The organism is Alteromonas sp. G5_S2_22_S1 (assembly GCF_054968525.1).
The window spans coordinates 57,491-172,833 of sequence record NZ_JBQKUJ010000004.1; the positions used below are offsets into that span (position 1 = coordinate 57,491).

The window sequence follows — 115,343 nt, forward strand, 5'->3', positions numbered from 1 at the left end:
TGCCAGACCAATCGTAAACACTGGGAATATGGCGTGAAAACACACCACAAATGCGAACTGTATTCTCGACAGTACGAGAGGATCTAATTCCATAATGCTGGCCTCTTTAGAGATAAACGCAACAGGGTTTTTAATTCACCCTATTTAGGACTGATAGCGGTATTTTACGCTCTAGCTTCTTAAATGTATATTTTAAATATATATATTAGTTTATGTGTTAACTATATTTAATGTTTTGTTGGGGCTCTCAAAAAGCATAGCTAGCCTGCAGATAGGCGTAACTAGTGAGTCGTTCGCCAGTGACCACTTTTCTGTTTAGATTGGCAAGCGCTATTCCTGACTCAAATTGCACGCTTTCAGCTATTTGGCTTCGAAAACGTAGCTCAGACAGCGTACCTAGAAAGTCACCATTACCGAGTAATTCGCCGTTCAAACGGCCTGAAGCGCCACTTCGATGTATATCGAACGTACGTATCTGCATAAAAAGGTTATTGCGTTCATTCAATTGAATATCAGATGAAACGCCCATCGATGCCATATTGTTGCGCGCAAATAAACCAAAAATGCCTGTTGGCCCATATTCGAACCTTCTTGCGCCAAACAGTGTGCTGAAACCTTCAAATGACTCTGTTGACGCATCATCACCAGATGCAAAATCATAAAACACACTCACAATAGCTCGACTGAACCTTGAAGATAGCGTTATGTGGAAAAAGTTAGCGCTAATGGGTTGTGATCGATAATCTCCGCGCTGTAAAGCTACTTCGTAATTTATACCTAATTGTTGTGAAAGTTTTATGTTGGCCAGATTACCGAAGGTTTGTCTTTGTGTTCTTTTTAGTGAGTCTTGATCTTGAAGCCCATAAAATTCGACGTCACCAACAGATGTTTTTAGGCTTGCATGAATTCCATAGAAACGCACGTCTGAACTTGATGAGTCAAGTTCCCTATCATTAATGCTCTGATGAATATCTAAAGTAGGCTTTCGGGTAACAGGTAAGGTATAAAACGCTGTAATTGATAGGTTTGATAGAAAGGCATCAATTTTTACGCCGTCGAAGGTATTGAGCGTATTCCTGAATCTATTTCTGGCTATGAGGCGCCTGCTTCCGACGTCCATCGTGAACCGGCCTGCTTTTAACGCAATCGTTTCTAAATTTTCGTCGTCTACTACACCTCGCCAAGACGCAGCGAGTTGGACAGGCTCTAACGCATTAGAATCGTCTGTTCCCACTGGTGTAAACTGACCGTCTTTAAAAATCCGGCTGTCCATGAGTTCAGCCTCAAACTGAAGTGGACCATATTGGTAAGCAGCATGTGTGGATATTCTTGTTACGACTGCATCGTCAGCTGCGTTAGATGCAGACAATTGATTATTTACGTATTCGTATCTAACCCGAACATTAGTCGTTATTCTAACGCTATGTTCGGGTGTTTTATTTGCTATTACAGTGTTAGGTAAGAATATGAGAACTAAACCCAATGACAGGGTAGAAAGCTTAACTAAAGACATTTTGCTTGAACTGCTGTCTCATCAGGTATCTCAACTGTACCGTGCACATTAATGACTTAATGGCAGCTGTTTACGTTGCCATTCATCCATGCCCCCTGCCACAGAAAACACATACTTATGGCCCATATCAGTTAACGATTTAGCGGCTAACGCGGACCGGCCGCCGGTCTTACAAATTAAGTAAACACTGCGTTGCGCCAAGTCGTTAATTGCGTCCTGTTCCTCGCAATGATGGGCAAGAAGTGGGTGGCTACATATTTTTGCTTCAAGCATGCCTCTAGGGAAATTCACCGAGCCGTTAATGTGGCCGTGTTGGTATTCCTCACTTTCCCTAACATCAATCAAAATAACGTCTGGTTGGGTCAGCGCCACCATTAAATCGTCTACTGTAACTTCCTCAACCGCAGCTTTCACTTCGCTAATAAATACCTTTGGCGTTTTCATCGTTCACCTCACAGTTGATTAATAGGCACTTTGATGTAGCTAACGTTATTGCTTTCTGGTGGTGGTAACTCACCGGCTCTCACGTTAACTTGAATAGAAGGCAAAATAAGTCTGGGCATACTTAACGTCGCATCCCGCGCTTCACGCATTTTTACAAATTCATCCTTTGAAATACCGTCTTTAACGTGAATGTTGTATTCCCGCTGCTCGCCAACTGTCACCTTGCTTTCATGTGTGCGATGTTGAGTTGGGTAATCATGGCAAACGTAGATATTGGTTTCTTCAGGTAATGCCAAAATACGATGTATGGAGTCGTACAGGGTAGTTGCGCTACCACCGGGGAAATCACATCGTGCGGTACCCACGTCCGGCATAAACATAGTGTCACCCACAAATACCGACTCGTTATTAAGTAAATAGGCAATGTCTGCAGGTGTGTGCCCCGGTACATGCATAACCTCAAAGCGCATGTAACCCACTTCAAGAACCTCACCCTCTTCAAACAATCTATCGAATTGAGCACCGTTAGGTAAAAACTCTTTCTCTAAATTAAACAGCGCTTTAAATATTTTTTGTACTTCAGTAATGCGCGCGCCGATACCAATTTTGGCGTTATATTTGCGCTTGAAAAATGGTGCGGCTGATAAGTGATCAGCATGGGCATGGGTTTCCAAAACCCATTCTACTGAAAGCCCTCGTTCATCTACAAAGTCTGCAATTTTCTGTGCACTGGCGGTATGTACGCGGCCCGCGCTGTAGTCAAAATCTAATACCGGGTCGATGATTACCGCTTTTGAAGAAACTTTATCTTCAACTACATAGGTAAAGGTTTCGCTGTCATCGTCTAAGAAAGAAGTAATTTCAATATTCATGGTGATCTCCTAAATTTAGAATTAGGTGGCATGCTTTCATGCCACCAATAAAAGCGTTTCACTTACAGCGCTTTTTTACAGAAGTACCAGTCGACATAGTTGTAGCCCGCAGACTCACGACCTTCGGCATCTTCGATAGTGTGAGGAGGTGGAACAATAACTTCATCACCAACCTTCCAGTTTTCAGGGGTTGCACAGCTGTTTGCATCGCTGGTTTGTAGTGCTTCAACCAATCTTACGAATTCATTAATTGCTCGGCCATTGCTCATTGGGTAATAAACCATAGCGCGAAGAATACCTTCTGGGTCGATAATGAAAGTTGCACGAACAGCAGACGTGTCGCTTGCGCCAGGTTGAACCATACCGTAAGCCTTCGCTACTTCCATCGACAAATCAGCAATGATTGGGAAAGGAATAGTTACGCCAAACTTCTCTTTAATGTTGCGAACCCAAGCAATGTGCGAATGCGTGCTGTCGATAGAAAGGCCAAGTAGCTCAGTATTAAGTGAAGCAAACTTGTCAGCCGCATTAGCAAAACCGATGAATTCAGTAGTACATACTGGCGTGAAATCAGCAGGGTGAGAGAAAAGTACCAACCACTTGCCTTTGTAATCAGAAAGTGACTTTTGACCGTGCGTTGTCTTAGCACAAAAGTCAGGTGCAGGGCGGTTAAGTTGCGGGAAAGTTACGTTGTTTTGAATTTCTGTCGTCATGATTAAGCTCTCTTTTGTTTAAAGGTGTATTTAATTTACACATTTAATGTATAGTGAGTTATGAGGTTTTTCTAATGTATTTTTTTGAATAGCTTCATCGGATTAATCGTTTAATGAAATTAATTAGGAATGAAATGATGACAAAATTTTTAAAAGCACTTGTTGTTGGAGCGCTCTTAGCTAGCGTTTCAGGCCTCGTTGAGGCAAAAGAGACCAACTTGGTTGACGGTCTAGCGGTAGTCATTACATCAGAAAATGAACAGGCTCAGATGATGGCGATGGTGCTATCGCTTCAAACGATAAAGACACATGGGAAAGAGGCACATATTACATTATGTGGTCCTGCGGGTAATTTGGCGCTACGCAGTACTGTAACGAAGCCGATGAAGCCAATGGACGCCTCACCGTCAATGATGCTTAAAAAGTTAATCCAGTTAGGCGCAAAAGTAGAGCTTTGCCCGCTTTATCTTCCTAATAAACCGGGTTCTGACAATGCACTAATAGAAGGAATTACCGTTGCTAAACCCGTTGAGGTTGCAGAGCGCTTACTAAATAGCAATTTTAAGAACTTAACGTACTAGTATAGCGAAATGGAAGCCTTGGCTTATAGTTGCCAGGCTTCCGCTTAATCACTGCTGTTGATAGCTTTTTTTCGTAAGGGGTCTAAGTAATATTGAAGGCTTGCCTCGGACAATTCGCCCATATGGCTGTCAACCAATTTACCGCCGGCATTAAAAAATAAGGTGGTGGGAAGCCCGAAAGCGCCTAACTCTTTTGCTGTGCTGCCAGTAAAATCAAAATATGTATTTTTCAAATCAATTTTTTGTTTGCCCAAAAATTGTCGTACTTTACTCGGCGCTTCTCCCTGATTTACAAAAATATACTCTATGTTTACATCGTTTTTTTGCGCGTATTCCAACATTGGCATTTCTCGCCTACAAGGCGGGCACCACGACGCCCAAAAGTTTATAACGGTAGGCTTGTTATTGTTTAAAACTAACTCGATGGGTGTACCGTCAGCATTGTAAACGTTGATAGTTTCAATCGTTCTTTGATTGCTTAGCATTGAGTTAAAAACAAAAAAAGGGAAAACTGCAACAGCCGTAATAGCTGCCGATTTTATGTATATAGAAAACAGTTGGCTGTACTTTTTGCTTCTAAATAACATGATGCACACCCCTGCAAACCAACCTATTGATTGGTTAAAACCACCGTCTCGTATATCAATTGCTGATAGCCAGTCGTGCTGGTACACCTCCCACATGGCAATAACAAACGCGACTCTAGCGGCGAACAACCCTGTAAATAAACTATAAAATAAGGTATCAGTAGCAAACGATTTGTATGATGCCTTGCGAGTGAAAAAAGCAGTTAGCAACCATAGTGAAATAACACTTACTATAGTTAGAAGAGAGTCAACTGTTAGGGCAATTGGGCCTATTGAAATACTCATAAACATAAAAAACAACTTATTGATAATAACGTCGGAAATAGGCCTACACTGATATAGACATTGAAAATTGAGACCGGTTGTAATAATAAACTTAAATAACGGACTGGCTCAGCCTCGCTCAAACCTAGAAGTCTGCTTCTACGCCCGAACTATCGACTCATTCAACAATTGGGTTTGTCTTTATTCAAAGAGCTATGCCGCTTTATCTTCTTGTTGAAGAATATCTTCAAAAAACCAAGCGGCTAGTGCATAGCGCCCTTCAAGTTGAGACTTTGCGTAAACTGCCGATGCTTGTTGTCTAACGGTTTTCTCTTTTGTATTTCTTGCCGCTGCAATTTCTTGCGTGCTTAAGCCTTTTAACATGAATAAGGCTACCTCTTTTTCGCTCGGGGTTAAGCTCCAATCATTGAACTGATTTTCGACCTCGTGCAAGTATTGCGCTTTCACATTTCGCAGCTTGTTATTCATAGAGCTCAATCGTGCAGTGGCGGTATTGAGCTCGGCGAGTAACAGCTTTGTTTTTCGGGTGCGTTTACGCATATCAAAGATAAGATAGACAGCCATCAAACCCGCAAGTAACACAATCATCGATTCTTCGATAATGTGTGAAGTAGGCACATTCAGTGACAAATCGACCATGACATCTCTGAAGTTTAAAAACATGATGAGCAATAAAAGGCTAGTAATTACTTTATCTTTCATTTTCTTTAAAAACAGTAAGTTAGGGCTTTATGGGACATATGTCTAATGACGATGAGACATATAAAGGAGAATACTAGAGGTATTAGTTTCTCTGGCGTCTGCTTATGAATACCCGTTATCTGTTCATCCTTTTAAGTTTTCTCGTGTCGAGCTTATTTTCAATCAGCAGCGTGGCGGCTGAAACGTTAAGTGCTATCACCAACAATACTACACAGCGCTTAAAGCAAATCTATAACGTTAACCCCGAAAAATTGCAGGATAACGTTAAAAGTATCAATCGTTGGTTACAAGGGCCAGCCTCTTTGCAGCTTATTGCACTGCCAAGCAATACACAAGGCGGTACAGATGAATATGAGGTAGGGGTGTTTTTTCCCTTTCGGTCACCTGCGGGCAGAGAGCTAGACGCTCAGCAGTTGTCTATTACCAACGCGCTGGATAACCTTCAGGAAACGCGGTTCAGGCTAATGACAAGCGGTTTAATAAGAGAGGCACTGTGGCAGCGTCTCTTTGCAAAAGCCGAAGTAGATGGGCTTTTAAGCAAGCAAGAGTGGATTGCGTCGTTAGACGGTGTAATAGCAAGCTTAGCAAAAACTGGCGAGCTCGACCGTATCGCCTCATTGAGGTGGCAGCAGGAAAAACTTTCACAGCAATTGGCGTTGAAAAAAGCGCAAATGGCGTTAGAGAAGGCGCAGAAACAATACAAACAAGTCACGGGTACTGATGTATTACCAGAGCAAGTGACCGAAGCCCTAGCTGGTGATCTTGAGAACAAACTGCAAACACACCCTGAATTAAGGCTACTTACCCTGAGCCAATCTCAGATTGATATGAACTTGGCGCAGTCTGATCAATCACTTTCTCCTTGGGTGCTAGGCGTTATAGCAAGGCAGCTTAGGGGACCAGCGGGCAATGAGAATCTGCTTGGTGTCAGTATTAATATTCCGCTGCCAATGGGCGAGGGCAACTCTGCAAACAATTATGCCTCATGGAAAGCAACACGCGACGAACTTACCGAAGCATTGGCAGAAACGTACACACGCCTACAAACGCAGCTCAACGACGCATTGCAACAGGTTAACTATCTTACTGAAGCTACAAACAATTTAGAGGAGCAGGTTGAATTGGGTGTAGAGATCGCCGACCTGTACCAACAGCAGGGTAGCGTGTTGCCCAAAACATTTTGGCTAGAGCAACTTATCGCCCAGCAGGAGCTTAAGCTAACGCTGTCTCTCAATCGTCTACGTCGCGCTGAAGCAATATCAAAAGTTAATCAAATCGCAGGAGTTACGCTTTGAAATTATTCACCTTTGTTTTCACAAGTTTGTTTCTGCTGTCAGCTATTGCTCAGACCGAAGTCCCAATCGACAGCCTTGGAAAGTTAAATTTAACCTACGTCAACGCAGCGCCGTCACAAAGCGTGCAAAAGGCGGTATCGACGGGTATTGTAGCGCCTTTTCCGGGCTCCCAATTACACCTTATGGCGCCAATGACGCCGCAGCAGGTGCAATATCTTGTAGCCGATGGCTCAGCCGTAAGCAAAGGGCAGAAGTTAGCTATGCTAAAAGGCAGTGAAGTACATCATTTTACTGAAAATTTAAAAGCAAAAACTGCGTTGCTTCATATCAGCCAAAAACGGTTTAATGCGAACAAGCCCTTATTTGAAGCGAACGCCATATCACAGTCTACCTGGTTTTCTATCGCACAAGCTTATTACGACGCAAAACTTGCCTGGGGGCACTTAGACCATTTTGCTGAAATGTTTGAGTCAGACGAAGATGACGATATCGGATATTTGGTTGCCCCAGAGGCAGGCTTTTTTTTATATGCAAACGGTGAGAAAGACGCGGAAGCAACGCGACTAGGCAGCATAATCAGCAATAGTTCACTCAGAATTAAGACTATGGTAAGCGCTGATGAGGCAAGCCTAATATCAGCAATAGAAACCGCGAACTGCCAGGTTCAAGTTGCGCGTACAGACGCAATAGTTAACGAGTATCTTACTTCAGTGTGGTCTGAGCCACTGCCTGAAAGCTGCAACCTGAAATTAGGCCAGCGGGCCCAAGTCAGCGGTCACTTTCAGCTTAAAGCTTTGAAAATTCCCGCACAAAGCGTGTTTTACCTGAACGGCCAATCGTCGGTATTCGTGCGCTCTGATAACGTGCTTAACGTTGTACCCGTGGAGGTAGTTGGGCAAAGTGGATCAGACGCTCTCTTAATCAAAGCAACGCCACAGCTTAATAACCAGCCTGTGCTTTCCTCATCGGTAAGTGCAGTGCAAGGTGTGCTTATTGGATTGGGAGAGATGGAGTGATAGCCCGGATTATACAATTTTCGCTTGTACAGAGGTTGTTTGTACTTGGCGCTTTCATTGGGCTGACTGCTTTTGGAATTAACGCCTGGTTGAATCTGCCTGTCGATGCATTTCCTGATATTTCGCCAACACAAGTTAAGGTCATCATGAAAGCAAATGGCATGACCGCAGAAGAAGTAGAAGCGCAAATAACCCAGCCCATAGAAACCGAGTTGTTAGGTATTCAACATCAGACCATTTTGCGTTCAACCACGAAATACGCCATTACATCCATAACGCTAGATTTTGAACAAGGCACAGATATATATTGGGCCAGGCAGCAAGTAAGCGCACGCTTAGCGAGCGTGGCCGATTTGCTGCCAGCCATTGCCGAAGGCGGGCTCGCGCCTATGAGTACCCCTTTGTCTGAAATGTTTATGTTCACCATTGAAAACCCAAGTCTTTCACTGCAAGAACGCAAGCATATTCTCGATTGGCAAATACGCCCTGTGCTTCGTACCGTAGCCGGCGTTGCCGATGTGAACGTATTAGGCGGGTTTACTCGAACATTTCAGTTTGCGCCCGATTTATCGCGCTTAGTTGCCTATGGGTTTAGTTTAAATCAACTCGAAACAGCTCTGGCCGAAGCTAATATGAATGGAAGCGTTGGGCGAGTGCGAGCAGGCGCCGACTCACTTGTGATCAGAACGCAAAGCCGCGCCACAAGCCTTGAAGAGCTCGCGGAGTTAGTAGTAGGCAACGTAGGCGGGCAGCCGGTAAGACTGTCTGATCTCGGTACACTCTCCCTTGGCAGCCTTACGCGCTATGGCGGGGTGACCCGAAACGGAGAAGAGACTACTCAAGCGTTAATCGTAGCGCTAAAAGACAGTAACACAGCCAGTGTTGTTGAAGGGGTGATGGAAAAGCTAAAGGCGCTGAAAGCTACGCTGCCAGAGGGGACCGAGCTTAACGTTTTTTACAACCGTAAAACGTTGATCGATACCGCTGTTGGCACCCTTACCAATGCGCTCACACAAGCTGTACTTATCGTTATTGTTGTATTGGCTGTGTTTCTTGGTAATGTGCGTGCGTCTTTCGTGGTTGCGCTGGTTATTCCTATTGTTGTGCTGCTTACGTTTCTTGCTATGAGTATGACGGGCATTACAGCAAACTTGATGAGCCTTGGCGGGTTGGTCATTGCAATTGGTATGCTGGTAGATGCGTCGGTGGTTGTGGTTGAAAATACCCTATCGCAGCTTGGCGCGAATAAACCGTTACCTCGCCTTCATTTGGTATATCGTGCTACCCGCGAGGTGGCGGTACCAGTAATTGCAGGCACCGTTATTGTTATCGTGGTTTTCATGCCCCTTCTAACGTTAACCGGGCTGGAAGGTAAACTGTTTTCACCGGTAGCTACCACCATTGTTTACGCCATGATTGCCTCACTGGTCACTGCATTTAGCCTTATTCCGGTGGTTGCTTCGTTTTTACTTTCGTCCAAAGACGGAGGTGTGCCGGAATATTTGCAATCTCTTCAGTTAGCCTATCGACGCTCTTTAACGTTCGTCCTCAATCACGCTAAATTAACAGGCATAGTGGCACTTAGTTTACTGGTTTTAAGCGGTCTTCTGTTCTCGATAACGGGCAAAACCTTCATGCCGGTTATGGATGAAGGCGATATTATTGTGCAATTTGAAAAGTCGCCAACCATATCACTCTCATCATCACTTGAAATAGACAAACAAATAGAGCGCATGCTGTTAGCGTCGTTTCCAGAGATAGAGCAAGTTGTAGCGCGAACAGGCTCAGACGAATTGGGGCTAGATCCCATGAGCTTAAATGAAACCGACGTTTTTATGCAGCTTGCACCCTCAAATACCTGGCGCTTTAGCAATAAGCAAGCGTTGGAAGCGGCCATACGAGAATCGCTTCAGGCATACCCGGGTATAAACGTTGGCTTTACGCAGCCTATACAAATGCGCGTGTCTGAAATGCTTACCGGCACAACGGGTATGGTGGCCATCAAAATTTTTGGCGCTGACATGCAAACACTGTCGGATATTGCAAATAACGTGGCTAACGTTGTTCGAAAGCAAGAGGGCGCAGTAGACACGAATGCCACGCTCATCGAAGGCGGTGACTTTCTTAGCATTATTCCCAAACCAGGTGTGGCCATGGCGTTTGGAATGACTAACGCGGCACTCTCACGCTATCTAAAAATGCAGGTTACCGGCATTCAGGTGGGAGAAGTAATAAAAGGCAGAGTGCGCACGCCAATCTACTTTGGCGAGTTAGAGCAGGGGCAGGCCGCTATTCTATCACCAGATGTACTTAACAGCATGATGGTACTTATGCCCTCGGGCCAAGAGCTAATGCTCTCTGATATAGCAAACATTACCCGGACACAGGGCCCAGCAGTTATCGAGCGAGAAAAGGCTATGCGCTTTGCTGTTGTAACTACAAACGTTGAAGGCCGAGATTTAGTGGGGTTTGTTGAGGCTACGCAAAAGGCTGTTCGTTCTGGCGTGTCTTTACCATCAGGCTATGCCATAGAGTACGGCGGCGAATTTGAAAACCAAATACGCGCAACGAATAACCTGCTTACAGTAATACCTTTAGTAATCGCTGTAATTGTACTGATATTGTTTACTATTTTTGGTTCGCTGAAACTGGCTGCACTGGTTATGGCTAACGTGCCTTTTGCAGTAATGGGCGGCGTTTATGCACTGTTTATTACCGGCGAATACATCTCAGTTCCGGCTTCAGTGGGCTTTATAGCGCTACTCGGTGTGGCAGTGCTAAACGGCGTGGTAATGGTGTCGCATTACGAATCATTGAAAAGGCAGTCGTTATTGCTATCTGAGCGCGTAGCAAACGGGGCAGTATCGCGTTTACGCCCTATTTTAATGACGGCAACCACGGCAATGTTTGGCTTATTACCTTTGGCGTTTGCATCAGGGCCTGGTGCAGAAATTCAAAAGCCGCTGGCGATAGTCGTAATCGGCGGGTTAATTTCATCCACGCTCATCACATTATATCTTCTACCTATTGGCTATCACTATTTGGAGCGCCGTCAAAATGGATAAATCCCAGCTACTAACGTTGTTTATCGACAAAGAAATGGAAGCTGATGTGGTAGATTGCCTTATTCAGTTTGATAGTGTGAGCGGTTTTACTGTATCCCCTTGTTTTGGTTTTAGCCGCGAGAGCGCCCATCTTAACAAGGCCGAGCAAGTCGCCGGAGGTCGGCACATGCTGAAGGTAGAGGTAATCCATAACAGTGAATACGCGCAGTGGATGTTGCAAGCGCTAAAGGCACTTAACGGCCGAAATGCCATACGCTATACCATAACGCCAGTATTTGATGAGGGCCACATAGTTCAAAAAACGCTGTAAGCCAGCATGTGTACTAAGAAAGATAGGCCGCTAATGCGGCCTGCTTACAACATTGCAGCGACTAAGCGCGCCTAAACTGCATGCGCATAAAAGCAACCATCGCCACACATACAACACTATTCTGATAAACTATTTTAAAAGATCGCCCGTTTAAAGCTTCATTGCACAATGGCATCGATAAAAAGCAAAATAAAGGATCGTGTATGAGCAGTAATACCCGAGATGCGGCCTCGCCGAAGGTCTCCACTGAACAGGAAAGCGCGTTTAGCGTAATAGACAAGCCAACCTTTTTTGGCTCTCTTATTCTTCTTCTTTCTGTCACCCTTCCTCTTATCATTTGGCCCGACCAAGGCGCACAGTGGGTAGCCACAGCCAAAGAATTTGTTACCAGCAAGCTGGGCGTTTTATACCTATTACTTGGTGTAGGCGCAGGTGGCTTCATGGTGTACATCATGTTTAGCGACATTGGCCAAATAAAACTGGGCGAGCCTGAAGAAAAGCCCGAGTTCTCGCCCGTGTCATGGGCTGCCATGTTGTTTTGCGCAGGCATTGGGGCGTCTATTTTGTACTGGTCTATGATTGAGTGGGTGTACTACTATCAAGCCCCTCCGTTTCACATAGAAGGCGAAACCCCCGAAGCTGCAAAATGGGCCGCGGCCTACGGTATATTCCACTGGGGCCCGCTAGCTTGGGCTATTTACCTTATTCCTGCGGTACCTATTGCCTACTTCTACTACGTACGCAACCACAGCGTACTTAAAATATCTGAAGCCTTAATGCCGGTAATAGGCGAGAAAATGGCCCACGGTTGGCTGGGTAAAATTATCGATATCAGCTTTATTTTCGGCATGCTAGGCGGCGGGGCGACAACGCTTGGTTTAGCTGCACCTATGATAAACGAAGGGGTACACGAACTCTTCGGGGTACCTAAATCGCTGACTACGCAGGTAGTGGTGCTAATTACCTGTACCGCTATATTTGGTTACAGCGCCTATGTTGGCCTTAAAAAAGGCATTAAGCTGCTGTCAGACATTAACTTTTGGCTGGCCGTTGGGTTACTGTTGTTCATCTTTATTGTTGGTCCAACCTTATTTATGGCCAACACAGGTCTAGACGCCCTAGGCCGAGTAATGAGCAATATTATAAAAATGGCTACATGGCTAGAGCCTTTCGCCGAATTCAACGGCTTTGAAAACACTCACTTCCCACAAGATTGGACCATATTCTACTGGGCATGGTGGCTGGTATTTGCACCAAGCGTAGGGCTTTTCATTGCGCGTATTTCAAGGGGCCGTACTATTCGTACCATGGTGGCAGGCTCTATGTTTTTCGGCACCATGGGCTGCTTCTTATTCTTCATGGTAATGGGCAATTATGGCCTGTACCTACAGCTTTCAGGTGAACTAGACGTAGTCACCATACTTAACCAACAAAGCCCAACGGCGGCCATTTTTGCCATGCTGCATACGCTGCCTATGGACTACCTAGTTATCTTTGTATTCACCTTATTGGCGTTAATATTTACCGCCACTACCTTCGATTCTATTTCTTACATTCTAGCTGCTGTAGTGCAAAAAGAAGTAGACGAAGAGCCGCTGCGCTGGAACCGCTTATTCTGGGCCTTTGCGCTATCATTCATGCCCATAGTGCTTATGTTTGTGGGCGGGCTAGAAACACTACAAACCGCATCAATAATAGGGGGCGTACCGCTATTAGCTGTTGCCTTTATGTTGTGTATTGCCATTGTGCGGGCCGCAAACTACGACATGCGTTACCAGCCCGACTACTCGGTAAAAGAAATCAATATTGGTGAGTTCCCAGACGACGACCCATGGAGCGCAGAAGGCACGTGGGATATTGACGATGAAGGTGAGGAAGCCGAAGAAGAGGTACCTATAGCGGCAAAACCTAAACCTCGGGAACCAAAAGATCACATTGAAGGCGACCCGCACAGCAGGCCGTCGCGGTTGTAATTAACTAAGCAGCACTCGCGAATACCTTGTGTTACGCGTTTAAGGGGGCTTAAAAGCCCCCTTAAACTAGCTTGTTAGTGCATGAAATAATCTTTATAGCGATCACGAAGCTCTACTTTGCGAATTTTTCCTGTACTGGTCATGGGCAGTGTATCGCATAAAAACACCTGCTTAGGTACTTCAAACTTACCAAGTCTTTCTTTACAGAAGGCGTTTATAACCGGTAGCGACGCTTCTGTTAATTGGCTTCCCACTACACAAACGCAAACGGCTTCTCCCCAATAAGGGTGGGCCACACCTATCGCGGCTGCGGCCTCTACCTCATCAATTAAACAAAGCGTTTGCTCTATTTTTTGCGAAGACACGTTTTCCCCGCCAGATTTAATAGTGTCTTTTACTCGGTCAATGAACATAAGTTGACCTTTACTATCAATAAATCCCAAGTCACCTGTATGGTGCCAGCCGAATTTGTAGGCGGCTCTACTGGCTTCGGTATTTCCATAATAGCCATTCATGACTTGAGGACCGCGCCAAACGATTTCACCTGTTTCACCTTGTGGCACTTCATTACCATTTTCGTCTATTACGGCTTGTTCATTAAAGCACAAGGGCACCCCCCAATAGTTGCCCTCGTCAAACTCTGTTTCACATCTGTCTTTAAATAAGGTGGACACAGGGCTAAATTCTGTCTGACCGCTGCCCAAGTGAACTTTGCATCCAAATGCTTCCCGAATTTGCTGTCGATTTTGTTCACTCATCGGCGCCATGCCATATATTGCTAATTTGAAGTGCTTAAGGTCGCGCTGGTTAAATCCTTCTGTAGCCATCAGCGCATTCCACATCATAGGCAATAATACAGAGGTCTCTATTTTCTCATGCTCTAGGCTGTTTGCTATTTGTATGGGTTCGAATGAAGCGTGTAGCGTACAGCAACCACTCCTTAAAAAAGTGGGGTATAAAATCGATAGCGCTGTGCAATGAAATAAAGGTAGTACCAGCAGCATTTTGCACTGGGAACTCAGCTCTAATTCTATAGAGGTAGTAAGTGCAGCAATGGTTAACGACAAGTGAGAAGTCTCTACTGCTTTTGGTTTAGACGTTGTACCTGAGGTATAGATCATGTGCGCAGTGTCTCTATCGCTAATGATCCTGTCTTCTATTTCTGTTTCGGAACTATTTTTAATAAATGTCTCTAGGGCGAACGTAGCTTTACCTTCGTGTTGCCCTATCTGAATAGTGAAGCTTAATTTATTGTTATTTGCTGCCGCTGCCAGCGCGAGGTCAGACAGCAGTGGATCGAAAACTACTACTTTTGCACCACTGTGTTCAATGTTGAAGGTTACATCAGACACGCTTTGCATAAAGTTTATCGGCACAACAATTACGCCAAGTTTATAGCAAGCAAAATAAATAGTGACGACGTCGATTTGATTCATTGCTAATACTGCTAACCTATCGCCTTGCTGAATGCCGTTCTGCATAAGAGCATTGGCAAGCTTGTTAACTTTTGTATTAAGCTCGCGGTACGTTACTGAGCGACGTTCATTGTTGTAAAAATCTACCAGCGCCGGCAAGTTACCACTGTCTCTTGCACGTCTTCGCAGCAAGTCGCCTATTGCAACACGTTCTACTAAGTTTTTTTCTAATTGTTGTGTGTTCATGCTTGTGTCCTTGTCGTTAACGCAAAACGTCTGGCGTGGTGCTTAAGTGAAAACCATCCCATGTTTTACTCGCCGGTTGGCGAGGATGTTTAAGTGGGTACAAAGCTGGCGCCGAACCCATGCTGGCGCCCCCATCTACAAATAAGGTTTGGCCCGAAACAAAGTTGGCACCTTTACTTAATAGAAAGCAGACGGTGGCGGCAATTTCAGCTTCGCTAGCAATGCGCCCAAGCGGTACCGCATGCTTTAAGCCGCGAATGGCATGCTTCATTTCTTCGGGGTATGAGTCTAATCCTGACGATGCGACCCACCCAGGTGCTACGGCATTTACTCTTACTCCAAACGGTCCCCATTCCCAGGCGGCCGTTTTAGTTAGGTTTTCTACGCCAGCACGCGCCGCACCTGAATGCCCCATGCCCGGCATGCCGTTTTTGTTATCTGCCGTAACATTTACAATATTGCCGCCATAGGTTTTAAAGTGTTCATTAAAGAGGGTTTTGGCCATTAGAAAGCCACCAACTAGATTGGTTTGAACAACTCGCTCGAACCCGTTTTGAGAAATACTCGATAACGGAGCTCGAAACTGTCCTCCCGCCATATTTACAAGCCCGTGAATCCGCTTATGAGTTTGAAGCTGTGTATTTACGGTACGTGCAACGTCATCTTCACAGCGAATATCCAATGAAAAATAGTCTGCTTTTTTTCCATCCCTTTCTATCTCACGTGCTGTGACGGCTAATTTACTTTCTGTTCTTCCTATTAACACTACTTCAGCACCTAACGATGCGAGTTCATGCGCGGTGCAGCGACCTATACCGCTACCGCCTCCAGTTATGACAATGGTTTGACCCAAAAAACTGTTTGCCGCTAACGTTGATTTATACGACATTTATTCACCTTTACTTTTAGTGAAGGGCAAAAGTGAAATGGGCACGCTGATGGGCATAGTTAGTAGCGTTTGCGCGGCAGATTTACCCTGGCTATCCGTACGTAATGACGCCGTACCGCCGCCCCCTAAAGCTTGAGTCAGTAGGAAATTAAAACCACCAATGCCGGGTAGTTCATAGCGTGTAACTTTGCCTTTTACCGAATAAGCGAAGAAGGCTTTCACAGTTTCAGCGGTCAGGGTGTGATAGAGAAAGGGAAGCAGTTCTGGGTGTCGCGCCACCACGCCAATATTCAAGTTGTCACCTTTATCGCCGCTACGGGCGCACACCAGTTCAACAAGTGGAAGGGTAACGACACCGTCATTGCCTTCAGGTGCTGAAAGCCTTGTTTCTGCGTAGCGTGTTCCTACAGAAAGTTGAATATTTGTATCGGTTTCGTACGTGCCTTGGTTTATTACTTCTTGGTTTTTTTGAATCGTTACCGCTACATCGTCTTTGCTGACTAGAAATGAGTGCACCCGAATAAGTGGCTGTGGCTTAGGACGTCCTGCACCAAAGCCAGCCATACCCGGCGCGGCAGATGTCGCCAAATAAGCCATTTCACTTGCGCAAAAGTAAAGGGCTTTAATATTACTGTGGTGAAGGGTAAATTTAGCAATTACCTCTCGCGAGTGTTCATTTGAAGCATGCGGACCAAAAGTCGCCTCACTTCCCAGTATTTCAATACAGGTATTTGCAAATGGGGCTAAGCCTTTTTGCTGCAAAGCGCGCTCTGTACGTGCTATTAACGCTTGAATATTTGTCAGCGCTTTTTGTTTTGCTTGAAAACCCGCGATAAAAAAAGTGCCGCTAAGTTTGTAACCATCAATATAGGTTGCACACACTTTGTAATGGTAGCCTGGCGAAGAGCCACGCGCACCCGTTACTCTCACAGCATTATCTTGCTCTTGCTGTAAGGTAACGCCAGTAAAATCGCAGCATACATCAGGTAATCGATAGTTAGCGGGGTCACCTATTTCATAAAGTAGCTGCTCTGCCACGGAATGTGTGGTAACTAAACCGCCAGTTTGCGGTGGAATGACTATCGTGAATTCCCCGTTTGGTTCTACTTCGGCTATGGGGTAGCTCATATCTGAAAAATCGGGAACCAGCTCCCAGTCGGTAAAGTTACCGCCCGTGCACTGCGCGCCACATTCAAGTAGATGCCCTGCTAACGCGCCTTGCGCTAGTGTATTGTAATCATCTTTGGACCATGAAAATTCGTGAATTAACGGTCCCAGCACAAGTGCGCTGTCTACCACTCTACCCGTAACGACAATATCAGCCCCCGCATCGAGTGCATCGGCAATGGGTTGTGCACCAAGATACGCGTTCATTGAAGCAAGCGTATCCGGCAAGCTATTCCCAGAATCTATATCATCAGTGTTACTGTTCGCCAGTACGGTGTCGCGCATGTCGCTAAGTAAGTTGTCACCGGAAACACCTGCTATGTTTAAATTCAGATTAAGGCTTTTGCATAATGCGTTTAGTGCTTCAATACAGGCGGGTACATTTACACCTCCTGCGTTTGCTATTATTTTAATCTTTTTTGTGGCGCAGTCTTGCAGCACGTCCTTCATGGCTACGGTGACAAAGTCAACGGCGTAGCCTAGGTTTTCGTTCTTAGTCTTTGCCTGGGATAAAATGGCCATGGTCACTTCGGCCAGGTAGTCAAAAACAAGGTAATCGATGTCGCCCTTTTCAACTAGCTGCCTGGCTGAAAGCTGGCTATCGCCATAAAAAGCCGACGCCCCTCCAATACGTACATTACTTTTGTTCATGGGTAACCTCATCGGCTTGCAATATAGTGGCGATAACTTGTTTTGATTTAACCTGGTCGCCTGTTTCAATAGCGTTAAGCTGGACAATGCCGTTCATTGTTGCTTTTAGCGGGTGCTCCATTTTCATTGCTTCCATAATAGCCACGGTGTCGCCTGCGCTCACCGCGTCGCCTTGTTCTACTAGTAACGCAACAATAACGCCGTCCATCACGGCATTGACTTGCGCCGTTCCCTGCTTAGTTTGATTTACCGCTTTGCTATGGGTGACACAGGTAAACGCAAAGTGTCCCAAACCATCGTCAATAAATAGAATGTCGTCTGTTTTCGCGAAGCACACTCGGCTTCGCTGGTGGTCGCTTTCTACTTCTAGGCTTGTGGCTGAGTGACTGACCAGCGTTAGTGTCGCCTCAGCCTCTGTTTTTGGATGGCAAATGCGAAAGTGCTTACCTTCATCGGTAACTGTTAACGAGGTGGTCACGTCGTTGCAGTAAAGGTCTATAGGGTAGGCCACGCCCGTACTGTGTTGCCACGTTGGAGTGGGGGGACTGAGTACATCATGGTTACTAGTTCGTGGTAGCGTAAATAGTAAAGCTGCCTTAGCTAGCAGCGAGAAAGATGGCGTAAGGCTACCTTGCACGGCTTCGTCTTGAGCATATTGCTCAATGAAAGCGGTGGTTACATCTGAGCCTGCAAACGCTTCACTTTGCACAATGTTTTGTAGAAAGTGCTTGTTCGTATTTATCCCTATAATCTGTGTTTTGCTAAGGGCTCGTGCCATTTTTCGTATTGCGCTAGTGCGGTCATCGGCGTGCACGATTATTTTGGCTAGCATTGGATCGTAGTGACTACTCACTTCCATATTCTTGTAAACGCAGTGGTCAGTTCTGGCATCTGACGCTGGCTGCCATACTTTTACCTTACCGGTTTGCGGCATAAAATGCTGTCGAGGCTCTTCAGCATATAAGCGTACTTCAATAGCGTGACCGCTAATTTGAATGTGTTGTTGCGTTAACGGCAGAGGTTCTTTGCATGCAACGCGCAGCTGCCACTCAACTAAATCCAGACCGGTTACTAATTCGGTTACAGGGTGTTCTACTTGTAGACGAGTGTTCATTTCTAAAAAGTAAAATTGTCTGTCGCTATCTACCAGAAACTCTACTGTGCCTGCACCGCAATATTGGCATGCTTTTGCAGCAGCTACAGCCGCTTCCCCCATGCGTTTGCGCAGTGCATCAGTTACAAAAGGAGAGGGGGCTTCTTCGATAACCTTTTGATGCCGGCGCTGCACAGAACAGTCTCGTTCGCCCAAATAAACTGTGTTGCCGTTATGGTCTGCAAAAATTTGAATTTCGATATGCCTTGGCGCAATCAAGGCTCGCTCTAAAATAAGCTCGTCGTTGCCAAACGCGTTTAGGGCTTCAGAGCGTGCCGTTGAAATTTGGGCGGCTAACTCATCTGCTTCATGCACTAAACGCATGCCTTTACCGCCACCACCCGCGCTAGCTTTAACCATAAGTGGAAAGCCAATGGCTTTGGCTTTTTCTATTAACGTAGTGTCGGTTTGGTCGCTGCCCTCATAGCCGGGTATACAAGGTACATTGGCGTTCAACATTGCAATTTTAGACAAACGCTTGCTTCCCATCAGGGTTATCGCGTCAGCGCTAGGACCTATAAAAACTAAGCCTGCCTGTGCGCATTTGTCGGCAAAATCTGCATTTTCAGATAGAAAACCATATCCTGGATGAATGGAATCCGCCTGTGTCATTAGCGCGGCTTTTATGATTTTTTCGCTATCAAGGTAAGATGAAGTGGGATCAGCAGCGCCAAGGTAAATGGCTTCATCGGCCTGCTGTACATGCAGTGCATTACGATCAGCATCGCTATAAACGGCTACTGTAAAAAAGCCTAGTTTGTGTGCGGTTTTCATAATGCGGCATGCTATCTCGCCGCGATTCGCAATAAGAATTTTCTGTATAATTTGCGTCATAATGTGGTTACTCGCACCAAGAAGGTTTGCGTTTTTGCATAAAGGCTTTGGTTCCCTCTATCCCTTCTTCAGAAGATAGTGACCTAACAAATGCAGCGGCGGCGTCATCAAGAATTTGCTCAAGCGGTGTGTTATTTAACCCTAACAGTAAGCGCTTAGTGTTCGAGTTCGCTTCAGGTGCACATTGCTTTAACTGTTTAATCGCGTTATTTATTTGAGCTTTGATGGAGTGAGCGGAACAAACGCGATGCACTAAACCCAAGTGCAGTGCTTGTTCGGCATTGAGCTTTTCACCCGTTAGCGCTAAACGCTTAGTGTGATCAATGCCTATACGGCCAGCCACAAATGGCGCTATTTGTGCAGGAATAACCCCCAATCCGGTTTCAGGCAGTGCAAAGAAGGCGCTATCGCTCGCAATAGTGATATCGGCAACGCAGGCCAAACCAAATCCACCGCCTAAAACAGCGCCTTCGACTGCCGCTATAACAGGTATTGGGGAATGCTTTACCTGCGTTATCATGCGGCCGAAACTGCGATTAAAATGCCAAATGGTTTCTTCTCGTTCAGACTCATTTAACGACGACAAATGCATGTCAGATATATCGCCACCAGAGCAAAAATTACCTTCACTTCCTACAATGACAACTGCTCGCAAGCTTTCAAGGTTTGCTCCAAAGGTAAAACACTGCATAACTTCTTCAACCAGCGCTAAGTTCATCGCATTTTTTTTATGGGGGCGGTTAAATTGTATGTGCAAGATGCTGTCTTCAAGTTGCACAGAAATCTCTTTAAAATCTACAGAATTTAGCTGGGTAATTTCGTGTTCCATTGCCGCTGCTCCTTAGTCGATATTGGTTTATAGCCGGCCAACGCCAAAGCTGGTGGGATGTAATTGCTTCGTTTTCGCGTGATCGCAAATAGCAAGAACAAATGCAACGATAGAACGGGTATCTCTTGGGTCGATAATGCCGTCATCCCACAGGCGAGCAGAGTTTGCCAGCGCGCGAGATTTCGCCTCCATTACGCTTACGGTATGCTGTTCCAATGCGGTGAGCTTGTCTGAGTCTATGTCGCCGCTTCGCTGCATTTTGGCGTGTGCAACGGTGCGCAGTACACTACCTGCCTGAGCAGGGCCCATTACCGCCACAACCGAACGCGGCCACGAAAACATGAAGTCGGGCTCTATGCCTCGACCAGCCATAGCGTAATTGCCTGCGCCAAACGACCCCGCCAATACAATGCTTATTTTGGGCACGGTGGCGTTAGTAACCGCTTGAATAAGCTTAGCGCCGTGCTTGATTATGCCCGCACGCTCAGACTCGGTGCCGACCAAAAAGCCGGTAGTATTGTGTAAAAACAGTAATGGGGTGCCCGCTTGCTCGCAAAGCTGAATAAACTGCGCTGCTTTAGCTGCCCCTTTTGCCGTAATGGGGGCGTTATTACCTATTACGCCACAAGCTCGCCCTTCAATGGCGATATAACCGCACACCGTACCCATATCAAATTCAGGCTTTACCTCAACGAAATTTGATTTGTCGGCGATACGGGCGATTACCTCGCGTATATCAAAGGGCGTTTTCGCATCTTTAGGCACAATGCCTAGCAGCTCGTCGGACGAATAAGCAGGTGCAGCGTTGCACGGTGGCTTTTCTTCACGGCTATCTTTGTTCCAGTTCAACATTTGTGTTACTTCACGTGCAATGCGAATGCTGTCAGCATCATTTTCTGCTAAAAAGTCAGCAACGCCCGACACCTCACTGTGCATTTCGGCACCGCCAATTTCCTCATCGGTAGCAATTTCGCCGGTAGCTGCCTTAAGCAAAGGGGGGCCTGCCAAATATACCGTTGATTGTTTGCGAATCATGATCACGTAGTCAGACAACCCTGGTTGGTATGCACCGCCCGCGGTTGCACTACCGTGCACCACGGTAATTTGAGGTATGCCAGCCGCCGACAAACGCGCCTGCATGGCAAATCCTGCTGCTGAAAATCCAAACCAGTCGCCTAGGGAAGTAAGGTCGCCTCCCCCGCTTTGCGATAGCGCGATAACCGGTAACTTCTGTTGAAGCGCTATATTATAAAGTCGCAGACGTTTTTTACTGCCAAGTTCGGTAATACTGCCGCCTTTGGTAAGGTAATCGTCAACCATTACCACGCAGCGGGTGTCTGCCACATAACCAATTCCTGCTATCACCCCGCCGCCTGCGGCACTGCCGTCTTTATCGCCTTCTTGCAAATAACCGCATAGGGTAGAAATAGGCAGAAATGGCTTATTGGGGTCAAGTAGTAAAGCTAGTCGGTTTCGCGGTGATAGCAGCCCTTTTTTTTCATAACGCGGCGCTTTTTCTTGGGCATTTTGAATAACGGTTTGCTCAATAGTGCGAAATTCGTTTACTGCCTCTTCCATCGTCGAATAGTTTTGATTAAATGACTCGCTTTTAACGTCAATATTTGAGTGAAATATGGCCATAGATCAGCGTCCTACTTGGGGAGTGTGAGAAGACGCGCTACTGAATGCTTGAAGTTGAGACGCGTTGTTGTATTCGCTGGCAAGCTGCTCGATAAGATGGGCGACTGGTACCACAGAGTGGATGCCGCTTACGCCATGTCCTGCGCTCCACATATCCTTCCACGCGTTGCTGCCGCCTAAATCTAAGTCAACATGTGCTTTTCCTTCAATTAGCGATAAATCTACGCCAGCGCGAGTAATTGATGGTTTTAAAAAGTGACACTTTACGCCGGTAAATGTGTCGGTAAACACCAAGTCGTTTAGGTCTGCGTCTACCAGCATAGTTTTATAATCCGGGTCGACTTCTGCCTCTGTAGTAGCAATAAAGCGCGTGCCCATGTAGCTGTAATTAGCACCTAGTACTTCTGCTGCTCTAACGCCATACCCATCGTTGATTGCTCCTGCTAATACTAGAGGGCCCTGCCAAAATTCTCTAACTTCTCGCACCAGTGCAAACGGGTTTACCTCACCAGCGTGCCCGCCAGCACCTGCAGCAACCAAAATTAACCCATCGGCACCAGCGTCAATGGCTTTTCGTGCATGAGCGACAGTAATTACATCGTGAAACACTATGCCGCCCCACTTATGTACAGCATCGACGATAGATTGCGGATTGCCCTGGCTGGTAATAACGAAGGGGACTTTATGCTTTTTCACTACCTCAAAATCGGCCTGAAGGCGTTTGTTTGATGCGTGAACCACCAGGTTCACAGCAAACGGTGCCACCTTTGCCGTCGGGTCTTTTTGCTTTTCATTTTTAAGCGCTTCAGTAATGGTTGTTAACCACTCATCTAGTGCCGTTTGCGTACGAGTGTTAAAAGCTGGAAAGCTACCAACAATGCCATTTTTACAAGCGTTAATGACTAAGTTAGGACTAGATACTAAAAACATGGGGGCGCAAATAATTGGTAAGCGCATATTTTTATCAAGTAAATCGTGAACAGGTTTTTTCATATTGAGCACAGCGCTATCTACGTTTCGGGAAAATATCCATATACTTGGCAATAATGCCCAGCATCATTTCATCGCTACCGCCTGCTATCGACAATATGCGTGTATCGCGATACGCACGAGCCGCGGGGTTATCCCACATAAAGCCCATACCGCCCCAGTATTGAAGACAGCCATCACTTACCTGCCGCCATAATCGACCACTTTTAAGTTTTGCAATAGACGCTAAATAAGTCGCATCTTTTCCTTCAATATGGTCCTGACAGGCCTGCCATGTTAATGCGCGCAACGCTTCAATTTCACTTTGCAGTTCGGCTAGTTTGAAGTGAACAGTTTGGTTGTTAATGACTGGCTGACCAAAGGTTTGACGGTCTTTAGCCCAGGCAATGGTGTCGTTAATAATGCGCTCCATGCCTTTTAAAGCACTTGCCGCAGCATACATACGCTCTTCCTGAAACTGCATCATTTGCATAGTGAAGCCTTTATTTTCCTCACCAATTAAAAAGCGCTTAGGTACCCGGACGTTATCGAAAAAAATCTGACCCGTGTCGCTGGCGCGCATGCCTAGCTTGTTCAAGGGTTTAGAAATTGTGATACCCGGCGTGTTAAGAGGCACAACAATAAGTGACTTATTGGCATGTACTTGCCCGTCGCTGGTGTTTGCTAACAAGCAGATCCAGTCGGCTTGCGTGGCGTTTGTTATCCACATTTTGGTGCCGTTGATAACGTAGTCATCGCCATCTGAGCGGGCAGAGGTTTTCAGGCCTGCCACATCAGACCCTGCGCCCGGCTCGCTTACCCCAATGCAGGTAACCATATCGCCTGCAATAGCCGGTGCTAAAAATTCGCGCTTAAGCTCATCGCTGCCAAAACGGGCTAGGGCAGGGGTAGCCATATCGGTTTGCACCCCAATGGCCATAGGGATAGACCCGCCATAAGCGCGACCTATTTCTTCTGCAAACACAAGATTGTAGCTATAATCTAAACTCGAGCCGCCATATGGTTCAGGTTTTTGAATACCTAACAGCCCTAAGTTGCCCATTTTTTTAAATAAAGTATGAAGCGGGGCAATGCCTTCGTGTTCCCATTCGTCAATAAACGGGTCCATTTCTTGGTTTACAAAATCGTGGACCGTTTTTCTAAGTGCATCGTGCTCTTCAGTAAATTGCATATTTAATCTCTACAAAATTGTGACCTTCCTCATAGTAATTTTGCGAAAATAATGTTAACAGTGTGACTTAGGACATTTAATTGGCCAATCGGGCCAAAGTGGCGAGATCAGAATGGAGCGCTGCAAAGAGGAAAACATGCTTAAACACGTAACCTTATACGCCAGCGAAAACACCATGGGCCTAAGTATGGGGCTTACTCACGATGTGCTTAAGTTTGCATCTGACTTGCAACTCAAGTTATTGGGTAGTCCTATAGCTGTTAAGTTGGTAACCATTGACGGCCTACCCACCACTACGTTTAGCGGATTGGCGATAACACCAGATAGTGCGCTAGCCGAAATAGATGAGACCGACTTAGTAATTTTGCACAGTGTGTGGGGTGATATTGCGCCTTTGCTAACGCAGCAAGCGGCGCTATACCCTAAGTTGCAACAGTGGCACAGCAGAGGCATTCCAATAATGGCCGCTGCCACAGGCGCCTTCTTTTTAGCGCAGGCAGGACTATTAAACGACAGAATGGGCACTACGCACTGGCACAAGCAAGCCCACTTTGCTAGGGCGTTCCCCAAAGTAAACTTAATGGCAGACCGGTTTATTACTGCCACTGGTGAGCTGTATTGCTCGGCAGGGCTAAATGCGGCATTAGAAATCATTGTTTTTTTAATATCGCGGTTAAGTTGCAAGGCGGTAGGCGAGGCAATAGAGCAGGCATTTCTTGTCGACTTTCGGCGCGGTGTAACGTTAGAAACTACGTCGCTTAACCATCAAACCTACCATCAAGATGATAACATTCTAAATATTCAGCAATGGCTGGAAATACACTTTGCTGAAAAAGTCACGATTGGTGAAATGGCAGCGCGCATCAATATGACAGAGCGTACGTTTAAGCGCAGGTTTAAAGAAGCCACAGGTGAAACCCCGTTAGGCTATATTCAGCAGCTAAGAATAGAGCAGGGGAAAGAACTCTTAAAGCACAGTGATAAAAGCGCAGAAGAAATAGCATGGGCCGTAGGGTATCAAGATCCAGGGCATTTCAACCGGCTATTTAAACGTACTTTTGGAATGAATATCTCACGTTGGCGCGATATCTATCAGCATACAATAAGCAGAAAATAACGAGCAATGTGCGAGTGGAGTAGATTAATATGCTAACTGCGTTATGTTATTGTAAACGCAAAATTCCTCATAAGTACTACCTTGACGTTGCGTTACACAAAATTCTACCAGCCCTTAAGGGCAGTTAACTCAGCACACTTTAGTCGGTGTATCTACTGCGGCTGCGAAGCGGCCCGGCAAGATTTTATCCCACCCATAACATTCATTCACGACTGGCAAAGCGGCCACTTACAGGCCGACTTCATTTCCGTGCCTTCATGCAACGAATGCTTCGACCTGCTAAAGAACGAAAACAACGGCACCCTAGAACCCAGAATAACCGTGCTAAAAAAGCGATTGGCAGAAAAATACAAAAAGGCCATTCGGGTATATAACCACTGGAGCATGGAAGAAATTGAAGAAATGGATGCGGCATTTCAAATAAGCTTAAAAGGCGGTATGCGTTTAGGCAAAGAAACCCTGTCACGGCTTAAATTTGCTGGGTTCGACTACGAAATAAACGGCAGCACAACGCGGGTGGCAAAACCCCAGCACCAGGTGTTTAACGTATTCGATGAAGAATTTAGCAGCTTTAGAGAAGCGCTAGCCTTTGCCAGCGCCACCTACCAAATAAAGAAAAGCCGGCTAAGCCAGCTTTATTTCGACAATGACGAAAGCTTTGATAGGGCGATTGAGGTTTTTCATGGGTTGGTTGAGGGTAGGCCATGAAAATTTAATTGATGGTTTTGCGCGCCGGAGTCAGAGGTTCGAACCCTATCGGCGCACCATTATTCTTGACCGTTTTTTAAGAAGTACAATTCAGAAAACCCCATTTTTACAAATTCGGTATCTCTGAAGTTTCTTACGGTTTTTTTGTCTTTACTGATAGCGGCAAGTTGCTGTTCAGTTTGCAGGAACTGGGAAAGGTCTATTCCCTCAGCATCGGCCACGGCTTCATGCATATTTTGATGGCGGCTGTAAGAAAAATTTATCTCTTTTGCCACACCTTTAAACTTATAACGTACTTTATGGGCCATGTTCTACTCACGTTGGTCGATGTAATTCAAAAACTGTTTAACCGCTATTATAAACTCAATTAGCGCCAATAATTACCGTATTAAAAAAAGCGGGCGACAAAACCACAGCGCGAGGTGTTCGAAGAAGAATTTAGTCGCTTTAAAGATGCGCTGGCCTTTGCCTGCGCTACTTACAAAATAAAGAATAGTCGACTAAGCCAGCTTTATTTTGATAATGATTAAAGCTTTGATAGGGCGATTGGGGCTTTTCATGGTTTGATCAATAAAGGATAAATACTTTAGATTGCTATGATGTTTTAAACTAAACATCAATATTACTTACCTAAAATACGAGGGATGTATGGGGCCTGATTTCGAAAATAGTAAAGTACTCCTAATGAGGGGACCTGTTGAATTGATCAGCGAGGGATATGCTGGAATTGGGTGGGGACAATTTCAGCTTTGCAATTTTACCACTGCTGATGAGTTATATAAGCATCTTGAAAGCACACAACAAAGTGTGGGGCGTAGCGGTAATCAACTGCGTCGATTCATTGAAGTTAAGCAGGGCGATATCATTGTGGTGCCAGCGCCTGCCCGTATATACATAGGAATCGCTACTGGCAAGAAACAATTCTGCGCAGACAAACCGTGGGGCGAAAACCAAATAAAAGTAGATTTTCCCTGCGATGCTGAAAACGAGCCAATTTCTATCGCACGTACAGACTTGAAACAAGGTTTACAGTCTAGGCTGCGTATACGTTTGACCGTCGCTGACTTAGACTACTTCAAAGATGAAATAATAGAGCGTTACAACGACATTAAAAACAATGTGAGCAGCGGTGCCTTATCAAAAATTAATAAGCAGAGCGGTGAAGTATTAGAGCAATTTAAGGCAAAACTGTTAGATAACCTTCGAAATAGAAATCATTACTTGGAAGCTGGTGGGCAAGGGTTAGAACACCTTGTGAAAGAACTGCTCGAACTTGAGGGTTACACAGCCGTTATACCTAGTAAACAAAGTCACGAGGTTGGCGTTGATGTTGATATCGAGGCACAGTCACGTAACCCATTCATTACGCAAGATCTACTGATTCAAGTGAAAGATCACGTAGGCTATACGGATAAGCATGCCATCGAGCAGATAGGGAAAGCTAAGAAAGAAGATGACTGCTATAGATGGGTAGTATCTTTGGCTGATTTTAGTAAGGATGCAAAAGACTGCGCTGTTAAATTTAACGTTAAGCTGATGAGCGGAACTGAATTTGTCGACTGGCTAGCCGAGCGCTGGCAAGATTTATCCCCAACAACCCAGCAAAAGCTTGGTATCGCTTCAGTGCCGCAGCTTGTTTTTTAAATGACGTAATTGATTGATGTAAAGAGCCCCAGCCTCTAACAATACAAAACTCTATACAGCGAGGTGTTTTGCACTCCGGAGGCAAAGGTTGCGTGTTCGGGTTTACTCTGTGTAACGGCATTTAGGGAAACTAGCACATCCTAGGAACGTTTTGCCCGAGTTTACGCCCCGCTTTGCAACTCTCTCAATCAAGTTGCTTCCGCAACGAGGGCAAAAAGCTTGTTTCTCTTCGGGTATGGCAACAGGCGATTGAACATCTCGAATTAATGCTGAAAGTTCATTTCCACCTATAAGAAATATAGGCTTGCCGGCTGCAAAACTATACGCTTCCTGAGTAAATTTCCCCGAACAAATGATATTGATTTGATTAGCATTGCTGGCAGCAAGTACACCATACATTTCACGAACAACATTTACGCCTACTTTCTGAGCTTTCCATTGCTTGCATTGAACAAGTGAGATATTTCCGTTCTTTCTTAGCTCTAAGTCGATACCGCCGTCTGGTCCGAATCCACCTTCAGTAACCTGGTACCCAAGTCTTCTGTAAGCTTCTGCAACAAGCTCTTCAAAATTTCTCCAGTGAAGTTGTCGAATTGAGTTTAAGTTAGTTTGCTGGTCTAACAATTCTACTTTTCTGCGGGTGTTTAGAAACGCCAGAGGCGCTAAAAGTAGGAATACAATACTGAAAAAGGGAGCAGGCACTGCTATTGCATTTAAAACAATATTTAAAAACTGATTATTAGTTTCTATAGATGGGATGATAAGTCCCATTACAATATAAACGACTGCAGCGGTTACAACAGATACCCACCATGGAGCTTGTAAAAGAAACTCTGAAATAGAATGGCTTTTTCGGGGCATAATCAAACATCCTTGTTCTGGTGTACTACTGTAGGTTAATACCAGCTAACCTTTCATAGGGTATTTAAATTCAGCAGTAGGTATTAACCTTAGTCATTTAATAATTTCCAAGTCACATTCATCGGGGTTTCACTCTCATGTTTAACGTATTGCACTTCGCCATAGAACATAAAAGGTGAGGCCGTTTTCCCTCTCAATCTACTCTCTCGAACGAAAAGGTAAACGCGACTGCCCAATTTCTGGTGCTCAATTATTTCTCTTCCACGCCTGTTACTTGGTGAAGTGCTATTTTGCGACTGCCAATGAAAATGTTTATCGTCAATAAAGTAATCATGGTATTGATGTTCGCTGCCTTTTCCTTGTTTATTTAGAGTAACTAACAAAATCTGAACATTTTTCTCTTTAAGGACTACGTGACCGGATTGCCAGTTTCCAGGATTAAACTCTTCGTTGAAAAGCGGTGGGATTTCTTCACGCATTAGCTCTTGCCCAACAAAAAGCTCTAACGGGTCTACTTTTCCCTTTAAGCGTGCAAACGTCACCATTTCTTCACTTGCTATGATATCGCCATAGTCTGGGTTGGCAGCCCTTAAGGTATAAGAACCATCCGGGTTTTTAAGTACCTTTCTTAGCAAGTACTGATTATCGCCCGTTTCATCCTGCCTCTCGATAGCAACAGTTGTGTTGCTAATACTGCCAGCATTATTCGGTGTGATTTGCTCTAAGAGCAAGTAGTCACCATCATAAATAGGGTTCTTACCACCGTTCATCGAGTTACCAGATGCGCGAGCAATGAAGTGGCGCGAATTATCTATATTCCCATAGCCGTATGGTGCATTTACAAGTTCAGACGCCTCCGCATTACCCGTTTTGAAATGTCCGCAAGCTATTTTAATGTCAGGGAAAAAGGGAAGCTGCACTTTTTCAGGAAACTGGACAACATTATTTGTAGAGGGAGTAGTTATAGACAGCCTTTTATGTTTGTAACTAGCAAGGCGCTGTTTATTAATCTCAACGGTCATTGCTAAAAATAAATCATGTTGAACTGCTGAAATACTTTGTTTGAAATGAAATTGCTGATTACTAATGTCAAACCAAGCAACCTTTGATTCAGGCTCTTCAGTACACCAAAACTTAATCGGATTACTACGCCAATGGGCTCGCCATTCCGATTTACTTAGCGACTCTAGTCGCTGTTTGCTTTCTGGCAAATCAGAAATCCACTCTGGATTATCTAAAAACCACTGTCGGGCCCACTCTGCTAAATCATCAACGCTTACCTGAGATTGAAATGCTTTATGTTCAATCAGCGAGGCAAGTAACACCAGCTTGTAGCACTTCGAAGTACGAGTAACAGCTAGGTCTTTAAACCACTGTAGGTGCTCTTCAAGCACTTCCAGTTCGTCAGCGTCAAGGTCGCCCTTGCTGTCAACAAACTCCCACCACGATCCTCTATTTCGTCTTAGTTTTTCCAAGCTAGCGCCCGATTTATAAAACTCAGTGTACGTAGGCCTTCTGCCTAGCGTTTCTTTCAACCTGTCATATTGAATATCGAGCTCGTCTTGAGAAATGCTTGTAAGGAAATCGATAAACTCTAAGTCGAAGTTAACATAACACCCGTCTGGAAGAAGTTTGTTTGCATTTTTGGCAAGGTCGACTATTTTTCTGCGGTTTTGCGGTCCATCTATAATGCTAGCAAACAACATTTCGGGGCGGTTTAAAAAGCTATGATGATTACCCACAAAATCTAAAATAATTAGCCTGTCCTTTCCTTCGCTTTTACGAAGACCGCGGCCCATCTGTTGTAAAAAAAGGATTTTTGATTCAGTAGGTCTAAGCATTAATACGGTATCGATCTTCGGTAAATCAACGCCTTCGTTGAATAGGTCTACCGAAAATAAAATTTTGATATCGCCGTTGTTGAGCTTCTCTAATGCCTCACTACGCGTAAGTGACGAGTCTGAGTGAACGCTGGCAGCTTCGATTCCTTGTTGATTGAAGTAATCTGCCATGTAGTCAGCGTGTTTCCGTGACACGCAAAACGCCAGTGATACGTCCTGCGACTTTACTTTCCACTCAGAAAGCACATGTTTTGCACGACCTTTAGTCGCTAATTTGTTGGATAGTTTTTCTGGGTCGAACTTACCATTGCGCCAGGGTAGGTGTTCGTAATCTACTTCCTTGTCGAATATTCCGAAGTAAGTAAAAGGGCACAACGCCTCTGCTTTTACGCCGTCAAACAAGTCTTGTTGATAAATAAGATTGTTGTCGCATAGCTTAAGGATATCGCTCCCGTCAGTTCTGTGAGGTGTTGCGGTTAATCCTAATAAAAATGAAGGGCTAAAATGTTCCAGTAAACGTTGATAACCACCCGCTGCAGCGTGATGAAACTCGTCTACAACAATATAATCGAAAGCAGTAACAGGAAACTTAGCTAGATGAGTGAGCTGTCCGATGGTTTGGATAGAGGCAAACAAAAAGTCATACTCTTCATCCTTCTGTTTTCCGCTGTATCTGCCTACCTTTTTGTTCGGGTGTATTTTAAGAAAGCTAGCCTCAGCTTGAAGTAAGATCTCTTCTCGATGTGCTACAAAAAGTACTTTTTTAGATTCAGCCTGCGCAGCGTCAAAGGCTGCTAGGTAGGTTTTACCCATACCGGTGGCTAGTACAACTAAACCTTTCTGAATTCCTTCTTCTCGAGCCAGTTTGAGTGCCGCTAATGCAGTTACTTGGTGCTCTCTTGGCTCCGGAATTTCATGCTCGTCTTCATCTGGTAATGATGCGGAAGACTGAATTGGCGTAACGACTCTCGCTGTGTTGTATCTAATTTCATAGTCAGCTATTAAGTCGTAAGTTAATGGCTTAACTTGGGGTAATGTGAAGAGATAGTGGTACTGCTCTCGAATTTCTTCAATTCGGGCTATGCCTTCTTTGTCGTTATCATTTGGGTAATCAATTCGATAGTTCCATTCTATACCGTCGGTAAGGGCAGTTTTACTGATGTTACTAGAGCCAACGAACGCTCTGGCTGAAATTAGCGCTTCGCCACTATTTTTGACAAAAATGTATGACTTTAAATGAAAGCTGGTGGCCTGCTTGCTTTCAAAGATTTGGATGTCAGCGCCTCGCTCCTTAAGCAACATCAAACGCTTTAAGGCTTGTGGTTCAGTTATGTTCATATAGTCTGAAGTCAGCAATGACAACTTCACATCGCGTTCTTCTGAATTCATCGCATCTTCAATGTCTTGAATGATAAGGCTTAGCCCTGACATACGAATAAACGAAACTGCTATTTCTATACTCGTCGCGTTTTTTAGGGCATCGCGAATTTCATGTAGAAGGTATTGCTGGTTTCTACCGGTAACCAAATAATTTGTAGCAGTCATTATCTCTTCACCACTTCAACCGTAACCCACTTCACATCATCTCGCTTTAAACCATCCTGACTCGGAACAGGGTTTAAGTTGCGTGCAGTTAGGCCGATGCTTTTCGCCAAAGTCGCTAACTCTTCATAGCTTACAGGGTGCATGGGCCGTGCTTCATCATTTGGACCGAACCGAAGGCTTATGTATAGTGTTCCATTTTCTGAAAGCAATTCTGCTAACCTTTTTAACGTGGGTGGCCTTTCATATTTAGGCAAGTGCATCCATACCGCTGAAAGCAGTATTAGGTCGTATGTGTTTGGTTTTTGGGGTAGGGCGGTAAGCGCGGGTAAGCTGGCGTTACACCATGTAACACTGTTATGTGAATTGGCTTGTGCTAAGTTTCTTAGCTCATCGGCAGGCTCTGCAGCTATTACTTTCCATCCTTGTTTGGCTAACCAGTTGGCGTCGCGGCCACTGCCAGCGCCTACGTCTAACGCATTGCCTGTATTGGCTTTTTGTAAAAATGCTTTCCAATCGCCATGTACATTTTCGGCGTCTACCGAATTGTACAAATCGAAGTAGTGCTGTGCTTTTTCGCTGTAGTGTTCAATTGTTTTTGTCACTATGAACAGAGTCCCTTCATTGTTTAATCTAATTTACCGCATGCCCAAAAACTCGGCTAGTCGCTCAACCTACCAAAATTTTGATCCAGCGCAAAGATTAAAGTACACCACCCAGTATACATTAGCTATTAACCTTGGCGCTTTCGCCACTTTTCACCTTTATTGATAAACCACAGGGAGCGTCACTGTGAAAAAAACGCCGTTTATTCTATCCATTATGTTCGTTGTGTTTTTAATTGTGGTTTTTAGTACTGTTTTCAGTGGCCCTGAAAATGTCGATGTGGTGTCAGGGAATGGCCGCATTGAAGCTACTGAAATTGGCATTTCTGCAAAAGTAGCAGGGCGTGTAGAAGAAATTTATGTCAGCGAAGGAGACAGAGTAACGGCGGGCGATGTGGTCGCCAAACTCGATACCACCACCATTAATAGCCAGCTTCAGCAGGCCAAGGCACAGCACCAGCAAGCCAAAAGTGCGGTAGAAGCTGCAAATATGGCTGTTGCACAGCGCCAAAGTGAAAAGTCAGCGCTTGAAGCCGCGCTGCTGCAAACTAAAGCCGAGCTAAAAGCAGCTGAAGCTCATGCTGCCCGTACTAATGAATTGGCAAAAACAGGCGCCGTGTCTAAACAATTGGCAGAAGATAACCTTACCAATGTTGAAAGCGCAAAGGCGGCGGTAAATGCAGCTAAGGCTCGTTTGACAGCGGCTGACGCCACCATTGAAGCTTCGCGCGCGCAATACTACTCGGCACAAGCAGCGGTCAGCGCTGCCAATGCCACTATTGCGCAAATCCAATCTGAAATTAACGATATGGTGTTAAAAGCAGCACGTAATGGGCGTATTCAATACCGCGTAGTGGAGCCTGGCGAAGTTGTTAGTGCAGGTGGGCGTGTACTTAGTTTGGTCGACCTAACAAACGTATACATGACATTCTTTTTGCCTGCTTCGCAGGTGGGCAAGCTTACTATGGGCGGTGAAGCACTTATTGTGCTAGATGCCGCGCCCGACATCGCTATTCCGGCCACCATTTCTTACGTTGCCGACGTAGCGCAATTTACTCCTAAGTCGGTTGAAACCCAAAGTGAGCGAGAAAAACTTATGTTTAGGGTTAAAGCGCAAATTCCTGAAAACTTATTAAAGCAGCACATTGAAAAAGTGAAAACAGGGTTGCCGGGTGAAGTATGGGTAAAGCTAAACGATACCGCTGAATGGCCTAGCGACCTACCTGAGCTTGTCGACTAATGGGCAACATTATTGAATGCAATTCGCTAACGGTTCGCTACAAAAGCACCACAGCTATTCACAATCTTGCGCTTTCTATTCCCGCGGGCCTAACGGTAGGCGTAATTGGCCCTGATGGCGTGGGCAAATCTACGTTGCTGTCGCTTATTGCTGGTGAGCGAGTTATGCAAAAGGGGCAGTTGCAGGTTCTTGGTGGCGATATGCGTGATGAAAAACACCGCACCGCGATATGTTCTGATATTGCATACATGCCACAAGGCTTAGGCAAAAACTTATATCCCACGCTGTCTGTAGAAGAAAACTTACAGTTTTTTGCCAAACTTTTTGGGCACAATCGTGCTCAGCGTCGTGCACGAATAGATATCCTTACCAAACGAACCGGACTTTATCCATTTTTATCGCGCCCAGCCGGCAAGTTGTCGGGTGGTATGAAGCAAAAACTGGGGTTATGCTGTGCCTTAATACACGATCCCCGCCTGCTTATTCTAGACGAACCCACTACAGGGGTAGACCCCCTTGCCCGCAGTCAATTTTGGTCGCTTATTAAAGATATCCGCAAAGCCCAGCCGAATATTACGGTACTGGTAGCTACGGCCTATATGGATGAAGCCCAACAGTTTGATCATCTAATAGCGTTAAATGCAGGTGAAATACTGGCAAGCGGCTCGCCAGCGTCATTGCTTGAAGAAACGCAAACCACTAATTTAGAAGCTGCATTTATTGCGCTTTTGCCCGCAGACGCAAAGCAGCAGCATCGCAACGTAGTTGTGCAGCCTTATAAAGCTAGTGAGCATACCCAAACCGCTATTGAAGCTAAAAATCTTACTATGAAGTTTGGCGATTTTACGGCAGTAAATAACGTTAGCTTTACTATTGGGAAAGGCGAAATTTTTGGCTTTCTAGGGTCGAATGGCTGTGGTAAGTCTACCACCATGAAAATGCTTACTGGCCTGTTGCCGCAAACCTCTGGCGAGGCATGGTTGCTGGGCAGCCCGCTTGCTGCTAACGATATTAACACCCGCTACCGCGTAGGTTATATGTCGCAAAGCTTTTCTTTGTATACCGAATTAACCGTTCGGCAAAACCTTACGCTTCATGCCAAGCTATTCAAAGTAGCTAGCAAGATACTAGATTCGCGGGTAGATGAAATGCTTAATCGCTTTGCCTTAAGCCATCATCAACACAGCCTACCAAACGACCTTCCGCTAGGTATTCGCCAGCGTTTGTCATTGGCCGTGGCCATGGTTCATAAACCTGAAGTATTAATATTAGATGAACCCACTTCTGGCGTCGATCCAGTTGCCCGAGATAACTTTTGGCAGTTGCTTATTTCTCTGGCGCGAAAAGACGGCGTAACCATTTTTATTTCTACACACTTTATGAACGAGGCAGTACGCTGCGATAGAATTTCCCTAATGCATGCAGGCGAAGTGCTGGTAACCGATACACCGCAAGCCATAAAAGCGTCTAAATCTGCCGATACGTTAGAGCAAGCGTTTATCGATTATTTAGTTGAAGCGCAAACACCTGAGAACCAAACACAAAACACTGAGCAAAGTGCACCAGAAGGTGTTAGCGCAGATAAAGCCACGCCACCGAATAAACGTGCAAAAGGCTTACGGCGATTGTTAAGCTATGCCTCGCGTGAAACCCTTGAGCTTATCCGCGACCCCATTCGCTTAACCATGTCGTTCTTAGGCAGCATGGTGTTAATGGTAGTTATTGGCTATGGCATTACTATGGACGTTGATGACTTAAGCTATGCGGTATTCGATCGCGATCAAACTTCCACTAGTCTTAACTATCGCAGTGCTTTATCAGGCTCGCGCTATTTCAATGAACAGCCAGTCATTACCAGCTATGCCGATATGGACCGGCGAATGAAAAGCGGAGAGCTTTCATTGGCTGTGGAAATTCCCCCCGAATTTAGCCAAAAACTGCATAAAGGCGAACAAGTGGAAATAGGGGCATGGATTGATGGGTCTATGCCCTCAAGGGCCGAAACTATACAGGGTTATGTAACAGGTATTCACCTGAAATGGCTTTTGCAGCAAGCCTCACAAGCTAGCCAAGTGCAGTCGACTAGCAGTATTAATGTGGAATCACGCTATTTGTATAACCCAGATGTTCGCAGCTTAGTGGCCATTGTACCTGCGGTAATGCCCATGCTGTTGTTGATGATACCTGCGCTTTTAACGTCGTTGGCGGTGGTGCGCGAAAAAGAGCTGGGTTCGATAATCAACTTATATGTTACACCAGTTACACGCATAGAGTTTTTGTTGGGTAAGCAACTTCCTTATATCGCTACCTCATTTGTTAGCTTCTTGCTGTTGGTTGCTATGGCGGTGTGGCTTTTCGACATTCCACTGAAAGGGGATGTGATAGTGCTATGCCTTATAACGCTGTTATTTGTTACTTTTTCCACTAGCTTTGGTTTGTTGGCTTCGGTTTTTACTAACAGTCAAATTGCCGCTATTTTGCTTACCACTATTGGCACTATGGTACCTGCCGTTCAGTTTGCGGGCATGATAACGCCGGTTTCTGCCTTAGAAGGGGCAGGGCGCGTAATAGGAGAGCTTCACCCTATTAGTTATTTTTTAACTGCTAGCAGGGGAATATTTAGCAAAGGGTTAGGTTTTGGAACCCTTGACTTTGCCGTGTTTGCCATAGCTATTTCTATACCAATTACACTGTGGCTTGCCACTGTTTTGTTACGCAAACAGGAGCGATGAACCGTGGATATTAAAAATGTAGGCCAGCTAGGTGTAAAAGAACTTTGGAGCTTATGGCGCGACCCAGCCATGCTTATTCTTATTGTGTATGTGTTTACGGTAAACATCTACACGGCGGCCACTGCGGTACCTGAATCTTTGCACAACGCGCCCATTGCCTTTGTCGATCACGACAATTCGCAGATGTCTAAGCGGGTAATAGATGCCTTTTATCCTCCTTATTTTTTAGCGCCAGATATTATTGAAAGTAATGAGGCCGACACGTATTTAGACACGGGCAAGTATACCTTTGTTGTGACCATTCCCCCAGAATTTGAAAAAGATATTATGGCTGGGCTACAGCCCGATGTTCAGGTCAACGTTGATGCAACACGTATTAGCCAGGCGTTTACTGGTAATGGTTACATCACAGAAATAATCACCAGTGAAGTGAATACTTATTTACAGGGTTATAAATCCGACATCGATTACCCTGTCGAGTTGATCATGCGAGCCCGATTTAATCCAGCGCTAGAAGGTTTTTGGTTTGGCTCTGTGATGGAGCTCATTAATGCGGTAACAATGATCGCCATAATTCTGTCTGGGGCTGCGCTTATTAGAGAAAAAGAGCGTGGCACTATAGAGCACCTGCTGGCTATGCCAGTTTCAGACAGTGAAATTATGCTGTCTAAAATATTAGCCTCGGGAGTAGTGGTTTGGGTTACTACTTTGTTTTCTGCTTATTTTATTATTCAGTGGGTACTCGCCGTCCCCATTAACGGCGAAATATGGCTTTTCATGGTGGCTGTTGCCCTACAATTATTCGCCGTCTCGAGTATGGGTATTTTCATGGCTACCATTGCGCGATCTATGCCACAGTTCGGATTGTTACTTATATTAGTTTTACTGCCCCTACAGTTGCTATCTGGTGGGGTAACACCAAGAGAAAGCATGCCTGGGTTTATCCAAAACACCATGCTACTTATGCCAAACACGCACTTTGTGATGGTATCGCAAGGGGTACTGTATCGCGGTGCCGAGCTAAGTGTGGTGTACCCTCAACTTATTGCGCTATTTGCTATTGGGTGCATATTTTACTTTATCGCTTTAAAGCGTTTTAAAAGCACCATTGGCAGCATGGCGTAGCGTTAGCAAGTTGAACACGGTAATGTAAATAGCAATAATTATCATTTAAATTTGGTTTTCTTTAATTTATACTGCGTGCGAAAAATAACCCAACACGCTTAACGAAAAAGTTAAAAACAGAGAAAACCATGAAACTATCTAGCCTATTTGCACTAACGCCACTTGCCCTTGCGCTGTCAGTACAAGCGCAAACACCCCAAACAAATACTGACGACGTTAAAGAAGCCGACGTAGAAAAAATTCGTATTGTTGGCGTTCGTCAAAACCGCGTAAGCCGCGGTGCTACGGGCTTAACCATGGAAGTCAGCGAAACGCCGCAGTCTATAAGTATTCTTTCTGAAGACTTAATGCAGTCGTTTGGTGCGTTTAATATTAACGATGCGCTAAAGCTAGCGCCGGGTATTAACGTAGAAGAGTGGGAAACCAACCGTACCAACTACACGGCCCGTGGTTTTGAAATTAAGAATACCCAGATAGACGGTGTGGGCCTGCCGAACGACTGGGGTATTGTTACCGGTTCGGTAGAAGCGTATGGCTACGAAGAAATTGAAGTGATTCGTGGTGCCAACGGCCTGCTAACCGGGGTAGGTAATGCGTCGGGTACCATTAACTATGTGCGCAAGCGCCCCACCAATGAAGAAGGCGGTGAAATTGGTGCAAGTATTGGCTCTTATAACTTTAAGCGCGTGCAGGGCGACTATTCTATGCTGCTTACTGAAGACGGCAGCTGGGCAGCCCGCGTAGTGGGTAGTGTTGAAGATAAAGAGTCGCACCTTGATGGCCTAGAGAACGACCGCAGCTTTGTTTATGGTGTTATTGACGGGCAGCTAACCGATAACGCCACGGTAACGTTTGGGCTGTCGTATCAAGATGCCAATACCGACGGCAACACCTGGGGCGGGCTAGTGTTTAACTACACCGACGGCACGCAAGCCGAGTGGGACATTAACGACACTACCACACAAGAGTGGACGAAATGGGATACCGAAACGACCAATGCGTTTGTTGAACTAGACTATGTGTTCGACAACGACTGGCAGCTACTGCTTAGCTATAACTACCGCGATTTTGAAGATCAGAGCAAGCTGTTTTACGCCTATGGCGCTATTGATAAAGACACCGGCCTAGGCCTTGTTGGCTGGCCAGGTCGCTACGATTCAGAGCGCGATTCTCACCTAGTAGAAGGCCGTGTATTTGGCGATTTTGAATTATTTGGTCGCAACCACGAAGTGAACTTTGGTGTAAGTCACGCTACTAGCGACGATGTGTCTTTTGTTCATGCATTTGATTATGCTACTACGCCTGCCTATGGCCCAACGCCTGCGTTCCCTTATGCGTTAGATGCCATTGCAGAGCCTGATTGGCTTGCGGCTGCCGAGTACTCAAACATAGAACAAACGCTAACCCGTTATTTCGGTTCTGCACGTTTCAGCGTTACCGATGAAATGCATGTTATTGCTGGTTTCAACGCTATTGATTTTGAGCGCACAGGGCAAAACGCTGGTGCGGTTATCGATAACTCAGAAAGCGAAGCCAGCCCCTACGTTGGTGCTACCTACGCGGTAACTGAAGATGTGAACGCGTATGTAAGTTATTCAGATGTGTACCAGCCGCAAGAGCAATACGACATTAACGGCCAATACCTAGACCCAACAAAAGGTCAAAACTTTGAGACGGGTGTTAAAGCCCAGTGGTTCGACGACCGTTTATTAACTACATTCGCTTACTTTACTGCAGAGCAAGACAACCTAGCCGCCTACGCTGGAACCAACCCAGAAACGCTACAATATTACTATGAAGGTGTGTCGGTAGAGTCTGATGGTTTTGAAATTGAAGTGGCGGGGCAGGTAACCGATGCACTGCGTGTTAATGCGTCTTATACCGCTATCGACGTAGAAGACGAGCAAGGTAACGATGCTAACCTATGGGCGCCGCGCGACGTAGTAACCTTCCAGCTAGCGTACACAGTACCGCAAGCACCAGAGGTAGAAGTAGGCTTTGGTGGTCGTTGGCAGTCTGAGATAAGTAATGTTGATTATAACGTTGAACAAGGTGCGTATTTCTTAGGCAATGTGTACGCATCCCGTGCATTTACTGAAGACCTAACCGTTCGCATGAACATCAACAATATCTTTGATAAGAAGTACATCAACAGCTTACACACCGTAGGTTACTACGGTGCAGGTATTAACGCGCAGCTAAGTGCTTCGTATAGCTTTTAATTAGCCAACTATCGCTTGGCTATCAGCAAGGGGAAGCTCTACGGTGAACGTGGTGCCTTCTCCTTCCTTACTCTCTACTGAAATACTGCCATTGTGTTTCTCAACTATGCCGTGGCTAATGGCTAAACCAAGCCCCGTGCCCGTGCCCACTTCTTTTGTGGTGAAAAAAGGTTGAAACAGCTTAGTTAAGTTATCTGGCGAGATTCCGCAACCATTGTCTGCAACGTGAATTTTTACTGACGCATCTAGCGGCGCGGGTGGCCACTACCCCCAAATTGCTTGACAGCTTTTTAAAGCTTGATGCCATACACGAACGTAAAAAAGTGTGTAAAAAAGCAGGAATGAATGGCGAATAACAGTGTAGGCTTAAAGCTGCATGTAATAGCTATCGGCTAAATTACAAGCGCCTTGCTTAATATTTGGGCGTTTGCTAATGTGATGTCATATCAAAGAAAAAGGACCTTTTATGAAACACGCATCAATGGCTTCACTCTCGTCTGTTTTTAAGGCGCTTGGCACTGCTTTGCTACTTTCTGCATCAGGCTTTTCGCTTGCCCAAGCAGACAAGCCAGAAACGGATAAAAAGAGCATGGAGCGAATAGAGGTTGCAGGGCAGAAAACTATTGCTCAGCTTAAAAATGCGTTTGATAAACAACGGTTTGAATTTTTAGATTTATATAACACCATCAACGAGACGGCTAAGTATGACGTGCTGTGTAGCTATCACCGTCCGATAGGGTCGAAGATAGCCAAAAAACAATGTGAGCCACGTTATTTGAAAGATTTTCGTGCTATCGCAACGCAAACGGCAATAATGTCGTCTTCTGCCCCCGGCTTTGATATCAGCCGTCTTCCGACAGATGATCACATCATTTTCCTCACAAAGGATCAGCGCGAAGATGCTTTTGAGCATGTGGCAGCGCTAGTAGCTACGCACCCTGAATTGTACGAAAGCTTCTCAAAGCTAGATGCGCTACATCAGCATATCGAAGAACGTAAAGAGCAAACGCGAAGCGGCGAATAGCTTTCTTGCTACAAGCTAAATTAAAACGCGGCCTATCTTATGTTAGGCCGCGTTTTTATCGTTAGACTTGTTTAAACACCAACACACCAAACTGACGAGGCAAACCAGGTGCCGCTAATCGAGCATCGCTTCCTTCAATGCTGCCTGTATCAATCTACACTTTCCAACAATCGCCAAAACAACATTATCCTAAAGGCTAATATAAATTTTGCCTAATGAGTGATAATTATCTCATCAAGGTGTATTTTTTAGTTTATCTATTCTAATTTTAAGATGCTTATTAGATTGGGTGTCTCATATTCTTTTAGCCGTCGCTAATAGGCATTAGTTTCCTACGCCAATAATAAAAATATTGAAACCATATAAAAAACAACACGTCTTGAAGGAGAAACACAGTGGATCAAGGTAACTTCCCTAAGGGGAAAAAACTTAATCGAATAACCTCAGCCGTTATTGCTAGTTCATTACCGTTTTTTGCGGCGATGTCAGCGCCTACGTTTGCGCAAGATGCAGAAGAAAAAGCAGAAGATGTTGAAAATATCATTGTAACCGGTACGCGTATGAGCAACCGCTCTGCGGCTGACTCTCCGGTACCTGTAGACGTAATTACTGGTGATGAGTTCCGTCAAAATTCATCAAGTGACGTGCAAGACATGCTGCGTACTAACGTACCGTCGTTCGATGTAAACACACAACCGATCAGTGACGCGGCTACCATTGTGCGCCCAGCTAACATGCGTGGTCTGTCGCCAGATAACGTATTGGTATTGGTAAACGGTAAACGTCGTCACCGCGGCTCTATTATTTCTTTCCTAGGTGGTGGTATTTCTGACGGTGCGCAGGGTGTAGATATTTCGGCAATTCCATCACTTGCGCTAAAACAAGTAGAAGTGCTTCGTGACGGTGCATCGTCGCAGTACGGTTCAGACGCTATCGCAGGTGTACTTAACTTCTTGCTTCGCGATGATAATGAAGGTTTTGAGTTCCGTGCAAACTATGGCTCTACCTATGAAGGTGATGGCGACAACTACACTATTTCAGCAAATGCTGGTTTCTCGCTAGGTGCAGACGGCTTTGTAAACATCACAGGTGAAATTCGCGATGTTGAAGGTACTGTACGCTCAGTAGTGCGCGACGATGTACAAGGTATGGTTGATGCGGGTTACTTAAGCCAGTCAGACTTTTCTACTATCAACACCTATACTAATGAAGTACCGCAGTATTGGGGCCAGCCAGACGTAGAAGACGACTATAAAGTTTTCATCAACTCAGCGTACGAGCTAAACGATAAAGCCGAGCTTTACCTATTTGGTAACTATGGCAAGCGTACAGTTACTGGAGGTTTCTTCTACCGTAACCCGGTAACTGAAGGTAGCCAGCGCGGCGGTGTATACGCAGGCCCATTGGTTGACCCACTAACAGGTTTAGCCGACCCAGACGGCGTTCATTCAGTGCTTGTGGGTGACCTTGATGGTGTTGGCGTAGGTGGAAGCTGTATCGACGGTATTCCAATTGGCGGTGAAGGCAATGTATTCCCAGACCCTACATTCCTAGCACAAGTACAGGCCGACGATAACTGTTTCTCGTTCATTGAAACTATCCCAACAGGTTTTGTACCGCGCTTCGGCGGCGATAACGAAGACATGGCGTTTACCGTAGGTGTACGCGGTGACTTAGAAATTGGTAACGGTTTAGGCTATGACTTCAGTGCCCAGCGTGGTTCTAACCGTACAGATTTCTTTATTCGAAACACCATCAACGCGTCGTTAGGCCCAGCAACGCCTCGCGACTTTGTGCCTGGTGGGCAAGAGCAAACCGAAACTCTAGTTAACCTTAACTTTGTATACGGTGTAGATGTAGGCTTGGCGTCTGACTTAAACGTAGCGTTTGGTGCAGAATACCGTAAAGAAGAGTTTGACTTATATGCAGGTGATGAAGCGTCTTACGCACTAGGCCCGCTAGCAAGCCAAGGCTTCTCGTCTAGCTCGAACGGTTTTGGTGGTTTCCCTCGTGATACCAGCTCATCACAAGACAGTACTGCAGTTTATGTCGATTTAGAAGCTGACGTTACCGATCAACTAACCCTGCAAGCAGCGGTACGCCGTGAAGATTTCAGTGAGTTTGGCGATACTACCGACTTTAAACTTGCAGGTATTTTCCACGTAACTGACGACTTCCGTTTACGCGGTGCGTACTCAACCGGTTTCCACGCACCAACTGCGGGGCAGGCGAGTATTACTAACGTTACCACGCAAAACGTGAACGGCGTGTTGATTGACCAAGGTACGTTGCCATTGTCATCAGCGGCAGGTCAGCTAGCTGCTGACTTCATTGAAAGCCAAGGGAACGGTCGCCCAGACTTAGGGCCAGAGGAAGCGGTTAACTTCTCATTTGGTGCGTCAGTTGATGTGGCAGATATGAGCTGGACCATCGACTTCTACAACATCGAAATGGAAAACCGTGTTGCGCTAGGTGCAAACGTAAACTTCCTGGATGCGCTTAACTTTGCTGGTGGCGGTACAGACTACGCAACCGTATCTGAAGCGCTTACCGAACTTGATGCGTCGGGCATTATCGACCGTTCAGACTTTATTGGTTTGGATGACTTGTCGCAGTTCCGCTTCTTCTCTAACAGCTTCGACACCACTACACGCGGTATCGATATAGTAGGTAACTACAGCTTTGATTTATGGGAAGGTAATTCACGTATTACGCTAGCGGCGAACTACAACGAAACCGAAGTGGACGATGTAGGTACGCTTAATCCAATTGGCGAAGGCCGTGTTGCTGCAATTGAAGACTTACTGCCAAACCTTCGCGGTAATATTTCATGGACACACACCCAAGGCGCACTACGCACTCTAGTACGTGCTAACTATTACGGTGGTTGGGACGATACAGGTAATGGTGTAGACGGTATTGATGCAGCTATCTTGATAGACGTAGAAGCCAAGTACTCTTATAGCGAAAACCTAGACCTTGTGATTGGTGTGAACAACTTGTTTGACGAATACCCAGAAGAAAACCCAAGTGCAGGAAGCTTAGGCCAGCTTTACTCAGAGGCTAGCCCGTTTGGTTTCAACGGTGGTATGTGGTACGTACAGGCACGTTATACTTACTAAGCCAGACAAAGCTAATTAACAAGCTAACTAGCTAGTTTATAAACAAAATTTAATACCGCTTCTTTGTTATAAGACGCGGTATTTTTTTGACTAAAACTCGTTCGGCTGCTAGTTTGAAAAGTGTACAAGTAAAACAACGAGGATGTTAATTGTGATAAACCCACGTAAATACGGACTGCATGTATTAAAAACTACAGCGCTTTCGTTTGCGCTCGCTGCAAGCTTTCAAGTAACTGCGCAAAACGATAAAGAACGCGTTGAAACCATTGAAGTATTCGGTCAAAAGACCACACCGCAACTAAAAAGAGCATTCGATAATCAGCGCTTCGAATTCTTAGAACTTTACAATAGTATAAATGAAGTCGCGAAGTTCGATGTTATCTGTAAATACCAGAAACCCATTGGTAGTAAAATTGCCCGTAAAAGCTGCGAACCCCGCTATGTGAAAGACTTTCGCGCCATGAAGATTCAAGCCTCTTCTACCGGCCCGGGTATCGACTTTAATCGCTTACCTAGCGACGACGATATTCGCTTTCTTACTAATGACACGCGAGAAGAAGCTTTTGAGCATGTTGCCGCGCTCATTGCCACGCACCCAGAACTGTTCGACAGCTTCAGTAAGCTAGACGCGCTGCATCAGCGTATTAAGCAGCGCGAAGAAGAGAACTAGTTCTTTTCGAAATGAAGTAAAACCAACAAAAAATGCGGCATTAAGCCGCATTTTTCGTATTAGTTTTACTACTGATATTTTTTGAGTTCTAGGCGAGATACCATGCCTTTGTGCACTTCGTCAGGGCCGTCAGCCAAGCGAAGGGCTCTTGCGCCAGCCGCAAAACGGGCGAGCGGGAAGTCGCTACACATGCCCGCGCCACCGTGAATTTGTAGTGCCATATCCACTACGCTTTGTAGCATATTTGGCACAACTACTTTAATGGCTGAGATCTCTGTCATAGCGTGTTTAACGCCAAGGTTATCTATTTTCCACGCCGCGTGAAGGGTAAGCAAACGCGCTTGTTCTATCGCCATGCGAGCATCAGCAACACGCTCTAGGTTGCCGCCTAAACGGATGATAGGCTTACCAAAGGCAACCCGTTCGTGACCGCGTTTAAGCGCAAGCTCTAACGCTTTTTCGGCCATGCCGATAGCGCGCATGCAGTGGTGAATGCGGCCCGGGCCTAAGCGACCTTGTGCTATCGTAAACCCTTTACCTAAACCCATTATGATGTTGTCTTTACTTACCCGAACATTATCAAAGTGCATTTCGCCGTGGCCGTATGGCGCATCGTAATCACCGTAGGCATCTAGCATACGCTTGATGTTAATTCCTGGTGTATCTAGCGGCACTATCACCATACTGTGGCGGCTGTGCTTGTCGTTGTCGGGGTTCGATAAACCCATGAATATCGTGAATGCTGCGTTAGGGTGGCCTAAGCCTGTCGACCACCATTTCTTACCGTTAATAACTACGTCGTCGCCGTCTTCAATGATGGTTGCGGCCATGTTAGTGGCGTCGGACGATGCAACGTCAGGTTCGGTCATGCCAAACACTGAACGAATCTCGCCAGCCAGCAGGGGTGTTAGCCACTGTTCTTTTTGTGCATCGTTGCCGAAGTGATAAAGCACTTCCATGTTGCCGGTGTCAGGCGCATTACAGTTGAATATTTCAGGGGCAAAAAGGTATTTACCCATGCGCTCAGCCATTGGCGCATATTCAAGCGTGGTAAGGCCCTGGCCTAGTTCAGCATCGGGTAAGAATAAGTTCGCTAAGCCCGCTTCACGTGCTTTGGCTTTAAGGGCTTCTGTACCAGGGTGCAGCTTCCAGCTTTTCCAATCGCCGTGGTTATTTTCTTTGTGGTGAAAGTCGTAAACTTCATTTTCGATTGGCGCTATATGCTCAGCAATAAAGTTATCCAGCTTTTCTAGCAAGGCTTTTGTTTTGTCGTTATGTGAAAAATCCATAGGGCACCTGTTGTATAATTTATTAAGTTCATACTAGTGAAAGTTGTTTAGTGAATGAAATGAAATATAATCTCTAAATGGTGTGAATTTTATTCATGGTGTTGTGGGTGTTAGAGCACAGACAATTTGAAAAGCTAGACCTAAACCTGCTTAAGGTGTTTGAAGCACTCTGGCAGCACAGAAACATGACTCGTGTGGCCGAGGCGCTGCACATTACGCCGTCGGCAGTCAGTCATGCTATGCGCCGGTTTCGGGATATTTTAGGCGACCCGCTTTTTGTAAAAGAAAAACAAAGTATGTTGCCTACCGCTGCCTGCGAACGTTTAGCTCCCGCAATCCTGAAAGCGTTGAGCGATATTCGAAAAGCATTAGGGGAATTTGTTGATTTCGACCCGTTACACAGCCATCAGCGGTTCGTTATTGCCATGCAAGAGTCGTTAGAGTTAGGTGTTTTACCTGCACTGCTTTCAACCCTTGAGAAGCAAGCGCCTAATATTGAAATAGTAAGCACTCGCTTACATCGTGACACTATGCTGGCAGACCTAACTAACCGAAAGCTGCATTTAGCTATTGATATTGGCCGTGCCGTTGCTGCGCCTATTTCGCATTCCCTATTACGTCGCGATACCTACAAAGTGCTCATGAATAAGCAAAACCCATTGGCACAGAGTTTAGATAAGAAAAGATATGTAGCGGCGCGGCATATTACGGTGTCTAACCGGGCTAAAGGGGCGTCGGTGGAAGAAATTGCGCTGCAACAGTTAGGCGTAAGCCGCCCTTCTTTGTGGCGCTGCCAAAACTATCGTGCTGCGGCAGATGTGGTGGCTAATACTGATGCGTTACTCACCTTGCCGGGTTCGGTGGCCGATGCAGTGAATGACGACAATTTGATTAGCACCAAACTGCCGTATCAGCTACCTGAATTGGAAACCCACCTTTACTGGCATAGTCAACAAGAAGGCGAACCAGGGCTAATGTGGTTGAGGGATTTAATGCTACACTTGTTTGCTGAATCTGGTCTTACCAGATAGTCTTTGGTAGAGTTTACGACCGTCGCGGTTGTGCTGACGTAGAGCGGCGTATACCACCGTGAAAGAATGGGTGAAAAGGAAGTTGTTATGAAGATTCACACGCTAAAAGGGTACATTCAACATATTTACCTAGCTGAAGATAGCAAAGGTCTGCTTTTGCTGGACGGGTGTAGTCGTGCTGACGTAGACACCGTGTGTAATTACATAACACAAACCTTGGGTCGCCCGCTGGCTGATTTAAAGCTGATTGTGGTTACACATATGCATCCTGATCACGCCGGTGGGGCCATCAAACTTCGCGTGCGCACAGGGGCGCAGGTGGCATGTCACCCCAAAGCGATTAACTGGTATAAAGGGCTTGCTGGTCGTACGGCCCACGGTATCGATTTGCTGCTCACGTGGTGGGTGGCAAGCCGTATAGGAAAGCCCCGTTTACCCATTTGGTATAACCCAATTCTTACGCCAGATATCACGCTTAAAGATAACCAAACATTACCCGGTTTCCCTGACTGGCAGGTTATATATACCCCTGGGCATACCGATCACGATTTAACGCTAATGCATGCGCCTACGCAGCAGGCGTACATTGCCGATGTGTTAGTTAAAGTGAAAGGCAAGTTGGTACCGCCATACCCTTTATGCCACCCTAATCAATACCGAGAAAGTTTACATAAACTGGCGCAGTCACAAATTGATACATTCTTTTGTGCTCACGTACCACCCACTAAACGCGCCGATATTGATTTTGAGCATGTAATGGATAATGCCCCTCGAAAGCCAAAGAACCACTGGCATTCCAGCAAAAATCGTATAAAGAAGAAGCTGTTTAACCAGACCAATGAACACTAAAAACGGTAGACGTTTTTTATCGTGTGAAGCCCACTTAGCTGGCACTGCCCTTGCTTTTATTACCTAGCAACCACATTACTCTTTTATATCTATACTTAACCCTATATTCACGATTATGCGAAGGTGTAGCCTTTTCGTTAGGTGAATGGCAAAGGAACTAAAGCTGCAAAGGCAGAATACAAACAAATAATGCAGAAAAATATCGCTACGTTTTTTGACAAGACTCGGGAAATAGCGTCGCTAACTGGCGACAAACTAAGTAGTGCGTTTAACAAAGAAACGCACCGTTTCACCATAACGGGGCTTAGTCGAAGTGGTAAATCTATGCTGTTTACCAGCCTTATTATCATGCTTAAAAGTCGTAGTGAAGAGGGCTATGCGTGTTTGCCCTTGTTGCGTTATTTACCGCCCTCCCAAGTGCTTGATATGCATATAGAGCCTATTGATGGCTATAAACCTTTTCCTCATATACAGAATATTGAAGACCTGGAGAACGGGCAGTGGCCGAAGGCTACTGAAGAAGCATTTGGCTTTAAACTAGTGGTGCGCCTAAAAGAAACAGCCTCACTAAAGCGCCATGTATTGCCGCACAGCGACGTAGTATTTGAATTTATCGATTACCCCGGCGAGTGGGTAACCGACATTCCTATGTTAAGTAAAACCTATGCGCACTGGTCAGATTCTGCATGGGCACAGCTTAGTAGCGGGCCGCAGCAGTATTTTGCTAATCAATGGAAAGCGTTCGTTAATCAATTCGATTTCGAGCAGGAGCCAACGGAGCAGCGCATACAGCTACTGGTTAACGCTTACCGCGATTATTTGGTAGAAGCCAAAGCGAACGGCATATCTTTACTTCAGCCGGGCAGTTTTTTGTTGGAATCTAGCGACTTTGATTGGCAGGCATTTGGGTTTACACCACTGCCGTCCAGCATTACCAGCGACGTGTCGCACCCGTGGTTCAACATATTCGATAAGCACTTTGCTAAGTTTCAAAATGGATGGTTAACGCCGTTAAAACAGTCCATTTTTAAAGAAACGGATAAACAAATTATTCTGGTAGATTTGTTTGAAGGGCTTAACCACAGCAGGCAGCATTTGTATCAGTTAAAGGAAACCCTAAGCCATTTGGCCGATACGTTCGTGTACGGGCAAAGCACGTGGTTTTCACGTAATGTGTTAAAGAAAGAGCAAATAGGTAAAGTGGCGTTTGTGGCCACCAAATCCGATCTTATCCCGGTTAGCCAGCGGGGCAATTTACTGAGTTTGTTAATGCAAATTACCGAAGGGGCCAGAGCACGGTTCGATGGTAAACCTATCCAGTTTGAACATTTTTTAGTGTCGAGCATGCAAGTGACCGACGATGGCAGTAATGAAGATGCTATTCGCTATAAAGACACCGATGGTCGCTATGTTGAATCTACGTTCGAGCCCATTCCTAGAACATTGAAAGAGATGGAAGAGGGCAGCCATTTCCCTGTACCAGATGTAAGTGTGCCAAGCGATTACAAAGCACGTATTTTGGCCGGCAAAGGCGTAGACAGATTGCTTCAGTTTTTACTGGGCAAAGGAGAGCAAGAGTGAGCGATAAACCTTATAAATTTGACGAAAGCCCAGAGCCGACTCGATCGTCTAATATTAGCAACTCGCCCAATATCAGAAGCGAAGCGCTTTATGGCGCGAATAGCGACCAGCAAGATGAAGCAAATACGAAATCTCAAACAGCGTCTCCGGGTGAACAAAATAGTAGTACGGTAAACAAGCCGCAGTACAAAACCAAAGTTAAAACACAAACCTTAGATATCGCGCAGCCTGAAACCAAGCTACCGCAGCAGGTTACTGAGGATGTATGGGAAGTCGAGGCCAAAAAAGGCGGCATTTCGTTAGGTGCAGCAACCTTGGGTTTCGGTGTAATTTCATTATTGGGTTTCTTTGTTTTTGAAGCTTATACCACCCTTGTTGCAAATGTTTCTGAACACCCCATTGGAACCGGTGTATTAGGTGCGCTGCTGATAGGTTTTGTTAGCTGCTTTAGCTTTTTAAGTTTTAAAGAATGGCGTGGCTATAAGCAAGTTAACACGGCAATGAAAGACGCTAGCGTTATCCGAAATTTGTTGGCTAATAAGGGCATAGAGCCCTTAGCGGGTAATCAGCCCTCAGCGGAAAACCAGCCCTCGCCAGAGAAAATAGATCGCGTGTTGAACCAGCACGGAAAGCGCTTTTCCCAAGGGTCTTACGCGGCGCATTGTTTTGACCGTTATCAACAGCAGCTTCAAGACGATATGACCGGGCCAGAGCGATTAGGTCTTTATGAAGATACTGTGCTAAAACCGGTGCAGGAAAAGGCCTACAAGGTGCTAAATAAAGAGTCGGTAACGGCGGGGAGTTTAGCGTTCATTAGCCCCAATAACCTTATTCAAACCTTTGCAGTGGTGTGGATTAGCTTTCGCACTATTCGTCGCATGGCTCGCGTGTATGGGCTAAGACCAAGTACCGCGGGGAACTGGAAGTTGCTAAAAGTGTTGGCGCAAAACATTGCGGCGCAGGGGGTATTCGACTTAGCAACCGACGAAGTAGCCAATCAAATTGGTGGCAGCTTGTCGGCGAAATTTATGGAAAATTCGGCTGAAGCCATTGCCGCTGGCGCACTTAACGCCCGTTTAGGACGGGCGCTGATCAAGCTGCTTAAATAATAATGTTTCTTATAGCGCCTTTTTCGTAGGCATAACAACGTTGGCAAATATCAGCCCTGCCACTAACGACATGAAGATAAGAAACACTTCTTGGCCTAAATGATCGGCTTTTACAAAGTCTTGGCCCGTCATAAACGAGTTTAAGCCAATGTAGGTTTTCGACCCCGGCACTAATACAATTAGCCCGTGCATCGCCACAATAGTAGCGGGCTGATTGGCAATGCGGGTAAACGCATTAGCAAAAATACCCAACGCAAATGCACCTACGAAAGCGCCTAGCCCCGGGCTCATGTAATCTGAACTCCACGCCGTTGCGCTGTATGCGATAAACGCCGCTGCTAATGCCCAAGGTATGTGCTTAAGGCGGGTTCTAAATATTGCAACTAGCGCAATACACAATAGGAATACAGCAAGCCAAGTCGCCCAGTAAGGTAGTGACTCTGCTGGGGTATACACGTTTTCACCAAACACGCTAAAACCTACCGATACACCTAAAAATGCACCAAAATACAGTTTGAATAACTGCATAATGGCGTCCATGGTACGAGCGGTGCCCGACACCATATTGCGCGAAGATAGTTCCGCTAATCCCATAGTCAGGGCAAGGCCTGGCACAAATACAATCACCGACGAAAGTACAACTAGGGGAATGTTCATCCCCGGGTCGATATATCGGCTGATTGCGCAAGTTAGAATGCCGCCTACGAACGCGGTGACCGGCTCTAACATCAGGTTTACCCGTTTAGATTGCTGTGCCCATAAGGTCCATAAGTACGCCACTATCCCCAGTGCTGCAGACCAACCTATTTCACTCCAGCTTGCACCCATTAGCATAGCGAATGCACCTGTTGCCATGGCAAACGCCGTTCCGGTAGATAACTTACCGTAAGGGCTACCCATGGCATCTATTTCATTTAGGCGCTTATCGGCTTCAGTTAGCGATAGGTTTCCCGATAGCAACTCGCTGGCTAATTCATCGGTTAGCGACAGTGCATTCATGTCTAGGTCGCCAGGCTGTAATCGCGCAGCATGGTTGTATTCGTCTTCGTGACGGTCGCTCCAGATAACAAAAGTTAGTGACGTGGGCGTCGAAATAAATGAAGCGTGTACGCCCAGATATTTGGCGACTTCACCGAGGTAAGCTTCAAGACGGAACGCAGGCGTACCGTACTTGTGCAGCATTTTTCCTAGCTTCACTATAAACTTACGAATTTGAATAAATTCAACGGTATCCAACGCACTGCCCTTAAGTTTTGATAACTTTAATATGAGATAAATAAGACAAAAAAGCCAGACGCATAGGAAAAGAGTCTGGCTAAAATTTGGGCGGATTCTACGGAGGGTTTTACGTGAAAGCAAAACAAATTTTTTATTTATTTTGCCTTAAAAAAACTAATGTTTTCGCTCAAACCAAACGCTTGGTATCAAGATCAAAAATAGCTATTTATACTATAACGAGGTAGAGTTATTCGTTATGGGAGGTGTATATGTCGCATACTGTTTCAAAAAATAGTAACCACAGGAAAGAGAGGTTTGCTCCTAATATTCAAAACTACGAGGTAAGTCTCAGTTACGAAGGTTTGGAGTTAAAGAAAACCAATGAGCGCAAGACTATTGTCGATTTAAAGCGAAAATATGCGAGATAAACATTATTCATCCTTTTAGAGAGGGTAACGGTAGAGTACAGCGATTCTATTTTGAAGAATTACTATTTGTTCTGGGCTATGACATTAACTGGCCTAAGATTTCTCAGAATGCTTGGATAGAAGCTAACATTGCTGGAGTCCACTTTGACTTGTCACCTTTAGAAAAAATTTTTGCCGAAGCTATGTCGGCGAGAGCCTAAAGGGCATCCAATCTTTCCAAACGGGCTCTAATCCTCTCGCCGAAATCGCGTTTACCACTTCTGGCACCGAACGATTGTCATCAATATCAAACTGATTTAATGCCTGTGAGGGTTCGCTGTAGCCGCCTGGCTGCGTTTGTGACGCGGCACTCATAGATGTTATACCCAGCGGCATTACGCCATCTCTAAACGCGGCCGATTCACGGGTAGACATTGATAGTTCGGCTTGTGGGTTAAACAGGCGGTGGGCACAAATTAGTTGTAGCAAGTCCCGCTCATTTGGCAGCTTGCTGTTGGTAAGTGCATTCCCGCCAGTGTTGTTACCTTCACAGCTGCGAAGTCTAGGAAAGGCGATAGATACGCGGCTTTGCCAATAATGCTGCTGAATCAACTTACCGTGAAGGGCGGTCATAGCACTATCAACTCGCCAGTCACCTAAACCAAGTAGCGCACCTATGCCTATTTTATCAACACCGGCTTGGCCTAACCGGTCGCTGGTTTCCAAACGCCATAAAAAATCCTGTTTTTTCCCTCGCGTATGATAGGTTGCGTACTGCTGGGGCGAATAGGTTTCTTGATACACCAAAACAGCATCTAACCCCTTCTGCTTTAGCGTTTCATATTGCTCACGCTTTAGCGGCTGCACTTCCATCATGAGGTAGCTAACTTTGTCTCGTATAGCGCTAAGGGTTTGCTCAAAATAGTCCATACCTACTTTGGTTTCGTGTTCGCCAGTTACCAGCAACACCTGAGAAAAGCCCATATCTTTAATAGCTTCAATCTCGGTAAGCACTTCACTTATAGATAGGGTTTTGCGCTTTATTTTGTTGCTCATGGTAAAGCCGCAATAGGTACATTCGTTGGCACACAGGTTCGACAAATACAAAGGCACGAATAGCTGCATGGTATTGCCGAAACGATGGCGGGTGAGTGCTTGAGCACGACTTGCCATCGCCTCCAAATAGGGTGCACCAGCAGGGGAGATAAGCGCCATAAAATCATCTATTGAAAGTGTGCTGGCATTTAAAGCTCGCTCTACATCACTCGCGGTTTTACTGTTAATCAACATAGCTAGATGAGCTAAGTCTTGCTGCATTAGCGCTTGTGCTACCTTCATACTGTTGGCTCCAAAAAGGCGGTAAGCGGGCTAGAGGCCAGCGCCACGTTACTGGTTGCGCCCAAACCCGCCTCAAAAGCGCAACGGCCTGTTTCAACGGCGCTGGCAAAGGCTTTAGCCATAGCCACAGGGTTTCTAGCGGTGGCGATAGCCGTATTGACCAGCACAGCGTCTACGCCCATTTCCATGGCAGCCATAGCCTCGCTGGGCTTGCCAATGCCTGCATCAACAATTACCGGTATCGACGCTTGCTCAACAATGATCTTCAAAAAAGGAGCAGTTTGCAGCCCTTGATTGCTTCCAATGGGCGCACCCAATGGCATAACGGCTGCACAGCCTACGTCTTCTAAGCGTTTACAAAGTACAGGGTCTGCGCCGCAGTATGGCAGTACGTTGAACCCCTTTTTTACTAAGGTCTCGGCGGCCCGAAGGGTTTCAATGGGGTCGGGCAGTAGGTAACGCTGGTCGGGGTGAATTTCTAGCTTTACCCATTGGCTACCCAGTGCTTCATAAGAAAGCTCGGCTGCAAATACGGCTTCTTGGGCATTTTTAGCCCCCGATGTGTTAGGAAGTAAGGTAACCCCTAGTTCGCGTAGTGCCTTTAACGTTTCGTCTTGTGCGTTATTACTCGCTACGCGCTTCATGGCCAGGGTCACAATGTTGCTTTGAGCAGCGCTCACAGCACTTTTCATAGTGGTAGCGTTACTGAATTTTCCTGTGCCGGTTAAAAGGCGTGATGAAAAAGTATGCTTTGCAAGCGTTAGCATATTAGCCTCCTGCAACTAGGGTAAAGATATCAACGGTGTCGTTATCGTTAAGATACGTTGTCGACCAGTCTCGTTTGCTCACAATGGCCGCATTCTTAGCGATGGCAGTCCCGTCTACATTGATCTGCTTAAGCGCAACCAGTTCGTTTAACGAGATGGGCGATATCACGTTCATGGGTTGATTGTTCACATTCACTTTAATTTGGGTCATGACATACCTCGCAAGTAGAAGAAGAGGGCAGCGTAAAGCTTTTAAGGGAACCAAGGTCGGCTTTCCCAGTTAGGTAATGGCCCCATTTGATATTGGCACTGAACCCTTTGGCTAAAAACAGCAATGCTTGCGTTGCCTGATGGCAAGCCGCCATGCCAACCACAGGGCCAAGTACGCCTTTGCTTAAGCAGTCTTCGCGCACATTGATGTATTCAACAAGACAGGCGTAACAGCCACCGCCTGTTGAGTTTTGCGGTAGGTTTAATGCTTGCCAGCTTAGTCCGCTCGCTGCTGCAATAAATAGCGGTGTAGAGGCGCGGTACGTAGCCGCATTAATCAATTTTCGCGTGTCAATTTTGTCAGTGCAGTCAAGCACGCAATCGGCTGAGGAAATCAGCGTTGGTAAGTTATTACTATCAACATAAAGGCTTTTATATCTGATATTAAGCTTGGGGTTAACTTTGCGGAGCTCGTTATACAGTGATTTGGCTTTAAGCTCTCCAAGGTGCATCTCGTTGTAAGTTACCTGGCGCTGCAAATTGCTGATGTCTACCGTGTCACCGTCAACCAAAGTGATGCTTCCCACACCGGCACCCACCAAATAACGGGCGACTAAACTTCCCAATCCACCAAGGCCAACTACTACGGCGTGTGAGTTTGCAAGCTTAGCTTGGCCGTCTTCTTCCACGCTCTCAAGCATAAGTTGTCTGCTGTATCGCTGGATATCTTGTTTGTCTAGGGGCTGGGTGAATGAATGGCTATGCAAAACCCGCCTCCTTCGATAGTTTGCAAAACGCATTTAACGGTTCATCAGCTTGGGTAATTGCACTGACGACGGCAATACTATTAACACCGGTTTTTGCCACATCGGCAATGCGCGCTAAATTGATACCGCCTATCGCGACCGTAGGAATTCCTTCGCATAGGGCTACGTATTTACGCAGCCTCTCAACACCTTGGGGCTTAGATGGCATGTCTTTGGTATTCGTAGGAAATATGTGCCCTAGGGCTATGTACGAAGGGTGCAAAGCACGTACGCGCTGTATTTCAGCAAAGCCGTGGGTAGAAATACCAAGCCGTAAACCTGCCTGTCGAATGGCCTCTAAATTTGCGGTGTCGATATCTTCTTGTCCTAAGTGAACGCCGTACGCACCTAGCGCAATAGCTAACTCCCAGTAGTCGTTAATGAACAGTTGGCAGTGTGTATTTTTCGTAAGTGCTATGGCTTCTTTTATCTGTTGGCGAATCTCTTCCTGCGTTCCGTGCTTTACGCGAAGCTGAATGATGTTAACCCCAGTAGGTAATAAGCGTGCTATCCAGTCAACGCTATCAACAACAGGGTATAAGCCCAAGTCGGTTTGCGTAAGGGCGGGAAAGGGGCGTTCTATAGCTTGGCTTTGAACGTGTGACTCCTGTTTGGCGCTTAGTAATGACGGCTGCGAGGGCGCGTGTTCCCGTTGATAAAATTTTACCGAAGGAAAGCACAATGGGTTATTGGGGAAACCTATACAGCGTCCATAGGCAGGGCTGCTTGTTTGTGATGTAAGGGTATACGCTGTGTTCGCACAAGAAGCGTGCCTAACCTGGCTAACATAAGCGTTGGCAAGGGTAAGGGCATCTTCAATGCAGTAGTCGTTCACCACAAAAGCCGCTATGGCACTGGCTAACATACAGCCCGTACCGCGAAGCTTGCTGGTCTCTTTTCTTGGCTGACTAAACTGTATGGTTTGGGTGGGGCTGATGAAGGTATCGCATACGTGTGCTTGCCAGTTGGCGTGCCCTCCTTTTATGTAAATCGCGTGCGCGCCCTTGGTTATGAGTTGGTGGGCTGCAGTAAGCAAGCTATCTTCGCTTTTTATCGATAGACGAGTTAACCACGAAAGCTCTTGGGTATTAGGCGTGACTAAATCTACGGTATTTAAAAGTTCTTCTACTACAGGTTCAGACAGTTCGCTTAATTTTCCACCTGATGATGTGCGTATTACCGGGTCCCACAATACAAATGGCCGAGGTTTATCCATTGAGCGAATGCGCGCGCACAACAACAGCGCTTGTTCATCGTTAGCAATAGCGCCAATTTTTATCGCGCTGGCTGGTGTGCTCTCGCTAAGTACCTGCCACTGTTGATTCAGTGCTGAAGCCGTCATACTTTCTTTGCTTAGCATTATCGAATTCGACTGCACAGTGGCCTGCGTAGTAATGACGCAGGCGTGAACGTTTAAGTCGGCAAGGGTAATGGCATCGCGGGTAATACCCGCGCCGCCACTAGAATCTATACCGCCTATACACCATACAACCGGCTGTTTAACCGCAGGCTGCTGCAAGGCGTTCTCTGTCATGGCAATTCAACCTTACTGTCGGCGGTATGATAAAGCTCGGCGCCCGATTTATTAAATGCGTTCGCCATGTCCTTCATGCCTTTTTCCTTTTCTTTTTCTGCGGCTTGGGCGGGAGCTAGGTTTTCCGCCTGCTTAGCGACATCCCGTACTTCCTGAGATATTTTCATGCTGCAGAATTTAGGCCCGCACATAGAGCAAAAGTGTGCGACTTTGCCAGAGGCTTGCGGAAGGGTTTCATCGTGATACGCACGCGCGGTATGTGGGTCTAACGCTAAATTGAACTGATCTTCCCATCTAAACTCAAAGCGCGCTTTCGACATGGCGTTGTCGTGAATTTGCGCGCCCGGGTGGCCTTTAGCTAAATCAGCGGCGTGAGCAGCAATTTTGTAGGTAATTAAGCCTTGTTTAACGTCTTCCTTGTTAGGTAAACCAAGGTGCTCTTTAGGGGTTACATAGCAAAGCATGGCGCAGCCATACCAGCCAATCATGGCGGCACCAATGCCGGATGTGAAATGATCGTAGCCCGGTGCAATATCTGTGGTTAGTGGCCCCAGGGTATAAAACGGTGCTTCATGACAGTGCTTAAGCTGCTCTTCCATGTTCTCTTTAATCATGTGCATTGGCACATGCCCTGGGCCTTCAATCATTACCTGAACATCGTATTCCCAGGCAATTTTAGTTAGCTCACCAAGGGTACGTAGTTCAGAAAACTGCGCATCGTCGTTAGCGTCTGCTACGCTGCCCGGGCGCAAGCCATCACCTAGCGACAGCGCTACATCGTATTTCGCGCAAATTTCGCAAATATCGTGGAAGTGCTCGTACAAAAAGCTTTGCTGGTGACGACTTAAACACCACTTCGCCATAATCGACCCGCCACGAGATACAATGCCGGTTACCCGTTTTGCGGTAAGGTGTACATATTCAAGCAGTACGCCTGCGTGAATAGTGAAGTAATCTACCCCTTGCTCGGCTTGTTCGATAAGCGTGTCTTTAAACATCTCCCACGTTAAGTCTTCGGCTACGCCATTCACTTTTTCCAGCGCTTGGTAAATAGGTACGGTACCAAGGGGGACTGGGCTATTTCGCAGCAGCCACTCGCGGGTTTCGTGAATATTCCTGCCGGTGGATAAATCCATGATGGTGTCGGCGCCCCAGCGCGTAGACCACACCAGCTTTTCTACCTCTTCTTCAATTGATGACGTTACTGCAGAATTACCAATGTTGGCGTTAATTTTCACTAAGAAGTTACGGCCAATAATCATTGGCTCTAGTTCGGGGTGGTTAATGTTACACGGAATAATTGCGCGCCCTGCGGCCACTTCTTGTCGCACAAATTCAGGGGTTATCGTCTCGGGTAAATTGGCGCCAAAGTGCTCGCCTTTGTGCTGCTGAGTTAGCTCGGCGTCTTTAATGGCTTGGCGGCCCATGTTTTCGCGTATGGCAATGTATTCCATTTCAGGGGTAATAACGCCCTGTCTGGCGTAATGCAGCTGTGTAACGTTTTTGCCTGCTTTTGCTTTTAGCGGTTTGCGACTGCGTATAAAGCGAAAGTCTTCGGTAAAAATGTCGTTTTCACGTTCTTTGGCAAAGCTTGATGAAACGCCATCAAGCTCAAGGGTATCGCTGCGCTCTTCAATCCAGGTTTTACGCAAAGGCGATAAACCTTTGTGCACGTCAATATTTTCCTTTGGGTCGCCGTAAGGGCCTGATGTGTCGTAAACCGGAATGGGTGGGTTGGGTTCTAAGATAGGGCTGTCTTCTGTGCCGCCTACCAAGCTGTCGTGCTGGTGAATAAGGCGCATGGCCACACGGATATCGTCTCTACTTCCACTTTCGTAATGGCGTGTTGAGTTGGGGTAGGCTTCGCCCGCTAGTTCATTAATGAATTGTTGCGCTTGTTGGCGCTGTTCGCGTCTGTTCGACATAGCATTTTGGCCTTTTACGTTTAGGTTTAAAAATGCTTGTCAGGAGTGAAGGAGAATACAGTGTGTGAGGTTGAGTGGTTTTAACCGCGATTATAGCTAGAAGGTAATTAACAATGAGTGGTGAAAACTTATCGCAGATAAGAAGTAAATGTTTGCGCCTTGTGCTGCGCTAATCACTTACCATTTACATCACTCGTTGTTACTTACACATTCAAACCACAGCGTTACGCTTATTAAAAGCACTGTGCACATTGTATTTTCTTGTTCCCTTCGCAGGTATTAGCCTGATCAGGTTCTACGGATCCCACTTTCGCGGTCTCAGCTTACTGGGTTACCAGTGAAGCACTCCGACAAGTAATTTGTTTCTATTCGCACTTTATAACCACCTATGCAGGTTGTAAATTAAAGTGCGAATTCAAAATTCCTTTTTACTATATCGCCAATTTTACGAACAATACAAGTACTACCAGCTAGGCTAAATGAAATTTCACTTAGCCCGCTAGCTGCTGGCCTTCTTTATAAAGCTGAAGGGCCGTGGCTGTATCTTGCTGGCGCTCACTTATCGCTGAAAGAAGCAGTAAGTCTTCTTTGCGCGACTTCATTTTAGTGGCTTTAAGCAAGGCTTTCTCAGCCAATACATCGTCACCCGAATTAAACGCAACTTGGCCTAGGGTTGAGTAAAGGGCCACGTTTTCTTCATCTTGCTTAATCCAACTTTCTAGTAAGCGAAGCGAGGGGGAAGCATTAGGTAAATTCAGCTGTGTAAACAGCGGGAATAACGCGCTATTAGGCCCGCGCTTTTGCCACTCTACAAGGTGTTGCTGTGCGTCGGCATGCATACCTTGGTCAAGCAGCTGCTGAACGTAGGCGGCGCGATAGGCATCGTCATGACGCAGTTTGCGTGGCAGTGTATCCCAGTAGGATTTCAGCTCGACAGCGCCTTGTTTACTGGCAATTTCAGCAAATTTACCTTTTGCAATTCGCTGGCTCCAGGCGGTGTAGTCGGCTTTAGGCAGCGCTTTGCGCCACGTAGGTAAGTTTTCCTGAAGCACTTGCCATTTGCCAAGCTTGGCAAGAATTTGCGCTTTTAACTGCACAACTTGCTTGTTCTCGCGCTCTTTTTCGTCTAGTTCGTCAAGCTTTTCCAGTGCCGCGTCGTATTTCTCTTCAGCCACGTCAATGCGCGCATGCATCACCGTAGCGGCGACTTTAGCATTAGGAAAGTCGGTGGCTTGAACCAGGAAGTACCGGGCTTTAGACAAGTCGTTATTGGCAAAGGCAATTTGCGCAGATGCTAAGTAATTTACACCTTCAAAATCACCGTTGGTGGTTTTACCCAAAGACTTTTGAGCACTCTCAAAGTCGCCTGCGGCCATAGCGTGAAGACCGTCGTAAAATGCACGTTTGCGTTTGCGTTCGCCAAGGGTCCCAAACCACTTGTGAGAGCCGGTAATTAGGCTTAGCGCCCACAGTGCAAAGCGAGATAGTACGTACCACGCAATAACGGCACCAATAACCAGAATACAAAAACTGATCACCGTCATCTCAATGGCGGTACTACCTAATGAAATTAGTACGTAGCCTTTATCGCCAAGTAGCATGGGGCCGACAATTAACGCAACAACGAATGCGGCTAATACCGCAAGGGCAATAGCTAACCATTTCATAGTGCGCTAGCTCCTTGTCCAAATACCTGTTTCACACGGCTATCAAGTAAACGCTCCAGCGGCTTTTGAGACGCAAGCTCGGTTGGAATAGGGCGTGCAATATCGGTAGCACTTAAGTTTTGTAGCGCATCCATAAAACCGGTAACTTGGCTTTTTTCGGTATCAAACTTTTCAGTAAGTAGGGTTTGCGCGTATTGCAGCGACTGACTGTACAGGCCTTCATCACCCTGAAGGGCAGCTGTTTGCGCATGCATAAGCTGTAATCTAAGCTGCTCTTTTGCTAGGAACTGCGCTTCTAGCGAAAGCACTGGCTCTACTGGGCCTTCAATGCTTTTTACGGTAAGAAAATCGTCAACCAATGAACGCCACACCTTCGCAAGGTTTTCTTGCCAATCGTCAGCCGATTCCGACAATGTCGTGTCTTGTGCATTGCCATCTTCTGGTTTTTCAAAGGTATCCAGAGGAAGCTTATCAATTTGTGCAATCATGCCGGTAAGCGCCAGCGCCACCGAACTTTGAGATACAGGGTTTAACTGCTGTAGTGTTTGAATATCTTCGGCAAGGGTAGCGCGAACCGGCAACACCGATGGGTCAGCCAGTGACTTTAGGCGTTTGTCAGCGTTAACTAACAATAGAATTGCCGTGCGAACGTCGTTTTCTAGCCATAGCTTTCTTCCTGCCATACGCACAAGGTAGTCAGCTTCAGCAATTAGCCAATCAGCTGGGCGTCGGCCTTCCATGTTGTTAAGCTGCTGCAGGGTTGATTCTGCTTGAAGCGCTAGCTGTTCGTTTTGTGACTTAAGTTCCGCAACTGTACTTTCTAGCGCTTGGTTTGTTCGCGTGACATTTTCAATTGATGCCAAAATGTCTGCGCGCTCGCGCTCAATCGCGTTTAACTGAGATGCGTTATTTTGCTGTGCAGTAACCGTTTCTTGGCTTGCCGATTGCTGCTGCATGTAATACCAATAACCTGCGCCTGCCATACCGAGCACAAGTAAAAACAGGATAATTACAACAAACCAAAGTAGACCGTTACCCGATGATTTTTTTTGTTTAGCGCCAGACTTTGAAGATTCACTCTGCGTGGCAGAAGACTCTATTACTTCTTTTTCAGCATCCACTTTCACGAGTTCCTCTTTGTGTGGGCTATTTTCATTATTGTTGGCCATTCAATACTCCCAGTTTTCCTTTACCCAGGCGATGAGTGCCTGATCGGTGGCTCGCTGACAAACGGCAACCTCTTCAATACCTTTATTGGTGAGGGTTTTAGCAATGCGGCTGCTTACTGTTAGCCATGGATAAGCTAAAAGCGCGTTGCCAAATTGTTCTATAAGCTGCAGTGCCATTGCTTCGCTTGTAGCGATAATGCCGCTAACTTCGCCCAGTTTCCACCGTTTTGTGTAAATTGGGCGCGTAAGTGGTTCCCTTTTATAAACGCAAAAGCTGTTCACTGACATCCCTTTTTCGTCTAATCCATTAGCGATAGCGTCCCTTCCACCTTCACCTTTAATAATAACGACTTGTTGACAGTTTGCCTCATTAAGTTGGTGCATTGCCAGTATACCTTCGGATGTATGAACCTTAGGAATGGCAATATTGACGGATGATAGCTCGCTCAGCCCTGCACGAAGTTTATGTGCGGTGGCGTCGCCCACTGCAACAACAAGGGGAGGGGCTGCCGCTGTTTTCTTCAACCCCGAAACGACGGTATCTACAGCATATACGCTGGTAACAATAATTACGTTTATCGCGTTGTGAGATAAAAATTCAGCTGCAGCATATTGCTCTGAAAGTACTGGGACAATATCAGACGTAGCTACACCTACCGCATAAATTCCAGCATTTTCAAAAGCTAACGCGCTCGCTTTTAATTTTGGTAAAGGGCGTGTGAACAGTAGCATTAATACGAAGCCTCATCCTTTTAGTTTTCGAAATACTGCTTAAAAAAGGGAAGGTAAACGGGATAAGAAAATATCCCTATCCCGTTTAGCGTGCATTTTAGCTATAAAGTGCTTTCAAAATTTCGCCAGCACCTTGCTCTAAAAGGGCTTCAGCTACCTCAATACCCATGTCTTTGGCTTTCTCTCTAGACGCGGTAGCTGAGGCAAAAAGAAGCTCAGAGCCATCGGGCTTTCCTACCATGCCAGTGAGCGTTAGCACATCGTTATCCAGTGTAGCAAAACTGCCAATAGGGACTTGGCATCCGCCTTCTAGCCTTTCATTCATGGCGCGTTCTGCAGTAACACGGGTGTGCGTATCTGCGTGGTTTAATGCTTGAAGTAGCGCTATTAGTTCTTCATCGTCGTTGCGACATTCAATGCCTACAGCGCCTTGGCCTACAGCCGGAAGAGAGATGTCAGCAGGCAGAGCCATGCGAATACGCGATTGCATTTTAAGGCGAATAAGCCCTGCAGAGGCTAAAATAATGGCGTCGTATTCGCCTGCATCAAGCTTAGCTAAACGGGTATTTACGTTACCGCGAAGGTCCTTGATGATTAGATCAGGGCGGTATTTGCGAATTTGACATTGTCTGCGTAGGCTAGATGTACCCACTATTGCGCCTTCTGGCAGTGCATCTAGGCTGTCGTGGTTGTTAGACACGAAGGCATCGAACGGATTCTCACGCTCACATATAGCGTGTAACCCAAAGCCTTCCGGGAATTCTACCGGTACGTCTTTCATTGAGTGCACAGCAATATCGGCACGGCCTTCAAGCATGGCAATTTCAAGCTCTTTGATAAAAAGGCCTTTGCCGCCAATTTTGGCCAGCGGCGTATCGAGAATTTTATCGCCTTGGGTGCTCATGGGCACAAGCTCAACGGTCATTGATGGGTAATGCTCCAACAATTTTGCCTTCACATACTCTGCTTGCCAAAGCGCTAAGGCACTTTTTCTAGTAGCAATTCGAACGGTGCGGGTGGTGTTGAGATGACTCATGCTTATTCCAAACTATTAAAAAGATAAACAAAACGACGTATCACAGAACGTCATACGAGATACGTTGTAGTATACGCATTTTCTTGGTTAATGTTTGGAAATAGCGGTGATTTTCTACTTGGTTAATCGTTAACTTTCAGACTATGCTGAGTTGGGCTAAGGGTGTCTGGTAATAAAAGTGGAGAAGGTTCTAGTATGGACTACTCGTCGTTAGGGAAACTGTTAAGAAGCGCTCAACAAGACGAAGCAGAGGCAAAACGCAGAAGACTGACACTGTATTTTATTTCTTATGTTGGCGGCACCATCATGGCCTTTATGGCGTGGCTGAATGTGGGTACGAATAACCCGCTTTTAGTGGGGGCACTAACTATTTCAACAGTAGTGGTATACGCGAATGTTGCACTTTCGCACGTGTTCCCGAAAAGCGATGTATGTTATTACATTGGTGGGTTAATAGTTCTGTTTACCATTGACGTTTTAGTCTACACGGGCGGGCTCAATAACACGGGGCTGTACTTCATATATCCACTTCTTTTCGTTCAAATTATTGTGGTGCGCTTTAAGCCGGCAATGCTCTATGTGTCAGTTACTATGGGTCTGGCAGTAGTTATGCTTTTCAACCAAGGAAAAATTGATGCGCAATACCCAGATGAACATGTATCAAGGTTTCTTATATCCACGTTTTGTTTTATTTGCATCGCGTTCATAGGAGAAAACTTTTGGCATCAAAGTCGAAAGGAGATGTTGAAAGAAAACCTTGAGCGCATGCGCCAAGCCAATACCGACCCGTTAACCAAACTGCCCAACCGCCGTTTTCTAGAAGCCGTTTTTTTCGAAAAGGCCATGCAAGACCCTGCTGCATATTTCCCTTTAAGCGCGGTAGTGGTAGATATCGATCACTTTAAAAAGATTAACGATAACTATGGTCACGATGTGGGCGATCAGGTGCTTATTCATGTTACCAGTTTGATGAAAGAAGCGGTCAGATCTTCTGATGTGGTAGCACGCACTGGCGGTGAAGAATTTTTGGTGCTTTTTCCTCATGCTACGTTGACGCAAGCGGTTAAGTTGGCTGAAAAAATGAGGAGGCTAATAGAAGAAAGACCTTTTGTAGCAGGAGACATTAATCACCCTATCACCGCAAGTTTTGGTGTTGCCACAGCGTTAACCGATACCAACCTACATGCCAGTTTAAAACAGGCTGATGATAACTTATACAAAGCGAAAAATGCGGGCAGAAACCGCGTGATGGAATGACAGACGCAAAAAGCGTTAATGCTTTAAATATGTCTTGGCGAGCACAACAGCAAGTAACAAACGCTGGTGGTAATGGTATGCCAGCGTTTCGAAAAAATTAGCGACGACAAGTGTTAGTTAAGCAGTTTTTGTAACCATGCGCTGATGTCATTAAGTTCTTGCATACAAACGTTGTGTTGCATGGTGTAAGTTTGCCACGTTGCCTTAAAACCGCATTCGTTTAGCGTCTTAAAAGCAGCGTTGCCCATGAAAACCGGTACAACCTCGTCCTGCTCACCGTGGGCCATCATTATGGGCGTCTCGCGGTTTACGTCTAGTGCTTCACTACTTAGTAATGCGGGTTCACACATGTAGGTAGAAAGCGCCATAACGCCGGCCAGTTTTTGCGAAAATCTAGGGGCAAGGTGCAAGGCGATAACGCCCCCTTGGGAGAACCCTGCTAAAACGATACGTTCTGCTTTTATGCCGCTTTCAATCTGCGCTTTGATAAGTTGCTCAACCTGTTCTGCCGATTCTTTTACCCCTTCAAGATCTGCGCGGCTTTCAAAATCTAGCGATTTGATGTCGTACCAAGCACGCATGCGCATTCCGCCATTTATCGTGATAGGTCGCTCCGGTGCATGGGGAAACAGGAATTTTACGGCCATTGAATCTGGTAATTTAAGCTCGGGCACAATAGGAGCAAAGCCGTGGCCTGAATCGCCAAGACCGTGAAGCCAGATAACGCAGGCATCAGGCGCTGTTGACGGATTTATCTCTACGCACGGCAGAAGTTGCTGAGTCATTCTATATTTCCTAGTTTTGTTGTTGCTTCATTACCAATGGTTATCCTTTCTCACGGGCAATCTCTGTCTTTCGCAAAAATGGTGGGGGGTCAGAGTACTTTTTCTGCCCCACCATTCTTAGAAACTTATTATTGTTATGTATTTTGCTAACGCCAATCTGCAACTTAAAGACAGGTCATCATCAATCATCAATGCATAAACCAGATAATCACAGTTACGGCGTAAGGGCTTAATATGCTATCATTGCCACTTGAAATCACCACATCTTGATAAACTTTTAATATCCTATGGCTTCACTACTTGGCAATTTATTTATACTTGCAGCTCCTTCAGGGGCGGGAAAATCTAGCCTTATAAAGGCGCTAATGGAAAAGTACGAAGGTAATGAAACTACGCCTATGCAGGTGTCGGTATCTCATACCACGCGTCAGCCTCGTCCGGGTGAAGTAGACGGCGTACACTACCACTTTGTAAGTCGAGAGCAGTTTGAAGCGCTTATCGAACAAGGCGTATTTTTTGAGTACGCAGAGGTGTTCGGCAATTATTACGGCACATCACGGGTTACCATTGAACAAACCCTTCACCGCGGAATTGATGTGTTTTTGGATATCGATTGGCAAGGTGCTCGCCAAGTCAAAAAGCTTATGCCAGATACCTGTGGTATTTTCATTCTTCCTCCGTCGCTAGATGTTCTTGAGCAGCGTTTAAATAACCGCGGTCAGGACAGTGAAGAAGTCATTGCTGGGCGCATGGCACAAGCGGTGGCGGAAATGTCACACTTTAGTGAGTTCGATAGCGTAATTGTTAACGATGACTTTGCCACAGCACTAGGTGACTTAGAAGCGATAGTGACTGCGCAGCGTCTTCGTACGATGAAACAACAAATGCGTCATCAGGTGCTATTGGACGAATTGCTTGGTAGCGCGTAAGCTTATCAGCATAGACAAATGTTTTAGTTTAAAGGCAGACGATCAGCACATAGCTATAACGATCTGACTGCTTCAAATTCAAACAAAATACTAGGATCGCGCGGTGTATTTGTGTATACTACGCGGCCGTTTTTTGAATAACTTGCTCAACCTAATTTTCGGAGAAATACATGGCTCGCGTAACTGTAGAAGATGCCGTAGATAAAATTGGTAACCGCTTTGACCTAGTGCTTGTTGCTGCACGCCGTGCACGTCAAATTGCCACTGAAGGCAAAGATCCTATGGTTGACGTTCAAAACGACAAGCCAACTGTGACAGCACTTCGTGAAATTGAAGAAGGTTTAGTAACGGCTGCTACGCTTGAACAAGCAGACCTTCAAGCGCAAGAACAGCAAGAACACGCTGAATTTGCGTCTGTTGCAAATATTTTATCTGATCAGTAAAACCCGCTTTTAAGGGCTTTTATCAGTTATTTGGCGCCAGTGCTTTGAAAAAAGCACTGGCGCTTTAGTTTTGGTGTATTGGCTTCTAGCACAATTAAACGTATTCTTAGTGGTGTAACGTTATATAAGGGTCGCGCTTCACTGTGTATTTGTTTGAAGGTTTAAAGCAGAAAGTTTTAGAGTATTTATCAGCCGACCGTGTTCAGCTGGTGCAAGATGCTTTTGTTCTCGCTCAAGAGGCCCATGACGGCCAAATGCGCTCCAGCGGCGATCCGTATATCACTCACCCGGTAGCGGTGGCAGGCATTCTTGCCGATATGCACCTTGATCATAAAACGATCATGGCGGCACTGCTTCACGATGTCATAGAAGATACCCATTATAGCCAAGAAGACCTTGCCGAGGCCTTTGGCGATACGGTTGCTGAGCTGGTAGAAGGGGTCAGTAAACTCGACAAGCTTGCCTTTAGCACCAAACAAGAAGCCCAGGCGGAAAACTTCCGCAAAATGATGATGGCCATGGTGCAAGACATCCGAGTTATCCTCATTAAACTGGCCGATCGCACACATAACATGCGTACGCTAGGCTCTCTGCGCCCTGATAAGCGCCGCCGCATTGCCCTAGAAACGCTAGAGATTTACGCCCCTATAGCTCATCGCTTGGGTATTCACGATATTAAAAACGAGCTGGAAGATTTAGGTTTCCAAGCCATGTACCCCATGCGCCATCGCGCATTGAAATCGGCGGTACGCCAAGCCCGTGGTAATCGCAAAGAGATTATCGAGAATATTCGTGGAGAACTGAATACGCGTCTAGATGCCTACGAAATAACATCAAACGTGATAGGCAGAGAAAAACACCTGTACTCCATTTACCGCAAAATGAAAAACAAAGAACTGATGTTCAATGAGGTAATGGATATTTATGCGTTTCGCATTGTGGTGAGTTCGGTAGACAACTGCTACCGCGCACTAGGCGCTATGCACGGGCTATACAAGCCTATTGAAAACCGTTTTAAAGACTATATCGCTATTCCGCGTACTAACGGCTACCAGTCGTTACATACATCGCTGATTGGCCCGCATGGTATTCCTGTTGAAATTCAAATTCGAACACAGGAAATGGACCAAATGGCGGATAAAGGGGTAGCAGCACACTGGCTTTACAAGGAGCCGGGTGACAACGGCACTACTGCACAGCTTCGTGCACGTAAGTGGATGCAAAGCTTGTTAGAACTGCAGCAGTCGGCAAGCTCGTCGTTTGAATTCATCGAGTCGGTCAAAACCGACCTTTTCCCTGATGAAATTTACGTGTTTACGCCAGACGGACGTATTATAGAACTACCTACAGGCGCAACGGCCGTGGATTTTGCCTACGCCGTACACTCTGACGTGGGCAACACGTGCGTAGGTGTGCGCGTTGAACGGCGCAACTTCAGCTTAAGTAAGCCGCTGCAAAATGGTCAAACCGTCGAAATTATTACCTCTCCAAAAGCGAAGCCGAATGCGAATTGGCTCAATTTTGTGGTGAGTGCTCGCGCGCGTACCCGTATTCGCCAGTATCTGCGTAAACAGCATTCACAAGAAGCGGTGAATATGGGTAACCGCCTACTTCGTCATGCGTTAGGCAGTGTTAAGCTAGACGATATCCCTAATGCTGATATTGAGCGTGTAGTGGCTGAAACTAAGCATGCAAACTTCGACGACCTGCTAGTAGACATTGGCCTTGGCAACGAACTAAGCGCTATTGTTGCTCGCCGTTTGTTAGGCGAAAGCACCACTGATTTGTCAGACAAAAAGGGCAATGTGGCTATTCGCGGTACAGAAGGCCTGCTTGTGCACTACTCTCGTTGTTGCCACCCTATTCCTGATGATGAAATTGTGGCGGTATTAAGCCCAGGGCGCGGTATGACCATTCACCAGATTGGTTGTAATAACATTCGCAAACTCACCCGTGAAGAGCCGCAACGTGTGCTGCCCATGCAGTGGGACGACAACCCGCAGGGTGAATTCAAAGCGTCGTTACGCATTGAATTAATTAACCATCAGGGCACACTGGCAACTTTAACGAACACCATTTCAGGCTGCGATTCCAACATCATTGGTCTGCAAACTGAAGAGAAAGAGAGTAATATCTACTTTATTGACCTAGAACTTACCACACACAACCGTGTGCACTTGGCCCGCGTAATGAAGAAAATACGCACCATGCCGGAAGTTCAGAAAGTGTCTCGTCATAGTCAATCACGACACTAATTACTACAAAATTTAGGAACTACTATGTCTAAGTCTATTATTCAGACCGATAAGGCACCTGCTGCTATTGGTACTTACAGCCAAGCGGTTAAAGCTGGCACTACTGTTTATCTTTCAGGCCAAATTCCTCTTGTTGCTGAAACCATGGAAATGGTATCTGACGATTTTGAAGCCCAAGCGGTACAAGTTTTTGAAAACCTCAAAGCGGTATGTGATGCAGCCGGCGGTACCACTAACGATTTGGTGAAAGTGAACATCTTCCTGATCGACCTTGGGCACTTTGCCACCGTTAATGAAATTATGAGCCGCTATTTTAACAAGCCTTACCCAGCACGTGCTGCCGTTCAGGTATCTGCATTGCCTAAGGGCGCACAAATTGAAATTGATGGTGTAATGGAACTGCCGGAGTAAGCCATGTCACCTGAGCGTTACCAGCGCATTAGAGACGTGCTGGAAAAAAGGCAAACCGACCTTACGGTATGTCTTGAAAATGTGCATAAGCCCCATAATGTTTCTGCCATAGTGCGAACCTGTGATGCTGTGGGTATTCACAGGGTTCACACCGTATGGGAAAAGAAATATCAGTTTCGTCGCGGTACGGCGATGGGCAGTCAGCAGTGGGTGCGCCAGACTAACCATGACGGCATTAACGATGCGATGGCTGAGCTTAAAGGTCAAGGCATGCAGGTGTTGGTTACCCATTTATCTGATACGGCGGTAGATTTTCGTGATGTGGATTACACCAAGCCGACCGCTATATTATTCGGTCAAGAAAAATACGGTGCCACTGATGAAGCCAAGGCGCTGGCCGATCAGGATATCGTCATTCCTATGATGGGCATGGTGCAGTCGCTAAACGTGTCGGTGGCCGCAGCGTTAGTGCTTTATGAAGCGCAGCGCCAGCGCACTATTGCGGGTATGTACAATACACAGCAGTTGCCGGAAGAAGAATGTCAGGCATTGGCCTTTCAAAATGGCTACCCGCGTTTGTATAAACTCTGCCAACGCAAAGGTTTGCCTTTGCCTGCTATTAACGCTATTGGTGAAGTGGATGCCGACGATAGCTGGTGGCGAGAAATGCAAATTACCAAAGCGGAAGCTGACGTATTAGAAGCAGGCTAAGTAACTGGTTTCGCTTTTAGTTTTGTTTAGGCCAGTTAAGAAAACTGGCCTAAAGCGTACTCGCCAACCCCGCAACAATCCTTTACACTTCCTTTCTAATAATACGTTGATTAACACCCGCTTGCGCCTTCCAGCGTGAAAGCAATGTAGGTTTTAAAAGAAGGATGTCGCTTGATGCAAGCACTGGCCACTACACCCATAACTGCGCTTAAAGGCGTAGGCGCAAAGGTGGCAGAAAAACTCAATAAAATAGGCTTGTTTACCCTTCAAGATATACTGTTTCACCTTCCTCATCGCTACGAAGACAGAACCCGTATTTACAGCGTGGCTGAGTGCCGCCCGTTTACCCATGTAAGCGTGCAAGGCGAGGTAATGAGCGCCGACATTCAATACGGTAAAAAGCGCATGCTGGTGGTAAAGCTTAGTGATGGCACGGGCACTATAACCCTAAGGTTTTTCCACTTTGGCGCTGTACAGCGTTCTATCATGACGCCGGGCAACACGGTACGCTGTTTTGGTGAGGTGCGCACCGGCAAATGGGGTATTGAAATGATGCACCCCGAATTCAAGCTAGTGGACGAGGACGCGCCACCGACAGAAGAATCACTGACACCGGTTTACCCCACCACAGACGGGGTTAAGCAGCTAACCCTTCGCAATTTAACCGACCAAGCACTAAAGCTTTTGGACAAAGGGGCGCTGGCCGATTTACTGCCCGAAGGTATATACGATAATCAAATTAGCCTTAACGAAGCCCTTCATTTGGTCCATCGCCCGCCGCCAGATGTCGATGTACACGAAATGGAAGAGGGGCTTCATCCTGCTCAGTATCGGTTAATTCTTGAAGAGTTGTTGTCACACCATTTAAGTGTGTTGAAAGTACGCAAGTTATCTGATGCACAGCCCGGTATTCCAATTAGTGTTAATCAGCCGCTTATCGATAAAATGCTCGCTCAGCTGCCGTTTTCACCAACTGGTGCTCAGGCAAGGGTAGTAGAAGATATTCAAAAAGATATGCAGCACGCACGGCCTATGATGCGCCTGGTACAAGGCGACGTAGGTTCGGGCAAAACTTTAGTAGCGGCATTGGCTGCACTATCCGCCATTGGTGCCGGGCATCAGGTAGCGTTAATGGCGCCGACAGAACTGTTGGCGGAACAGCACGCGAATAACTTTCGCGGTTGGTTAGAGCCACTCGGTATAGAAGTTGGTTGGCTTGCTGGAAAGCTAAAAGGCAAGGCCCGCAATGAGGTTTTAGCGCGCTTAGAAGCCGGTGACATTCAAATGTTGGTGGGCACTCACGCTATTTTCCAAGAAAGCGTGACCTACCAGCAGCTAGCGCTGGTTATTGTGGATGAGCAGCACCGCTTTGGTGTACATCAGCGTTTGGCTTTGCGCGATAAAGGCGAGCAACAAGGCCGCTATCCGCACCAGTTGATCATGACGGCAACGCCTATTCCAAGAACGCTGGCCATGACAGCCTATGCCGATTTAGATACCTCGGTCATAGACGAACTGCCACCGGGCAGAACGCCGGTACAAACCGTGGTGCTCCCTGATACACGCAGAGCGGATGTGATAGAGCGCGTGCGCCAAGCGTGTAAAGATAACGGCCGCCAAGCCTATTGGGTGTGTACGCTTATTGACGAGTCCGAAGTGTTGGAGTGTCAGGCCGCTGAAGACGCTGCGGTTACCCTGCGTACCGCGCTGCCAGACTTACAAGTAGGCTTAGTACACGGGCGGTTAAAGCCCGCTGAAAAAGCGCAGGTTATGGCTGATTTTAAAGACGGTAAGCTTGATTTACTGGTGGCAACGACGGTTATTGAAGTAGGCGTAGATGTGCCTAACGCTAGCATTATGATTATTGAAAACCCTGAGCGTTTGGGCTTAGCCCAGCTCCACCAGCTTAGAGGCCGAGTAGGGCGGGGGGCGGTAGAAAGTCAGTGCGTACTTATGTATCAAAGCCCCTTATCTAAAACGGCGACTCAGCGCTTAGGGGTACTGCGTGAGTCGAACGATGGGTTTTACATCGCACAGCGCGACTTAGAAATTCGCGGGCCGGGGGAATTCATGGGCACGAAACAAACCGGAATGGCTGAACTTAAAATAGCAGATCTTGTACGCGACGCCGCCCTTATTCCAAAAGTTCAAGAAATTGCCTATACCCTTTGGGATAAATACCCGTCTCACGCCCAAGCAATCATCAATAGATGGATAGGGCATAAGGAGCAATACGGCCATGCTTAACAGTGTGCCTTTAGTTATCGCACAACACAGTACTCAAGATGATACTTCACTACTAAATAGTATTGGGGATAAGTGGGGCTTCCCCGTTGTTTCTCACAGCGAAAAGCCTGCCGAAGGGTTTTATCTTCAGATACAAAATGGTGTGTTGGGCCTTGCTGATGCGAGCGAGAAAAAAGTGCTGCCGGTTGAGGTTGATTTTGCTTCACCGGCCAGTTTGTATCGCAAACAACACGGTGGCGGACGTAAAGAGCCTATTGTTAAGGCGATTGGCATTAAAGGTAATGAAGGCTGGCATGTCGTGGATGCCACACCGGGGCTAGGTCGTGATGCGTTCATTTTAGTAAGCGTTGGCTGTAAAGTAACTATGATAGAGCGTTCGCCGATTGTGGCCGCGCTGCTTGAAGACGGCATACGCCGTTTAGCGCTTAGTTTTCCAGAACTTGCAGCTAAAATGTCGCTTCAACATGGAAATAGCGCTGAGGTAATGCAATACTTCACTGGTGAGAATGTGAACGCTATTTATTTAGACCCCATGTTCCCACATAAAAAGAAGTCAGCCTTGGTGAAAAAGGAAATGCGGCTGTTTCAGCAACTGCTTGGGCATGACCCCGATGCAGATGCGCTGTTACCGCCAGCACTTAAGCTAGCTACGCACCGGGTAGTCGTTAAACGCCCAAATAGTGCAGACGTGCTGGCAGGAGAAAAACCATCAATGGCAATAGAAAGTAAAAAACATAGATTTGATGTGTATTTGTGTCAAAAACCCTAGGAGAGCAACATGATACAAGTTGGTAGCACCTTGCCCGAGGTGGATTTCGGTCTTTTAGTCGATGGAGAAATGACAAACCCAGGCACTAATGAACTTTTCTCGGACAAGCGCGTTGTGTTGTTTGCAGTACCAGGGGCGTTCACGCCAACCTGTTCACAGGCTCATTTGCCGGGCTATGTGGCACTAGCAGACAAAATTAAAGCGAAAGGTATTGATAGCATTATCTGTCTTTCTGTAAACGATGCGTTTGTTATGGATGCATGGGGTAAGGCTAATAATGCAGAAGAAATTATTATGCTAGCCGATGGGAATGGTCATTTCACAAAGCAAATTGGCTTGGATATGAATACCAGTAACTTCGGTGGCTTGCGTTCATTGCGTTATTCAATGTTAATTGAAGACGGTGAAGTGAAGAAAATAAACGTAGAAGACCCGGGTCGCTTTGATGTAAGCGATGCACAAAGCATGCTAGATAGCTTGTAAATACGTTTCATCACCAAACGTTTCGTTCAAAAGCCCGCAACACGTGTTGCGGGCTTTTTTCTTTTAGCTTTTTGTGAATATTCATTAATTTACATATGCGTATACTTGCCCGTGATTTTCATTAAAATGTAACCCAACTATGATCTGACAGTTTGCTAATTGCGTTGAATATCAATGTGTTCAGCAAAGGTTAATGAACTAATATGCAATATTCTGTATCGAAAATGCAGAAAAATGAAGGGTTAACGTACTGCGTTACGTAGCATGTAGCCTCGTTTAGTTACCTTTACTTGCTTAATGATAATAAGTATCATTTGCGCATTAAGGCAAATGTTTTAGGAATAATTATGACAATAACACTGAAAAAAATGGGGGCGTTGGTGCTGGCCTCTGCCGTAACGCTCTCTATGCTATCGTCTCAAGCGCTTGCGAACGGGTCTATTGGCGATCACGTTAACAACCTTCACGCGCATATCGGTGAGTACACCGAAGAGGTGCACTGGCTAGAAAGCAAGTTTGGCAGTGTTGTTGATGCGTACGAAGCAAAAGACAAATCGTTAAAAACAGACGCGTTAATCGAGTACTGGGAAGAAGTGGACTTTCACTCTGCCATTGAAACCCAATATGTGCCTATTTACGCGTCTATTTGGCAGGGCATTTACGGCGTAAAAGTCGCCATTGATGAAGGCAAGCCAGTTGCAGATGTACGCGTTGAGCAAGAGAAGCTAAATCATGCCTTGTGGCAGGCGCTAGGCGCAGTTAAACTTGCGTCCCAGTACCAAAAGAAAGGTCTGGTTAACAAGGTTCAAACGACTGAAATAGAGCCGACAACTGGCCCTGAAGTCATTGACGATATTAAAACCCGTCTTGATCGCGTGGTAGCTAAATATGCAGAACAGCTACACGAAGTGGCAACTACGCTTGTTCACGACACTTATCTACAGCGTTTTGAAGGCGTAGAAGGTGATTTGATTGCCAAAGACGCAGCCTTGGTTGAAGACCTAGAGAAAGACTTTAACGTTACGCTTCCTCAAGCCATTTCGAAAGATACTGGCGTAGACGCAGTGCGCAAGGTAGTGGAGTCAATGCAGGCTAAGCTTGACCGCGCTCGCGCACTTTTAGTTGAAGTAGAGCAAAGTCGTAAAGACGTTTTTTAAAGGAAGGTGTATGCAACGTAGAACATTCTTACAAGGCTTAGCTGCAGCAGGTGTTTTATCTGGCTTGCCGCTAGGCTTTGCAAACGCTATGACACAAACCGGTAGTGTGTCAGTAGAATCCCTACCTAAATTAGAAGGTGATCTCACCTTGTACTTGGGGCGCGGTGAAGGCGGCTTGTATGAGAATGTTCTTAAAGCCATTGAAAAGCGCAACCCGAAGTTAAATTTGAAGGTAAGACGTGGTGGCTCAGCAGCATTGGCGAACACGATTGTGGCTGAAACCAAAGCGGGCGTTAAACGCGCAGACCTTTTTTGGGCAGTAGATACTGGCTCAATTGGTGTGGTGACGGACATCGGTGCCGCCAAGCCATTGCCTAACGATTTAACGGCACAGCTTCGTGAAGATTTTCAATATCCCAGCTGGTCACCGGTAACGGGCCGAGTACGTACGCTGCCGTACAACACCGAGCGCGTTAAGCCAGAGCAGATACCTGAAAGCGTAATGGCGCTTGCTGATAGCGACCTAAAAATAGGTTGGGCACCCGCTTATTCGTCGTTCCAATCTTTTGTTACTGCTATGCGTATTTTAGAGGGTGATAAAGCGACAAAGTCGTGGCTTAAAAGCATCAATAAGCATTCTAAAAAGTATGCGGGCGAACTTGGCGTGGTAATGGGCGTTGAGCGTGGCGAAGTGGATATTGGTTTTGCTAATCACTATTACACACTGCGCCTTAAATCAGGCAAGCCCGATGCGAATGTAGCGCTAGCTTACACTAAAGGCGATGCCGGTTGCTTAGTGAATGCGTCTGGTATTGTGGCGTTAAGCGAAGGCGACTTACCGGTTAACTTTATTCGTTACTTACTGTCGCAGGAAGTGCAGTCGTATCTTGCTCGTGAAGCCTACGAAATACCGCTTGTTCAGGGCGTCGAGCAACCGCAAGGCTTAGCAAGTTTGAGCACGCTTTCGCCCCCTGAAATGGACCTTCGTAAGTTGGCTGATTTACGCCCCACACTTAACCTTATGAGGGAAGTTGGCGTACTGTGACAAACTGGCCAAAGTCGTATCCACTGGCACTGCTTATTGCGCTGATGGCTTTATTGCCCGTCGGCGTTTTATTTTCTTTAGCCCAAGACAGTGCGCAACTTTTCGATACCCATAATCTTCGTGTTCTAGGTAACACGGTTTCACTGGTGGTACTTACCATTATTGGTTCGGTGCTAATTGGTGTGCCGCTTGCCTTTCTCACTGCCTATGTGCAAATGCCGTTTAAGCGCTTTTGGTTAATTTTACTTGCCGCGCCACTGGCACTACCCAGTTATATTGGCGCGTTTGCTATGTACTTCTCATTTGGCAGAGGCGGTGAAATAGAAAATATATTAGGTATTACCACGCCGTCCATCAGCGGATTGTGGGGCTCTGCGTTAGTGATGAGTCTTTACACTTACCCCTTTGTGATGATGACTACCCGTTCTAGCCTGTTAAGCTTAGATGCAAGCTTGGTGAATGCGGCTCGCACGTTAGGGCTCTCATTAGGCGCTAGCCTATGGCGTGTTGTGCTACCGCGCGTGGTAAATAGCGTAGCGGCAGGCGCTTTACTTGCTGCGCTTTATGCACTATCTGACTTTGGCACGCCGGCCATTATGGGCTTTGACACTTTCACCCGCGTTATTTTTGTTGAATACAATGCCTTTGGCTTGAGTCAGGCGGCGATGCTGAGCTTACAGCTTATGGTTATTGTCGGGCTAATTCTATTTATTGAAAGCCGCATCAGCGGCGCCTCAGAGCGTCCCGGCAGGCATTTATCACTCTTTCCTGGACGATGGCAGCGCAACCTTATGTTGCTCGCTACTATGCCGATAGTGCTGTTAGCTATAGTGCTTCCGTTAGCCATTTTTACCCTTTGGTTAATACGTGAAGGCACTGGGGGGTTCGAGTTAAGCTACGCATGGAACTCTGCTCACGCGTCTTTTATTGCCGCGGTGGTTGCCGTATTGCTGGCTATTCCAGTTGCCCATGCCGCTATTGCGGGTAAGGCAGGGCGCGTTATGGAGCGTATTACTTATTTTGGTTTTGGTGTACCTGGTATCGTTATGGGAACGGCGCTGGTATACGTAGGGCTTAAATATTTACCTGCGCTATATCAAACGTTAAGTTTATTGGTAATGGCCTATGTGCTGCGTTTTATTCCACTTGCGGTGGGTAGCGTAAGAAGTACAGCAGAGAATATCGACTCCGGTTTGGTGAAGGCGGCCCGCGTGCTAGGCGCAAGTCCTCGCGAGGCATTTATGCGTATTACGTTACCGTTAACCCTTCGTGGTATGATAGCGGGCGCAGCCTTGGTGTTCTTAGAGGCAATGCGAGAACTTCCCGCTACTTTAATGCTTGGCCCAACGGGGTTTGAAACCTTAGCCACTTACATGTGGCGTGTGTATGAAGCCGGTTATTTTGGTCGTGCCGCCGTACCGGGGTTATTATTAGTTTTATTATCAGGCGTGGGGTTAATTCTCATGCTGTCGGGCGAGAAAAAAGCCCAATTTACCGTTACCGAGGATGAGCGTTCGTAATGCTAAGTGTAAGTAATTTGTCAGTGAATTATGGGTCTACCCGCGTAGTCGACAAGTTAAACCTAGAACTGGGGCAAGACGAAATTCTCATGTTGGTTGGGCCGACAGGGTGCGGTAAAACCACAATCTTACAAGCACTTGCGGGGCTTATTCCTATTTCTGAAGGCACCATGCGTTTAGGTAAATGGGAAAGTAGTGCAAATAAGCACGTTCCGCCTGAAAAACGCAACGTGGGTATGGTGTTTCAAGATTTTGCACTTTTTCCTCACTTAACTGTTCAGCAAAACGTGTGCTTTCGTTTAAAAGATACATCCCTTGCCGATCACTGGCTTACCTTACTCGGCCTAGATAATTTCCGCGATGTTAAGCCAGCGCGACTTTCCGGCGGTCAGAAGCAGCGCGTAGCCTTGGCGAGAACCTTAGCCCACGAACCGGCCTATGTATTACTTGATGAACCGCTTTCAAACCTAGATGCCGCGTTAAAAGACAGCCTGCGTTGGGAAATTCGCGATGCGCTTAAGAAAGCGGGTGTGCCCGCTATCTGGGTTACCCATGACCAAGAAGAAGCGCTTAGCGTCGGTGATAGGGTAGGTATTTTAAATAAAGGCGTGTTAGAGCAGTTAGACACACCAGAAGCCTGTTATTCATCACCAGCTAGCCGTTTTGTTGCGCGCTTTATGGGCGAAGCAAGTTTCTTGAGCGCAACATTTGATGCTAGTGAAGCAAATACAGACAAAACGGTTGTTACTGAAATTGGCAAGGTGCCAGGCACGCCGCTTCAAGGTGCTAACGGTAATGTAGATTTACTCGTGCGCCCTGACGATTTAAGCCTAGATGCCACGCTTAGTGAGACCAACTGTACGGTTGAATGGGTGCGCTATGAAGGCGAAAGCCGATTGTATGCGGTTATGCTAGATAGCGGTGATGAACTTAAAGTACGTGTCAGCCACGAAAACGCGATTAAGCCCAGTACCCGTGCTTTTGTTCGGTTAATTACTACGCACCCGCTAGCGGTGTTTCCTAAAAACGTTTAGCAGCGCTTCTTTAAATAAGCGTAGCGCTTAATAACTGACTTAAAGAAAGAATATAACAAGGGCAGCCGTTTGGCTGCCCTTTCACTAACTAAGACATTCTTTATAACATACGCACTATGCGTTTTCATTAACCACAATGACTTTGCGATGCGGGAATGGAATTTCGATGTTCGCTTCATCTAGGGCTTTCTTAATTTGCTCAGGTACTGAGAAAAGAATGTTGAAATAGTGCTCGCCGTGACAAAACGGCCGAACAATAAAGTCTACAGAACTGTCGTTAAGCGTAGATACTTCTACAAATGGCGCAGGGTCTTTAAGTACATGCGGGTGGTCTGCTAATACTTTGTCGATAACCGCGCGAGCAGCATCAATGTTTTCGTTGTAAGCAATACCGAATGTCATATCTACACCACGAATTTCATGGTGCGAGTGGTTAACGATTTGCTCGCCCCAAATTTGGCTATTTGGAATGATAATTTGCTTATTGTCGAAGGTTTGCAAGATAGTCGTGAATAAGTCTATCTCGGTAACTTTACCAAATTTACCTGCCGCATCGACAAAGTCATTCACTTTATAAGGGCGGAAGATAAGTAACATAACTCCAGCCGCTAAATTAGACAGCGTTCCCTGAAGGGCAAGGCCAATAGCTAAGCCAGCTGCTCCTAAAAGTGCGATGATAGAAGCGGTTTGCACACCGAAGCGGTTAAGAACAGCAATGCCTACAAAGGCCAAGATGGTATAACGCGCTACACTGCCAAAAAACTTAAATAACGTATCATCAAGCTGAGGGTGGCTGCTAGCAATAGCAGCAATGGCGTTATAAACCTTACTTGCTATCCAAAGGCCAATAATAAGAATGGCTAGCGCAAGTAAAATATTGGTGGCCCATGCTAACGCAGCAGGCAGGTATTGATTAATATCGAGTGACGCTAAGAACTCTTCCATGGATACAATCCTCTGTAATTTGTGAAGTCGTCGCTATTTCGTTTGTTTGTTCAAATTGAGTTGCACCTCAATTGTGGCGCATAGTTATAAGCGAATTAATTTTTCTTTAGTATTGTTAAAAAGTATTAAAATTTATCAATGTCGACTAAAGAACAAGATTAAATTTCTCGGTAAAATAGGCTTTGCATTGTGCGGTGGGGCTTATTACGTATAATCCCGAATTCCTAACTAGCGCTGAGGCTGGCGTAAGTTATTTGGCTTGAATTAAGGTAAACCGATAGTGATAAAGCGCGATGTAATAGTGATTGGGGCCGGCGCAGCTGGGCTTTTTTGTGCAGCACAGGCAGGCGCGCGCGGACGCAGCGTAGAGGTGCTTGACCATGCCAAAAAAGTTGGGCGTAAAATTCTTATGTCGGGTGGCGGTCGTTGTAACTTTACCAATATGTATGCCGGGCCTGAAAACTTTCTATCGCAAAACCCCCATTTTTGTAAGTCGGCGCTTAGCCGCTATACCCAATGGGACTTTATCGGTTTAGTGGCCGAACATGGCATTGCCTATCATGAGAAGACATTGGGCCAATTATTTTGTGATGATAGCGCCAAAGACATCGTTGACTTACTGCTCAATGAATGTAGTAAAGCGGGCGTTACCATTACTACCCGCTGTGAAATTTTAAGCGTAGAAAAAAACGAAGGTGGGTATTCACTTACAACGTCGAGCGGCGAATATAGCTGTGAATCTTTAGTTATCGCGACGGGCGGTTTAAGCATGCCAAAGCTGGGGGCCACACCGTTTGGTTACAAAGTTGCCGAGCAATTTGGTCTTAAGGTTTTACCTACTCGGGCAGCCCTTGTTCCCTTTACCCTGCACGATAAAGACAAAGATATCTTGGCAGAACTTAGCGGTATCGCGGTAGATGTATACGCAAGCTGTAACGACACCACGTTTAAAGAAGGCATGCTGTTTACCCACCGTGGTTTAAGCGGCCCAGCCATGCTACAAATATCTAGCTACTGGGAAGCGGGCGACAGCTTAAGTATCAACACGCTTCCCAATGACGATGCCACTGCGCTTATACAAACCGCGCGTAACGAAACGCCCGATGCCCTGCTTGCTACCTCTTTAAATAAAGTATTCCCCAAGCGCATGGTGCAAAGCTTTATTGAGTATCATAACTGGCGCAATGTGCCGGTAAAACAGCTTACCCACAGCGAATGTGATGCCATTGCTGATACGTTAGAGAATTGGCAGGTGAAACCCAATGGCACCGAAGGTTACCGCACCGCAGAAGTCACCATTGGCGGGGTAGATACCAACGAGTTATCGTCTAAAACCATGATGGCCAAAAACGTGGAAGGCCTCTACTTCATTGGCGAAGTGGTAGACGTCACTGGCTGGCTAGGCGGCTTTAATTTCCAATGGGCGTGGAGCAGCGGCTGGGCAGCAGGGCAGGTGGTTTAAAACTTGATCTGAAATAATTAAAACGAAGACAGATGAAGATGTATCGAAGGCGGTCTTTCCTTTTTTCGAACTGAAAAGGCTCAAATTTTGATAGTTAAGCCTAAAATAGAGGCTGTCTTCTTTATAGCAAAGCTATTTAAAACCACTACTGCAATACCAGTTGGTTTTGTTCAAGGCCTGATGCATAGCGGTTCTCTGCGTTTAATTTACCAAATACTAATTCTACTTCTTGTTCTCAAAAAGCGCCTCTTACTATATCCCTGGACTAATCCCCTGTGAACGGCATTAGCTGACATTGACGGGCGAGCTGTACGGAATTGGGCTACGTACACTGCTTGATCATATCGCCAGGAACAAGGCTTTACGTATATAAAACCGGCTTTAAGTTCAGTATTCTTATTACTGAATAAGGATTACTGTTTTGCTCTGGTATAAAAGGGGTTATGTTGAAATTTTCGTAGTGTATTGGGTTAATACTCTAAGGAGAATAGATGAATGTGGTTGACGGGCGGTAAGCGTATCACTAATATTAAAAATAACACGCCCGCCAAGCCTCTTAACAATGCTCAAATTGTGCGGGCTTTTTTATGCCTGAATTTTACGTCATGGAAGATAAGGCATAATGAATCAATTCAACAAACCCGCGGTTAGTGTTACAGAACAAATCAGCATTCTTAAAAATCGCGGTCTAGCCATTCAATTTCCAGAGCGTGCGGAAAGATATTTAGAAGTAATAAGCTATTTTCGCCTTAGCGCATATATGCGCCCCTTCCAAAAGAATATAAACAAACGAGGTGTAGACCATCAATTCAAAGATGGAACTGAATTTAAACAAATAGTGAACTTGTATTCTTTTGATAGAGAATTGCGATTGCTCATTATGGACGCTATTGAGAGAGTAGAAGTTGCAATTCGAGCTACCTTGAACAACGTGATGGCTAACAAGTATCAAACTGATGATATATGTAGTGGTTCTCACTGGTACTTGAATAAATCATTATTTAAATCATCATATCAGCACAAACGACTGTTAAAAGAAATCGAAGACAAGCAATTAAAAGAATTCAACGATCTTCAGAGAGACGTAAAAAAGATTGAACGAACTTCAGCTGCCGCAGAAATTAAAGTACGGCGGATTGAAAGAAGAGTTAGAGAGAATTATGCCCGCTTTTACCAACATACATATGATTCGCCTCAGCTTATGCCTGGTTGGGCGATGGTAGAAGAACTAACTCTCGGGAGTATATCTCACTTATATCGGGGGCTAGCAAGAGATAGCGACCGTAAAGACATAGCTAGAAGATTTGACTTACCTCAAGAGGTTCTTGAAAGTTGGTTGCATACGCTAAACTTTGTGAGGAATTGTTGCGCACATCATAGTCGGCTTTGGAATAGAGAGTTGTCTGTTCAGCCCAAAATTCCCAATGGTGATAACTGGCAGATGCCAGATAGATTAGAGCCCAGCCAGGTTCAGCCTAAGCGTCGTATCTATATGGTGTTACTTATGTTAGGTCACCTGATGAGACAGGTTAGTCCAGATAGTCAATGGCATAAGAAAGTAAAAGCGCTGGTTACACTTCATCCCGAAATCCCAATATTTCCTATGGGCCTTCCTGATGATTGGCTTACCCACGAATTCTTCAGTAGTTAAGTACCACTAGACATCAAAACATCTTCATGAAATACAAATTTGCAAAGCCAATGAGTGAGATTAAGTAAAAATCATTCATAATAAAATATATTCGTTTTACTTATCCTCATTTGCAGCCTCTAACATTAAAACGACATACCTATCGCCAAACCCGCTACCACCGCACTTTTATGGTTTCTGTGGTAGTCGTAATGAAGTTGGGGCGACACGGTAAAGCCAGCCATTTCAAATTCGTACAAAAGGCCTAAGCGGGCGACTTCCATTTTATGACTGCCATGAAATTCTAGGCCTGGGCCAATTTGTGCAATGAAGTGGTTAGTAATATGAAGGTCGGCAACCAGTAAGTAGGTATAGGCATCTAAGTCTTCGTATGCGTACTCTGCAACAAAGCCAACGCCTAAAAAGTCATTAAGTCTGTATTCGTAATCGATACCCAGCGTAAACGCGTTGCCGCACTCTTTTGTGTAGGTTGTGCCTACAAGCGCAGACAAATGGTGTGGTGTTGATTGCCAGTGATGAGCATTTCCTTTTGCACCAACGCCAGAGGCATAAGCTGAGGCACCCAGCAAAACGGTTGCTAAATAAACTCGCATGGTCTTACTCACTTACGTTCTAATCGTGACTTCCCAGAAAGTTGTACTTCCTAGCACTCATTAAAGCGTAGGTATGATTCACGCCTCTTGCCAATGGACTTTAGTTTAACGACTTTACCAGATAGGAGGTTGATAAGGTTATAGGTTGAGCTAATTGCTTAAGGTAATAGAAGTTACCGCCTATCCATACCGCTAAAGTTTCGTTAGATTTTAGTACAAGTGGTGAGCGCAAAGAGTATGAAGAAACTTAATAGATATGACAGGGACAAATTTAATAATGCCTACACTAACATGCCCGCGATAGGAAGCCTTAGGCCTAATTAACGTTGTTTTTTCTTATAACTTTGTCGTGAAGCGGTAGTCTTGTCTATACTCGGATAGTACGAACAAATATAGGCTTGCTCAGCAGGAAATATATCGTCAAAACCACAATAGAGGAGTGTCATTATTTTAATACGCGGAGTGTCACGTGCTTAAGCAATTGATTTATCGAAGCAAAGCTACGGAAAAATTTAGTGAGGAAGATTTATCGAAAATAATGTCAGACTCCCTACCGTACAATGAGCCAAATGGCATTACAGGTATTTTGTTATTCGATGGTGAATACTTTTTTCAAGTGCTTGAAGGAGAAAGCGAAAAAGTCGAAGCGCTCTATGAACATATCAAAAAGGACAGGCGTCACAGTGCTATCGTAAAGGTAACAGAAATTGTTATTCACGAACGTAACTTTGGTGCTTGGCTTTTAAGAACCCTGCTGGTTAATCAAGGTAGTCGCTGTTACTGGCTGCCCTCAGACCTAAACCTTAATCGAGAAAGTCGAATATTTGCGTTACTAAACAGTTTTGCTTCAGGTAAATGGCGAAACTGCTTGAGTGATGACGATCGCAAGAAAATTAACGCGAAAGTGGCAGTTAAAGCTGCATCTGTAGATGCTTTCGAAAACTCCAACATTCAGTTCGCTTTCCAGCCCATTGTTGATACGTTTAAAGGCAGAGTCTCAACAATAGAAGCGTTATTAAGAGCTGACGACGGCAGATACCCTGAAGCTATCCTCGACAGTTTACACGGTGATGAAAAATATAAGTTTGACCTTGAGACTAAGGCTATAGCAATAGCCCAAGGGGCTAAGTTACTCAACCCATCCCAATCACTTTCGGTAAATTTATGCCCGGGCGCTATCACACATATGCCCAATGTGGCTGACTATTTGTGCTCTTTATTAAATCAACATAAATTAAAACCAAAACAACTGGTGCTAGAGGTCACGGAAACGGAAATTATTAGTGAAAGCGCTGCATTCTACGACGTTATTGCGCGTATACGCTCGCGCGGAATTCAAATCGCTATCGATGACTTTGGTGCAGGGTACGCTGGTTTATCTCTGCTCGCAGATTTTTCGCCCGATATAATAAAACTCGATAGAAAGATTACTACAGGTATTCATGAAGACGGTCATCGTCAGGCAATTACTGAAGCTGTGTTAGAGTTTGGTAATGCAATGGGCATTCCACTGGTTGTGGAAGGCGTCGAAACAATGGAAGAGTGGCTGTGGCTTCAGCATGTAGGTGTTCAAAGGTTTCAGGGCTTTTTGTTTGCAAGGCCGCGGCTTAATGGCCTATCGGAAATAAATTTTCAAGTGTAAAAGAGCAACACACAAGCGCCGGGTTCGCGTCTTTATAGCGAATAAAAATTCACGTGAGTTGTGCCTTGGCCACTTTTTTAACTGCTGTGGTTAAATCGGCAAGTGCTGCTGACTCAAGCGTAGTCCAATGCCAAAACAGCGGTACTCCCAGCTCTTTTTTGGGAAACAGTGGGATTAACTCACCCTCTTTGACCTCTTGCGCTACCTGAAGTGTTGGCAGCAGCGCCCAAACCACGCCATCTAACGCCATTTTTACAAAACCATGAGACGAGGGATACCAGTGACAGGTAGTAAACGTAGGCGCAATATTTAAACATTCCCTTTGATAGTCGGTAAGTAGCGTTACATCGTATTCATCGTACAAAAGCCCCGGCGTATTCATTACATGTTCAGGCGATATTCCGTTACTAAGATGCCGCTCTATGAAACGAGGCGAAGCATACAGCTGGTAGCGCATGGTGCCTAACCTGACCGACTGGCCACCGGTGACAGGTGTTCCCGTTTGGCTAATGCATGCCATAACCCGCCCTTGTTGTAATATCTCTCTGGTTTGGGTTTGATCTGCGTTGACGATGTGCACTGGATTGGCGTGCTTTTCACTGAATGAAGCCATAACTTGTGAATACCACGTGGCAAGCACATCATTGTTCACTGCTATACTGATAGGTGCTGCCGAGGCTTCTAAACCACTTTTTATATTTAATGCTTCTTCAAGCACACTCACTTTCTGTATATGAGCAAGCAGCTCTTTCCCAAGCGGTGTTGCTTTCAATGGCTTAGTACGCACCATCACCGGGCCACCCACACTTTGCTCTAAGCGTTTTATCTTCTGAGAAACCGCCGATTGCGTAAGATTTAGCGCCTGCGCGCCCTTTTCAAACCCTCCGTAGCGAAGAACTTCGTGAAAGCATCGTAGCGCGTCGTAGTCGAGCATGGTGATCCTGTGAAAAGAAGGTTATTAGTATTAATTTTGCTTATCAAAGACAAAAATCATTAATTTAATTTAGCTGCTTAAGGTGTATAAAATCAAGCCAATTATTTAGGTTGCTACGGCGTATTGATAGTCAATGATGAGCAACCAGCTCGTTCTATTTTATTTATCTATTTACTTTAAGAGGCAGACAACATGTTGGCGGCAGCAACAAGTGGTTTCGTGATGGGCGGTACCCTTATCATCGCAGTAGGCGCACAAAACAGCTTTCTGATTGAGCAGTCGATGAAAAAGCAGTGGACCACCCTATTCGTTTTACTGTTTATTCTTAGCGATGCCATTTCAATTAGCCTGGGTGCGATGGGCTTTGGCTTGTTGTTGCAAGAGTATCCAATGCTAGTGACGGTGACCAAATGGGCTGGCGTAGCATTTTTGTTATGGATAGCGTTTAACAAGATTAAGTCGTCGTTAGCAAATGATGCCTTGGTGTTAGCGATGGCGAAAAAGCAACTGTCGTTTAAAAAGGCGCTGTTAATTGCATTGGCAGTAACGTGGCTTAATCCACATTTTTACTTAGACACGCTATTGCTAATGGGAAATTTGGCGAGTCAGTGGCAAGAAAATAAATGGTGGTTTGTGGGCGGTGCGATTGGGGCATCCGTAGTGTGGTTTGTGGGGCTAAGCACCCTGACCGCGCGCTTTGCCCATCATATGCAACGTCCCAATTTTTGGCGCTGGTTTAACCGCCTAAATGCGGCCGTGTTGGGGATGGTAAGTATACAGTTGGCAAGCCTTTAGCTAAGACACGCTGAGTCGCAAAATTCTAAGACGCGTTGAACCCCAGGCTTTCGTTGAAACGGTATACTGCTGCGGTAAGTCAAACCACTGATTTAAAGGATATACAGGTGAGCTGGATTTATTTGATAACGGCGGGCTTGCTGGAAATTGGCTGGCCCGTAGGACTTAAAATGTCGCAAGAGGCGGAAACCCGTGTCATGGGCATTCTACTGGCCACAGGTTTTATGGCTGCCAGTGGTTTTTGCCTTTGGATGGCACAAAAACAAATTCCCATAGGTACGGCGTATGCTGTATGGACGGGCATAGGGGCAGCGGGCACGTTTTTGGTAGGCGTGATGTTTTACGGCGACCCTGCGTCGTTAGCACGCTATTTTGGCGTGGCGCTTATTGTGGCGGGCGTTGTTGTACTTAAACTAGCGCACTAATGTGGAGGCGGCCAACCTGAGCGGCCAAAAGCAAATAAAAAGCCCGTTCGCTTTTCATTGTGAACGGGCTTTTTTACCTTTCTACGCCTCAATTATGCAAGCGTGGGGCTATATTTAGTAATACCCTAGCTGGCTTCTAAGTTCGGCCATAAAGGTTTCAATACGCTCAGCATTTTTGCCTAAATCGCTTTTCCCTACGCGTGATTTACTGCGTACATCAACCAAGGTGTCATCGCTTTTAGCGGTTAACCTGATAACCACGTCGTCTTTGAAGCCGAACCAAGTGGTGGTGTCGGTGGCTTCCAGTGTGTTAGGTAAAGCGCCATCGCTAACGCGTTCCCAACCCAGTGCCTCTATCGCTTTCTCTGCGGCCATATAAACTTCATTGACGGGCTGTGGCAACAGTTGAGTTTTAATTTCAGGGTAGGCTTCTATCTGCTGTTTGGTGACGTCGCCGCCTTCATAGGCTACCGAGTTAGGCGCGCCTTCGCGCAGTGGTGCGATAGCTACAAATTCGGGTGGGTTTGTCACGTCGGTGGTGATATCGTGAATGGGGGGAACCGCGCTTGCCTTGCTCATCATGCTAACCGGCATGCCTACCGCAATTAGCGCAAGAATAGCGCAAACAAGCGTACTGCCCCAGTTTACGTTTTTACGGTTTAGTAATACCTGCAAAATAATAAGTATGATGGCTGCGCCGCCGACATATACGCCGAAGCGTAACGATGTAAACGCGGTGCCTAGGCTGACGCCAGCATATTGATACAGTGGGCCAGGCAATACCACCATGAGAAAACCAACTATGCTGGTTAGGGCAATGAGTGCTTTCAAGTGAACTCCAAGGTTGTTATTTTAGTTTGACCAACCTACTTTAACAGGCAAATGGGAATTTTGGATTAGTTTCTCGCAATAAAAATGGGGGCCGTTTATTTTGCTGAGCCCTTTTATTTAAGTAAAAACTCTCTACAGCCCGAATCTAAAAAAGGTAAGTCGCATTGCAAAGTGAGACAGTCGATGAAGCTATTTACGTACAACAAGCTGAGTTGTTGGTTGACCTTCTCTCTACCTTCAAGCCTTTTTTTATAAAGGGTATTAGCGAATACGCGCTTATCGAGCTGTTGAAAAAAGCCCCCTATCAGTTTTTCGATGAAGACGCGCTGCGTGACCCACTTATTCTCTTTAAAACCCATTTCGTTTTGTTTCACGCGCTTTATCAATTGAAACGCAATTGGCGCGAGCGAAATGAAGGCGAGTTAGATATTCATGCGCTCAAAATTTCGTTAAAGCCCATTGATAAATCAGACGCTGAGCAAAACGACGGGGCCAAATTAAGAGGCAAAGTAATAACGGAACCAGATAAGCTGGCTGAATACTACTTGGATTGGTCTAACTTCGAGAAGACCGACCGCGATAGCGTTGAAACATTATTAAACGGGTTTTGGCAGCGCATGGCAGGGTTGCGAACCGCCAACTATCAGCAAAGTGATATTGATAATGCCCACGACTTACTAGGGGTAAATGAGGCGGATGGCGTATCGAGCATGTCATTAAAGCGCGCCTACAAAAAAACGCTTCAGCGCGTGCATCCTGATAAAGGGGGTAATGGGCAACAGGCGCAAAAGGTTATTCAGGCATATCAGATGCTATGTGCGTACTATTCGCTAAATTCGGCAAAATAGAATGATACTGAGCGTATAATTTCGCATTATTCGTATAATGTATATGGCCTACGGCAGTTAAACGACAACAACGGTAACTTCAGCTTCATTCTCTTTTATTCTGATGTATAAATGCGCACAATATGAACGATAAGAGCGCAGATTCGTACTAACGAGCGTTTAACTGTGCCACACCTCTTCCGATTATCATCGTATCGGTCTAGTAGGGCTGTAGATAATTAGGCGCATTGGAAGCAAACATTCTTAGTTTTATATTGGAAATACGGAACAAAGGCCGTGTTCTGTAAACGTTATTGGGAAATAGAAAATTTATGAGTCGCATTTTTTATGTTACTGCAGCATTAATAACCCTGTTGGGCGTTATTGGGTGTTCGAACGAAGGTGAGCAAGCGCAGCAAGGTGCTCAGCAAGGTAAGCCTGCACCTTCCGTATCGGTAGTTACGCTGGAAAAACAACCTGTAGTACATGAAATGGTGTTGCCGGGCAGAGTTAGCCCGTCTCGTCAGTCTCAGGTGCGTCCCCAGGTAGATGGTGTTATTACCGAGCGCCTATTTGAAGAAGGCGCTTATGTAGAAAAAGGTCAGCAGCTTTATCAAATTGACGAGGCACGCTACCTGGCGCAGCTAAATAGTGCTAAGGCTGATTTAAAAAGCGTAGAGGCAAACCTTAAAACACTGGAAGCGAAAGCTCGCCGTTACGACGACCTTGTGGCGCAAAATGCGGTAAGTAAGCAGGAATACGACGACGTTATTGCCCAAAAAGACCAGGCGCAGGCCGCCATTAGTGTGGCTGAAGCCGCAGTTGATGTGGCTAAAGTAAATATGGGCTATACCAAGGTATACGCGCCGATAAGCGGGCGTATTAGCCGTTCGTTTGTAACCGAAGGTACCCTTGTCACTACCAATCAGGCACAGCAGCTTGCCACCATAACCCAGTTAGATCCTGTTTTTATTGATATGCAAGAATCAGGGTCGTCAATTATCACATTGCGCCAATCAATGCGTAAGCAAGGCTCTATGGACGTAGAGTTGACGGTCGATGAAGTGACCGGTAAGCGCTATGAACAAACCGGAAGCGTAAAATTTTCTGAAGTCACCGTTGATGAGAGCACGGGCTCAGTCACCCTTCGCGCAGAAATGCCAAACCCTGAAGGCGTGTTACTGCCAGGGTTATTTGTAAAAGGCCACGTTATCACTGGCCGTGAAAACGCGCTATTAATCCCTCAGCGTGCCACCACTCGCCAGCCTGACGGCTCGTTGTCTGTGTATGTTGTTAACAAGAACAATGAAGTTGAAGGTCGAACCTTAGAAATTGGCAAGATTTACCGCGATCAGTATGTGGTTTTAAACGGCGTGAGTGAGGGCGAGAAGGTCATTGTAACTGGGTATCAGAAGGTTAAACCTGGTGCAAAAGTTAACCCGTCTGAATGGCAACCGTCATCACGTGGCTCACGATAGCAAGCAAGGGATTTAAGTAATATGGCTCGTTTTTTTATAGACAGGCCCGTGTTTGCATGGGTGCTCGCAATTATCACTATGATGGCTGGTGTACTTGCCATTACTTCACTGCCAATTGAGCAATATCCCAAGGTGGCTCCCCCTTCGGTGACCATTTCGGCAACCTACCCTGGAGCGTCGGCAGAAACCGTTGAAAACTCGGTAACGCAGGTTATCGAACAAAGCCTAACGGGTATCGACAATTTGCGTTATTTCTCGGCAAGTAGCTCGAACAGCAGCCTATCGATAACGTTAACATTCGAACCCGGTACCGACCCTGATATTGCGCAAGTTCAAACGCAAAACAAGGTGCAAGGCGCTTTGCCGCTGTTGCCAACCCAAGTGCAGCAGCAAGGGGTAACAGTAACTAAGGCGAACAGTGCTTTTGCACTGGCGGTGGGTTTTTATTCTGAAGACGACAGCATGACGCAGTATGATCTGAGCGACATGTTAGTGTCGAGTTTCCAAGACCCAATATCCCGTGTAAACGGGGTAGGTAATGTGCGGGTTTTTGGTGCGCAGCGTTCTATGCGCATTTGGTTAGACCCAGATAAACTGTATAGCTATAACCTGACCCCCACGGATGTTCAGGCAGCCGTGCAGGTTCAAAACACTGATGTTTCAGCAGGGCAATTAGGTGGTTTACCGGCTATTGAAAACCAGCAAATAAACGCGACTATTCAAGCGCAAAGCCGCCTACAGACCGTAGAAGATTTTGAGAACATCGTACTTCGCGTAAATACCGATGGTTCGCAAGTGCGAGTACGAGATGTTGCGCGGGTAGAGCTTGGTGCACAAAGTTACGATGTTATTGTTCGCTACGATAGAAGGCCTGCTTCTGGCATGGCCATCAGCTTAGCGTCGGGGGCTAATGCCCTAGATACGATAAAAGCCGTAAAAGCCAGAGTGGAAGAGTTACGTTCAAACCTACCTGATAGCGTAAAAGTGGTTTATCCGCTCGATAGCTCACCTTTTATCGAGCTATCTATTGAGTCGGTGGTACATACTTTAATTGAAGCGGTAGTGTTGGTATTTTTGGTGATGCTACTTTTCCTTCAAAACTGGCGTGCCACTCTTATTCCTACTATTGCGGTACCTGTTGTTTTACTGGGTACATTTGCCGTGCTACTGGCCTTTGGTTTTAGTATTAATGTACTGACCATGTTTGCCATGGTGCTTGCCATCGGGCTGTTAGTGGACGACGCCATCGTAGTTGTAGAAAACGTTGAGCGTATTATGGAAGAGGAAGGCCTTTCGCCTGCCGAAGCCACTAAAAAGTCGATGTCTCAGATTACGGGGGCGTTGGTAGGTATTGCAGCCGTTCTTTCAACCGTATTCATTCCCATGGCGTTCTTTAGCGGTTCTGCGGGGGCGATTTACCGCCAGTTCTCTGTGACTATCGTGTCGGCGATGGCGTTTTCAGTATTAGTTGCCATTGTGCTGTCCCCTTCGTTGTGCGCCACGTTGTTAAAACAGCATTCCGAAGATCATGACAAGAACAAAGGCTTCTTTGGCTGGTTTAACCGCACCTTTAACAAGGGGCGTGACCGCTATCAAAGAACCACCACTCACATGGCGAAACGATTTAAGCGCTATTTCGTGGTGTACGGGTTATTAGTGGGCGGTATGGCGTTCATATTTAGCCAGCTTCCAGGTGCGTTCCTTCCCGATGAAGACCAAGGGCGAATGATGGTGCTCGTCAGCACACCGCCAGGGGCAACAGCAGGGCGAACGCTAGAGTCAATTAAACAGGTTGAAGACTACATTCTTGAGCAGGAAAGCGACGCAGTTAACGGTATGTTTGCGGTAGTGGGCTTTAGCTTTGCAGGTCAAGCGCAAAATGCCGGCATGGCGTTCTTAAACTTTAACGATTGGAGCGTGCGAGACGAGAGTGATTCTGCATTCGCGGTTACGCAGCGCGCGTTTGGTGCCTTTAGCCAAATTCAAGATGCCTCGGCCTTTCCCATTGTACCGCCACCCATTATGGAGTTAGGCAACGCGACAGGCTTCGATATGCAGCTGGTGGATCGCGGTGGAAACGGTCATGAAGCCTTAATGAATGCCCGTAACCAGCTACTGGGTATGGCTGCGCAGAACCCGAAACTTGCAGGTGTGCGCCCCAATGGCTTAAGTGATGTTCCTCAGTTTAAGATTAATATCGACAGTGAGAAAGCATCGGCACTCGGCTTGAATTTAAGTGAGATTAATAACGCGCTTCAAATTGCTTGGGGCTCAAGCTACGTCAACGACTTTATCGATAAGGGGCGTATTAAGCGCGTATATATGCAGGCTGATTTGCCGCATCGTATGACCCCTGAAGACTTAGATAAGTGGTTTGTGCGCAACAGCGACGGCGAAATGGTGGCATTTAGCACCTTCTCTACGACAGAGTGGGTGTATGGCTCACCTAAGCTGGAGCGCTTTAACGGTATTTCATCGGTGAACATTCAAGGTAGTGCAGCACCTGGCGTGTCCTCTGGTGAAGCGATGGCTGAAATGCAAAAGCTGGTTGGTCAACTACCGTCAGGGTTTGCGGTTGAATGGTCGGGCTTATCTTACGAGGAACAGGAAGCAGGCTCTCAAGCCCCCATGCTGTATGCGCTTTCTATTTTGATCGTGTTCTTGTGCTTAGCCGCCCTGTACGAAAGCTGGTCGGTGCCTTTTGCCGTCATGCTGGTTGTTCCCTTGGGTATACTAGGCTCGGTAACCGCCGCGTTCATCTTTAACTTGCCAAATGATGTTTACCTGCAGGTAGCCTTTTTAACAACGGTGGGTTTGGCTGCAAAGAACGCGATTCTTATTGTTGAATTTGCAAAAGAGCAGTACGAAAACGGTGAAGATTTAATGACAGCCGTATCTAACGCGGCCTCCCAACGTTTTCGCCCAATTCTTATGACGTCTATGGCATTTATCCTTGGGGTAACGCCGCTAGCGCTGGCAAGTGGAGCGGGAGCAGCAAGTCAGAACGCTATCGGCATTGCGGTGATGGGCGGCATGTTTGCGGCGACATTCTTGGCTATTTTCTTTGTGCCCATGTTCTACGTGATGGTAGAAAAACTGTTCCATAAAGAAGACAAGCAATAAGCAAGTGCGCTAGAGTGAGAAAAAAACGTTTCATTCTTCTACATAGGGATATTGGTAATGACCACAGTTGTTTTTTCTCACGGCAAAGAAAGCGGTCCATGGGGCAGTAAAATAACCACGCTTTCTAATGTAGCGAACGATATGGGCTTTGGTGTAGAGAGTATCGATTATCAAGATCTCGATTGCCCCGAAGCCCGCTTAGAGCGCCTAAAAGAGACCATTGCTGAAAAGTGTAATGACGTTGTTTTAGTGGGCTCGAGCATGGGCGGCTATGTGTCACTCGCCGCGGCGAGCCAAATATCGGCGAGAGGTGTCTTCCTTATGGCGCCTGCGCTGTACTTGCCCAATTACAAAGTTCAGCGTTTTCCCTACGACGGTTACGTGAGTTTGGTGCACGGCTGGAACGATGAGATTGTGCCAATTGAGAACAGCCTTAAGTACGCTCGTCATCAAAAAGCGCAGCTTTTGTTACTTAACGACGGTCACCGTTTAGCAAATAGTAAGTCGGTAATTTCGCCGTTTTTCAGAAACTGGTTGGAAAAGTTTCGCTACTAACCTTTTGTATTCATAAGGTGTGTTGGCTGAAGGCGTGCCTTAACCCCCATGTACTATGATATTCATAAAGCCCACTTCGGTGGGCTTTTTGCTACCTGCTTACGTCAAACACAACCTACGACCAATCGCTTATAGCGCTTTTGGCTTCAAAAGCAGGAATGGGCGTATTTTTATGGCATGATGAGATATGGCTATGAACAGGGCAGATGGAAATGACATGTAGTTTACCTCAAGCGCCACAGTGGTCTTCTTTAATTAAATCTGGTTGCCGTGTCTTCGTTGGCGGGAACGCGTCAGTACCTCACGCACTCGTGCAGCACCTTATTGATAACAGCGAAGGTTTTAGTGATATAGAGCTTGTGCACATGCTGGCATTAGGCGACACCCGCTGGGTAAAAGAAGAGTACAAAAATTTATTTAAAGCGAACACCTTCTTTATTGGTGGTGATACGATGCGCAAGGCCGTAGATGAAGGACGCGCAGATTATACGCCGGTTTTCCTGTCTGAAATTTCAAGTTTGTTCAGCGATGGTACCCTTGCCCTTGATGCAGCGCTAGTGAACGTAAGCCCCCCTGATGAATTTGGCTATTGCTCGTTGGGGCCTGCGGTAGATATCGCTATGTCGGCCATTAGGCAAAGTAAAAAAGTCATCGCCCAAATTAACCCGCAAGTGCCTAGAACATCTGGGCACTCCTATATTCACATTAGTGAAATTACCGCCTGTATCGAGGCAGAAGAGCCACTGGTTGAGGTGTCGCCGCCGCCAATAGATTCGGTCGCTGAACGGATAGGGCAGTATGTTGCTATGCTTGTTGACGACGGGGCGACGTTGCAATTTGGTATTGGCAAAATTCCCAGCGCCACCTTAAAGTATTTGTGTAATCACAAAGACCTGGGGATTCACAGCGAAATGCTGACCGACAGCATTATTGAACTGTTGGAGTCGGGCGCAATTACGAATAAAAAGAAGACCTTTCACCCGGGTAAAATCGTCACGAGCTTTGCTATTGGCACGCGTAAACTTTACGACCTAATTGATAGTAACCCTCATATTGAATTTTACCCAAGCAGCTATGTGAATAAGCCTACTAACATAGCCAAAAACGATAATATGGTGGCGATAAACAGCGCCTTAGAAGTGGATTTAACCGGGCAAGTGGTGGCCGACTCTCTAGGGTATGACTTTTACAGCGGCATTGGCGGGCAGGTAGACTTTGTCACTGGCGCGTCTATCAGCAAGGGCGGAAAGGCGATCATCGCGCTGCCGTCTACGGCAAAAAATGAAACCATTTCTCGGATAACTCCGCGTATCAGTGAAGGCGCAGGCGTAGTAACGTCCAGGGGCAACGTGCAGTATGTGGTAACGGAGTACGGCATTGCGTCGCTTAAAGGCAAAAGCATTCGTGAGCGTGCATTAGAGCTTATTCGTGTTGCTCACCCTAAATTTCGCGCAGCCTTGCTAGAAGAAGTTCGTCAGCATTATTGGGTGCCCCATTACCAAGAAAAGTACCCTACCGATATACCCGAATTAGGTGCTATACAGCTTAAAAAGCTCAACATACAAGGCGAAACCTTCTATATGCGGCCCTTGAACCCCGCTGATGAGCGGCGTCTTCAAGAGTTTTTCTATTCCCATACCAAAGAAACGCTGAGGCTGCGTTATAACTACGACCCTAAACAAATGTCTCGTGAAAAGTCATGCAATTTGGTGTCGGTGGATCAAAGCGCTGATGCTGCCTTATGCATTGTAAGGCAAGAAGGCTCTCGCATTACCATTCATGCGGTGGGACGTTTTTACTATAACCCTGATGACAATACCTGTGAGGCGGCGTTTGTAACCAGGGAAACCCAGCAGGGCAAAGGGATGGCAAGTCGGCTTTTAAACGAGCTTATCAATGTTGCCAAGGTACGGGGCATTGCAAAAATGATGGCCTATGTACGCGGTGATAACAGTCCGATGATAGCCATATTTGAACAGGCCCAATTCAAAAGAAAATTTACTGGCGACCCCAGTGACATAGAATTAGTACTCGATGTGGCTTCACTGACATGACAATAAAAATATTTCGCGGCAAACATGGCACTAAACACGATTTGGGTAAAGACCACCCAGAGTCGCCCGACCGCTTGTTTGCCATTGACGATCAGCTCCTTTCCTCTGGTTTAGACATGGTGTGTGAACACGCAGATGCTACGCCTATTGCTGAAGCTTACTTAACGCTTGCCCACGACCCTTACTATGTAAAAAGTGTATTTGAACAGGCTGCTCAGGCAATGTTTAGCGACCATGAAAAAACACAATATTCAGAAAGAAAAGACAGCGTAGCCTGGCTTGACGAAGACACAGGCTTAATGCGACATAGTTTAACCGCGGCGTTAGAGTCGGCGGGGGCAGGCTGTAATGCGGTAGACTGGGTGATGGATGGTGAAGACCGGCAAGCATTTTGTGCAACCAGGCCGCCGGGCCACCACGCCACTTATGATAGTGCGATGGGTTTTTGCGTTTTTAATAACATTGTTATAGCTGCCCGTTACGCACTTCAAAACTATGGGCTTAAACGCGTGGCGATTGTCGACTTTGATGTTCACCATGGCAATGGCACCGAGCAAATTGTTGCAGGCGACCAACGCATAATGCTGTGTAGCAGCTTTCAGCACCCATTTTACCCCCACAGTGGCTCACCAGTGTCGGCCAGTAATATCTTGTCTGTACCTTTAGACGCAGGAACCACTGGTGAGGTATTTCGAGAAAAAGTGCAGCACTGGTTTGATGCCCTTCGCAACTTTCAGCCAGAACTCATCCTAATATCGGCCGGTTTTGATGCTCATGCAGAAGACCCAATGGCTCACTTGCGGTTAGTTGAAGATGACTATTTCTGGGTAAGCGAGCAGCTGCGAATTATTGCCGATGAGTGCTGCAAGGGGCGCATAGTCAGCATGTTAGAGGGGGGATATGATTTAAGCGCATTAGGGCGCAGTGTTGTAGCCCACCTTAAAGGGATGAGTCGCCCGTCATCGATAACCCCTTAGGGACGAGGGCGACGTTCTGCGGCTTAGCTCGAACTAACTATGTTAGAGGGCGAGCCAGTTAACCAACATATACAGGCCTGCACCAAACATGGCGAGATTCTCTGTTAACGAGATAAAGCCAAGGGGCAGGTCTGAATTACCGCCAACGCAGGCACACTTAAGCTCTCGCTTGTCTACATATACTGCTTTTATGACAGATACAGCGCCGATTGCACCAATGAATATAGAAACTGGCGATACCATAAGCGCAGGTAGTCCGGCGAGCATGCCTAAACCAGCGTAGGCTTCAGCAAAGGGGTAAACATAAGCGTAACGCACGTGCTTCATTGCCAGCAGATCATAGGTGATAAACTGGTTTGAAAATGCGACTAAATCCTGCAGTTTCTGTAAGGCGAGAATGACCATAGTGATACCGATAAAGTTCATCACAAACGGTTCTACATCAGCGGCTAGGCCGCCTTTTAGCATAAGTGCAGCTACCATCAATGCAGCTAACGAGAAAATAACGATAATGGGCGTATAGCGAGACCCAAATTCACTTTCTTGCTTTAGGTTAAAATAATCTCTTAGGTCGTCGTAACCGCCAATGCGTTTGTCATCAATAAAGGTTTGGGGCGTGGTTTTTACCTCATGCTTTTCTTTAAATGCATCGGTTTCACTGCGACTCGTTAAATGGTGGTCGTTAACCTCAAAGCCTTTTCTTTCCAGCAAGTCTTTCGACTTGAGCCCAAAAGGACAAATATGGTTCGGCATGACCATACGATAAAGGGTGGCGCGTTTAGACATATTCGACTCCTTGTAAACCTTGCTGCTTTACATTACATGTGAGTAAGAAATACCCAAGTTTGACTGTATTTCAGACAATAAATGACTTTACAAGAATAGCTTACATAATTTGTGCCAGTGACTAGCAGAAGCAGCCTTGGGCATCAGCATTAATGACGGCCCCGTTATAAGGGGATTGGGTGGCGTAGCTTACCACTAGCTCTACTAGGTTTTTACCTGTAAAGCAGCCGTAACCTGTGGCGTAGGGGCCCAAATAGCGCAGTTGATTTTGATTATCCAGAACGATAAGGGCGGGGACAGCGTGAAGCATGGCTTGTAGTGCTGGCACTTCGTCTATGTTAAGCCTAACGCTTTGATACCCTTCGCCAAGCGAGGCTAACAGCTGGTTTTGGTGAGGCGAAGTAAGCGATTCACAATAGCAGCGCGAGATTGTGCCTACATGAACAACTGAGCCCGCCTTGATGTTTTGATGGTGAAGCAGTTGAACTAGCTTTGTATCGAAGCTAGGCGCAGTGCTAAGGTGAAGAAGCTTTCCGTCTGGATCAAACGAAGACAACTGGCGCTGGCCATACACTAACAGGGCGGTGAGCAGGCTTACCGCCCATAATACTAACAGTGCCCAGCCTAGGTGTTTTCGCATGTTTCCTAGCGCCTATAATTCGCCGATAACCATTAAAGCTTAAAGCGTTCGATGGCGCTGCGCATGCGCTTAGAAACTTGTGACAACACTTCAACTTCTTCGGCAAGAGACTCGGCTGTTGCTAACTCTTCAGAAGTGAATTCGCTTAAACGGGCAGTGCTTTGTGCAATAGAGGCTGACGCAGTTTCTTGTTCAACGGCCGACGTTGCAATTTCAGTCATGCTCTCGCTCGCCTCGCGAATTTGCTGCATAATCTCAGTCATCGCCGACGTTGCGCTGTCACTAGATACCACGGCTTCATCGACAAGCTGAATACAGGTTTGCATTTGATCTACCGAGCTTGCGGTTTGCGCAACAAGTTGCTCGGTAATACTGGTAATCTGGTCTGCACTTTCTTTAGAGCGAATGGCGAGGGTACGCACTTCGTCGGCAACCACCGCGAAGCCTCTACCGTGTTCACCTGCGCGCGCAGACTCAATAGCCGCATTTAAGGCTAGAAGGTTAGTTTGTTCAGCGACTGCAGTGATTGAGCGCATTGCCTCAGAGATATGCGAGCACTGCTCGTTAAGGGCAGAGTTTGTATCGGCCGCTGCATTAAGCGTATGACGAAGCGATTCAATGGTACGACTGGAGTTGGAGATGCTATCGCGCGTGCTTTGAGAAGACGTTTGTGCAGCAGACGCCTTATCGCTGGCAAGGGTGGTTTGCTCAGTAGAAAGCTGCATGGTTTGCGCAATCTCTTCAGATGATGCCGAAACCATCGCGAGCTCTTGGTCGGTATTGCGACTGATCTCGAACATATTGTTCGCCGCCGACTCCATCTTATTGCAGCCATTGACTACATCATCGGTAAGGTTTGAGGCCAGTTCAATTAGCGACTTCACTTGGTCAATGAGTTCGGCGAAAGGCTTCACAATGTTACTTTGACGATTTAATGCTACTGTTAAGTCGAGTTTGCCGTCACTTCGCTGCATGTTATCAATGGCTAAACGCAATTCAGCGGCGCCTGCACCTTCTTGGTGGCTTTGTTTTGCCATGTACATCAATACACCACCTTCAGCTAACGCAAACGCGGCATGCATGAGGAGAATTGAAAAGCTAATGTGCCCTTCTTCGAAAATGAAAAGTGGCGCGCCACCCGCCTGTAAAAAGAAAAATGAGATATGGTGAACGGCTACCACAGCCGTACCCGTTGCTATCACTTTCCAATCTCTAAAATAGGATAGAAACGCGAGTAATACGAAAATTTCAAAGTGCACTTCAATCAATCCAAACGACTGGTGAATATGCAGTGCCGTAAGTAGCTGCACCCCAATGGCCATGGCGTGGCGGCTAAGTGCAGAGTACGGCGACTGAAAGCTTAACATTAAAGGGACCGCTGCGATTGGCACGCCAAAGATAAATGCAGGTAATAATTCTCCGGTAAATACGCCAATTGCAGCAGCAATGACGAGTTGAACAACGATTACTACGCGAAAAATTTTATGACCTTCAAGGAGCCAAGGGTACTGCATGCCATTCTCCAACAAGTGTTTGGATTAAAGTGTAGGTTATAAGCGTGGGCTGTGCTAATTTCCCTCAATTTTACGTAAGGTATAGATTTTGCGCTATTTAACTTTAGGCTAGTCGTGAATCGTTACTTACCTCAAGTCGTCTCTACTATTATCAAGGAGCCTCTTATGCCTTCAGTTGCCTTTCTTTCCACAGATAACCTTGAAGACTTTTTTGTCTATGACGAATTACTCATCCCTTACTTCAACCAAAAGGGCTGGATAGTAGACACCATATCTTGGCATGCGGCGTCGGTGAACTGGGACGCTTTTGACTATGTTATTGTAAGAAGCACTTGGGATTACCAGCAAGATGCCGATGCGTTTCTGTGTTGTCTTAAACAAATAGAAGCCTCCCGCGCCACACTGTTCAACCCTCTTTCTCTTATGCAGTGGAATATAGAAAAGTATTATCTTAGAGACTTAGAAAATAAAGGCGTTCCCATTGTAGAAACGGTGTGGGGAGATACCTTTAATAACACTGTTATAGGCGATGCCTTTTTGAAGTTCGATAGCGATACCCTCGTCATAAAGCCGGTTTTAAGCGCTAATGCCGACGATACCTTTAAGCTATCGCGAGACACATGGGAAAAAGATGCACACCTATTAAGTGAAACCTTTGGGCAGCGAAATTTTATGGTTCAGCCCTTTTTAAATAGTGTGGTAGAAGAAGGGGAATACTCGCTGTTCTACTTTGGTGGCGCGTTTAGTCACGCCATTAAAAAAGTGCCCAAGCAAGGGGATTTTCGGGTGCAAGAAGAGCATGGAGGAAGCTTACACTTAGTTACTGTAGACAGTGAACAATTGGATATTGCCCAAAAAGCGCTATTGGCGATGCCTTGTGAAGCGCTCTATGCGCGAGTGGACTTGGTTCGTCAAAAAGGGGAATGGGCCATCATGGAGTTGGAGCTTATCGAGCCATCGCTGTATTTTAATTTAGATGAGCAGTCGCCACTTCGCTTCGTCGAGGCATTAGTCAATTGTCATGAGGCGCAGAGCTAGAGGAATACAAAAAGGGCTTGCAAAACCTTCTCTGCAAGCCCTTAAAAATATCATCGCAGGTGGCGGATAACGCTATTAGCGTTGCGCGGTTGTTTAACATTCCTTTTTAAAGTGTCGTGAAAAAAGACCTTCAATAGACATTCAGTGCTTATCACTATTGCCTCTCGAAACGCTTCGTTCTACTCGAGATACCTGCCGATTGGATTTCTCCCGTTTTACTGGTCTATTGTTGCTTGCTCGCTCAATACGCTTTGGCTTAGTGCTTTCCCGTGCAATCGAGCGATGCTGTGGGCGTGTTCTCTCAATGTGCTGGCGATTAACGTGTCGTTTAGGCAAGCGCTGTATTTCGTCTCCTCGATTAGCAAACCGTTTCGGCGCTTTTACTGGCGCTACGCTTTTTGCATTATCTCGTCTTAACTGCTTTAACGTGTTGTTTCTTTGTGGCTTTTCACTTCTAACATGGGATTGGTTTCGTTTTAACGCGTGCTCAATCGACGGCTTGCGATTTATTGTACCTTGCTTGTTAGACAGATGCTTTGCCCGGGCCACGCCCGCTTTTTCAAAGCGTGAAGGGGCGCTATGCAGAACGGGGTTTGAGTAGCGAGCACGGCGATGCACCGTATTGTGTTCCCAGCGGCGATAACTCTTGCTTACTACACGCTTTCTGGGGCTGCCACGATAATACCGGCGCACGGGCTCGCGGTGAATCACCACATGGCGGTTATGCCAGTGAACACTGCCAAAAAAGAAAGCGGTGGAAAGGTGTATACTGGGTGACCAAAATACATTGCTATGGTGGTGATAACTTACCTGATGGCGCCAGCGTACGGGCGATGTTGTATGCCACCAATGACCGTATACAACGTGGGGGTCGTAGTAGGGCACATATACCACCTCTCGCTGACGGGGCTCGATATAAATGACTTCACGGGTGTGCCGGCGTTCGGTTTCAACTTCAATATAGTCGTTAGTCACCAAGTTGCCTGTATTATGGGCATGTTGACGAAGTACCTGCACACGGTCAAGAACCCGGCTTTGGTCAATTAGCACATTGTCGCCAAGTTGCTGTAACCACTGAAGATCATTCGCCATGGTGTTAAGCAAGTCAGTAAATGACGCAAGGGCTTTTACACTGGGGTCCCAACTTACATTGGCAAGTACATTATCTACCTGTTGAGGCGTAAGGTGCTTATTGCTTTGACGCCAGCGATCAGCGGCCACCACATCTAATGGATAGGTGGCAGCTATCAAGATATGGGTAAGTAATGTATCTGGATACAGCGCTATGGGGGCAAGCACACTGTCTAATTGCGCATCAGAATACTGCTGCGTTGATGCAGAAGTTTGGGTAAAGCCCGTACTGGATTGTGCTAAGGCAGGTAGTGCGGCTGTGCTTGAAAGCGCAAAGAGTACAGATAAGGTTATGCTTTTCATACATTCTCCTTACATTGCCATTAGGCGGTTACGACCGCTTTTTACGCGCAATGTGGTAAGTCTGTATACGTTATAACCCACCTAGAATTAACCCAACCTGAATAGAAAACGCCCACGTAGTTTGTGGGCGCTTTAAGGGATTAATTAGGCTCGTTTACTTAAGCATATTTATTTGAAAACGTGGGGGTCAAAGGCGTGACCTAGCTTTTCCGTCTTTGTTTTTAAATAATTTTTATTGTCTTTGGTAATGCCGTGATCAATAGGCTTTCTCGCCACCACGTCAATACCTAATGCTTTAAGCGCCGCCAACTTTTTAGGGTTGTTCGTCATCAGCTCAACGTGTTTTACGTTTAGCGTATCCAGCATAAGCTTACAAATATCATAGCTTCTTAAATCGGCGTCAAAGCCGAGATGTTCGTTAGCTTCAACCGTATCCATGCCGCTATCTTGAAGGTTATAAGCACGAATTTTGTTTAAAAGGCCTATTCCGCGCCCTTCTTGTCGCAAGTAAAGCAACACACCATGACCGTTATCAACGATATTTTGCATGGCTTTTTCTAGCTGGAAGCCACAGTCGCAACGGGTACTAAACAAAGAGTCACCGGTTAAGCACTCTGAATGAATACGAATTGGTACCACGTCATCTTCTTTCCACTCTCCATAGGAAAGGGCAACGTGCTCTTGGCCGCTGGCTTCTACAAAACCGTGTATTTTAAAATCACCCATACGTGTGGGTAATTTTGCGGTACTGACATATTCGTATTTAGGCTGTTTGCTGCTCATGTTACTTCTACACTTTGGACAGTAGGCAATAAGTGGGGACGACTTCTTTTTTTGCAAGTCTACCACTTTATTATACGCGAGTTGATGCTTGTGCTATCACTTTTTTCGCGCAGTGTGCATTAAGAAAGGTTATTACAGGGGTTTAAAATCACGTAGTGGGGCAGGTTTTGCGACGCCGTACCCTTGGGCAAAGTCGACACCCATTTTGCCTAACTGCGCCAGAGTTCCTTCATTTTCAACAAATTCGCCAACGGTCTGCATGCCCATCGCTTTCGCAACATCATTAATTGACGCGACCATGGCGGTGTCTACACTGTCGTTGAGCATATCTTTGATAAACATTCCGTCAATCTTAACCTGGCTCACCGGCAAGCTTTTTAAGTAGCTGTAAGAAGAGAACCCGCTGCCAAAGTCATCAAGAGCGAATGAGCATCCCAGTCGGTTGAAGGTGCGCATAAAGGAAAGGGTATCTTCCATTTTGATAATGGCGACCGACTCGATGACCTCGAAGCACACCTTGTTGTAAGGAATATTAAAGGTTTCGAAGGCATTTAATATGAATAAGGTGAAGTCTCTATCTGCCAAAGAGTGACAGTTAAGGTTGATGCTGCAACGCTTAAGTTCAGCAAGGTGTTCAGGGTTTTCCGATAGCCATTTAAACGTATTGGTCACCACCCATTTATCGACGTTCACATTCATCTCAAAACGTTCTGCGGTAGGCAAAAAGTTAGCGGGCTCTACTAAGTTACCGTCCTTTTCTCTAAGCCTTAATAACACCTCGTAATAGTGACCGTCGGTGGTTTGATTTAATGGCCTTAGTGACTGGTAATAAAGCTCGAAGCGACCCTCTTCTAATGCGTTATTAATCGACGATACCCAGTCGAGCTCTCTCTGATAACGCTGCATACTTTCGTCGTCTTTATTGTATCTGTGAACTTGATTCCTGCCTTGTTCCTTCGCGAAATAGCAGGCGGCGTCAGCCATACTCAAATACTGTCCCGCGTTTACCTCTGTGTCTTCACACACCACCATGCCTATACTCACGCCCAAATTAAAAATGCGGTTATCCCACATAAATCGATAGGCCTGTACCGCATTCAGTATTTTTACCGCGTTTAGATATACTTCGTTAGCATCAACGTCTGTATAAATGACGCCAAACTCATCACCACCGAGTCGCGCTAGCAGCGCTTCATCATGCAAGGTGTTCTCAATTAAGCGGGCGATGTCTTTTATCAACACGTCGCCGGCTTTATGGCCGCAGGTGTCATTGACAACTTTGAAGCGGTCTAAATCTAGAAAAAGTATGCAAACCGGAATATCGCTTTTTTGCGAGAGTTTTTCTCTAAAGTCAGTTTCAAATTGGCGTCTATTGTATACCCCGGTAAGCGAATCGTGAGTAGCTAAGTATTGAAGACTTAAGTCAGACTGTTTTTTCTCAGTAATATCAATGATAGAACCGTAAAGGAAATTACCGTCGTCGCTTTCTCTCAACTGGCATGATAGTGAGAACCAAAACTCACTACCATCTTTGCGTTTTCCACGAATTTCTTTACCCGTTACATGACCTTGTTGAGAGACCTCGCCAAGTAGCACTTGTCTGTCTTCTGGCGAGGCGTAGAAAACTTTGGTGCTGGCTGCATCGGCAAGCATTTCCTCTTCGTTCTCGTACCCAAATACCTTACACATGGCAGGGTTTACCGACTTTAGCTTTCCATCCCAGGTAGAGGTGTAATGTCCCTCGGCTGAATTTCTGAATAGATCATAGAAGTGGTTTAAGTTTGAAATAGTCTCTGCTTGCGTAGATAGCTGATCCTGATTTTTGGCTTGCTCCTTGGTAATGACAGAGAACCCTAGACACAAGAACCCCAAGGTGATGAACAGCAGCATGCCCATGGCAACATCAACCGTATAAATAAGGTCGCTAAATAAATTCAGAGTGACTAAGGCATAGAACGCGAAAAACGACAGCCATGCTAATGCGTAGGTAGTGCTAACCACACGGCTGACCTTGTCCTTAAATAACAGGGCTAGTGCCACGTGGTAGAGGCCCATAACCGCTATAAGCAGTAGCAGGGAAATTGTGGTGGTATAGGCATCAACGGTTAAGCAGTAAATAGTGGCGGCGATGGGCGCAGCATAATTAATTGCACGCAATAAAAAAGGTACGCGAGGAAACAGATGATGGGTTACTTTGCCAACGCACAATAAAAGCATGCCGAAGCATACGGCGAAAAAGTTTTCGCTGGCATTCGTTAGGTTGGGCCATACGGCTAAGCCACCTTCGGTTATAAAAAGCAGTGCGATAATGACTAAGGTTGTCATAGTGAGCCAGAACCGAGAAGGAATACGCTGATATAAATAGGAAAATAAAAAATAAAAGGCGATAAGCGACATCACGCCTGCTACTGCACCTAATAGCGTAAGCATATTGGTATCGTGCTGATGAAGCCGATCTTTTTCCCATAGCGCGATTGGAAAATACTTAAGGCCGTCATCTTTAACAGCAATTAACAGTCTCGCATCTTGATAGGGCTGAAGTGTAAAGGCGAGGCGTATATTCGGCAGGGGTTGGCGCAGCGAGTAGTCCCCTTTACCGGCCTGATAGCGATAAGATTTGATAATTCGCTGACTGTCGTCGAGCAAATAAATTTGTAGGTCGTCTATGTTTAGTCTATCGATATTAAGCACTAAGGGAATAGGGCTGTAGCCAGTGTGTTGAAGCGATGTTGAATACCACACCCGCTTATTAGTGTTAGGTCCTGGCGAGGGGGCAACGGCGCTGCCGCTTAGAATATCAAAGTAAGTCGTGCTGCTCGGCGCTTCTAAACGCTGGGCGAAATGATTAATAATGTCTCGCTCGAACGATTCATTGATAACGAGTGGGCTACTCGCGAAAACATGAAAGCTAAACATTACCCAACTAATGAGCAAAGCTGATACATACTTTGTTAGCCGGGCTAATACCACTTGTTAATTCCTTCAAGCGCTTAATCAGAGGATGCTTAATTATCAAAGATAAAACGTAGAGTCGCTAAGTCTACTGATTCCTCGCGTGTTTTCTTTAGAATAATACGAGTTTGGCTGAAAAGCCAAACTCGCAACTCTGTGCAGTATGTCGTGCTATACGCTTTGAAGATAGTCATTAATGACGCCGGGAGACTGCTGCGTGCCTATAGGTTCAAGCCAGATGGCTTCACATAGCCATTCTATACACAGCATGCATTGTAAGTCAGTATTGCTCGATTGTGCCGTAAGTATGGCTTGAAAGCGGTCTGCCCCCCAGTCTGCCTCAGATAGTGTGAAATTAAATAGCTGGCAAAACTGCTCTGCCCACTGCTGCGTTTTAAGTGGAGTGGTGGGCAGTGAAAGGCGAATTTCTACGCTGTGTTCGCTAACTACCGTGTGTTGTCGAATGTCATTTATGGTTAAAACCGGCATAGAACTTATCAATTTAGTGGTTTTATAAACCCGCTTGGGCAAAAAGAGGTATATAGTACATCACAATAACAAAAGCGTTAAACCAAGCGTATTAAGGACGGGGTATGCTAACACTTCATCATTTGAATAACTCTCGCTCACAGCGAATTCTTTGGCTACTTGAAGAGCTGGGGGTAGAGTACAAAATAGAATTTTACCAAAGGGACAGCCAAACTAACTTGGCGCCTGACTCATTGCGCGCGGTGCACCCGTTAGGACGCTCTCCCGTACTCACCACGCCACATGGTGCAATTGCAGAATCTGGCGCTATTGTAGAGTATCTCGTGCGCAACCATGCGACCGCGTCGTTCACTGTTCCACAAGACCCCGAAGCACTTCAGCAATATTGGTTCTGGCTGCACTTTGCAGAGGGCTCGCTGATGCCGCCACTGGTGGCTAATTTAGTTTTAGAGAAAGCACGGCAAAAAGGGTCTAAACCATTTTTCATTAAGCCAATTACTAATAAGCTGATAGATGGCATCATAAACGCTTATTACGGCCCGAATTTGGCGCAAAGCTTGCGTTATGTAGAATCTTACTTGGCAAAGAATACCTGGTTTGCTGGTGATGTACCCACCGGTGCAGACGTACAAATGATATTTCCGTTAGAGTCATTGGTAGCAAGTGGTCGTGCAAAAGACTTTGGTGCTATTCAAGGGTATGTGAAACGGGTTCATGCCAGAGAGGCATATAAAGCCGCCTTAGAAAAAGGTGGTGAATACGCCTATGCCTAGCGCTTATAAGTGCGCTAGTGCTCGCGGTTGATATAATCGTCGATAAGTTGGATAAAGGCCTCGCCGTAGCGCTCTAGCTTGGTTTGGCCTACACCGCTCACATCTAGCATAGTGTTGCGCGTGGTAGGCAGTTTGCACGCCATATCAACTAAGGTTGCGTCACTAAATACCACGTAGGGTGGCACCTCATTCTCTTCTGCCAACACTTTCCGTAAGTGCTTAAGACGAGTGAATAAGGTTCTGTCGTAGTTGGCAGGCGCTTGCTTCGCTTTTTTCTTATCCGGTTTAAACTCAAGTCGCGGTACAGCAAGCTGAACGTCCACTTCGCCTTTAAGAACTGGGCGGGCCGCTTCTGTTAACCGCAAGGCCGCATGAGCGGTAATATCTACACGAATAAGGCCTTTGTGCACAAGTTGATTGATAATGTTGTGCCAATAACTATCTGATTTATCTTTACCTATACCGTAGGTAGAAAGCTGGTGGTGCCCGGCTTCTTGAAGTCGCCTTAGTTGCTTTCCGCGCAGCACATCGATGACGTATTGGCTTGACGCCTGCTGCGAAAGCCGCAGTACACAAGACAGTACTTTTTGAGCGATAACCAAACCGTCAATCATCTTTGGCGGGTCTAGGCAAATATCACAATTGCCACAGGCGCTGTCACTAAACTGAGAAAAGTAGTTTAGCAAGACTTGCCTACGGCAGGTTTGGGCTTCAGAGAAAGCTTCCATTGCTGCGAATTTCTGCAATTCTATTTGGTTGCGCTCGGCAATCTCACCTTGCTCTATCCACTGCTTTACGCGGGCAGCGTCTTTTTCATCAAACAATAATAAGGCTTCAGATTCCAGACCGTCTCGCCCAGCGCGGCCTGTTTCTTGATAGTAGCTTTCTACGCTTCGCGGCACATCGTGATGCACCACATAGCGCACGTTAGATTTGTTAATGCCCATGCCAAAGGCCACCGTGGCTACAACGATATCGATTTTGTCATTGAGAAACTGGCGCTGAACAAGCTCTCTCTCGTCGCTATCCATCCCTGCGTGATAGGCCGCACAACGAAAGCCTTGTCTGAATAGCTTCGCGTGAAGGTCGTCTACTTTTGCCCGGCTGTTGCAGTAAATAATACCGCTGCCTTCCTGCTGCTTAACATAAGCAACCACTTGGTCGAATGCCTTGTACTTGCTCATCACCCGATAGCGTATGTTGGGTCTATCGAAACTACCTTTGTAAACCAAAGGGGCGTGCAAGTTAAGCTGGGTAAGTATGTCAGCTTGCGTTGCCGTATCTGCGGTGGCGGTTAGCCCGATTACGGGAATAGAGGGAAAGCGAGATTTAATTTGGCCAAGGGCGCGATAGTCTTGCCTAAAGTCGTGCCCCCAATGAGACACACAGTGCGCCTCATCGATAGCAAAAAGCGCAATATCGGCATTGGCAAGCGACTGCTGAAAATAGTACTGCATCAAACGCTCAGGTGACACATAAAGCAGGTCTAGCTTTCCTGCCTGCAAGGCGTCGTTAATACCCGCTTGCTCGTCGGCTTCTAACGTCGAGTTTAGGTAAGCTGCTTTTACACCTAAGGCCTTCAGCTGCTCTACCTGGTCTTGCATCAATGATATAAGCGGCGACACAACAATGGCTGTCCCATCTCGCACCAGCGCAGGAATTTGATAACACAGCGATTTACCGCCACCAGTAGGCAGCAGCACGAGTGCGTCTTTACCTTCACATACGCGGTGAATGACTTCGCCCTGACCGTCGCGAAAGGCGTCGTAACCGAAGACATCTTTTAAAATGCGTTCTGGTGTTTTTGCACTTTGCGTGTTGGAGCTTGATTCAGATGGAGCAATTGCAGTTGTCATGGCGCTGGATTTTACGCGTTTTTAGCGATGTCTTCACGGGGCAATTTAAAAAACTAGACTAAAATTCAGCGATAGCCTTTCTCATCAGGCACTTGTGTTACCTGGTGGTATATTTAATGAACAAAACTAATAAGCAGAGTAAATGAAATACGGTGCTATAATTCGCAGCGCAGTATGCGGGTGACTTGCAGGATGAAATTGCATCATGAAAAAAGCGAACATATTGCCTTAAGCACAGGTACCTATATGCTGGCGTAGGGTGCTTCTTAGCGCGTGTAACGCCGCCTTGTAGCGCCAAAGCTCGACAAGTGCAAGTGATGTGAGTGGTATCAACGGGAGATGTAGCATGGCAGAGCCATTACCAGATTTAATTGAAGAAATTGTTACCGACAGCATGGGTGATGACCCCGCCACCTTATTGGCCGCGTTAGCCGGGCAAGACGAAGTGTATATCGCATCGCTACTTGAATCTTTGCCTGTAGAAAAGCGTTTGGCGGTGTGGGAAGGTATACCTCGCGACCGCAAACTCGATGTGCTTGTTGAGATGCGTAGCGACCCTCGTGAAATTCTCATCGACAATACACCACATAATGAATGGGCCTCCATTTTTGCTGATATTGATGCCGAAGACTTGCTTGAGCTTCTCGACTCATTGCCAAAGCGACTCGTTGATATGGCTTATGAGTCTCTCGACTCAAAAGAACGTAAGTATTTTAGAGAGGCCACTCAGTTTTCCGATAATCAAATAGGCCACTGGGTAAATCACGAACAGTTGGTGCTGCCTTCAAACGCTAAAGTGCGTGAGGGGTTGCGCTTGCTTAGGCGAGATGTTCCCCAGCATTGTGACAGCATCTTTTTGGTTAACCGTTCAGGGCAGTTTTCGGCGTTAGTTAAAATAAACCATTTGTTTACGGCCCAAGATCACGTGTCGCTTTTCGATTTGTCAGAAGAGAATGTAACCACGATCCAAGGCGAAGACGACACCATGAACGCTTCGTTGCTGGTACAGCGCTCTGGGCTTGCTTCGCTGCCGGTCGTTGATGAAAATAATAAGTTGCTGGGCCGCCTTGACGTGTCTTCAGCGAGTGAACTGGTGAATGAATTTTACGAACGCCAGGTAATGTCATCGGCGGGTATGGATGAGGATGAAGATTTATTCTCGCCGGTTGCTAAAAGTGCGAAAAACCGTGCGCTATGGCTAGGCATTAACTTGCTTACTGCTTTTATGGCCTCGTGGTTTATTGGTTTATTTGAAGGCACGCTGCAACAGGTTGTCGCGCTTGCCGTGCTTATGCCGGTGGTGGCGAGCATGGGCGGTATTGCCGGTAGCCAAACGTTAACCCTTATTGTACGGGGCTTAGCGCTCGGTCAGGTCACACCGGCTAACTTACGGGCTCTAATGGTAAAAGAGCTGAAGGTAGGCGGCGTGAACGGCGTGATTTGGGCCTTGGTGATTGGCGTTGTCGCGTACTTTTGGTTTACTGACGCCATGTTAGGGGTGGTTATTTGCCTGGCGATATTGTTCAACATAGTCGCGGCGGCACTCGCGGGTGTGTTTGTGCCTGTCATCTTAGATAAATTAAAAATAGACCCTGCGCTATCAGGCTCGGTCATTCTTACTACAGTAACCGATATCGTTGGCTTCGTGGCGTTCCTTGGTTTGGGGACCCTCTTCTTACTTTGATGTTGCGTCATTTATCGCGGCGTCGTTAACCGCTTCAGAGACGGTACAAGGATGTACTGAAGGGATAACGTTGTTATGCCGCTTGCTATACTCCCTTTGCCGCATAGGAAAGCGGTAAAGGTTGTGTATTGAACAAACCTGATAAACAATACGCGCCTTCTTACCCTTTATGTCTTTGGAGCCAGCCTTGTCAAAGCAAGCCAGTGCCGCTCAAGTCGGTGTTATTTGCGCTATTGCCGCATACAGTATGTGGGGCGTTGCGCCTGTTTATTTCAAGCAATTGATGGTGTTGCCGGCAGCTGAAATCCTTATGCATAGAGTGATATGGTCGGTGGTGCTGCTTGTTGGTTTTATCGCTGCGTTAAAGCAATGGCCTAAGGTTGGTGCAGCCTTTCGCAATAAACGGGTTATGCAAATCTTGTTCGTTGCCGGGCTGTTACTCGGGGCTAACTGGCTTTTATTTATCTGGGCGATTAATAACGACCACATCTTGGATGCCAGTTTAGGGTATTACATTAACCCGTTAATTAACGTGTTTTTAGGGCGGCTTTTCTTAGGTGAGCGGTTACGCAACTTACAGCGTGTTGCGGTTGGGCTTGCTGTTGTTGGCGTTGCCATTCTTATCTTCTCTTACGGTCATGTACCTTGGATTGCCTTGGTGCTTGCTGGCAGCTTCAGTGTATACGGCCTGCTCCGTAAGCAAGTGGCGGTAGACTCACTGCCTGGCCTTTTCATTGAAACCTTGATGTTATCGCCGTTAGCGATTATCTACTGGCTATTCTTTGGTTCTGAATATAGCAACCTATTTAATAATGACGCCACGCTAAACACCCTTATCCTAGCGGCTGGTATTGTTACTACAGCGCCATTACTCTGTTTCACAGCGGCAGCAAGGCGCATTATGTATTCAACGCTAGGCTTTTTTCAGTATATCGGGCCAACGCTTATGTTCATTCTGGCGGTATATCTATACGGCGAGCCGCTAGAAGAGTCTAGACTGGTTACCTTTGGTTTTGTATGGATAGCGCTTATCTTATTTAGTGCCGACTCATTGGTGAATTATCGCAGTCAGCGCAAGGCGCAAAAGCGCTTTGCAGAATAGGTGCTAAAAAAAGCAGAGGTCTTGGCTAAAGCAGTGAAGCTTGTTCTTGATAAGACGCCCCTGGCGCTTCGCACTTTACTTGGTTTCTGCCATCGTGTTTTGCCGCGTAAAGCTGTTTATCGGCTAAGCTTAAAAGCTTATCTACCCGTTGGGTATGGGTGCCACTCACGCCAATGCTGCAGGTAACTTTGATATCGGTCTTAGGAAGTTGAATAACTTCGGCTTCTACCACTTTTCTGAAATCTTCTAAGCGTTTGCAGGCGTTCTCTAGTGTTATTGACGGCATGTAAATACAGAATTCTTCGCCGCCAAATCGAGAAATAATTTCGTCAGGGAAATAAAATTCAATTAGCGCTGCTATGGCCTTTAGTACGATATCGCCCGCATCGTGACCATGGGTATCATTGATTGATTTAAAAAAGTCTAGGTCGATAAGGGCTAGCGCATGATTTTCTAGCAGCTTTTGGTGCTGAACCGTTACCATGTAAAAGAAATGACGCCTATTGGGCAGCCCCGTTAAATAGTCTGTATTGGCAACGCGACGAATCTCTTCCACACTTTCAATATACTCAACGTTTTGCATAACCCGGCATAAAAACTCTTCGTGGCAGTAAGGCACACGCAAAAAGTCATTTGCGCCGCTTTTGATGAAGTGGGCCGACATCAACATACCTTTGCCTCCGGCTACTCCCATAATAGCTAGCTGCTCTTTCGAAAAGGCTTTGCGAAGACTAGAAACAAAATGTGTCCCTGTCATGTCGGGAAGTGTGTTGTCGGTAATAACCAGGCGCACATTATTGTGCTCCGACAAACACTGCATTGCATCGGTGGCGGTTAAACATTCAAAAGCGATAAAGTTATGGCGCTGAAGCAGTGAGACCGTTTTCGTTCTTAGTACTCGATTAGTACTTACTACTATTACGCCGGTAGACTTATTTTTTTCGAGTCGGCCAATAAGACGATTTAAGTAATCGTAGTTTTGGGAATTTTCTTTAGGGATATAATCGACAACATCACGTTCGAGGACTTTGTCGCGAATGGCGCTGTCCAAACTCTCGGTAGTGGCTATGGTGGGGATGAAGGATTTCACCGTAAAGTCGATAGCCTCGCCTTTACGGGCATCAGGTAGAGAATACGCTACAATGGCGCACAGAAACGTTTCTGGCGCATCTTTTTGCGAAAAACGCGCCTTACCTTCTGTTAATGAGGTCGCGCCCACGGGCGTAAGGCCCGCGCGACGGACTAATTTCGCAATCAGTTCAAGGTTGCCTTCACCATTTTCAAGGATCAGCACGTGTTGCTGCATACATTTCAACTTAACGTTAGGCTACCTTGCCAATGAATAATTTTACGCTTTCTCCAGCTTTGCGTAAGCAAGTACTAGCCATTTGCTGCCAAACTCGTCAAAGTTTACTTGAACGCGGCCGTGCTCACCACTTCCTTCATAGTTTAGAACAATCCCTTCACCGAATTTACGGTGAACCACACGCTCACCTAAACTAAACCCGGTTTCTTCAAAGCTTGCATGCGACGTCGCCTGACTAAAGCGATTATGCACTGGGCGGGAAATCGTCGATTTTAGCCTTACTTCTTCCACGCAATCAGAGGGCATTTCGCGAATAAATCGAGACGCCGTATGGTATTTGTCTTGACCGTATAATCGGCGACTTTCGGCATAAGTGATATACAACTTTTGCATAGCCCTTGTCATACCAACATAGCAAAGTCGGCGCTCTTCTTCCATTCGGCCAGGCTCATCGTTGGTCATCTGGCTAGGGAACATGCCTTCTTCAACCCCTGCTAAGAATACCAGTGGAAATTCTAGGCCCTTAGCCGTGTGAATGGTCATCATTTGAACGGCATCTTGGTCTTTATCTGCCTGAGTTTCCCCCGCTTCTAAAGACGCATGCGCCAAAAAGGCAGCAAGAGGCGTCATTTCTTCGGCCTCTTCTGGCACGATAAAGGTTTTACAGGCGGTAACCAGCTCTTCCAAGTTTTCTAATCGCGCTTGTGCTTTCTCGCCACGCTCTGCTTGGTACATGGCGTATAAGCCAGATTGTTTAATGGCTTTATCTGCTTGCTGGTCTAGTGGCTCATCTAACGTGGTCTGTTCCAGTTCAGTGATAAGCAATACAAAGCTTTGCATTGCGTTTAGCGCGCGACCTTTAAAACCGCCTTCATTAATAAGCAGCTGACAGGCTTGCCACATAGAACAGTTATGCATGCGCGCGGCGTCACGCACCTGCGATAGGGTTTTCTCGCCAATACCTCGACTTGGTGTGTTTACCACGCGCTCAAAGGCTGCGTCGTCGTGGGGATGGCTAACCATGCGTAAGTAGCCTAGGGCGTCTTTGATTTCTTGGCGTTCAAAGAAGCGCAAGCCGCCGTAAATGCGATAAGCGAGGCCTTCGTGAAGTAAGGCTTCTTCTAGAACACGAGACTGGGCATTGTTTCTATATAAAATTGCCGTGTCGCTAAGGGCATTGCCTTGGTTAAGCCAATCTTTAATTTTCGACACGATAAAGCGGGCTTCGTCTAACTCGTTGAACCCCGCGTAAACAGAAATGAGTTCACCTTGTGCGTCTTCAGTCCAAAGTTCCTTACCCAAACGGCCTGTGTTGTTGTCGATAACCGTGTTGGCGGCCTTAAGAATATTGCCCGTAGAGCGATAATTCTGTTCAAGGCGAATGGTGTTTGGCTTATTAAAATCTTTAAGGAAATGCTGAATATTATCTACGTTTGCACCACGCCAGCCGTAAATTGACTGGTCGTCGTCGCCAACAATCATAATATTGTTGTCACCGCCACTACATAGCATACGAAGCCATGCGTATTGAATGTTGTTGGTATCTTGGAATTCGTCAACCAGTACCGCGCGGAAGCGGCGCTGATAATGGGCCAATACTTCGGGGTTTTTCGCCCACAGTTCGTGAGCACGCAAAAGCAATTCCGCAAAGTCAACTAAGCCTGAACGGTCACACGCGTCTTGGTATGCGGCATATACCTCTCGCATGGTTTTTTGAATATGATCGCCATGAGTTTCAATGTGCTGAGGACGTAAACCTTCATCTTTATTACCGTTTATGTACCACTGAATTTGTCTAGGCGCCCAATGTTTTTCGTCTAAATTCATGGCCTTTAGAATTCGGCGAATTAAGCGATACTGATCGTCTGAGTCGATAATTTGGAAGTTCTCAGGCAGGTTGGCTTCAGCGTGGTGCGCGCGCAGCAAACGGTGTGCAAGGCCGTGGAAAGTACCAATCCACATATTGTGCAGGCTGCGGCCCATCAAAGATTCAATACGGCCACGCATTTCCTTTGCTGCCTTATTGGTGAAGGTAACGGCCAATATTGAGAAAGGCGCGATGTTTTCGACTTCCATCAACCACGCTATACGGTGCACTAATACACGGGTTTTTCCGCTCCCTGCGCCCGCAAGTACTAAAGCGTTAGACAATGGGGCTGCTACTGCTTCACGCTGTTTGTCGTTA

96 protein-coding genes and 1 riboswitch (2 of these 97 running past the window's edge) are annotated in these 115,343 nt (G+C 46.2%); of the genes, 49 read left to right on the forward strand and 47 right to left on the reverse strand.

The window, feature by feature from the left end:
- The 5 genes from ACTRWF_RS06275 to ACTRWF_RS06295 all read right to left on the reverse strand — a co-directional run.
- Positions 1-93, reverse strand: the beginning of a protein-coding gene (locus tag ACTRWF_RS06275; RefSeq protein WP_012516615.1) for a cytochrome ubiquinol oxidase subunit I. Its footprint begins 1,305 nt before the window's first position; 93 of the gene's 1,398 nt are visible here — the first part of the coding sequence; the start codon lies at positions 91-93; its stop codon lies beyond the left edge, outside the window.
- A 154-nt stretch (positions 94-247) separates the two neighbouring features.
- Positions 248-1,513, reverse strand: a complete 1,266-nt coding sequence (locus ACTRWF_RS06280) for an alginate export family protein (protein WP_462835245.1) — start codon at positions 1,511-1,513, stop codon at positions 248-250.
- Between the two features lie 48 nt (positions 1,514-1,561).
- Positions 1,562-1,957, reverse strand: coding sequence for a rhodanese-like domain-containing protein (locus ACTRWF_RS06285; RefSeq protein ID WP_015065873.1), 396 nt, complete (start codon positions 1,955-1,957; stop codon positions 1,562-1,564).
- An 8-nt stretch (positions 1,958-1,965) separates the two neighbouring features.
- Positions 1,966-2,829: an MBL fold metallo-hydrolase gene (locus ACTRWF_RS06290; protein ID WP_024015442.1), complete on the reverse strand. Its 864-nt coding sequence runs from the start codon at positions 2,827-2,829 to the stop codon at positions 1,966-1,968.
- 62 nt (positions 2,830-2,891) lie between these two features.
- Positions 2,892-3,542 (reverse strand): peroxiredoxin, encoded by a 651-nt coding sequence (locus tag ACTRWF_RS06295; protein ID WP_012516618.1) that lies wholly within the window; start codon positions 3,540-3,542, stop codon positions 2,892-2,894.
- Positions 3,543-3,676: 134 nt separating this feature from the next.
- Between ACTRWF_RS06295 and ACTRWF_RS06300 the strand changes: the two genes are divergently transcribed.
- Positions 3,677-4,123, forward strand: a complete 447-nt coding sequence (locus ACTRWF_RS06300) for a hypothetical protein (protein ID WP_232362892.1) — start codon at positions 3,677-3,679, stop codon at positions 4,121-4,123.
- A gap of 44 nt (positions 4,124-4,167) precedes the next feature.
- Here ACTRWF_RS06300 and ACTRWF_RS06305 read toward each other — a convergent pair whose 3' ends face one another.
- A complete protein-coding gene (locus ACTRWF_RS06305) occupies positions 4,168-4,995 on the reverse strand; it encodes a TlpA disulfide reductase family protein (protein WP_232363091.1) in 828 nt (275 codons plus the stop codon).
- A gap of 192 nt (positions 4,996-5,187) precedes the next feature.
- Positions 5,188-5,697, reverse strand: coding sequence for a helix-turn-helix transcriptional regulator (locus ACTRWF_RS06310; protein WP_012516621.1), 510 nt, complete (start codon positions 5,695-5,697; stop codon positions 5,188-5,190).
- 104 nt (positions 5,698-5,801) lie between these two features.
- Between ACTRWF_RS06310 and ACTRWF_RS06315 the strand changes: the two genes are divergently transcribed.
- The 5 genes from ACTRWF_RS06315 (at position 5,802) to ACTRWF_RS06335 (ending at position 13,356) form a co-directional block, all read left to right on the forward strand.
- Positions 5,802-6,992: a TolC family protein gene (locus tag ACTRWF_RS06315; protein ID WP_015065879.1), complete on the forward strand. Its 1,191-nt coding sequence runs from the start codon at positions 5,802-5,804 to the stop codon at positions 6,990-6,992.
- Positions 6,989-8,008 (forward strand): efflux RND transporter periplasmic adaptor subunit, encoded by a 1,020-nt coding sequence (locus ACTRWF_RS06320; RefSeq protein ID WP_020745135.1) that lies wholly within the window; start codon positions 6,989-6,991, stop codon positions 8,006-8,008. The genes ACTRWF_RS06315 and ACTRWF_RS06320 overlap by 4 nt, the downstream gene beginning before the upstream one ends.
- A complete protein-coding gene (locus tag ACTRWF_RS06325; protein WP_462835246.1) occupies positions 8,005-11,073 on the forward strand; it encodes an efflux RND transporter permease subunit in 3,069 nt (1,022 codons plus the stop codon). Before ACTRWF_RS06320 ends, ACTRWF_RS06325 begins: the two co-directional genes overlap by 4 nt.
- Complete coding sequence (locus ACTRWF_RS06330) at positions 11,066-11,383, forward strand: DUF3240 family protein (protein WP_462835247.1); 318 nt, start codon at positions 11,066-11,068, stop codon at positions 11,381-11,383. The genes ACTRWF_RS06325 and ACTRWF_RS06330 overlap by 8 nt, the downstream gene beginning before the upstream one ends.
- Positions 11,384-11,586: 203 nt before the next feature.
- Positions 11,587-13,356, forward strand: a complete 1,770-nt coding sequence (locus ACTRWF_RS06335) for a BCCT family transporter (RefSeq protein WP_462835248.1) — start codon at positions 11,587-11,589, stop codon at positions 13,354-13,356.
- 74 nt (positions 13,357-13,430) lie between these two features.
- Here the strand turns inward: ACTRWF_RS06335 and ACTRWF_RS06340 are convergent, their stop codons facing one another.
- The 8 genes from ACTRWF_RS06340 to ACTRWF_RS06375 are packed head-to-tail and all read right to left on the reverse strand — an operon-like array spanning position 13,431 to position 24,342.
- Positions 13,431-15,017, reverse strand: coding sequence for an AMP-binding protein (locus ACTRWF_RS06340; RefSeq protein WP_462835249.1), 1,587 nt, complete (start codon positions 15,015-15,017; stop codon positions 13,431-13,433).
- A 16-nt stretch (positions 15,018-15,033) separates the two neighbouring features.
- Positions 15,034-15,906 carry an SDR family oxidoreductase gene (locus tag ACTRWF_RS06345; RefSeq protein ID WP_462835250.1) on the reverse strand — a complete coding sequence of 291 codons (873 nt, stop codon included), beginning with the start codon at positions 15,904-15,906 and terminating at the stop codon, positions 15,034-15,036.
- A complete protein-coding gene (locus tag ACTRWF_RS06350; RefSeq protein ID WP_462835251.1) occupies positions 15,907-17,724 on the reverse strand; it encodes an acyclic terpene utilization AtuA family protein in 1,818 nt (605 codons plus the stop codon).
- Positions 17,711-19,711, reverse strand: a complete 2,001-nt coding sequence (locus ACTRWF_RS06355; RefSeq protein WP_462835252.1) for an acetyl-CoA carboxylase biotin carboxylase subunit — start codon at positions 19,709-19,711, stop codon at positions 17,711-17,713. Before ACTRWF_RS06355 ends, ACTRWF_RS06350 begins: the two co-directional genes overlap by 14 nt.
- 7 nt (positions 19,712-19,718) lie before the next feature.
- Complete coding sequence (locus ACTRWF_RS06360; protein WP_462835253.1) at positions 19,719-20,540, reverse strand: enoyl-CoA hydratase-related protein; 822 nt, start codon at positions 20,538-20,540, stop codon at positions 19,719-19,721.
- A gap of 27 nt (positions 20,541-20,567) precedes the next feature.
- The gene (locus tag ACTRWF_RS06365) at positions 20,568-22,181 is read right to left on the reverse strand and encodes a carboxyl transferase domain-containing protein (RefSeq protein ID WP_462835254.1); all 1,614 of its coding nucleotides are present in this window, start codon (positions 22,179-22,181) and stop codon (positions 20,568-20,570) included.
- Between the two features lie 3 nt (positions 22,182-22,184).
- Entirely contained in the window at positions 22,185-23,174 is a 990-nt protein-coding gene (locus ACTRWF_RS06370) for an NAD(P)H-dependent flavin oxidoreductase (RefSeq protein WP_214994682.1), read from the reverse strand.
- A gap of 13 nt (positions 23,175-23,187) precedes the next feature.
- Complete coding sequence (locus tag ACTRWF_RS06375) at positions 23,188-24,342, reverse strand: acyl-CoA dehydrogenase family protein (protein ID WP_462835255.1); 1,155 nt, start codon at positions 24,340-24,342, stop codon at positions 23,188-23,190.
- A 136-nt stretch (positions 24,343-24,478) separates the two neighbouring features.
- On the opposite strand from ACTRWF_RS06375, the gene ACTRWF_RS06380 reads away from it, so the two are divergent.
- Positions 24,479-25,459: a helix-turn-helix domain-containing protein gene (locus tag ACTRWF_RS06380; protein ID WP_151281246.1), complete on the forward strand. Its 981-nt coding sequence runs from the start codon at positions 24,479-24,481 to the stop codon at positions 25,457-25,459.
- 81 nt (positions 25,460-25,540) lie between these two features.
- On the forward strand, positions 25,541-26,167 hold the full coding sequence (locus ACTRWF_RS06385) for a hypothetical protein (protein WP_020745143.1): 627 nt from the start codon (positions 25,541-25,543) through the stop codon (positions 26,165-26,167).
- 59 nt (positions 26,168-26,226) lie between these two features.
- Here ACTRWF_RS06385 and ACTRWF_RS06390 read toward each other — a convergent pair whose 3' ends face one another.
- Positions 26,227-26,475: a DUF2960 family protein gene (locus ACTRWF_RS06390; protein ID WP_012516628.1), complete on the reverse strand. Its 249-nt coding sequence runs from the start codon at positions 26,473-26,475 to the stop codon at positions 26,227-26,229.
- A 376-nt stretch (positions 26,476-26,851) separates the two neighbouring features.
- On the opposite strand from ACTRWF_RS06390, the gene ACTRWF_RS06395 reads away from it, so the two are divergent.
- Positions 26,852-27,811 (forward strand): restriction endonuclease, encoded by a 960-nt coding sequence (locus tag ACTRWF_RS06395; RefSeq protein ID WP_462835256.1) that lies wholly within the window; start codon positions 26,852-26,854, stop codon positions 27,809-27,811.
- Between the two features lie 102 nt (positions 27,812-27,913).
- On the opposite strand, the gene ACTRWF_RS06400 is transcribed toward ACTRWF_RS06395, so the two are convergent.
- From ACTRWF_RS06400 to ACTRWF_RS06410, 3 genes are all read right to left on the reverse strand, one after another.
- Positions 27,914-28,672 carry a restriction endonuclease gene (locus ACTRWF_RS06400; RefSeq protein WP_020745145.1) on the reverse strand — a complete coding sequence of 253 codons (759 nt, stop codon included), beginning with the start codon at positions 28,670-28,672 and terminating at the stop codon, positions 27,914-27,916.
- A gap of 89 nt (positions 28,673-28,761) precedes the next feature.
- Positions 28,762-32,058 carry a DUF3427 domain-containing protein gene (locus tag ACTRWF_RS06405; protein ID WP_462835257.1) on the reverse strand — a complete coding sequence of 1,099 codons (3,297 nt, stop codon included), beginning with the start codon at positions 32,056-32,058 and terminating at the stop codon, positions 28,762-28,764.
- Entirely contained in the window at positions 32,058-32,660 is a 603-nt protein-coding gene (locus ACTRWF_RS06410) for a methyltransferase domain-containing protein (RefSeq protein WP_462835258.1), read from the reverse strand. Before ACTRWF_RS06410 ends, ACTRWF_RS06405 begins: the two co-directional genes overlap by 1 nt.
- A gap of 187 nt (positions 32,661-32,847) precedes the next feature.
- Between ACTRWF_RS06410 and ACTRWF_RS06415 the strand changes: the two genes are divergently transcribed.
- From ACTRWF_RS06415 to ACTRWF_RS06430, 4 genes are all read left to right on the forward strand, one after another.
- Complete coding sequence (locus ACTRWF_RS06415) at positions 32,848-33,900, forward strand: HlyD family efflux transporter periplasmic adaptor subunit (RefSeq protein ID WP_462835259.1); 1,053 nt, start codon at positions 32,848-32,850, stop codon at positions 33,898-33,900.
- Positions 33,900-36,632 carry a ribosome-associated ATPase/putative transporter RbbA gene (gene rbbA / locus ACTRWF_RS06420; protein ID WP_462835260.1) on the forward strand — a complete coding sequence of 911 codons (2,733 nt, stop codon included), beginning with the start codon at positions 33,900-33,902 and terminating at the stop codon, positions 36,630-36,632. The genes ACTRWF_RS06415 and rbbA overlap by 1 nt, the downstream gene beginning before the upstream one ends.
- Before the next feature lie 3 nt (positions 36,633-36,635).
- On the forward strand, positions 36,636-37,757 hold the full coding sequence (locus tag ACTRWF_RS06425) for an ABC transporter permease (protein ID WP_024015456.1): 1,122 nt from the start codon (positions 36,636-36,638) through the stop codon (positions 37,755-37,757).
- 128 nt (positions 37,758-37,885) lie between these two features.
- Positions 37,886-39,979: a TonB-dependent siderophore receptor gene (locus ACTRWF_RS06430; RefSeq protein ID WP_462835261.1), complete on the forward strand. Its 2,094-nt coding sequence runs from the start codon at positions 37,886-37,888 to the stop codon at positions 39,977-39,979.
- Here ACTRWF_RS06430 and ACTRWF_RS06435 read toward each other — a convergent pair whose 3' ends face one another.
- Positions 39,980-40,210: a sensor histidine kinase gene (locus ACTRWF_RS06435; RefSeq protein WP_151281248.1), complete on the reverse strand. Its 231-nt coding sequence runs from the start codon at positions 40,208-40,210 to the stop codon at positions 39,980-39,982. It lies immediately after the preceding gene.
- 235 nt (positions 40,211-40,445) lie between these two features.
- Here ACTRWF_RS06435 and ACTRWF_RS06440 point away from each other — a divergent pair, with 235 nt between their 5' ends.
- From ACTRWF_RS06440 to ACTRWF_RS06450, 3 genes are all read left to right on the forward strand, one after another.
- Positions 40,446-41,003 carry a hypothetical protein gene (locus ACTRWF_RS06440; RefSeq protein ID WP_020745150.1) on the forward strand — a complete coding sequence of 186 codons (558 nt, stop codon included), beginning with the start codon at positions 40,446-40,448 and terminating at the stop codon, positions 41,001-41,003.
- A 395-nt stretch (positions 41,004-41,398) separates the two neighbouring features.
- Positions 41,399-44,125 (forward strand): TonB-dependent receptor domain-containing protein, encoded by a 2,727-nt coding sequence (locus ACTRWF_RS06445; protein WP_462835262.1) that lies wholly within the window; start codon positions 41,399-41,401, stop codon positions 44,123-44,125.
- Positions 44,126-44,276: 151 nt separating this feature from the next.
- Positions 44,277-44,795 (forward strand): hypothetical protein, encoded by a 519-nt coding sequence (locus ACTRWF_RS06450; RefSeq protein WP_020745151.1) that lies wholly within the window; start codon positions 44,277-44,279, stop codon positions 44,793-44,795.
- A 68-nt stretch (positions 44,796-44,863) separates the two neighbouring features.
- Here ACTRWF_RS06450 and ACTRWF_RS06455 read toward each other — a convergent pair whose 3' ends face one another.
- Positions 44,864-46,084 carry an acyl-CoA dehydrogenase family protein gene (locus tag ACTRWF_RS06455; RefSeq protein ID WP_462835263.1) on the reverse strand — a complete coding sequence of 407 codons (1,221 nt, stop codon included), beginning with the start codon at positions 46,082-46,084 and terminating at the stop codon, positions 44,864-44,866.
- Positions 46,085-46,179: 95 nt separating this feature from the next.
- Here ACTRWF_RS06455 and ACTRWF_RS06460 point away from each other — a divergent pair, with 95 nt between their 5' ends.
- The 4 genes from ACTRWF_RS06460 to ACTRWF_RS06475 all read left to right on the forward strand — a co-directional run bounded on the left by ACTRWF_RS06460 (position 46,180) and on the right by ACTRWF_RS06475 (position 50,654).
- Entirely contained in the window at positions 46,180-47,115 is a 936-nt protein-coding gene (locus ACTRWF_RS06460; RefSeq protein WP_020742618.1) for a LysR family transcriptional regulator, read from the forward strand.
- 87 nt (positions 47,116-47,202) lie between these two features.
- Positions 47,203-47,964 carry an MBL fold metallo-hydrolase gene (locus tag ACTRWF_RS06465; RefSeq protein WP_012516657.1) on the forward strand — a complete coding sequence of 254 codons (762 nt, stop codon included), beginning with the start codon at positions 47,203-47,205 and terminating at the stop codon, positions 47,962-47,964.
- A gap of 189 nt (positions 47,965-48,153) precedes the next feature.
- Entirely contained in the window at positions 48,154-49,545 is a 1,392-nt protein-coding gene (locus tag ACTRWF_RS06470) for a YcjX family protein (RefSeq protein ID WP_462835264.1), read from the forward strand.
- A complete protein-coding gene (locus tag ACTRWF_RS06475; protein WP_462835265.1) occupies positions 49,542-50,654 on the forward strand; it encodes a DUF697 domain-containing protein in 1,113 nt (370 codons plus the stop codon). Before ACTRWF_RS06470 ends, ACTRWF_RS06475 begins: the two co-directional genes overlap by 4 nt.
- A 9-nt stretch (positions 50,655-50,663) precedes the next feature.
- Here ACTRWF_RS06475 and ACTRWF_RS06480 read toward each other — a convergent pair whose 3' ends face one another.
- Complete coding sequence (locus tag ACTRWF_RS06480; protein WP_012516660.1) at positions 50,664-51,890, reverse strand: threonine/serine exporter family protein; 1,227 nt, start codon at positions 51,888-51,890, stop codon at positions 50,664-50,666.
- A 415-nt stretch (positions 51,891-52,305) separates the two neighbouring features.
- Between ACTRWF_RS06480 and ACTRWF_RS06485 the strand changes: the two genes are divergently transcribed.
- A complete protein-coding gene (locus ACTRWF_RS06485; RefSeq protein ID WP_232362933.1) occupies positions 52,306-52,500 on the forward strand; it encodes a hypothetical protein in 195 nt (64 codons plus the stop codon).
- Here the strand turns inward: ACTRWF_RS06485 and thiH are convergent.
- The 10 genes from thiH to hemC all read right to left on the reverse strand — a co-directional run bounded on the left by thiH (position 52,481) and on the right by hemC (position 63,463).
- The gene (gene thiH, locus ACTRWF_RS06490; protein ID WP_462835266.1) at positions 52,481-53,617 is read right to left on the reverse strand and encodes a 2-iminoacetate synthase ThiH; all 1,137 of its coding nucleotides are present in this window, start codon (positions 53,615-53,617) and stop codon (positions 52,481-52,483) included. The genes ACTRWF_RS06485 and thiH overlap by 20 nt on opposite strands.
- Complete coding sequence (locus ACTRWF_RS06495; protein ID WP_020742623.1) at positions 53,614-54,384, reverse strand: thiazole synthase; 771 nt, start codon at positions 54,382-54,384, stop codon at positions 53,614-53,616. Before ACTRWF_RS06495 ends, thiH begins: the two co-directional genes overlap by 4 nt.
- Before the next feature lies 1 nt (position 54,385).
- The gene (thiS, locus tag ACTRWF_RS06500; RefSeq protein WP_012516664.1) at positions 54,386-54,595 is read right to left on the reverse strand and encodes a sulfur carrier protein ThiS; all 210 of its coding nucleotides are present in this window, start codon (positions 54,593-54,595) and stop codon (positions 54,386-54,388) included.
- Complete coding sequence (locus tag ACTRWF_RS06505) at positions 54,582-55,361, reverse strand: ThiF family adenylyltransferase (RefSeq protein WP_462835267.1); 780 nt, start codon at positions 55,359-55,361, stop codon at positions 54,582-54,584. Before ACTRWF_RS06505 ends, thiS begins: the two co-directional genes overlap by 14 nt.
- The gene (gene thiE / locus ACTRWF_RS06510) at positions 55,354-56,934 is read right to left on the reverse strand and encodes a thiamine phosphate synthase (protein ID WP_462835268.1); all 1,581 of its coding nucleotides are present in this window, start codon (positions 56,932-56,934) and stop codon (positions 55,354-55,356) included. Before thiE ends, ACTRWF_RS06505 begins: the two co-directional genes overlap by 8 nt.
- The gene (gene thiC / locus ACTRWF_RS06515) at positions 56,931-58,859 is read right to left on the reverse strand and encodes a phosphomethylpyrimidine synthase ThiC (RefSeq protein ID WP_462835269.1); all 1,929 of its coding nucleotides are present in this window, start codon (positions 58,857-58,859) and stop codon (positions 56,931-56,933) included. Before thiC ends, thiE begins: the two co-directional genes overlap by 4 nt.
- Positions 58,860-59,107: 248 nt before the next feature.
- Positions 59,108-59,219: riboswitch (TPP riboswitch) on the reverse strand.
- Between the two features lie 131 nt (positions 59,220-59,350).
- Positions 59,351-60,526 (reverse strand): heme biosynthesis HemY N-terminal domain-containing protein, encoded by a 1,176-nt coding sequence (locus tag ACTRWF_RS06520; protein WP_462835270.1) that lies wholly within the window; start codon positions 60,524-60,526, stop codon positions 59,351-59,353.
- Positions 60,523-61,695, reverse strand: a complete 1,173-nt coding sequence (locus ACTRWF_RS06525; protein ID WP_462835271.1) for a uroporphyrinogen-III C-methyltransferase — start codon at positions 61,693-61,695, stop codon at positions 60,523-60,525. The genes ACTRWF_RS06520 and ACTRWF_RS06525 overlap by 4 nt, the downstream gene beginning before the upstream one ends.
- Positions 61,696-62,427, reverse strand: coding sequence for a uroporphyrinogen-III synthase (locus ACTRWF_RS06530; RefSeq protein ID WP_462835272.1), 732 nt, complete (start codon positions 62,425-62,427; stop codon positions 61,696-61,698). It abuts the gene before it with no gap.
- 97 nt (positions 62,428-62,524) lie between these two features.
- A complete protein-coding gene (gene hemC / locus ACTRWF_RS06535; RefSeq protein WP_012516671.1) occupies positions 62,525-63,463 on the reverse strand; it encodes a hydroxymethylbilane synthase in 939 nt (312 codons plus the stop codon).
- Positions 63,464-63,625: 162 nt separating this feature from the next.
- Here hemC and ACTRWF_RS06540 point away from each other — a divergent pair, with 162 nt between their 5' ends.
- Entirely contained in the window at positions 63,626-64,720 is a 1,095-nt protein-coding gene (locus tag ACTRWF_RS06540; protein ID WP_462835273.1) for a diguanylate cyclase, read from the forward strand.
- 113 nt (positions 64,721-64,833) lie between these two features.
- Here ACTRWF_RS06540 and ACTRWF_RS06545 read toward each other — a convergent pair whose 3' ends face one another.
- Positions 64,834-65,505: an alpha/beta hydrolase gene (locus ACTRWF_RS06545; protein ID WP_020745167.1), complete on the reverse strand. Its 672-nt coding sequence runs from the start codon at positions 65,503-65,505 to the stop codon at positions 64,834-64,836.
- Positions 65,506-65,792: 287 nt separating this feature from the next.
- On the opposite strand from ACTRWF_RS06545, the gene gmk reads away from it, so the two are divergent.
- The 12 genes from gmk to ACTRWF_RS06605 all read left to right on the forward strand — a co-directional run bounded on the left by gmk (position 65,793) and on the right by ACTRWF_RS06605 (position 78,509).
- A complete protein-coding gene (gene gmk, locus ACTRWF_RS06550; protein ID WP_023559475.1) occupies positions 65,793-66,434 on the forward strand; it encodes a guanylate kinase in 642 nt (213 codons plus the stop codon).
- Positions 66,435-66,604: 170 nt separating this feature from the next.
- Positions 66,605-66,877 carry a DNA-directed RNA polymerase subunit omega gene (gene rpoZ, locus ACTRWF_RS06555; protein ID WP_012516676.1) on the forward strand — a complete coding sequence of 91 codons (273 nt, stop codon included), beginning with the start codon at positions 66,605-66,607 and terminating at the stop codon, positions 66,875-66,877.
- A gap of 143 nt (positions 66,878-67,020) precedes the next feature.
- A complete protein-coding gene (gene spoT, locus ACTRWF_RS06560; protein WP_462835274.1) occupies positions 67,021-69,132 on the forward strand; it encodes a bifunctional GTP diphosphokinase/guanosine-3',5'-bis pyrophosphate 3'-pyrophosphohydrolase in 2,112 nt (703 codons plus the stop codon).
- A gap of 24 nt (positions 69,133-69,156) precedes the next feature.
- Complete coding sequence (locus ACTRWF_RS06565; protein ID WP_015065915.1) at positions 69,157-69,543, forward strand: RidA family protein; 387 nt, start codon at positions 69,157-69,159, stop codon at positions 69,541-69,543.
- Positions 69,544-69,546: 3 nt separating this feature from the next.
- Positions 69,547-70,254: a tRNA (guanosine(18)-2'-O)-methyltransferase TrmH gene (gene trmH, locus ACTRWF_RS06570; RefSeq protein WP_333971187.1), complete on the forward strand. Its 708-nt coding sequence runs from the start codon at positions 69,547-69,549 to the stop codon at positions 70,252-70,254.
- Between the two features lie 174 nt (positions 70,255-70,428).
- A complete protein-coding gene (gene recG / locus ACTRWF_RS06575; RefSeq protein WP_348680682.1) occupies positions 70,429-72,501 on the forward strand; it encodes an ATP-dependent DNA helicase RecG in 2,073 nt (690 codons plus the stop codon).
- A complete protein-coding gene (locus tag ACTRWF_RS06580; protein WP_348680684.1) occupies positions 72,494-73,270 on the forward strand; it encodes a class I SAM-dependent methyltransferase in 777 nt (258 codons plus the stop codon). The genes recG and ACTRWF_RS06580 overlap by 8 nt, the downstream gene beginning before the upstream one ends.
- A gap of 9 nt (positions 73,271-73,279) precedes the next feature.
- On the forward strand, positions 73,280-73,753 hold the full coding sequence (locus tag ACTRWF_RS06585; RefSeq protein ID WP_012516682.1) for a peroxiredoxin: 474 nt from the start codon (positions 73,280-73,282) through the stop codon (positions 73,751-73,753).
- Between the two features lie 347 nt (positions 73,754-74,100).
- Positions 74,101-74,910, forward strand: coding sequence for a hypothetical protein (locus ACTRWF_RS06590; protein ID WP_020742634.1), 810 nt, complete (start codon positions 74,101-74,103; stop codon positions 74,908-74,910).
- A gap of 10 nt (positions 74,911-74,920) precedes the next feature.
- Positions 74,921-75,955, forward strand: a complete 1,035-nt coding sequence (locus ACTRWF_RS06595) for an extracellular solute-binding protein (RefSeq protein ID WP_278384253.1) — start codon at positions 74,921-74,923, stop codon at positions 75,953-75,955.
- Entirely contained in the window at positions 75,952-77,475 is a 1,524-nt protein-coding gene (locus ACTRWF_RS06600) for an ABC transporter permease (RefSeq protein WP_020742636.1), read from the forward strand. Before ACTRWF_RS06595 ends, ACTRWF_RS06600 begins: the two co-directional genes overlap by 4 nt.
- Complete coding sequence (locus ACTRWF_RS06605; protein ID WP_020742637.1) at positions 77,475-78,509, forward strand: ABC transporter ATP-binding protein; 1,035 nt, start codon at positions 77,475-77,477, stop codon at positions 78,507-78,509. The genes ACTRWF_RS06600 and ACTRWF_RS06605 overlap by 1 nt, the downstream gene beginning before the upstream one ends.
- Before the next feature lie 114 nt (positions 78,510-78,623).
- On the opposite strand, the gene ACTRWF_RS06610 is transcribed toward ACTRWF_RS06605, so the two are convergent.
- Positions 78,624-79,454 carry a mechanosensitive ion channel family protein gene (locus ACTRWF_RS06610; protein ID WP_020742638.1) on the reverse strand — a complete coding sequence of 277 codons (831 nt, stop codon included), beginning with the start codon at positions 79,452-79,454 and terminating at the stop codon, positions 78,624-78,626.
- A gap of 280 nt (positions 79,455-79,734) precedes the next feature.
- Here ACTRWF_RS06610 and ACTRWF_RS06615 point away from each other — a divergent pair, with 280 nt between their 5' ends.
- Together ACTRWF_RS06615 and ACTRWF_RS06620 are read left to right on the forward strand one after the other, a co-directional pair.
- Positions 79,735-80,916, forward strand: a complete 1,182-nt coding sequence (locus ACTRWF_RS06615; protein ID WP_020742639.1) for a BaiN/RdsA family NAD(P)/FAD-dependent oxidoreductase — start codon at positions 79,735-79,737, stop codon at positions 80,914-80,916.
- 622 nt (positions 80,917-81,538) lie between these two features.
- On the forward strand, positions 81,539-82,567 hold the full coding sequence (locus ACTRWF_RS06620) for an Abi family protein (protein WP_462835275.1): 1,029 nt from the start codon (positions 81,539-81,541) through the stop codon (positions 82,565-82,567).
- Positions 82,568-82,692: 125 nt separating this feature from the next.
- On the opposite strand, the gene ACTRWF_RS06625 is transcribed toward ACTRWF_RS06620, so the two are convergent.
- Positions 82,693-83,160: a hypothetical protein gene (locus ACTRWF_RS06625; RefSeq protein WP_015065933.1), complete on the reverse strand. Its 468-nt coding sequence runs from the start codon at positions 83,158-83,160 to the stop codon at positions 82,693-82,695.
- A gap of 469 nt (positions 83,161-83,629) precedes the next feature.
- Here ACTRWF_RS06625 and ACTRWF_RS06630 point away from each other — a divergent pair, with 469 nt between their 5' ends.
- Entirely contained in the window at positions 83,630-84,802 is a 1,173-nt protein-coding gene (locus ACTRWF_RS06630) for an EAL domain-containing protein (RefSeq protein ID WP_462835276.1), read from the forward strand.
- A gap of 49 nt (positions 84,803-84,851) precedes the next feature.
- Here the strand turns inward: ACTRWF_RS06630 and ACTRWF_RS06635 are convergent, their stop codons facing one another.
- Entirely contained in the window at positions 84,852-85,736 is an 885-nt protein-coding gene (locus tag ACTRWF_RS06635; RefSeq protein ID WP_020745176.1) for an ArgP/LysG family DNA-binding transcriptional regulator, read from the reverse strand.
- A 192-nt stretch (positions 85,737-85,928) separates the two neighbouring features.
- Here ACTRWF_RS06635 and ACTRWF_RS06640 point away from each other — a divergent pair, with 192 nt between their 5' ends.
- The gene (locus ACTRWF_RS06640) at positions 85,929-86,531 is read left to right on the forward strand and encodes a LysE/ArgO family amino acid transporter (RefSeq protein ID WP_020742646.1); all 603 of its coding nucleotides are present in this window, start codon (positions 85,929-85,931) and stop codon (positions 86,529-86,531) included.
- A 107-nt stretch (positions 86,532-86,638) separates the two neighbouring features.
- Entirely contained in the window at positions 86,639-86,956 is a 318-nt protein-coding gene (locus tag ACTRWF_RS06645) for a DMT family transporter (RefSeq protein WP_020742647.1), read from the forward strand.
- 114 nt (positions 86,957-87,070) lie between these two features.
- Here the strand turns inward: ACTRWF_RS06645 and ACTRWF_RS06650 are convergent, their stop codons facing one another.
- Positions 87,071-87,787: a DUF1499 domain-containing protein gene (locus ACTRWF_RS06650; RefSeq protein WP_020742648.1), complete on the reverse strand. Its 717-nt coding sequence runs from the start codon at positions 87,785-87,787 to the stop codon at positions 87,071-87,073.
- Positions 87,788-87,951: 164 nt separating this feature from the next.
- On the opposite strand from ACTRWF_RS06650, the gene ACTRWF_RS06655 reads away from it, so the two are divergent.
- The 6 genes from ACTRWF_RS06655 to ACTRWF_RS06680 all read left to right on the forward strand — a co-directional run bounded on the left by ACTRWF_RS06655 (position 87,952) and on the right by ACTRWF_RS06680 (position 96,801).
- Entirely contained in the window at positions 87,952-88,635 is a 684-nt protein-coding gene (locus tag ACTRWF_RS06655) for a DNA-J related domain-containing protein (RefSeq protein WP_015065934.1), read from the forward strand.
- 311 nt (positions 88,636-88,946) lie between these two features.
- Positions 88,947-90,092 carry an efflux RND transporter periplasmic adaptor subunit gene (locus tag ACTRWF_RS06660; protein WP_012516702.1) on the forward strand — a complete coding sequence of 382 codons (1,146 nt, stop codon included), beginning with the start codon at positions 88,947-88,949 and terminating at the stop codon, positions 90,090-90,092.
- A 21-nt stretch (positions 90,093-90,113) separates the two neighbouring features.
- Positions 90,114-93,215 carry an efflux RND transporter permease subunit gene (locus tag ACTRWF_RS06665; protein WP_462835277.1) on the forward strand — a complete coding sequence of 1,034 codons (3,102 nt, stop codon included), beginning with the start codon at positions 90,114-90,116 and terminating at the stop codon, positions 93,213-93,215.
- Positions 93,216-93,272: 57 nt separating this feature from the next.
- The gene (locus ACTRWF_RS06670; RefSeq protein WP_012516704.1) at positions 93,273-93,770 is read left to right on the forward strand and encodes an alpha/beta hydrolase; all 498 of its coding nucleotides are present in this window, start codon (positions 93,273-93,275) and stop codon (positions 93,768-93,770) included.
- Positions 93,771-93,982: 212 nt separating this feature from the next.
- Positions 93,983-95,824, forward strand: a complete 1,842-nt coding sequence (locus ACTRWF_RS06675) for a bifunctional acetyl-CoA hydrolase/transferase family protein/GNAT family N-acetyltransferase (RefSeq protein ID WP_012516705.1) — start codon at positions 93,983-93,985, stop codon at positions 95,822-95,824.
- Complete coding sequence (locus ACTRWF_RS06680; RefSeq protein WP_024015488.1) at positions 95,821-96,801, forward strand: histone deacetylase family protein; 981 nt, start codon at positions 95,821-95,823, stop codon at positions 96,799-96,801. The genes ACTRWF_RS06675 and ACTRWF_RS06680 overlap by 4 nt, the downstream gene beginning before the upstream one ends.
- Before the next feature lie 42 nt (positions 96,802-96,843).
- Here ACTRWF_RS06680 and ACTRWF_RS06685 read toward each other — a convergent pair whose 3' ends face one another.
- The 3 genes from ACTRWF_RS06685 to ACTRWF_RS06695 all read right to left on the reverse strand — a co-directional run bounded on the left by ACTRWF_RS06685 (position 96,844) and on the right by ACTRWF_RS06695 (position 99,741).
- On the reverse strand, positions 96,844-97,587 hold the full coding sequence (locus ACTRWF_RS06685; RefSeq protein WP_015065937.1) for a MauE/DoxX family redox-associated membrane protein: 744 nt from the start codon (positions 97,585-97,587) through the stop codon (positions 96,844-96,846).
- Between the two features lie 121 nt (positions 97,588-97,708).
- Positions 97,709-98,227: a DUF6436 domain-containing protein gene (locus tag ACTRWF_RS06690; protein ID WP_462835278.1), complete on the reverse strand. Its 519-nt coding sequence runs from the start codon at positions 98,225-98,227 to the stop codon at positions 97,709-97,711.
- A gap of 32 nt (positions 98,228-98,259) precedes the next feature.
- On the reverse strand, positions 98,260-99,741 hold the full coding sequence (locus ACTRWF_RS06695) for a methyl-accepting chemotaxis protein (RefSeq protein ID WP_462835279.1): 1,482 nt from the start codon (positions 99,739-99,741) through the stop codon (positions 98,260-98,262).
- Between the two features lie 165 nt (positions 99,742-99,906).
- On the opposite strand from ACTRWF_RS06695, the gene ACTRWF_RS06700 reads away from it, so the two are divergent.
- Complete coding sequence (locus tag ACTRWF_RS06700; RefSeq protein ID WP_348681233.1) at positions 99,907-100,779, forward strand: ATP-grasp domain-containing protein; 873 nt, start codon at positions 99,907-99,909, stop codon at positions 100,777-100,779.
- Positions 100,780-100,920: 141 nt separating this feature from the next.
- On the opposite strand, the gene ACTRWF_RS06705 is transcribed toward ACTRWF_RS06700, so the two are convergent.
- From ACTRWF_RS06705 to ACTRWF_RS06720, 4 genes are all read right to left on the reverse strand, one after another.
- Positions 100,921-102,213: a DUF3300 domain-containing protein gene (locus ACTRWF_RS06705; protein ID WP_462835280.1), complete on the reverse strand. Its 1,293-nt coding sequence runs from the start codon at positions 102,211-102,213 to the stop codon at positions 100,921-100,923.
- 168 nt (positions 102,214-102,381) lie between these two features.
- On the reverse strand, positions 102,382-102,996 hold the full coding sequence (gene ribA, locus ACTRWF_RS06710; RefSeq protein ID WP_012516712.1) for a GTP cyclohydrolase II: 615 nt from the start codon (positions 102,994-102,996) through the stop codon (positions 102,382-102,384).
- Positions 102,997-103,128: 132 nt separating this feature from the next.
- Positions 103,129-105,966 (reverse strand): EAL domain-containing protein, encoded by a 2,838-nt coding sequence (locus ACTRWF_RS06715; protein WP_462835281.1) that lies wholly within the window; start codon positions 105,964-105,966, stop codon positions 103,129-103,131.
- Positions 105,967-106,119: 153 nt separating this feature from the next.
- Complete coding sequence (locus ACTRWF_RS06720; protein ID WP_012516714.1) at positions 106,120-106,437, reverse strand: DUF3630 family protein; 318 nt, start codon at positions 106,435-106,437, stop codon at positions 106,120-106,122.
- 104 nt (positions 106,438-106,541) lie between these two features.
- On the opposite strand from ACTRWF_RS06720, the gene ACTRWF_RS06725 reads away from it, so the two are divergent.
- A complete protein-coding gene (locus ACTRWF_RS06725; RefSeq protein WP_462835282.1) occupies positions 106,542-107,210 on the forward strand; it encodes a glutathione S-transferase N-terminal domain-containing protein in 669 nt (222 codons plus the stop codon).
- A 14-nt stretch (positions 107,211-107,224) separates the two neighbouring features.
- Here ACTRWF_RS06725 and recQ read toward each other — a convergent pair whose 3' ends face one another.
- Entirely contained in the window at positions 107,225-109,066 is a 1,842-nt protein-coding gene (gene recQ, locus ACTRWF_RS06730; protein WP_141153212.1) for a DNA helicase RecQ, read from the reverse strand.
- 346 nt (positions 109,067-109,412) lie between these two features.
- On the opposite strand from recQ, the gene ACTRWF_RS06735 reads away from it, so the two are divergent.
- Both ACTRWF_RS06735 and rarD read left to right on the forward strand, forming a co-directional pair.
- Positions 109,413-110,750 (forward strand): magnesium transporter, encoded by a 1,338-nt coding sequence (locus ACTRWF_RS06735; RefSeq protein ID WP_012516717.1) that lies wholly within the window; start codon positions 109,413-109,415, stop codon positions 110,748-110,750.
- A gap of 187 nt (positions 110,751-110,937) precedes the next feature.
- Positions 110,938-111,852, forward strand: a complete 915-nt coding sequence (gene rarD, locus ACTRWF_RS06740; protein WP_080652882.1) for an EamA family transporter RarD — start codon at positions 110,938-110,940, stop codon at positions 111,850-111,852.
- Positions 111,853-111,877: 25 nt separating this feature from the next.
- Here rarD and ACTRWF_RS06745 read toward each other — a convergent pair whose 3' ends face one another.
- Both ACTRWF_RS06745 and uvrD read right to left on the reverse strand, forming a co-directional pair.
- The gene (locus tag ACTRWF_RS06745) at positions 111,878-113,158 is read right to left on the reverse strand and encodes a GGDEF domain-containing response regulator (RefSeq protein ID WP_012516719.1); all 1,281 of its coding nucleotides are present in this window, start codon (positions 113,156-113,158) and stop codon (positions 111,878-111,880) included.
- A 42-nt stretch (positions 113,159-113,200) separates the two neighbouring features.
- Positions 113,201-115,343: the 3' portion of a DNA helicase II gene (gene uvrD / locus ACTRWF_RS06750; protein WP_012516720.1), read on the reverse strand. Its footprint extends 29 nt past the window's final position; the window shows 2,143 of its 2,172 coding nt (coding positions 30-2,172); the start codon falls outside the window, past its right edge; it ends in the stop codon at positions 113,201-113,203.

What these genes read in the sequence shown, in the direction of transcription:
- ACTRWF_RS06280 (WP_462835245.1), bottom strand. Translation starts at nt 1,513, where the DNA reads ATGTCTTTAGTTAAGCTTTCTACCCTGTCATTGGGTTTAGTTCTCATA.
- ACTRWF_RS06285 (WP_015065873.1), bottom strand. Translation starts at nt 1,957, where the DNA reads ATGAAAACGCCAAAGGTATTTATTAGCGAAGTGAAAGCTGCGGTTGAG.
- ACTRWF_RS06290 (WP_024015442.1), bottom strand. Translation starts at nt 2,829, where the DNA reads ATGAATATTGAAATTACTTCTTTCTTAGACGATGACAGCGAAACCTTT.
- ACTRWF_RS06295 (WP_012516618.1), bottom strand. Translation starts at nt 3,542, where the DNA reads ATGACGACAGAAATTCAAAACAACGTAACTTTCCCGCAACTTAACCGC.
- ACTRWF_RS06300 (WP_232362892.1), top strand. Translation starts at nt 3,677, where the DNA reads ATGATGACAAAATTTTTAAAAGCACTTGTTGTTGGAGCGCTCTTAGCT.
- ACTRWF_RS06305 (WP_232363091.1), bottom strand. Translation starts at nt 4,995, where the DNA reads ATGAGTATTTCAATAGGCCCAATTGCCCTAACAGTTGACTCTCTTCTA.
- ACTRWF_RS06310 (WP_012516621.1), bottom strand. Translation starts at nt 5,697, where the DNA reads ATGAAAGATAAAGTAATTACTAGCCTTTTATTGCTCATCATGTTTTTA.
- ACTRWF_RS06315 (WP_015065879.1), top strand. Translation starts at nt 5,802, where the DNA reads ATGAATACCCGTTATCTGTTCATCCTTTTAAGTTTTCTCGTGTCGAGC.
- ACTRWF_RS06330 (WP_462835247.1), top strand. Translation starts at nt 11,066, where the DNA reads ATGGATAAATCCCAGCTACTAACGTTGTTTATCGACAAAGAAATGGAA.
- ACTRWF_RS06335 (WP_462835248.1), top strand. Translation starts at nt 11,587, where the DNA reads ATGAGCAGTAATACCCGAGATGCGGCCTCGCCGAAGGTCTCCACTGAA.
- ACTRWF_RS06340 (WP_462835249.1), bottom strand. Translation starts at nt 15,017, where the DNA reads ATGAACACACAACAATTAGAAAAAAACTTAGTAGAACGTGTTGCAATA.
- ACTRWF_RS06345 (WP_462835250.1), bottom strand. Translation starts at nt 15,906, where the DNA reads ATGTCGTATAAATCAACGTTAGCGGCAAACAGTTTTTTGGGTCAAACC.
- ACTRWF_RS06350 (WP_462835251.1), bottom strand. Translation starts at nt 17,724, where the DNA reads ATGAACAAAAGTAATGTACGTATTGGAGGGGCGTCGGCTTTTTATGGC.
- ACTRWF_RS06355 (WP_462835252.1), bottom strand. Translation starts at nt 19,711, where the DNA reads ATGACGCAAATTATACAGAAAATTCTTATTGCGAATCGCGGCGAGATA.
- ACTRWF_RS06360 (WP_462835253.1), bottom strand. Translation starts at nt 20,540, where the DNA reads ATGGAACACGAAATTACCCAGCTAAATTCTGTAGATTTTAAAGAGATT.
- ACTRWF_RS06365 (WP_462835254.1), bottom strand. Translation starts at nt 22,181, where the DNA reads ATGGCCATATTTCACTCAAATATTGACGTTAAAAGCGAGTCATTTAAT.
- ACTRWF_RS06370 (WP_214994682.1), bottom strand. Translation starts at nt 23,174, where the DNA reads ATGAAAAAACCTGTTCACGATTTACTTGATAAAAATATGCGCTTACCA.
- ACTRWF_RS06375 (WP_462835255.1), bottom strand. Translation starts at nt 24,342, where the DNA reads ATGCAATTTACTGAAGAGCACGATGCACTTAGAAAAACGGTCCACGAT.
- ACTRWF_RS06380 (WP_151281246.1), top strand. Translation starts at nt 24,479, where the DNA reads ATGCTTAAACACGTAACCTTATACGCCAGCGAAAACACCATGGGCCTA.
- ACTRWF_RS06390 (WP_012516628.1), bottom strand. Translation starts at nt 26,475, where the DNA reads ATGGCCCATAAAGTACGTTATAAGTTTAAAGGTGTGGCAAAAGAGATA.
- ACTRWF_RS06395 (WP_462835256.1), top strand. Translation starts at nt 26,852, where the DNA reads ATGAGGGGACCTGTTGAATTGATCAGCGAGGGATATGCTGGAATTGGG.
- ACTRWF_RS06400 (WP_020745145.1), bottom strand. Translation starts at nt 28,672, where the DNA reads ATGCCCCGAAAAAGCCATTCTATTTCAGAGTTTCTTTTACAAGCTCCA.
- ACTRWF_RS06405 (WP_462835257.1), bottom strand. Translation starts at nt 32,058, where the DNA reads ATGACTGCTACAAATTATTTGGTTACCGGTAGAAACCAGCAATACCTT.
- rbbA (WP_462835260.1), top strand. Translation starts at nt 33,900, where the DNA reads ATGGGCAACATTATTGAATGCAATTCGCTAACGGTTCGCTACAAAAGC.
- ACTRWF_RS06430 (WP_462835261.1), top strand. Translation starts at nt 37,886, where the DNA reads ATGAAACTATCTAGCCTATTTGCACTAACGCCACTTGCCCTTGCGCTG.
- ACTRWF_RS06440 (WP_020745150.1), top strand. Translation starts at nt 40,446, where the DNA reads ATGAAACACGCATCAATGGCTTCACTCTCGTCTGTTTTTAAGGCGCTT.
- ACTRWF_RS06455 (WP_462835263.1), bottom strand. Translation starts at nt 46,084, where the DNA reads ATGGATTTTTCACATAACGACAAAACAAAAGCCTTGCTAGAAAAGCTG.
- ACTRWF_RS06460 (WP_020742618.1), top strand. Translation starts at nt 46,180, where the DNA reads ATGGTGTTGTGGGTGTTAGAGCACAGACAATTTGAAAAGCTAGACCTA.
- ACTRWF_RS06465 (WP_012516657.1), top strand. Translation starts at nt 47,203, where the DNA reads ATGAAGATTCACACGCTAAAAGGGTACATTCAACATATTTACCTAGCT.
- ACTRWF_RS06470 (WP_462835264.1), top strand. Translation starts at nt 48,154, where the DNA reads ATGCAGAAAAATATCGCTACGTTTTTTGACAAGACTCGGGAAATAGCG.
- thiH (WP_462835266.1), bottom strand. Translation starts at nt 53,617, where the DNA reads ATGAAGGTAGCACAAGCGCTAATGCAGCAAGACTTAGCTCATCTAGCT.
- ACTRWF_RS06495 (WP_020742623.1), bottom strand. Translation starts at nt 54,384, where the DNA reads ATGCTAACGCTTGCAAAGCATACTTTTTCATCACGCCTTTTAACCGGC.
- thiS (WP_012516664.1), bottom strand. Translation starts at nt 54,595, where the DNA reads ATGACCCAAATTAAAGTGAATGTGAACAATCAACCCATGAACGTGATA.
- thiE (WP_462835268.1), bottom strand. Translation starts at nt 56,934, where the DNA reads ATGACAGAGAACGCCTTGCAGCAGCCTGCGGTTAAACAGCCGGTTGTA.
- thiC (WP_462835269.1), bottom strand. Translation starts at nt 58,859, where the DNA reads ATGTCGAACAGACGCGAACAGCGCCAACAAGCGCAACAATTCATTAAT.
- ACTRWF_RS06520 (WP_462835270.1), bottom strand. Translation starts at nt 60,526, where the DNA reads ATGAAATGGTTAGCTATTGCCCTTGCGGTATTAGCCGCATTCGTTGTT.
- ACTRWF_RS06525 (WP_462835271.1), bottom strand. Translation starts at nt 61,695, where the DNA reads ATGGCCAACAATAATGAAAATAGCCCACACAAAGAGGAACTCGTGAAA.
- ACTRWF_RS06530 (WP_462835272.1), bottom strand. Translation starts at nt 62,427, where the DNA reads ATGCTACTGTTCACACGCCCTTTACCAAAATTAAAAGCGAGCGCGTTA.
- hemC (WP_012516671.1), bottom strand. Translation starts at nt 63,463, where the DNA reads ATGAGTCATCTCAACACCACCCGCACCGTTCGAATTGCTACTAGAAAA.
- ACTRWF_RS06545 (WP_020745167.1), bottom strand. Translation starts at nt 65,505, where the DNA reads ATGACTCAGCAACTTCTGCCGTGCGTAGAGATAAATCCGTCAACAGCG.
- gmk (WP_023559475.1), top strand. Translation starts at nt 65,793, where the DNA reads ATGGCTTCACTACTTGGCAATTTATTTATACTTGCAGCTCCTTCAGGG.
- rpoZ (WP_012516676.1), top strand. Translation starts at nt 66,605, where the DNA reads ATGGCTCGCGTAACTGTAGAAGATGCCGTAGATAAAATTGGTAACCGC.
- ACTRWF_RS06565 (WP_015065915.1), top strand. Translation starts at nt 69,157, where the DNA reads ATGTCTAAGTCTATTATTCAGACCGATAAGGCACCTGCTGCTATTGGT.
- trmH (WP_333971187.1), top strand. Translation starts at nt 69,547, where the DNA reads ATGTCACCTGAGCGTTACCAGCGCATTAGAGACGTGCTGGAAAAAAGG.
- recG (WP_348680682.1), top strand. Translation starts at nt 70,429, where the DNA reads ATGCAAGCACTGGCCACTACACCCATAACTGCGCTTAAAGGCGTAGGC.
- ACTRWF_RS06580 (WP_348680684.1), top strand. Translation starts at nt 72,494, where the DNA reads ATGCTTAACAGTGTGCCTTTAGTTATCGCACAACACAGTACTCAAGAT.
- ACTRWF_RS06585 (WP_012516682.1), top strand. Translation starts at nt 73,280, where the DNA reads ATGATACAAGTTGGTAGCACCTTGCCCGAGGTGGATTTCGGTCTTTTA.
- ACTRWF_RS06590 (WP_020742634.1), top strand. Translation starts at nt 74,101, where the DNA reads ATGACAATAACACTGAAAAAAATGGGGGCGTTGGTGCTGGCCTCTGCC.
- ACTRWF_RS06595 (WP_278384253.1), top strand. Translation starts at nt 74,921, where the DNA reads ATGCAACGTAGAACATTCTTACAAGGCTTAGCTGCAGCAGGTGTTTTA.
- ACTRWF_RS06605 (WP_020742637.1), top strand. Translation starts at nt 77,475, where the DNA reads ATGCTAAGTGTAAGTAATTTGTCAGTGAATTATGGGTCTACCCGCGTA.
- ACTRWF_RS06610 (WP_020742638.1), bottom strand. Translation starts at nt 79,454, where the DNA reads ATGGAAGAGTTCTTAGCGTCACTCGATATTAATCAATACCTGCCTGCT.
- ACTRWF_RS06620 (WP_462835275.1), top strand. Translation starts at nt 81,539, where the DNA reads ATGAATCAATTCAACAAACCCGCGGTTAGTGTTACAGAACAAATCAGC.
- ACTRWF_RS06625 (WP_015065933.1), bottom strand. Translation starts at nt 83,160, where the DNA reads ATGCGAGTTTATTTAGCAACCGTTTTGCTGGGTGCCTCAGCTTATGCC.
- ACTRWF_RS06635 (WP_020745176.1), bottom strand. Translation starts at nt 85,736, where the DNA reads ATGCTCGACTACGACGCGCTACGATGCTTTCACGAAGTTCTTCGCTAC.
- ACTRWF_RS06640 (WP_020742646.1), top strand. Translation starts at nt 85,929, where the DNA reads ATGTTGGCGGCAGCAACAAGTGGTTTCGTGATGGGCGGTACCCTTATC.
- ACTRWF_RS06660 (WP_012516702.1), top strand. Translation starts at nt 88,947, where the DNA reads ATGAGTCGCATTTTTTATGTTACTGCAGCATTAATAACCCTGTTGGGC.
- ACTRWF_RS06665 (WP_462835277.1), top strand. Translation starts at nt 90,114, where the DNA reads ATGGCTCGTTTTTTTATAGACAGGCCCGTGTTTGCATGGGTGCTCGCA.
- ACTRWF_RS06670 (WP_012516704.1), top strand. Translation starts at nt 93,273, where the DNA reads ATGACCACAGTTGTTTTTTCTCACGGCAAAGAAAGCGGTCCATGGGGC.
- ACTRWF_RS06675 (WP_012516705.1), top strand. Translation starts at nt 93,983, where the DNA reads ATGACATGTAGTTTACCTCAAGCGCCACAGTGGTCTTCTTTAATTAAA.
- ACTRWF_RS06680 (WP_024015488.1), top strand. Translation starts at nt 95,821, where the DNA reads ATGACAATAAAAATATTTCGCGGCAAACATGGCACTAAACACGATTTG.
- ACTRWF_RS06685 (WP_015065937.1), bottom strand. Translation starts at nt 97,587, where the DNA reads ATGTCTAAACGCGCCACCCTTTATCGTATGGTCATGCCGAACCATATT.
- ACTRWF_RS06690 (WP_462835278.1), bottom strand. Translation starts at nt 98,227, where the DNA reads ATGCGAAAACACCTAGGCTGGGCACTGTTAGTATTATGGGCGGTAAGC.
- ACTRWF_RS06695 (WP_462835279.1), bottom strand. Translation starts at nt 99,741, where the DNA reads ATGCAGTACCCTTGGCTCCTTGAAGGTCATAAAATTTTTCGCGTAGTA.
- ACTRWF_RS06700 (WP_348681233.1), top strand. Translation starts at nt 99,907, where the DNA reads ATGCCTTCAGTTGCCTTTCTTTCCACAGATAACCTTGAAGACTTTTTT.
- ACTRWF_RS06705 (WP_462835280.1), bottom strand. Translation starts at nt 102,213, where the DNA reads ATGAAAAGCATAACCTTATCTGTACTCTTTGCGCTTTCAAGCACAGCC.
- ribA (WP_012516712.1), bottom strand. Translation starts at nt 102,996, where the DNA reads ATGAGCAGCAAACAGCCTAAATACGAATATGTCAGTACCGCAAAATTA.
- ACTRWF_RS06720 (WP_012516714.1), bottom strand. Translation starts at nt 106,437, where the DNA reads ATGCCGGTTTTAACCATAAATGACATTCGACAACACACGGTAGTTAGC.
- ACTRWF_RS06725 (WP_462835282.1), top strand. Translation starts at nt 106,542, where the DNA reads ATGCTAACACTTCATCATTTGAATAACTCTCGCTCACAGCGAATTCTT.
- recQ (WP_141153212.1), bottom strand. Translation starts at nt 109,066, where the DNA reads ATGACAACTGCAATTGCTCCATCTGAATCAAGCTCCAACACGCAAAGT.
- ACTRWF_RS06735 (WP_012516717.1), top strand. Translation starts at nt 109,413, where the DNA reads ATGGCAGAGCCATTACCAGATTTAATTGAAGAAATTGTTACCGACAGC.
- ACTRWF_RS06745 (WP_012516719.1), bottom strand. Translation starts at nt 113,158, where the DNA reads ATGCAGCAACACGTGCTGATCCTTGAAAATGGTGAAGGCAACCTTGAA.